Source organism: Methylomusa anaerophila (assembly GCF_003966895.1).
Taxonomy (GTDB): Bacteria; Bacillota; Negativicutes; order Sporomusales; family Sporomusaceae; genus Methylomusa; species Methylomusa anaerophila.
On the sequence record NZ_AP018449.1, the window covers coordinates 3859282 to 3974624 of the forward strand.

Annotated in this window: 127 protein-coding genes, 2 tRNA genes, 1 other RNA gene, 1 pseudogene and 1 other annotated feature (2 of these 132 only partly in view); of the genes and pseudogenes, 124 read left to right on the forward strand and 7 right to left on the reverse strand. The window is 42.6% G+C overall.

The features are described 5' to 3' along the window. On the forward strand, window positions 1-84 hold the 3' portion of the coding sequence (locus tag MAMMFC1_RS17420; protein WP_158618808.1) for a GDSL-type esterase/lipase family protein. The gene continues 1149 nt to the left of window position 1, outside the view; 84 of the gene's 1233 nt are visible here — the last part of the coding sequence; its start codon lies beyond the left edge, outside the window; it ends in the stop codon at window positions 82-84. Between the two features lie 43 nt (window positions 85-127). On the opposite strand, the gene MAMMFC1_RS17425 is transcribed toward MAMMFC1_RS17420, so the two are convergent. Both MAMMFC1_RS17425 and MAMMFC1_RS17430 read right to left on the reverse strand, forming a co-directional pair. Next, entirely contained in the window at window positions 128-451 is a 324-nt protein-coding gene (locus tag MAMMFC1_RS17425) for a DnaJ family domain-containing protein (RefSeq protein WP_126309739.1), read from the reverse strand. 15 nt (window positions 452-466) lie between these two features. Next, complete coding sequence (locus MAMMFC1_RS17430) at window positions 467-1345, reverse strand: DMT family transporter (protein WP_158618809.1); 879 nt, start codon at window positions 1343-1345, stop codon at window positions 467-469. Between the two features lie 245 nt (window positions 1346-1590). Between MAMMFC1_RS17430 and MAMMFC1_RS17435 the strand changes: the two genes are divergently transcribed. From MAMMFC1_RS17435 to MAMMFC1_RS17480, 10 genes and pseudogenes are all read left to right on the forward strand, one after another. Continuing rightward, a tRNA-Pro gene (locus MAMMFC1_RS17435) sits at window positions 1591-1664 on the forward strand. A 14-nt stretch (window positions 1665-1678) separates the two neighbouring features. Beyond that, window positions 1679-1752, forward strand: a tRNA-Gly gene (locus MAMMFC1_RS17440). Window positions 1753-1925: 173 nt separating this feature from the next. After that, window positions 1926-3545 (forward strand): peptide chain release factor 3, encoded by a 1620-nt coding sequence (locus tag MAMMFC1_RS17445; RefSeq protein ID WP_126309741.1) that lies wholly within the window; start codon window positions 1926-1928, stop codon window positions 3543-3545. Window positions 3546-3591: 46 nt separating this feature from the next. Further along, window positions 3592-4677: an MBL fold metallo-hydrolase gene (locus MAMMFC1_RS17450; protein WP_158618810.1), complete on the forward strand. Its 1086-nt coding sequence runs from the start codon at window positions 3592-3594 to the stop codon at window positions 4675-4677. Between the two features lie 220 nt (window positions 4678-4897). Beyond that, window positions 4898-5818 carry a putative sporulation protein YtxC gene (gene ytxC / locus MAMMFC1_RS17455; RefSeq protein ID WP_232035504.1) on the forward strand — a complete coding sequence of 307 codons (921 nt, stop codon included), beginning with the start codon at window positions 4898-4900 and terminating at the stop codon, window positions 5816-5818. 319 nt (window positions 5819-6137) lie between these two features. Beyond that, window positions 6138-8048: a threonine--tRNA ligase gene (gene thrS, locus MAMMFC1_RS17460; RefSeq protein WP_126309743.1), complete on the forward strand. Its 1911-nt coding sequence runs from the start codon at window positions 6138-6140 to the stop codon at window positions 8046-8048. A 65-nt stretch (window positions 8049-8113) separates the two neighbouring features. Beyond that, window positions 8114-8244 (forward strand) — a sequence feature (ribosomal protein L20 leader region). A gap of 54 nt (window positions 8245-8298) precedes the next feature. Beyond that, window positions 8299-8805 (forward strand): translation initiation factor IF-3, encoded by a 507-nt coding sequence (gene infC, locus MAMMFC1_RS17465; protein ID WP_174234386.1) that lies wholly within the window; start codon window positions 8299-8301, stop codon window positions 8803-8805. Between the two features lie 36 nt (window positions 8806-8841). Continuing rightward, window positions 8842-9040 (forward strand): annotated as a pseudogene (rpmI, locus tag MAMMFC1_RS17470) (50S ribosomal protein L35). Window positions 9041-9143: 103 nt separating this feature from the next. Then, the gene (gene rplT / locus MAMMFC1_RS17475) at window positions 9144-9500 is read left to right on the forward strand and encodes a 50S ribosomal protein L20 (RefSeq protein ID WP_126309745.1); all 357 of its coding nucleotides are present in this window, start codon (window positions 9144-9146) and stop codon (window positions 9498-9500) included. A gap of 395 nt (window positions 9501-9895) precedes the next feature. Beyond that, the gene (locus MAMMFC1_RS17480) at window positions 9896-10744 is read left to right on the forward strand and encodes a class II fructose-bisphosphate aldolase (protein ID WP_126309746.1); all 849 of its coding nucleotides are present in this window, start codon (window positions 9896-9898) and stop codon (window positions 10742-10744) included. Between the two features lie 66 nt (window positions 10745-10810). Here MAMMFC1_RS17480 and MAMMFC1_RS17485 read toward each other — a convergent pair whose 3' ends face one another. Beyond that, on the reverse strand, window positions 10811-11197 hold the full coding sequence (locus tag MAMMFC1_RS17485; protein WP_126309747.1) for a hypothetical protein: 387 nt from the start codon (window positions 11195-11197) through the stop codon (window positions 10811-10813). A 251-nt stretch (window positions 11198-11448) separates the two neighbouring features. Between MAMMFC1_RS17485 and MAMMFC1_RS17490 the strand changes: the two genes are divergently transcribed. From MAMMFC1_RS17490 to MAMMFC1_RS17530, 9 genes are all read left to right on the forward strand, one after another. Further along, complete coding sequence (locus tag MAMMFC1_RS17490; RefSeq protein WP_126309748.1) at window positions 11449-12276, forward strand: TrmH family RNA methyltransferase; 828 nt, start codon at window positions 11449-11451, stop codon at window positions 12274-12276. A gap of 55 nt (window positions 12277-12331) precedes the next feature. Then, entirely contained in the window at window positions 12332-12421 is a 90-nt protein-coding gene (locus MAMMFC1_RS22975; RefSeq protein WP_126309749.1) for a YqzL family protein, read from the forward strand. Between the two features lie 279 nt (window positions 12422-12700). Continuing rightward, on the forward strand, window positions 12701-13723 hold the full coding sequence (gene pheS, locus MAMMFC1_RS17500; protein ID WP_126309750.1) for a phenylalanine--tRNA ligase subunit alpha: 1023 nt from the start codon (window positions 12701-12703) through the stop codon (window positions 13721-13723). 23 nt (window positions 13724-13746) lie between these two features. Then, on the forward strand, window positions 13747-16176 hold the full coding sequence (pheT, locus tag MAMMFC1_RS17505) for a phenylalanine--tRNA ligase subunit beta (RefSeq protein WP_126309751.1): 2430 nt from the start codon (window positions 13747-13749) through the stop codon (window positions 16174-16176). Window positions 16177-16468: 292 nt separating this feature from the next. After that, window positions 16469-16717 (forward strand): cell division protein ZapA, encoded by a 249-nt coding sequence (locus MAMMFC1_RS17510; RefSeq protein ID WP_126309752.1) that lies wholly within the window; start codon window positions 16469-16471, stop codon window positions 16715-16717. An 87-nt stretch (window positions 16718-16804) separates the two neighbouring features. Beyond that, the gene (locus MAMMFC1_RS17515; protein WP_408631217.1) at window positions 16805-17473 is read left to right on the forward strand and encodes a DUF421 domain-containing protein; all 669 of its coding nucleotides are present in this window, start codon (window positions 16805-16807) and stop codon (window positions 17471-17473) included. A gap of 143 nt (window positions 17474-17616) precedes the next feature. Further along, window positions 17617-20142, forward strand: coding sequence for a DUF3656 domain-containing U32 family peptidase (locus tag MAMMFC1_RS17520; RefSeq protein WP_126309753.1), 2526 nt, complete (start codon window positions 17617-17619; stop codon window positions 20140-20142). 247 nt (window positions 20143-20389) lie between these two features. After that, complete coding sequence (locus MAMMFC1_RS17525; RefSeq protein WP_126309754.1) at window positions 20390-22744, forward strand: endonuclease MutS2; 2355 nt, start codon at window positions 20390-20392, stop codon at window positions 22742-22744. Between the two features lie 46 nt (window positions 22745-22790). Continuing rightward, window positions 22791-23321, forward strand: a complete 531-nt coding sequence (locus MAMMFC1_RS17530; protein WP_126309755.1) for a ferredoxin domain-containing protein — start codon at window positions 22791-22793, stop codon at window positions 23319-23321. Between the two features lie 56 nt (window positions 23322-23377). Here MAMMFC1_RS17530 and MAMMFC1_RS17535 read toward each other — a convergent pair whose 3' ends face one another. Then, a complete protein-coding gene (locus MAMMFC1_RS17535) occupies window positions 23378-24007 on the reverse strand; it encodes a hypothetical protein (protein ID WP_126309756.1) in 630 nt (209 codons plus the stop codon). Between the two features lie 12 nt (window positions 24008-24019). Beyond that, complete coding sequence (locus tag MAMMFC1_RS17540; protein ID WP_126309757.1) at window positions 24020-24340, reverse strand: YbaB/EbfC family nucleoid-associated protein; 321 nt, start codon at window positions 24338-24340, stop codon at window positions 24020-24022. 144 nt (window positions 24341-24484) lie between these two features. Between MAMMFC1_RS17540 and MAMMFC1_RS17545 the strand changes: the two genes are divergently transcribed. Further along, the gene (locus MAMMFC1_RS17545) at window positions 24485-24856 is read left to right on the forward strand and encodes a hypothetical protein (protein ID WP_126309758.1); all 372 of its coding nucleotides are present in this window, start codon (window positions 24485-24487) and stop codon (window positions 24854-24856) included. A 785-nt stretch (window positions 24857-25641) separates the two neighbouring features. On the opposite strand, the gene MAMMFC1_RS17550 is transcribed toward MAMMFC1_RS17545, so the two are convergent. Next, complete coding sequence (locus tag MAMMFC1_RS17550; RefSeq protein WP_126309759.1) at window positions 25642-27837, reverse strand: transglycosylase domain-containing protein; 2196 nt, start codon at window positions 27835-27837, stop codon at window positions 25642-25644. A 251-nt stretch (window positions 27838-28088) separates the two neighbouring features. On the opposite strand from MAMMFC1_RS17550, the gene yunB reads away from it, so the two are divergent. From yunB to MAMMFC1_RS18030, 98 genes are all read left to right on the forward strand, one after another. Continuing rightward, window positions 28089-28775: a sporulation protein YunB gene (yunB, locus tag MAMMFC1_RS17555; RefSeq protein WP_126309760.1), complete on the forward strand. Its 687-nt coding sequence runs from the start codon at window positions 28089-28091 to the stop codon at window positions 28773-28775. Window positions 28776-28823: 48 nt separating this feature from the next. Next, window positions 28824-29567: a YebC/PmpR family DNA-binding transcriptional regulator gene (locus MAMMFC1_RS17560; RefSeq protein WP_126309761.1), complete on the forward strand. Its 744-nt coding sequence runs from the start codon at window positions 28824-28826 to the stop codon at window positions 29565-29567. A 140-nt stretch (window positions 29568-29707) separates the two neighbouring features. Beyond that, the gene (locus tag MAMMFC1_RS17565; protein ID WP_232035506.1) at window positions 29708-30310 is read left to right on the forward strand and encodes a site-specific integrase; all 603 of its coding nucleotides are present in this window, start codon (window positions 29708-29710) and stop codon (window positions 30308-30310) included. A 64-nt stretch (window positions 30311-30374) separates the two neighbouring features. Beyond that, the gene (locus MAMMFC1_RS17570) at window positions 30375-31232 is read left to right on the forward strand and encodes a YitT family protein (RefSeq protein WP_126309762.1); all 858 of its coding nucleotides are present in this window, start codon (window positions 30375-30377) and stop codon (window positions 31230-31232) included. 101 nt (window positions 31233-31333) lie between these two features. Next, entirely contained in the window at window positions 31334-31936 is a 603-nt protein-coding gene (locus MAMMFC1_RS17575; RefSeq protein WP_232035507.1) for a BofC C-terminal domain-containing protein, read from the forward strand. 111 nt (window positions 31937-32047) lie between these two features. Then, window positions 32048-32557: a crossover junction endodeoxyribonuclease RuvC gene (gene ruvC / locus MAMMFC1_RS17580; protein ID WP_126309763.1), complete on the forward strand. Its 510-nt coding sequence runs from the start codon at window positions 32048-32050 to the stop codon at window positions 32555-32557. Further along, complete coding sequence (gene ruvA, locus MAMMFC1_RS17585) at window positions 32554-33177, forward strand: Holliday junction branch migration protein RuvA (protein WP_126309764.1); 624 nt, start codon at window positions 32554-32556, stop codon at window positions 33175-33177. The genes ruvC and ruvA overlap by 4 nt, the downstream gene beginning before the upstream one ends. A 16-nt stretch (window positions 33178-33193) precedes the next feature. Next, complete coding sequence (ruvB, locus tag MAMMFC1_RS17590) at window positions 33194-34210, forward strand: Holliday junction branch migration DNA helicase RuvB (protein ID WP_126309765.1); 1017 nt, start codon at window positions 33194-33196, stop codon at window positions 34208-34210. 18 nt (window positions 34211-34228) lie between these two features. Then, entirely contained in the window at window positions 34229-34795 is a 567-nt protein-coding gene (locus MAMMFC1_RS17595; protein ID WP_126309766.1) for an epoxyqueuosine reductase QueH, read from the forward strand. Between the two features lie 4 nt (window positions 34796-34799). After that, on the forward strand, window positions 34800-35033 hold the full coding sequence (locus MAMMFC1_RS17600) for a DUF2905 domain-containing protein (protein ID WP_126310715.1): 234 nt from the start codon (window positions 34800-34802) through the stop codon (window positions 35031-35033). Between the two features lie 29 nt (window positions 35034-35062). Next, window positions 35063-36454 (forward strand): SpoIID/LytB domain-containing protein, encoded by a 1392-nt coding sequence (locus tag MAMMFC1_RS17605; protein WP_126309767.1) that lies wholly within the window; start codon window positions 35063-35065, stop codon window positions 36452-36454. A 28-nt stretch (window positions 36455-36482) separates the two neighbouring features. Continuing rightward, a complete protein-coding gene (gene queA / locus MAMMFC1_RS17610) occupies window positions 36483-37502 on the forward strand; it encodes a tRNA preQ1(34) S-adenosylmethionine ribosyltransferase-isomerase QueA (RefSeq protein WP_126309768.1) in 1020 nt (339 codons plus the stop codon). A gap of 280 nt (window positions 37503-37782) precedes the next feature. After that, window positions 37783-38895, forward strand: coding sequence for a tRNA guanosine(34) transglycosylase Tgt (gene tgt, locus MAMMFC1_RS17615; RefSeq protein ID WP_126309769.1), 1113 nt, complete (start codon window positions 37783-37785; stop codon window positions 38893-38895). 61 nt (window positions 38896-38956) lie between these two features. After that, window positions 38957-39253 carry a preprotein translocase subunit YajC gene (gene yajC, locus MAMMFC1_RS17620; protein ID WP_126309770.1) on the forward strand — a complete coding sequence of 99 codons (297 nt, stop codon included), beginning with the start codon at window positions 38957-38959 and terminating at the stop codon, window positions 39251-39253. 46 nt (window positions 39254-39299) lie between these two features. After that, complete coding sequence (locus tag MAMMFC1_RS17625) at window positions 39300-39905, forward strand: 5-formyltetrahydrofolate cyclo-ligase (protein ID WP_126309771.1); 606 nt, start codon at window positions 39300-39302, stop codon at window positions 39903-39905. 76 nt (window positions 39906-39981) lie between these two features. Further along, window positions 39982-40665 carry an HD domain-containing protein gene (locus MAMMFC1_RS17630; protein WP_126309772.1) on the forward strand — a complete coding sequence of 228 codons (684 nt, stop codon included), beginning with the start codon at window positions 39982-39984 and terminating at the stop codon, window positions 40663-40665. Between the two features lie 109 nt (window positions 40666-40774). Further along, complete coding sequence (gene secD, locus MAMMFC1_RS17635; RefSeq protein WP_126309773.1) at window positions 40775-41980, forward strand: protein translocase subunit SecD; 1206 nt, start codon at window positions 40775-40777, stop codon at window positions 41978-41980. 14 nt (window positions 41981-41994) lie between these two features. Next, entirely contained in the window at window positions 41995-42903 is a 909-nt protein-coding gene (gene secF, locus MAMMFC1_RS17640; protein ID WP_126309774.1) for a protein translocase subunit SecF, read from the forward strand. 203 nt (window positions 42904-43106) lie between these two features. Then, on the forward strand, window positions 43107-43544 hold the full coding sequence (locus MAMMFC1_RS17645) for a DUF456 family protein (protein WP_126310717.1): 438 nt from the start codon (window positions 43107-43109) through the stop codon (window positions 43542-43544). 197 nt (window positions 43545-43741) lie between these two features. After that, window positions 43742-44011 (forward strand): LapA family protein, encoded by a 270-nt coding sequence (locus MAMMFC1_RS17650; RefSeq protein ID WP_269471895.1) that lies wholly within the window; start codon window positions 43742-43744, stop codon window positions 44009-44011. A 77-nt stretch (window positions 44012-44088) separates the two neighbouring features. Further along, a complete protein-coding gene (recJ, locus tag MAMMFC1_RS17655; RefSeq protein ID WP_126309775.1) occupies window positions 44089-46116 on the forward strand; it encodes a single-stranded-DNA-specific exonuclease RecJ in 2028 nt (675 codons plus the stop codon). 49 nt (window positions 46117-46165) lie between these two features. Beyond that, complete coding sequence (locus MAMMFC1_RS17660; protein WP_126309776.1) at window positions 46166-46690, forward strand: adenine phosphoribosyltransferase; 525 nt, start codon at window positions 46166-46168, stop codon at window positions 46688-46690. A gap of 39 nt (window positions 46691-46729) precedes the next feature. Then, window positions 46730-48973 carry a RelA/SpoT family protein gene (locus tag MAMMFC1_RS17665; RefSeq protein ID WP_126309777.1) on the forward strand — a complete coding sequence of 748 codons (2244 nt, stop codon included), beginning with the start codon at window positions 46730-46732 and terminating at the stop codon, window positions 48971-48973. After that, window positions 48973-49422 (forward strand): D-aminoacyl-tRNA deacylase, encoded by a 450-nt coding sequence (gene dtd, locus MAMMFC1_RS17670; RefSeq protein ID WP_126309778.1) that lies wholly within the window; start codon window positions 48973-48975, stop codon window positions 49420-49422. The genes MAMMFC1_RS17665 and dtd overlap by 1 nt, the downstream gene beginning before the upstream one ends. Window positions 49423-49445: 23 nt before the next feature. After that, window positions 49446-50066, forward strand: a complete 621-nt coding sequence (locus MAMMFC1_RS17675) for an MBL fold metallo-hydrolase (RefSeq protein WP_126309779.1) — start codon at window positions 49446-49448, stop codon at window positions 50064-50066. 38 nt (window positions 50067-50104) lie between these two features. Then, window positions 50105-51148, forward strand: coding sequence for an AI-2E family transporter (locus tag MAMMFC1_RS17680; RefSeq protein ID WP_126309780.1), 1044 nt, complete (start codon window positions 50105-50107; stop codon window positions 51146-51148). A 16-nt stretch (window positions 51149-51164) separates the two neighbouring features. Further along, on the forward strand, window positions 51165-51614 hold the full coding sequence (locus MAMMFC1_RS17685) for a Fur family transcriptional regulator (RefSeq protein WP_126309781.1): 450 nt from the start codon (window positions 51165-51167) through the stop codon (window positions 51612-51614). Further along, complete coding sequence (gene hemZ / locus MAMMFC1_RS17690; protein ID WP_232035509.1) at window positions 51604-53265, forward strand: coproporphyrinogen dehydrogenase HemZ; 1662 nt, start codon at window positions 51604-51606, stop codon at window positions 53263-53265. Before MAMMFC1_RS17685 ends, hemZ begins: the two co-directional genes overlap by 11 nt. A gap of 6 nt (window positions 53266-53271) precedes the next feature. Beyond that, window positions 53272-54537 (forward strand): histidine--tRNA ligase, encoded by a 1266-nt coding sequence (gene hisS, locus MAMMFC1_RS17695; protein ID WP_126309782.1) that lies wholly within the window; start codon window positions 53272-53274, stop codon window positions 54535-54537. 35 nt (window positions 54538-54572) lie between these two features. Beyond that, complete coding sequence (gene aspS, locus MAMMFC1_RS17700; protein ID WP_126310723.1) at window positions 54573-56360, forward strand: aspartate--tRNA ligase; 1788 nt, start codon at window positions 54573-54575, stop codon at window positions 56358-56360. A gap of 102 nt (window positions 56361-56462) precedes the next feature. Continuing rightward, window positions 56463-56641, forward strand: a non-coding RNA gene (ssrS, locus tag MAMMFC1_RS17705) — 6S RNA. Window positions 56642-56933: 292 nt separating this feature from the next. Then, window positions 56934-58259: a replication-associated recombination protein A gene (locus MAMMFC1_RS17710; RefSeq protein ID WP_416338592.1), complete on the forward strand. Its 1326-nt coding sequence runs from the start codon at window positions 56934-56936 to the stop codon at window positions 58257-58259. A gap of 102 nt (window positions 58260-58361) precedes the next feature. Continuing rightward, window positions 58362-58796, forward strand: a complete 435-nt coding sequence (locus MAMMFC1_RS17715; protein ID WP_126309783.1) for an RrF2 family transcriptional regulator — start codon at window positions 58362-58364, stop codon at window positions 58794-58796. 3 nt (window positions 58797-58799) lie between these two features. Continuing rightward, window positions 58800-60026, forward strand: a complete 1227-nt coding sequence (gene nifS / locus MAMMFC1_RS17720; RefSeq protein ID WP_126309784.1) for a cysteine desulfurase NifS — start codon at window positions 58800-58802, stop codon at window positions 60024-60026. A 16-nt stretch (window positions 60027-60042) separates the two neighbouring features. Then, window positions 60043-60417, forward strand: coding sequence for a Fe-S cluster assembly scaffold protein NifU (gene nifU / locus MAMMFC1_RS17725; protein WP_126309785.1), 375 nt, complete (start codon window positions 60043-60045; stop codon window positions 60415-60417). Window positions 60418-60424: 7 nt separating this feature from the next. After that, window positions 60425-61522 carry a tRNA 2-thiouridine(34) synthase MnmA gene (gene mnmA / locus MAMMFC1_RS17730; RefSeq protein WP_126309786.1) on the forward strand — a complete coding sequence of 366 codons (1098 nt, stop codon included), beginning with the start codon at window positions 60425-60427 and terminating at the stop codon, window positions 61520-61522. Window positions 61523-61573: 51 nt separating this feature from the next. Continuing rightward, the gene (locus MAMMFC1_RS17735; protein WP_158618812.1) at window positions 61574-62071 is read left to right on the forward strand and encodes a PRC-barrel domain-containing protein; all 498 of its coding nucleotides are present in this window, start codon (window positions 61574-61576) and stop codon (window positions 62069-62071) included. A 26-nt stretch (window positions 62072-62097) separates the two neighbouring features. Further along, window positions 62098-62295, forward strand: coding sequence for a hypothetical protein (locus MAMMFC1_RS17740; protein WP_126309788.1), 198 nt, complete (start codon window positions 62098-62100; stop codon window positions 62293-62295). Between the two features lies 1 nt (window position 62296). After that, entirely contained in the window at window positions 62297-62497 is a 201-nt protein-coding gene (locus MAMMFC1_RS21175; protein ID WP_145987653.1) for a hypothetical protein, read from the forward strand. A 103-nt stretch (window positions 62498-62600) separates the two neighbouring features. Next, window positions 62601-63626 (forward strand): AI-2E family transporter, encoded by a 1026-nt coding sequence (locus tag MAMMFC1_RS17745; RefSeq protein ID WP_126309789.1) that lies wholly within the window; start codon window positions 62601-62603, stop codon window positions 63624-63626. Window positions 63627-64023: 397 nt separating this feature from the next. Then, window positions 64024-66651 (forward strand): alanine--tRNA ligase, encoded by a 2628-nt coding sequence (gene alaS, locus MAMMFC1_RS17750; protein WP_126309790.1) that lies wholly within the window; start codon window positions 64024-64026, stop codon window positions 66649-66651. Between the two features lie 129 nt (window positions 66652-66780). Continuing rightward, on the forward strand, window positions 66781-67038 hold the full coding sequence (locus tag MAMMFC1_RS17755; RefSeq protein WP_126309791.1) for an IreB family regulatory phosphoprotein: 258 nt from the start codon (window positions 66781-66783) through the stop codon (window positions 67036-67038). Beyond that, window positions 67038-67988, forward strand: a complete 951-nt coding sequence (locus tag MAMMFC1_RS17760; protein WP_126309792.1) for an aldo/keto reductase — start codon at window positions 67038-67040, stop codon at window positions 67986-67988. Before MAMMFC1_RS17755 ends, MAMMFC1_RS17760 begins: the two co-directional genes overlap by 1 nt. Before the next feature lie 23 nt (window positions 67989-68011). Continuing rightward, window positions 68012-68428 (forward strand): Holliday junction resolvase RuvX, encoded by a 417-nt coding sequence (ruvX, locus tag MAMMFC1_RS17765; protein WP_126309793.1) that lies wholly within the window; start codon window positions 68012-68014, stop codon window positions 68426-68428. A 99-nt stretch (window positions 68429-68527) separates the two neighbouring features. Then, window positions 68528-68869: a DUF1292 domain-containing protein gene (locus MAMMFC1_RS17770; protein ID WP_126309794.1), complete on the forward strand. Its 342-nt coding sequence runs from the start codon at window positions 68528-68530 to the stop codon at window positions 68867-68869. A 331-nt stretch (window positions 68870-69200) separates the two neighbouring features. Next, the gene (mltG, locus tag MAMMFC1_RS17775) at window positions 69201-70157 is read left to right on the forward strand and encodes an endolytic transglycosylase MltG (protein ID WP_232035510.1); all 957 of its coding nucleotides are present in this window, start codon (window positions 69201-69203) and stop codon (window positions 70155-70157) included. A gap of 1 nt (window position 70158) precedes the next feature. Further along, on the forward strand, window positions 70159-70779 hold the full coding sequence (locus tag MAMMFC1_RS17780) for an O-methyltransferase (RefSeq protein ID WP_232035511.1): 621 nt from the start codon (window positions 70159-70161) through the stop codon (window positions 70777-70779). A 1-nt stretch (window position 70780) separates the two neighbouring features. After that, window positions 70781-72022 (forward strand): peptidase U32 family protein, encoded by a 1242-nt coding sequence (locus MAMMFC1_RS17785; RefSeq protein ID WP_126309796.1) that lies wholly within the window; start codon window positions 70781-70783, stop codon window positions 72020-72022. Window positions 72023-72032: 10 nt separating this feature from the next. After that, on the forward strand, window positions 72033-72263 hold the full coding sequence (locus tag MAMMFC1_RS17790; RefSeq protein ID WP_126309797.1) for a DUF4911 domain-containing protein: 231 nt from the start codon (window positions 72033-72035) through the stop codon (window positions 72261-72263). A gap of 208 nt (window positions 72264-72471) precedes the next feature. Continuing rightward, a complete protein-coding gene (locus MAMMFC1_RS17795; RefSeq protein ID WP_232035512.1) occupies window positions 72472-74055 on the forward strand; it encodes a peptidoglycan D,D-transpeptidase FtsI family protein in 1584 nt (527 codons plus the stop codon). Window positions 74056-74152: 97 nt separating this feature from the next. Then, a complete protein-coding gene (aroQ, locus tag MAMMFC1_RS17800; protein ID WP_126309799.1) occupies window positions 74153-74614 on the forward strand; it encodes a type II 3-dehydroquinate dehydratase in 462 nt (153 codons plus the stop codon). Beyond that, window positions 74611-75678, forward strand: a complete 1068-nt coding sequence (locus tag MAMMFC1_RS17805) for a M24 family metallopeptidase (protein ID WP_126309800.1) — start codon at window positions 74611-74613, stop codon at window positions 75676-75678. Before aroQ ends, MAMMFC1_RS17805 begins: the two co-directional genes overlap by 4 nt. A 46-nt stretch (window positions 75679-75724) precedes the next feature. Continuing rightward, window positions 75725-76282 (forward strand): elongation factor P, encoded by a 558-nt coding sequence (gene efp / locus MAMMFC1_RS17810; RefSeq protein ID WP_126309801.1) that lies wholly within the window; start codon window positions 75725-75727, stop codon window positions 76280-76282. A 115-nt stretch (window positions 76283-76397) separates the two neighbouring features. Then, a complete protein-coding gene (locus MAMMFC1_RS17815; RefSeq protein ID WP_126309802.1) occupies window positions 76398-76892 on the forward strand; it encodes a CD1247 N-terminal domain-containing protein in 495 nt (164 codons plus the stop codon). Window positions 76893-77067: 175 nt separating this feature from the next. Then, entirely contained in the window at window positions 77068-78084 is a 1017-nt protein-coding gene (gene spoIIIAA, locus MAMMFC1_RS17820) for a stage III sporulation protein AA (RefSeq protein WP_126309803.1), read from the forward strand. Beyond that, the gene (locus tag MAMMFC1_RS17825) at window positions 78075-78596 is read left to right on the forward strand and encodes a stage III sporulation protein AB (protein WP_126309804.1); all 522 of its coding nucleotides are present in this window, start codon (window positions 78075-78077) and stop codon (window positions 78594-78596) included. The genes spoIIIAA and MAMMFC1_RS17825 overlap by 10 nt, the downstream gene beginning before the upstream one ends. Before the next feature lie 38 nt (window positions 78597-78634). Then, the gene (gene spoIIIAC / locus MAMMFC1_RS17830) at window positions 78635-78832 is read left to right on the forward strand and encodes a stage III sporulation protein AC (protein ID WP_126309805.1); all 198 of its coding nucleotides are present in this window, start codon (window positions 78635-78637) and stop codon (window positions 78830-78832) included. Window positions 78833-78846: 14 nt separating this feature from the next. After that, window positions 78847-79233, forward strand: coding sequence for a stage III sporulation protein AD (spoIIIAD, locus tag MAMMFC1_RS17835; RefSeq protein WP_126309806.1), 387 nt, complete (start codon window positions 78847-78849; stop codon window positions 79231-79233). Between the two features lie 12 nt (window positions 79234-79245). Further along, window positions 79246-80412, forward strand: coding sequence for a stage III sporulation protein AE (gene spoIIIAE / locus MAMMFC1_RS17840; RefSeq protein ID WP_126309807.1), 1167 nt, complete (start codon window positions 79246-79248; stop codon window positions 80410-80412). A gap of 36 nt (window positions 80413-80448) precedes the next feature. Next, the gene (spoIIIAF, locus tag MAMMFC1_RS17845) at window positions 80449-81054 is read left to right on the forward strand and encodes a stage III sporulation protein AF (protein WP_126309808.1); all 606 of its coding nucleotides are present in this window, start codon (window positions 80449-80451) and stop codon (window positions 81052-81054) included. A 15-nt stretch (window positions 81055-81069) separates the two neighbouring features. Further along, window positions 81070-81675, forward strand: a complete 606-nt coding sequence (locus tag MAMMFC1_RS17850) for a hypothetical protein (protein WP_126309809.1) — start codon at window positions 81070-81072, stop codon at window positions 81673-81675. 9 nt (window positions 81676-81684) lie between these two features. Beyond that, entirely contained in the window at window positions 81685-82245 is a 561-nt protein-coding gene (locus tag MAMMFC1_RS17855) for a SpoIIIAH-like family protein (RefSeq protein ID WP_232035513.1), read from the forward strand. Between the two features lie 262 nt (window positions 82246-82507). Beyond that, on the forward strand, window positions 82508-82894 hold the full coding sequence (locus MAMMFC1_RS17860) for an Asp23/Gls24 family envelope stress response protein (protein WP_126310731.1): 387 nt from the start codon (window positions 82508-82510) through the stop codon (window positions 82892-82894). A gap of 27 nt (window positions 82895-82921) precedes the next feature. Then, on the forward strand, window positions 82922-83464 hold the full coding sequence (amaP, locus tag MAMMFC1_RS17865) for an alkaline shock response membrane anchor protein AmaP (protein ID WP_126309810.1): 543 nt from the start codon (window positions 82922-82924) through the stop codon (window positions 83462-83464). Between the two features lie 403 nt (window positions 83465-83867). Continuing rightward, the gene (locus MAMMFC1_RS17870) at window positions 83868-84095 is read left to right on the forward strand and encodes a DUF2273 domain-containing protein (protein WP_126309811.1); all 228 of its coding nucleotides are present in this window, start codon (window positions 83868-83870) and stop codon (window positions 84093-84095) included. Between the two features lie 252 nt (window positions 84096-84347). Then, on the forward strand, window positions 84348-84761 hold the full coding sequence (gene nusB / locus MAMMFC1_RS17875; protein ID WP_126309812.1) for a transcription antitermination factor NusB: 414 nt from the start codon (window positions 84348-84350) through the stop codon (window positions 84759-84761). Next, window positions 84758-85738, forward strand: a complete 981-nt coding sequence (locus tag MAMMFC1_RS17880; RefSeq protein WP_126309813.1) for a tRNA (adenosine(37)-N6)-threonylcarbamoyltransferase complex transferase subunit TsaD — start codon at window positions 84758-84760, stop codon at window positions 85736-85738. Before nusB ends, MAMMFC1_RS17880 begins: the two co-directional genes overlap by 4 nt. Before the next feature lie 328 nt (window positions 85739-86066). Beyond that, the gene (xseA, locus tag MAMMFC1_RS17885; RefSeq protein ID WP_126309814.1) at window positions 86067-87302 is read left to right on the forward strand and encodes an exodeoxyribonuclease VII large subunit; all 1236 of its coding nucleotides are present in this window, start codon (window positions 86067-86069) and stop codon (window positions 87300-87302) included. Then, window positions 87271-87561 (forward strand): exodeoxyribonuclease VII small subunit, encoded by a 291-nt coding sequence (gene xseB, locus MAMMFC1_RS17890; RefSeq protein ID WP_232035514.1) that lies wholly within the window; start codon window positions 87271-87273, stop codon window positions 87559-87561. The genes xseA and xseB overlap by 32 nt, the downstream gene beginning before the upstream one ends. Before the next feature lie 2 nt (window positions 87562-87563). Beyond that, the gene (locus MAMMFC1_RS17895; RefSeq protein WP_126309816.1) at window positions 87564-88451 is read left to right on the forward strand and encodes a polyprenyl synthetase family protein; all 888 of its coding nucleotides are present in this window, start codon (window positions 87564-87566) and stop codon (window positions 88449-88451) included. Between the two features lie 10 nt (window positions 88452-88461). Next, entirely contained in the window at window positions 88462-88920 is a 459-nt protein-coding gene (locus MAMMFC1_RS17900) for a divergent PAP2 family protein (RefSeq protein ID WP_126309817.1), read from the forward strand. 97 nt (window positions 88921-89017) lie between these two features. Next, the gene (gene dxs / locus MAMMFC1_RS17905; RefSeq protein WP_126309818.1) at window positions 89018-90910 is read left to right on the forward strand and encodes a 1-deoxy-D-xylulose-5-phosphate synthase; all 1893 of its coding nucleotides are present in this window, start codon (window positions 89018-89020) and stop codon (window positions 90908-90910) included. Continuing rightward, the gene (locus tag MAMMFC1_RS17910; RefSeq protein ID WP_126309819.1) at window positions 90907-91725 is read left to right on the forward strand and encodes a TlyA family RNA methyltransferase; all 819 of its coding nucleotides are present in this window, start codon (window positions 90907-90909) and stop codon (window positions 91723-91725) included. The genes dxs and MAMMFC1_RS17910 overlap by 4 nt, the downstream gene beginning before the upstream one ends. Window positions 91726-91738: 13 nt before the next feature. Next, window positions 91739-92596, forward strand: a complete 858-nt coding sequence (locus MAMMFC1_RS17915; protein WP_126309820.1) for an NAD(+)/NADH kinase — start codon at window positions 91739-91741, stop codon at window positions 92594-92596. Continuing rightward, window positions 92559-93176: a tRNA (mnm(5)s(2)U34)-methyltransferase gene (locus tag MAMMFC1_RS17920; protein WP_232035516.1), complete on the forward strand. Its 618-nt coding sequence runs from the start codon at window positions 92559-92561 to the stop codon at window positions 93174-93176. Before MAMMFC1_RS17915 ends, MAMMFC1_RS17920 begins: the two co-directional genes overlap by 38 nt. 196 nt (window positions 93177-93372) lie before the next feature. Continuing rightward, a complete protein-coding gene (gene argR, locus MAMMFC1_RS17925) occupies window positions 93373-93825 on the forward strand; it encodes an arginine repressor (RefSeq protein ID WP_126309822.1) in 453 nt (150 codons plus the stop codon). A 62-nt stretch (window positions 93826-93887) separates the two neighbouring features. Next, on the forward strand, window positions 93888-95636 hold the full coding sequence (gene recN / locus MAMMFC1_RS17930; protein ID WP_126309823.1) for a DNA repair protein RecN: 1749 nt from the start codon (window positions 93888-93890) through the stop codon (window positions 95634-95636). 290 nt (window positions 95637-95926) lie between these two features. Continuing rightward, window positions 95927-97336 (forward strand): SpoIVB peptidase, encoded by a 1410-nt coding sequence (spoIVB, locus tag MAMMFC1_RS17935; protein WP_232035521.1) that lies wholly within the window; start codon window positions 95927-95929, stop codon window positions 97334-97336. Between the two features lie 121 nt (window positions 97337-97457). Continuing rightward, window positions 97458-98231 (forward strand): sporulation transcription factor Spo0A, encoded by a 774-nt coding sequence (gene spo0A / locus MAMMFC1_RS17940; RefSeq protein ID WP_126309824.1) that lies wholly within the window; start codon window positions 97458-97460, stop codon window positions 98229-98231. Between the two features lie 122 nt (window positions 98232-98353). Then, entirely contained in the window at window positions 98354-99058 is a 705-nt protein-coding gene (locus MAMMFC1_RS17945; protein WP_126309825.1) for a hypothetical protein, read from the forward strand. Window positions 99059-99282: 224 nt separating this feature from the next. Then, window positions 99283-99414 carry an NUDIX hydrolase gene (locus tag MAMMFC1_RS22750; RefSeq protein WP_269471848.1) on the forward strand — a complete coding sequence of 44 codons (132 nt, stop codon included), beginning with the start codon at window positions 99283-99285 and terminating at the stop codon, window positions 99412-99414. A 76-nt stretch (window positions 99415-99490) separates the two neighbouring features. Next, window positions 99491-100129 carry a stage II sporulation protein M gene (spoIIM, locus tag MAMMFC1_RS17950; protein WP_126309826.1) on the forward strand — a complete coding sequence of 213 codons (639 nt, stop codon included), beginning with the start codon at window positions 99491-99493 and terminating at the stop codon, window positions 100127-100129. Between the two features lie 182 nt (window positions 100130-100311). After that, on the forward strand, window positions 100312-100518 hold the full coding sequence (locus MAMMFC1_RS17955) for a hypothetical protein (RefSeq protein ID WP_126309827.1): 207 nt from the start codon (window positions 100312-100314) through the stop codon (window positions 100516-100518). Window positions 100519-100671: 153 nt separating this feature from the next. Then, entirely contained in the window at window positions 100672-101559 is an 888-nt protein-coding gene (gene xerD, locus MAMMFC1_RS17960) for a site-specific tyrosine recombinase XerD (RefSeq protein ID WP_126309828.1), read from the forward strand. 340 nt (window positions 101560-101899) lie between these two features. Beyond that, window positions 101900-103099 carry a phosphopentomutase gene (locus MAMMFC1_RS17965; protein ID WP_126309829.1) on the forward strand — a complete coding sequence of 400 codons (1200 nt, stop codon included), beginning with the start codon at window positions 101900-101902 and terminating at the stop codon, window positions 103097-103099. 5 nt (window positions 103100-103104) lie between these two features. Continuing rightward, a complete protein-coding gene (locus MAMMFC1_RS17970) occupies window positions 103105-104436 on the forward strand; it encodes a pyrimidine-nucleoside phosphorylase (protein ID WP_126309830.1) in 1332 nt (443 codons plus the stop codon). Between the two features lie 72 nt (window positions 104437-104508). Next, complete coding sequence (locus tag MAMMFC1_RS17975; protein ID WP_408631218.1) at window positions 104509-105678, forward strand: D-alanyl-D-alanine carboxypeptidase family protein; 1170 nt, start codon at window positions 104509-104511, stop codon at window positions 105676-105678. Between the two features lie 138 nt (window positions 105679-105816). Continuing rightward, window positions 105817-106152, forward strand: coding sequence for an anti-sigma F factor antagonist (gene spoIIAA / locus MAMMFC1_RS17980; protein WP_126309831.1), 336 nt, complete (start codon window positions 105817-105819; stop codon window positions 106150-106152). A gap of 12 nt (window positions 106153-106164) precedes the next feature. Continuing rightward, a complete protein-coding gene (gene spoIIAB, locus MAMMFC1_RS17985) occupies window positions 106165-106617 on the forward strand; it encodes an anti-sigma F factor (RefSeq protein ID WP_126309832.1) in 453 nt (150 codons plus the stop codon). Window positions 106618-106627: 10 nt separating this feature from the next. Beyond that, window positions 106628-107377: a SigB/SigF/SigG family RNA polymerase sigma factor gene (locus tag MAMMFC1_RS17990; protein ID WP_126309833.1), complete on the forward strand. Its 750-nt coding sequence runs from the start codon at window positions 106628-106630 to the stop codon at window positions 107375-107377. Between the two features lie 60 nt (window positions 107378-107437). Continuing rightward, on the forward strand, window positions 107438-107734 hold the full coding sequence (locus MAMMFC1_RS17995; RefSeq protein WP_126309834.1) for a hypothetical protein: 297 nt from the start codon (window positions 107438-107440) through the stop codon (window positions 107732-107734). Next, window positions 107719-107919, forward strand: coding sequence for a dodecin family protein (locus MAMMFC1_RS18000; protein ID WP_126309835.1), 201 nt, complete (start codon window positions 107719-107721; stop codon window positions 107917-107919). Before MAMMFC1_RS17995 ends, MAMMFC1_RS18000 begins: the two co-directional genes overlap by 16 nt. A gap of 89 nt (window positions 107920-108008) precedes the next feature. Then, window positions 108009-108536, forward strand: a complete 528-nt coding sequence (gene spoVAC, locus MAMMFC1_RS18005; RefSeq protein WP_232035524.1) for a stage V sporulation protein AC — start codon at window positions 108009-108011, stop codon at window positions 108534-108536. A 15-nt stretch (window positions 108537-108551) separates the two neighbouring features. Next, entirely contained in the window at window positions 108552-109559 is a 1008-nt protein-coding gene (gene spoVAD, locus MAMMFC1_RS18010) for a stage V sporulation protein AD (protein WP_126309836.1), read from the forward strand. A 16-nt stretch (window positions 109560-109575) separates the two neighbouring features. After that, window positions 109576-109929 (forward strand): stage V sporulation protein AE, encoded by a 354-nt coding sequence (gene spoVAE, locus MAMMFC1_RS18015; protein WP_158618813.1) that lies wholly within the window; start codon window positions 109576-109578, stop codon window positions 109927-109929. A gap of 9 nt (window positions 109930-109938) precedes the next feature. Further along, window positions 109939-110331, forward strand: coding sequence for a hypothetical protein (locus MAMMFC1_RS18020; protein ID WP_126309837.1), 393 nt, complete (start codon window positions 109939-109941; stop codon window positions 110329-110331). 19 nt (window positions 110332-110350) lie between these two features. Continuing rightward, window positions 110351-111064 carry a hypothetical protein gene (locus MAMMFC1_RS18025; RefSeq protein ID WP_126309838.1) on the forward strand — a complete coding sequence of 238 codons (714 nt, stop codon included), beginning with the start codon at window positions 110351-110353 and terminating at the stop codon, window positions 111062-111064. A gap of 13 nt (window positions 111065-111077) precedes the next feature. Next, entirely contained in the window at window positions 111078-111674 is a 597-nt protein-coding gene (locus tag MAMMFC1_RS18030) for a stage V sporulation protein AE (RefSeq protein ID WP_408631219.1), read from the forward strand. 112 nt (window positions 111675-111786) lie between these two features. Here the strand turns inward: MAMMFC1_RS18030 and MAMMFC1_RS22480 are convergent, their stop codons facing one another. Further along, window positions 111787-112263, reverse strand: a complete 477-nt coding sequence (locus tag MAMMFC1_RS22480) for a DUF4363 family protein (RefSeq protein WP_232035525.1) — start codon at window positions 112261-112263, stop codon at window positions 111787-111789. Window positions 112264-112306: 43 nt separating this feature from the next. Between MAMMFC1_RS22480 and MAMMFC1_RS22485 the strand changes: the two genes are divergently transcribed. The 5 genes from MAMMFC1_RS22485 to scpB all read left to right on the forward strand — a co-directional run. Next, on the forward strand, window positions 112307-112537 hold the full coding sequence (locus MAMMFC1_RS22485; RefSeq protein WP_232035526.1) for a hypothetical protein: 231 nt from the start codon (window positions 112307-112309) through the stop codon (window positions 112535-112537). Between the two features lie 233 nt (window positions 112538-112770). Next, on the forward strand, window positions 112771-113391 hold the full coding sequence (locus MAMMFC1_RS18040) for a site-2 protease family protein (protein WP_126309839.1): 621 nt from the start codon (window positions 112771-112773) through the stop codon (window positions 113389-113391). A 14-nt stretch (window positions 113392-113405) separates the two neighbouring features. Continuing rightward, on the forward strand, window positions 113406-114389 hold the full coding sequence (gene trpS / locus MAMMFC1_RS18045; RefSeq protein WP_126309840.1) for a tryptophan--tRNA ligase: 984 nt from the start codon (window positions 113406-113408) through the stop codon (window positions 114387-114389). Window positions 114390-114444: 55 nt separating this feature from the next. Further along, complete coding sequence (locus MAMMFC1_RS18050) at window positions 114445-115107, forward strand: segregation and condensation protein A (RefSeq protein ID WP_408631253.1); 663 nt, start codon at window positions 114445-114447, stop codon at window positions 115105-115107. 27 nt (window positions 115108-115134) lie between these two features. Next, window positions 115135-115343, forward strand: partial view of an SMC-Scp complex subunit ScpB gene (scpB, locus tag MAMMFC1_RS18055; RefSeq protein WP_232035527.1) — the 5' end (the start) only. Its footprint extends 307 nt past the window's final position; the window shows 209 of its 516 coding nt (coding positions 1-209); its start codon is at window positions 115135-115137; its stop codon lies beyond the right edge, outside the window.

Below are 115343 nucleotides of genomic sequence, written 5' to 3' on the forward strand. Positions count from 1 at the left end.
ACCAAGGGCAAAAAGATAATCGGCGAAGCTGTGGGTAAGTTCCTTGAACAGCGATTCAGCGGTTATTTTGACTCCGTGAATTAAAAGAAAACCGCAATTCTCCCCTAATGGGAGTATTGCGGTTTGATCACCGTCGGCGGCGCTTTTCCATCAAAATGTCATAATAAAGATTTTTTTCTATAAGTTTTTTCCGCAGCGATTCTTTTTCGTCTTCTTGCTGGCAGTCTGCAATAAATTTCTCCAGGGCAGCGATTTCTTTTTGGAGTTCCATCTCCTCAGGCAGTAATCCGGCGTTTTTCAGGATCTTATAGCCTGCCCTGAGCTCAGGAGGAATGTGGCAGCAGTCTTGTAGATCCAAAGGTTTCCCTTTACCCGGAAGATTGTCCAGTTCGCCGTTTTCGATTGCCTCAAGAATCTTTTCCTCCGCGATTTTGATTATGAGATCTTTCATGGTGCTGCCTTCCTTTTATATATATTTGTCTCTCGCAATACTTACTAATGAACCTGCAAGGATGAATACGACCCCGAATACTAAATTCACTGTGATTGCTTCATTCAAAACGGCAAAGGCGATAATAGGCGCGAAGATCGGTTTGATGAAAAATGTGATGGAAGCGGTTGACGGCCCGGACACTTCGATAGCCTTTAAATAGCAATAATAACCAATGGCGGTTACAAAAATGCTTAAATAGAGGAGAAGCGGCAACGTGGAAAGCTGGATTCCACCGACTACCGGCTGTTTTGTCACCAGCAGAACGACCAGAAGAACGGAAGAGCCCAAAATAAAGCTCAGACTGTTCTGCGTAAGCCCTCCGATCTTTTCAATCCGCTTTTTGCCGAGGGCTGTATACAGGCCAAACGCGACAGCAGCCACTAACGTGAGCAAAATCCCGCTCACAGCCGATTTGCCGCTGAATAAGGTAACCGGGTTTGCCACAATGATCAAGCCGATGACATTCAGAATAAGAACGACTGCTTTTTTGGCCGTGAATTTTTCATTGACGATAAACTGCGCAAAAATCATCGTGAAGATCGGGCTTGTCGAGATAATAACCGCGGCCAGATTCGCATTTGTCCGCATTACCCCAAGCTGGAACAAAACCATACTGATGCAGATGTTTACGAATCCCAGCAAAAAAAAGTAGGCCCAGTCGCCTACTGTCAGTCGATACTGCCTCTTTTTCAAGTCGAACATTGCAAATGGCAACAGGCAAATGCCGCCGATTAAAAAACGCAAAAACGTTAACTGCATGGCGTTAAAGGATGATCCGGCCAGTTTCAGCGCGACTTCCATCGTGCCAAATAAGAATGCAGCAGCAAGAACGAATGCAAAACTTTTTTTCACTTTAAATAACCTTCCAACATGATCATGATTCATGATTAGTGCGATGCCCAACAGGCCCCGTATTTTATAATACTCACCCCGGCTTAAAGGCATCTCATTTTAACGCATCAAAAATAAATCGTTCGCTAGATGACACTTTTATATTATAGCCCAATATCGCTTACTGTCAATAACTTGAGAAAATGTCTTCAGTATGTTTTGAGTTGACTTCATGTGATTGTTAGTGTATAATCAATTATCGTTGACGGGGCGTGGCTCAGTTTGGTAGAGTACCTGGCTTGGAACCAGGGGGCGCAGGTTCAAATCCCTGCCGCTCCGAGACCATTATGACATGCGGGTGTAGCTCAATGGTAGAGCACTAGCCTTCCAAGCTAGCTACGAGGGTTCGATTCCCTTCACCCGCTCCACCTGCCATACGGTTTTGTTTACACAAGAGGACTTATCACTCTTGTGTTGTTTTTTATATATTTTGATCCCCTGTGACGTCGCACCTATGCCGTTAATTTTTTTACAAATAAGTATTCTGTATAATATTAAATGCCGCGAACGAATAGTAATTAAAAATAGACCAGGAGGCAATATGATAGAATTAGAAACAGAGGTTCAAAAACGGCGAACATTTGCAATCATTTCTCACCCGGACGCGGGTAAAACAACATTGACGGAAAAGTTATTGCTTTTTGGTGGAGCTATCCGTTTAGCTGGTTCCGTAAAGTCCCGGAAAGCTCAGAAGCATGCTGTGTCCGACTGGATGGAGATTGAGAAACAAAGGGGAATATCTGTGACTTCCAGTGTGCTGCAATTTGATTATAACGGCTATAAGGTCAACATACTTGATACCCCGGGCCACCAGGATTTCAGTGAGGACACCTATCGTACATTGATGGCTGCCGACAGCGCGGTGATGCTGATTGACGCTGCCAAAGGCGTAGAGGATCAAACCAAGAAACTGTTTCAAGTTTGTAAGCAGAGAGGAATTCCGGTATTTACCTTTGTTAACAAACTGGACCGGTATGGACGCAACCCATTCGATCTGATGGAAGAGCTTGAAAAGGTGCTTGGAATTCGCGCCTATCCAATGAACTGGCCCATCGGTATTGACGGTAACTATAGTGGCATCTATATTCGCAATCAAGCTCAGGTAGAGTTATTTGAACAAGCTGGAGTGCATGGGCAGTCGGCCCTCCCGTCAAGTGTGGGCGGAGTGGATGATCCCCGTTTTAAAGAAGCCCTGGGAGAAGAGATTTACCATGCGTTGTGCGATGACATTACGCTGTTGGATATGGCCGGTGATGAATTTAACATTGAAAAAGTAGGTAAGGGAGAACTTACACCGATGTTTTTCGGTAGCGCCATGACCAACTTTGGTGTTCGGTTGTTCCTGGAAGAGTTTTTGCAGCTCGCACCGCCGCCGGTTCCTCGAGTTTCCTCAGTAGGAGTGGTCAATCCGTCGGATGAGAACTTTTCCGCATTTGTCTTTAAGATTCAAGCCAATATGAATCCGGCTCATCGTGACCGCTTGGCTTTTATCAGAATATGTTCCGGAAAGTTTTCCCGGGGGATGTCTGTATTTCACCCGCATACCGGAAAAAGCATCAAACTTGCTCAGCCCCAACAGTTCTTGGCACAGGAACGAACGATTATTGAGGAAGCCTACCCCGGGGATATTATTGGCTTATTCGATCCGGGAGTATTTGGTATAGGGGACACGTTATGTCAAGAAGGTAGTGAGTTTAGGTTTCAGGATTTCCCTATATTTCCACCGGAACAATTCGCCAGAGTACAGGCCAAAGATACTATGAAACGGAAACAATTTGTTAAAGGTATGACGCAGCTGACCCAAGAGGGTGCGGTGCAGATTTTCCGCCAGCCTGATTATGCAGTAGAGTCTTTTGTTGTTGGCGTTGTCGGCAGCCTGCAGTTTGAAGTGCTGGAATATCGCTTAAAACACGAGTACGGTGTGGATATTGTAATGAACCGCCTTCCTTACACATTGGCCAGATGGCTTATGTGCGAAAACTGCGAAGACATTGATTTAAAATTAAAATCAATGAAAAATATGGACAACGGAATGCTGGTTCAAGACGTTAAAGATCGCCCGGTTGCTTTAATAAGCAACGAGTGGCAACTTCGGTGGGTTGAGGAGCGTAATCCGGGGATTGAGTTTCTAGTTGTTCCCCAGGATGCGCGGGCAATTTAGAAGCGTGCGGCGGCTCCTAATACAATGTTAAGCTTAAAAGGAGTGAGTGGAATTGATTTTTCAGCAGTTAAGCCCGCATTATTGCCGGACGTATATGGTGGGAGACGAGAAAACCGGCGAAGTCGCGCTTATTGATCCGGTATTGGATCATGTGAATGATTATCTGACTGAAATAGAAAAATCTAAGCTAAAGTTAATCTATGTCATTGACACTCATACTCATGCGGATCATATCTCGGGTTGCCCGGCTCTCAGAGACCGGACGGATTGTCAGTACATTATGCATCAAAATGCCTTGGCCGGATGCGTGTCCAGGCGGGTTAACGAAGCTGATTCCATTCAGATTGGCCAAATTACCATGCAAGCCATATTTACGCCGGGACATACTCAGGATTCCATCTGTCTTCTTCTTGCTGACAGGATAATGACGGGAGATACATTGTTCCTGGATGACGGCGGCGCCGGGCGGGATGATTTGCCTGGAGGCGATGCCGCTACGCACTGGCAAAGCCTGCAAAAGTTAGCAAATCTTCCGGATCATCTTGTCGTATATCCGGCTCATGAATATAGAAACCGTCAGTCCTCCACTTTGCGAGAGCAGAAACTGCGCAATCCACATTTTCAGCATCGGACAAGAGAGGAGTTTGTTTCTTATCTGAATAGGCTAAAACTTGGGCCTGCTGAGTGGATGAAGGATGTGCTGGAAGTCAATGCAACTTATGCCCGTGACCCTCAAAATGTTTGGATTCCAATGGATTTACCCGCGTGTGAAGTACAGGGCGCTTGGGACAAAGGTGTTAATGATCAGCAGGTTGTATGTATCTCAGCGGAGAAACTTTATAAATGGCTAAATTCTAGTGACGTTCCTATTTTGCTTGATGTTCGTGAGCTTTCCGAGCTTACCGGGCCGTTAGGATATATCCAGGGTATTGTGCACATTCCCCTTGGTGAACTGGCCGGCAAATTAAACCAGCTTCGCCCCTATCAACAAAAAGATATTGTGGTTATCTGCCGCTCAGGTCACCGGGCAACTACCGGTGCCCAGATTCTGCAGCAAGCGGGGTTTGAAAAAATACAGGTCTTGCAAGGCGGCATGATTGCCTGGCTGGACATGAGGAAGGCAAAGAACTGATTTAAGCGAGACTGTTCAAAAAGAGATACCCGCTGCGCTTGGGCAACAGTCTTTAATGGCAATGGAAGTGTTATGTTAGCTTCTGAAATGTTACAACAACCCCTGCGAAAGTAGCGGTTGTTATTTTATTTACTGCAAGGCTGATGTTACACTCTAAATGCTAATGCTGTTGTATGCAAATATCATGAGGCACATATAATATATCAAGAAGGGAGTGAGGGTGGTGAAGCTACTTTCTATTGGTATAAATGGTGCTGTCGATGAAATACGTGAAAAACTGGTACAGGGTTGCGGATCACTGGTAGAGGAAGGATTCTCAATCGCATTTGAGGAAATGAAAAGAGGCGGTTATACTTTTTTGAGTTGTAACGTTAGTGAAGGTGAACTGTCCTTCCGTAACTATGAACGCATTAAAAATTTGTTAAAAGATGATGCTTCTCGAATTTTAGCCAACTGGATTGTAGAGCATGAGGAGCTTAATATAGTAAATAAAATTATCGAACAGAATTATCATTATTTCAATCCGGATGAACGGCAATCTGTGCGGAAAAATACTCTCGCTACCTTACATAGTGCTAATTCCTGCGACAACTTAGGTTTTAGTGCTGCTGCCCGGCATAAATTAATACTCAATAGAATAATGGAATATTTAGATAATCACCATGAACTCGTAATGGAGGGATTTGTTAATTTTCGGTTGAAAGACTATCACCAAAAGCTATCTCTTACAGTAGACCGCGTGGTTGATGATTTTATGATGGAATTAGAATATAAAGAGTTTATTCGTGTCTTACGTTATTTTGTGGATGTTCAGGAGCCTAGGGTAGAGGAAGCCCATGTAATCATCAGTGGCAACGGCAACTTCAAAATATTGGATCAAAATAGCAACGCAATAAGCAATCAGTATCTGGATAACCTGGTACTAAAATCACAAAGCACTGCTGATATTAATGAAATCAGTCAAGAAGATTTACTGATTAGTGCGCTGATCACAATTGCTCCCCATAGTATAATTATTCACAGTTCAAGTCATGCAAGGGATCAAGACATCCTTGAGACTGTCAAAAACGTATTTGACGGCAGGGTTATTCTATGCAAAGGCTGCGAGATGTGCAAAGTGGAGAGCTTGACAAAGCGATAAAATTTGGTTATAATCGCTTGTAATTGATATAATCGACAATGGTAATGATGAGGACATGACAATATACCGAGAGGCTTTACAGAGAGAGGATGTCGCAGGCTGAAAACATCTTTAGGCAAACCGCCGTATTGTTACCACCTCTAAACTGCACAACTGAACTTTAATTAAGTTGTGCCGGGACTATTCCCGTTATCAAGCATGAGAAGGCCTTTATGGCCAAAGCAGGGTGGAACCACGGGTGTATACTCTCGTCCCTTTCGGGGTGAGAGTATTTTATTTTGCTTTTGATCTATTGTCTAAAGCTAAAGGAGGAACATACATGAGCAAGGTTAAAATTGTTCTTAAGGATGGGGCTGTGAGGGAATATGAGCAAGGCACTACCCTTGGCCAGCTTGCGGAATCAATTAGCCGTGGCTTGGCCAAGGCTGCCTTAGTTGCCAAGGTTGACGGTCACGTAGTGGATTTGAATAGTAAACTTGGAACAGATGCAAATGTAGAATTTGTAACATTCGAAACCCAAGAAGGTAAAGATGCCTTCCGCCATACTGCTTCTCACATTTTGGCCCAGGCTGTCAAGCGTTTATATGGTGATGTTAAACTTGGTATTGGTCCGTCTATTGCGAACGGTTTTTATTACGACTTTGATACTTCCCACACTTTTACTCCGGAAGATTTGGTAAAAATTCAAGCAGAGATGGAGAAAATCGTAAAAGAAGATTTGCCTTTACAGCGTATGACAGCCGGCAGGGAAGAGGCAATCCGGATGTTTGGCGAAAGAGGAGAAAATTATAAGCAGGAACTGATTCAGGATTTGCCGGCAGATGTTGAGATTTCTTTATATAAACAAGGAGAATTTATAGATTTGTGTGCCGGTCCGCACGTGCCGTCCACCGGCAAAATTAAATCCATTAAGTTGCAGAGTATTGCCGGCGCTTACTGGCGTGGTGATGAAAAGCGAAAAATGCTTCAGCGCATATATGGCACAGCTTTCGAAAAGAAGGCTGACCTGGATGCTTATATTACAATGCTGGAGGAAGCGGTCAAGCGGGACCATCGTAAGCTTGGCAAGGAATTAGGGCTGTTCAGTATTGAGGAAGAAGGGCCGGGATTTCCGTTTTTCCATCCTAAAGGAATGGTCATCCGCAACGAACTTGAAACATTCTGGCGCAAGCTTCATAATCAGTATCGCTATCAGGAAATTAAGACACCGATTATTCTTAACCAAAAACTGTGGCAGCAATCCGGACACTGGGATCACTACAAGCAAAACATGTATTTTACGAAAATTGACGAAGAAGGATATGCGGTTAAACCCATGAATTGCCCGGGCGGTATATTGGTTTACCGCTCACAGCATCATAGTTATCGGGACCTTCCTTTAAGAATGTGTGAGCTTGGCTTGGTGCATCGCCACGAAATTTCCGGGGCGTTACACGGTCTCATGCGGGTACGCAGCTTTACCCAAGATGATGCTCATATTTTCATGCTTCCTTCGCAGATTAAGAGTGAAATCAAAGGTGTAATTGAGCTCTTCAATAGGGTTTATGGCGTCTTTGGTCTTTCTTATCACTGCGAATTGAGCACCAAGCCCGAAAAAGCCATGGGTTCGGATGAGATATGGGAATTAGCAACCAGTGCTTTGCAAGAGGCGTTGGAAGAACTCAATATGCCATATAAAATTAATCCGGGAGACGGTGCATTCTACGGTCCGAAGATTGATTTTCATTTACGCGACTCTATTGGACGTACGTGGCAGTGCGGCACTATCCAGCTTGACATGCTAATGCCGGAAAAATTCGACCTAACTTACATTGGCGAAGATGGGCAGAAACATCGCCCGGTTATGATTCACCGTGTGGCTTTCGGAAGCATGGAGAGGTTTATCGGCATACTGATCGAACACTATGCCGGCGCTTTCCCCGTATGGCTGGCACCGGTACAAGTTAAAATTCTTCCCATCACCGAGCGTCATGCTGTTTATGCCCGAGACCTTGAAGAATGGATGCGAGGTCAGGATATCCGCGTAGAAATTGATGACCGAAATGAAAAAATCGGTTATAAAATCCGGGAAGGACAGCTTGAAAAAGTTCCATACATGCTTGTCGTTGGCGATAAAGAGGTTGAAACCCGCAGTGTCGCTGTAAGAAAACGGGGGGAAGGCGATATAGGGACAATGCCTGTAGACAAGTTTATTAATCAAGTTTCTGGCGAAATTAAAGAAAAAATATAGAATAACGACTGTTTGTGCTTGACTTAATTTAAATCCAATGTTAATATTATGAAGTAGTAAAATACGTAATCAAGTAGAAGCCATCCGCTTCTCACCTTACAACGCATAAGCTGTTCGTGAGGTTGATATGGATTGTAGCATTCTTTTTGTGTGCTATCGGGCGGGTGGAATTTTCCACTCGCATTTTATATTGCTTTATTGACTGAAAACTATTTGGAGGTGTGCGGCAATTAGCAAAGAAAATACTAATTTGAAGATTAATGAGGAGATTCGGGCTAAAGAAGTTCGCCTAGTCAGCAGTGCCAATGAGCAACTTGGTATTATTTCTTTAAGGGACGCTTTGCGTTTAGCTGCTGAACAAAACCTTGATTTGGTTGAGGTAGCTCCCACTGCCAAACCGCCGGTATGCCGGATAATGGATTTTGGTAAATTTAGATATGAGCAGCAAAAGCGTGAAAAAGAAGTAAAGAAAAAACAAAAAGTTATTACTGTAAAAGAAGTTAAAATTCGTCCTAATATTGAAGATCATGATTTTAACGTAAAACTTAAAAATGCTCAGCGTTTTTTGGATGACGGCGACAAGGTTAAAGCTACCATCATGTTCCGGGGAAGGGAACTCTCTCATCCGGAATTAGGCAAGCAAGTTTTGGTCCGGATGGCTACCTTACTTAAAGATATTGCTACTGTTGAACGTGATCCCAAGCTTGAAGGAAAAAATATGATTATGATTCTAGCTCCTAAGCCACACAATCCGTAGCTTAGCCTATAAATTTAGAAAGGGGAGATACCCATCATGCCAAAAATCAAAACCCGCCGAAGCGCCGCTAAACGTTTTAAAGTTACCGGCACCGGCGAATTTAAACGCGCGAAAGCCTTTAAAAGTCATATTTTGGAAAAAAAAATCGCCATCACGTAAACGTAATTTGCGTAAGGCAGGTTTGGTTAGTAAGTCCGATCATGAACGTGTAACCAAAATGCTTCCTTACGCTTAATAAGCATGTTTTAGAAAAGCACGCAATCCTAACCTAATGTTAGGAGTTTGGAGAAACAGACTCTAATATTTTTAATTCATAGTGATAACAGGAGGTTACGTACATGCCAAGAGTAAAAAAAGGCGTGACTGCACATAGACGTCACAAAAAGATTCTTAAACTTGCCAAAGGATATCGCGGATCTAAGAGTACACTTTTCAAAAAGGCCAATGAAACTGTAATGAAGGCGCTGTATTACGCTCGCCGTGACCGTCGAGCCAAAAAGGGTGATTTTCGTAAGTTGTGGATTACCCGTATCAATGCTGCCGCCCGTATTAACGGTATCTCTTACAGTCAGATGATTAACGGCCTGAAAAAGGCTGGTGTTGAAGTTAATCGTAAAATGCTGGCAGACATGGCTGTAAACGATATATCGGCTTTTAGCAAACTGGCCAGCACTGCCAAAGAACAGCTGCATTAATTGTCTAATATGTCGCATTAAAAAATTGACATCCGGGTGTTAGGATAAGCTGAGGTTAAGCGACAGCGTCGAAGCGTTCCTAATACCCGGATATAATTTCAATTTTTTAATACGTTCCATATAGAGCCAGCCTGTGTCAAACTCCCGGTAATACTGCCCGGGAGTTTTTGTATTTTTTTGTATAATATTATAAATATTTGGAATCACTACTATATAATTGCAGTTATGGCGTCTGTAAAGTGAAAAATTTGACTTTTTAAATATTTGCAGCAACTATGCTAGTTAAGCAGGTTTTTTCAAGAAGGTAGCGAATACAATATAACAAAAACTTAATGCAAACTTAACATTGCTTAATCCTTGCTTAATGTTCAAAAAACTGAAAAGGAGGAATTGCCATGGCTTTGGTAACACTGAAAGAACTACTTCAGGATGCAAGAAAAAGAAAGTATGCCGTTGGGGGATATAATGTATTTAATTTTGAGACATTAGGCGCAGTAATTGAAGTAGCCGAGGAATTAAAAACCCCTTTGGTGATTGGAATTCCCGAGCGTTTGTTCAAGTTTGTGGATGTTGATACTCTGAGTGCGGCGATGGTAAGAGCGGCGCTGAAGTCGCCAATGCCTATTGCGTTGCATCTGGATCATGGTTATACTTACGAAGGAATGATGAAAGCTATTCGCTGGGGATTTACTTCCATTATGTTTGACGGATCCTCATTGTGTTTCGAAGAAAATTTAAAACGGACGAAAGATATTACACGCATAGCCCATTCTCTCGGAATTTCTGTCGAGGGTGAATTGGGCTATGTTGGTTGTTATGGAGCTACGAAAGATATTAACGAAGAAAACTTGGTGAAGCCGGAGACGGCGCTTGATTTTGTGGAAAAAACCAAGATTGATGCGCTGGCAATAGCAGTGGGTACAAACCATGGAGCCTACCATGGCAGTCCGAAATTAAACTTCTCCCGTCTGGCTGAACTTAATAATAAAGTCAGTGTGCCTTTAGTTCTGCACGGTGGATCTAAATTAAGCAAAGATGATTATCAAAACTCTATACGATCTGGCATTGCAAAGATAAACATCGCGACCGATACTTCTTTAGTTGCCGGGGAAACTCTGAAAAACGAACTTGCCCAAAACCAAACAGCTAACTATGTTCATCTAATGTCCATCGTAAAAAAAGGGGTCAAAAACTCGATACGCAAGTATATGCTGTCCTTTGACTGCATCTCCAAAGCAATGTAATGTAGATAGTTCGGGGCAATTCGATAGTTGAGATCTTAAGATCCCTGGCATTCCCAGGGATCTTTTTTATACTTCACCGCCGGCTTGTTTAATTATATTGACAGCTTCCTCCACTTTAGATTCGGGTACAAAGGTTATCACGGAAAAGGCATAACCGCCGGCCATACCGTAACCGCGTAAACTAAAACCGCTGACAGAAGGATCTGAACCCATTAAAATCCGTGATGATGCATTGTCTTCATGGGAAGTATTCATCGAAAAGAGGGTTAAACCCGTAAGAGTTTCAGCCCGATTTAAAGCATCATTACGTTCAGGGTCATAAGCAACTCCGTAGCGGCTTGTTCTTTTCAGGTTGGTATCGGTAAAGCCGGCTGCCGCCAGTAAATCGACAGCTGCCTGAGCTTTGGTACTGGACGGAAAGTAGGAAATGACCGCTTGCTCTTTTTCTTGCATAATTAATCCTCCCTTATTCCAATATTAATCTTGAGTTACCTCTTTGATATAGTTTGTCCAAATTCATATAGACTTTGCAAAATACGAGTATTATAATTGGTGATGTGAATTTATTGGAAGTGGAGTGGAAAGTATTGGGGGCAACTTGCAAAGATAGTCAACTTGCCGAATGCAGCAGAGCGGCAATTAATCCTTCGGACAACTCGTTGTTCTTGATCGCACTGAAGATATCAAAAACTGGAGGAATTTGAATGGCCGAGATCATCACCAGTTCCTCCAATAAATTAATAAAACAAGTGGCATCGCTCAAACAGAAAAAGTATCGGGATGAACTAGGAATGTTTGTAACGGAGGGCGTCCGGCTTGTAGAAGAAAGTTTATCTTCCGGTTGGCAGATTAGCCTCTGTATTTATACCCCTTCCGCGGCAAAACGAGAAAAGGTAAATGCTATGTTAGAGCGACTTGCTGCTATGAATTGCAGACTGGTCCAGGTACCGGAAGAGGTATACGGAAAAATATCAGATACGGAGCAGCCCCAAGGTATTTTAACAGTGATAAAAAAGCAGTCTTTCACCCTGCAAGAAATCGTAAAATCGGTGTATCCGCTGCTGGTAATTCTAGATGGGGTACAAGATCCCGGTAATGCGGGAACCATCATTCGTACGGCGGATGCGGCCGGTTGTACGGGAGTCGTTATGCTGAAAGGGTCTGTTGACGTATTTTGCACCAAAGCAACCCGTGCGGCCATGGGATCCCTATTTCATCTGCCTATTGTGGAAGGTATTGCTCCGGAGGAGTTGGTGCCTAAACTTCACCAAAATGGTATACTTCTATACGTTACGTCGCTGGAAGGAGCAAATATGTATTATGAGGCTAATTTCCGAATGCCGGCAGCCATTATGTTTGGCAACGAAGGTAGTGGGATTAGCCGAGAATTGCTGGACATAGCTCAAACTCGGCTAAATATTCCGCTATACGGTAAGGCAGAGTCATTAAATGTTTCAGTGGCAGCAGGAATCATTTTATATGAAGCAGTACGGCAGCGGCGTCCTTGTAATTTGACTGTCCCTATGTTATAATACCTTTAGCAATGACCTGAAATTGCCAACGTAGGCAGAGAGGGCGTGGTCTTAGATGGTGGCCGCCGAATTCTTCTGGAGAGTCTTTGAAGCTACTGGTTCCATTGCTGCATATCTGTGGTACAAAAGATTAATGACGCAATAATTATAATTGAATATTATTGTACGATGATAGAGAGAGTATGTTTGTCTGATTCCACAGGGAGGATGCCTGCCGGAGATTGAGAGCAGCGCCGAATACAGTCTAACAGAAGTTCACTCTTGAGTATCCGGACTGAAGAGCATCTTGTGTAGGTCCGGCGTTTGTTCCCCGTTAGAGGAAAGTAAGCAATAAAATAGGGTGGTACCGCGAAGTACGACTTTCGCCCCTTAGATGGGTGAAGGTCGTTTTTTATTTGTCTAATATTACTATTGGGAGGCTTATATGGAAGAGCAACTGCGTTCGTTACGGCAAACTGCACTTAAAGAGCTGTCAAAGGCAAACAATATAGACAGCGTAAATGAACTAAAAGTTAAGTACTTGGGTAAAAAGGGTTTGCTGACAGGTGTACTGAGAGGATTGGGAGCTTTAAGCCCGGAAGAAAGACCGCGGCTTGGTCAAATTGTCAACGAAGTGAGAACGGAACTGGAACATAATATTTCCACTAAACTTGAGAAATTAAAACAAGCAGAACTTGCCGACCGCTTGGCCTCGGAAAAAATCGATGTAACATTGCCGGGACGTATGGTGTCTATGGGACATCAGCATCCTTTAACTTTAACCCTGAACCGTATTAAAGAAACCTTTATGCGAATGGGATTTGATGTTGCCGAAGGGCCTGAAGTTGAAAACGATTATTATAACTTTGAGGCTCTGAATCTACCGCAGGATCATCCGGCCAGGGATATGCAGGATTCATTCTACATTACTAAGGACTTTCTCTTAAGAACACATACTTCACCGGTCCAAGTCAGAACCATGCAGGCCGTTGAACCCAATAGTCCGATTCGTATTATTGCACCCGGTACAGTATACAGGAGAGATTACGATGCGACTCACTCTCCCATGTTCCACCAGGTTGAGGGGCTGGTAATCGGTAAAGGAATTCGTTTTTCTGATTTGAAAGGCACTCTCGAATTATTTGTGCAAGAGATATTCGGTAATAAGGTAAAGGTACGTTTTAGACCGAGCTTCTTCCCATTCACCGAACCCAGCGCTGAAGTTGACATTTCTTGCGTTATGTGTGAAGGAGATGGCTGCAGGGTGTGTTCCGGTACAGGCTGGCTGGAAATACTGGGTTCCGGCATGGTCCATCCCCGCGTACTGGCAATGAGCAATTACAACCCTTCAATAGTAAGCGGCTTTGCCTTTGGCATGGGTATCGAACGTATTGCTATGCTGGTTTATGGCATTGATGATTTGAGGTTGTTTTTCGATAATGATATACGGTTTTTACGACAATTCTAGAAGATGAGAAAAGGAGAAACGTTATGCGCGCATCGATAAAATGGCTTAAAGACTATGTAGACATAAACGAAACTCCCGAAAAGCTTGCCGATATGCTGACTATGGCAGGTATCCCGGTGGCCGGTATTGAGTATCTGGGGCAAAATATTGAGGGAGTTGTAACCGGAAAAATTGTTGATATTGCACCCCATCCAGATGCCGACAAATTATCAGTTTGCAGAGTAGATAGCGGCTCCGAAGTGTTAACTATCGTCACTGGCGCAACCAATATTCGCAAAGAGGATATAGTGCCGGTAGCAACCGTAGGGGCGAAACTGCCAAACGGCATGACTATACAGCCGGCAAAACTGCGGGGGATGATGTCTTGCGGCATGTTATGTTCAACCGACGAACTCAACATTGACAGTAAGATTGTCCCACCCGAAGCCCGCAACGGAATTTACATTTTAGCGGCTGAAACTCCTGTTGGCGTGGATGTCAGGACTGCTCTCGGACTTGATGATGTGGTATTAGAATTTGAACTGACCGCCAATCGCGCAGACTGTTTTAGTATTTTAGGACTTGCCAGGGAAATTGCTGTTTTGACTGGCAGTAATATAAAAAAGCCTATGCTCAGCTTGCGTGAATCAGCGCCGGATAAAGTGAATGGTTTGGCTGATATTCATATTGATGACCCGTCTCTGTGCGCCAGGTTTGCCGCCCGTATCTTTAGGGAAGTAAAAATAGGCCCTTCGCCTGTTTGGATTCAGCAGCGCATTCAGGCAGCCGGTATGAGACCCATTAATAATGTTGTTGACGTAACAAATTTTGTCATGCTTGAATTGGGGCAACCGCTTCATGCTTATGATTACGACTTATTATCCTGTCACAGCATTATCGTGCGAAATCCAAATCCGGGAGAAAAAATTACTACATTAGACGGAGTGAAAAGAGAGCTTGAGCCGGATATGCTGGTAATAGCGGATGCGGTTCAGCCGGTAGGCATAGCCGGAGTTATGGGGGGACTGGCAACTGAGGTTACAAAAAATACTCATACGGTACTCTTGGAAGCCGCATCTTTTAAAGGGACCAGTATTCGGCGCACCTCCCGCGCCTTAAGTCTCAGATCAGAAGCTTCCGGCAGATTTGAGCGGGGGGTGGATACTGCGAATGTAATAAGAGCTTTGGACCGGGCGGCCAAACTTCTGGAAGATATGGGGGCATGCAAAGTTTGCCAGGGAATTCTGGACGTATACCCTGGGGTTCAGCTTCCTAAACAGATTACATTTTCTGCGCAAGAGATAAATGCCTATTTGGGTACCGATATTCCTAAAAAAACCATGTTGGACATTTTCAAACGCTTAGAGTTCGAAGTTGATGTTCAAGGAGATTGTATTACCGTCACGGTCCCTACGTGGCGGGGAGATGTAACAGTTGCGGCTGACATTAGTGAAGAAATTGCCAGAATTTACGGTTACGATAATGTGCCTTCCACAACACCGGTGGGAAGCATGGCCAAAGGCAGCCAAAGCTATACCCAAACTATTATTGACACAGTTAAGGGTTTATTAGCGGGTATAGGATTTTCGGAGACGATGTCTTTAAGTTTTTCTCACCCTCAGGTTTTGGATAAATTAAACGTGCCTGCCGACAGCCGCTTACGCCGGACGATTGAAGTTCTTAACCCGATAACTGAAGATTTTCCAGTTCTCAGAACTACTCTTTTGGGTGGTATGATGGAAACAATCGCCAGAAACTTATCCAGGAAAAATGATGACTTAAAACTATATGAAGTAGGCACCGTATATTTGCCGGCTAGGCTTCCGCTAAGTGATTTTCCTTCCGAACCGGTAATGCTCTGCGGCGCGTTAACGGGAAGACGTCATGAGTTATTATGGAACCAATCAAAAGAGTCTGTTGATTTTTACGATGCTAAGGGAGCTGTTGAATGTATTCTGGAAGGTTTGGGTATTTCCGGATATCAGGTTTCCAGTGCTGAACATGTGTCGCTGCATCCGGGGAAAACTGCCCAATTTATCGTTGATGGCAATGTAATCGGCTATGCAGGGGAAATCCATCCTTCCGTTCTTGATGCTTTTGACATTAACCGCAAAGTATACTTGTTTGAGGTAAATGTTGAGGCATTGGAAAAGCACGCCAGCCTTATTAGTGAGTATCAGTCTCTGCCTAAATATCCGGCGATTACGCGGGATTTAGCCATAGTATTGCCTGACAATGTCCAGGCGGGACAGGTGGAACAAGCGATAATCAGCAGTGCCGGACCGCTCTTAACCGGCGTGCAATTGTTTGATGTTTATTGCGGCAAACAAGTGCCGGAAGGTTTCCGTAGCTTGGCATTTTCATTAACTTTCCGTTCAAATGACAGAACGTTAACAGATGAAGAAATTGATACCCTTCATAAACAAATTGTTATTCACATAGAGAATACTTTTGCAGCCAAACTAAGAGTATAGCAAAACACTGTTTACCATGCATGACGGGCAAGTATGCCCGTCTCAGGCTGTTGAAAAACTTCGCCTAGCGTCGTTGCTCCTCAGAGCCCTTGCTTGCGTACCCCCGAAGTACGCGGCGCGGCGGGCTCTTCCGGTGCGCCTAGCTATGCTCGCTTTTGAACAGCCTGGGGTTTGTCGGCAAGCTGTGACGGGCAAGTATGCCCGTCTTTTTCTCTAAATTAGGCAGGAAATGTATTTCCTGGGTCGAAAAATACATAATAGGTTGGTAAGAGATATAAGGTCAGGTGAAACGATGGCTGAGAAGACAAATAGAGTTACGGTTGAAATATTTGGCGAAAACTATGCGCTTAAGGGCAATGTAGAACCGGAACAGGTTGTACAATTAGCGGCAATACTAGATAAACGCATGAAGAAAATAGCCAGATCTAATCCTAAATTACCACCAATCAAAGTCGCTGTATTAGCAGCTTTGCATATTGTCGATGAATACTTGAAACTTGAAGAAGATTACATTGCACTTATTGACGAGATGAAAAAATAGCAGTATCATTTTGTTTGAGAACATGATGAATTACGGTATAACACTCCTGACAGTATGTAATAATAACATCAGGAAAGGAGTGGTATCGTGTTGGAAATTGGGGCTGTTGGGCAGGTATTCCTACGGTTAGTTATATTGTTCGTTGCTGCGTTGTTTGTTGTTAGGATAATGGGAAACCGCACAGTCGGCCAACTTTCCCCATTTGATTTTGTAATCATGGTAGGAATAGGCGATATTATTGTAGCAGGCGCTATGGACCGGAACCCCACTTTAATTGCGGGGGCAGAGGGTCTGCTTGCTCTATTGGTTCTTCAGCAGGTAATTGCATATTTGGCCTTAAAAAATACCACCCTCAGAAAATGGTTTGAAGGTATCCCTATAACTCTGGTGAAAGATGGAAAAATATTAAAAGATAATTTTAATAAAACTCAGTTTAATTTTGATGATTTGCGTCAGGAACTTCATAAAAAGGGCTTGGATTTTACTGATTTAAAAGATATACAGCTTGCACGTCTTGAAAGTTGCGGCGAATTCAGTTTGATCAGGACTCCCGAAACTGAACCGCTAACAAAGCGGGATTTTGAGAACTATATTAAAAGTATATATGAGAATCCCCTTAGTCTAACTGGCGAAAAGTGGGCGAAGTTTGAAAGCTTTATGAACGACGTTGATTATCTGGCAACATATATCAAACAGTTGAATCAAAATCTTCCTTCTCAATCAGACAATCAAGTTATCAAAAATATAAACAATTAAAAAATAGGAAAGACCTGCATTAACAAGGAGGAAGGGCATGCCCTTCTTCTTTTACTGTATCGACGGTCATGCAGTTGACATCTTGGGGATTGAGGAAAGGGTGCACTGGCTTTGGTTTGGCATTTAGAAAGGGTGAATCATTTGTGATTGAACTGCTTGCTCCGGTTGGTAGCCGTGAAGCATTGATCGCGGCTGTCGAAAGCGGTGCTAACGCCGTTTATTTAGGGGGAAAAATGTTCGGAGCGCGGCATTACGCTGCTAATTTTACTGACGAAGAACTTTCCGCGGCGGTGCGTTTTGCTCACTTCCGCGGTGTGTCGGTCTTTGTAACTGTCAATACGCTTGTTGACGATAACGAAATTCCAGTGCTGGTTAATTCTCTCCAGCATCTCTATGATATTGGTGCTGACGCTATTATTGTACAGGACTTGGGCGTTGCCGTCGTTGCCAAAAAAGTAGCTCCCCAGTTACCTGTTCATGCCAGTACCCAGATGACTGTACATAACATAGAGGGAGTAAAATTTTTAGCGAACTTGGGATTTACCAGAGTAGTGCTGGCAAGAGAACTTTCATTGACTGAGATTGAATTGATATGTAAAGAAGTTAAAAATGAAGCTAAAAAAATCAATGTCGAAATTGAAATATTTGTCCATGGAGCACTATGCATCTGTTACTCCGGACAATGTCTTATGAGCAGTATGATCGGCGGCAGGAGCGGCAACAGAGGCCGTTGCGCCCAACCTTGCCGGTTACCTTATACGCTTGTTGATGCTCAAGGTATAAACCTACTGGAACATCGCAATGCCGGTGAATATTTGCTTAGCCCCAAAGACTTAAATACCATTGATTTGTTACCGCACCTTATTGAAACAGGCGTAACTTCTTTTAAGATTGAGGGACGCATGAAACGTCCCGAATATGTGGCAGTAGTTGTTGATACGTACCGGCGCGCAATTGATTCTTACTTAAGCAGTAAAGAAGGGTTTTCCGTATCGGAGCAAGACAAAAAGGATGTCACCCAAATTTTCAACAGAGACTTTACAACTGGATATTTGATCAATAAACCCGGACGCAACATGATAAGTGACCGGCGGCCGAATAACCGGGGAGTGCGCGTCGGGCGGGTAATCAGTTACAATCCCGATTCTGGAAGGGCTGTGCTTAAGCTGGATGAGCCGCTGCAAGTTGGTGATATTATTGAATTCTGGGTGAAAGTTGGGGGACGTGTCAATACTACCGTGACATCACTAGCAGTTAAAGGACAATCTGTCGCCGAGGCGCCTGCGGCTACGGAGGTTTCTGTTTCCGTACCGACGCCGGTCCGCGTAAATGACCGGGTTTTTAAGGTTTACGACCGCCGGCTTATGGACAAGGCCAGGGCGTTTTTCACAGGCCCCGCTGCAGTGCGGCGTATTCCGGTAGATATCATTGTAGCGGTGGCCCAAGGGCAGCCATTATCCATTGAAATGCAGGATGCGGACGGGTTTGTAGGAATGGCAAAGACGTCTTTTGTAGCGGAAAAAGCTCTTAAAAGACCTTTGACGAAAGAGATCATCGCCAAGCAAGTTGAACGTCTAGGTACTACCATATTTGAATTACGGGAACTGACTTGCAACATTACCGGCGAAGTGATGGTACCTGTCAGCGAGATTAATGATGCCAGACGCCGGGCTGTTGAACAACTGGAGAAGACACGCTTGGCCAGGTTTTCTAGAGAACAGCTTAGGAGAAAGGAATTTAGTCTGGCAGATATATTGCCTGTTCCTGTTAAAAACGCACTTAAGAGCAATAAACCGGATCTGGTGGTAAATGTTGATAGTGTTGAGAAAGCAGCGGCGGCGGCTACCAGTGGAGCAGACATTATCATGTTCGGCGGTGAAAATTTTACTGGCAACGTTATTTCCCGTAATGACTACCTGGGGGCATTAGATATCAGCCGCGACAGCGGGAAAAAAATTATTTTTAATACCCCGCGTATTGTGAGATTTTGGCAAATGAAAGATTTAGTGCCCGAGCTTGAGTGGCTAGCCGGGCTTAAGCCTGATGCGATTAGTGTCGCCAATATCGGTACGCTTTATCTGTTAAATGGGTTTTCAACAGTGCTGCTACACGGTGACTATCCATTGAATATTTATAATTCGATTACTACCCGCTTTTTGGCAGGGAACGGACTGGTTAGTTTGACTTTGTCACCAGAGTTAAATTTTGCGCAGGTTGAAGAATTGGCAGGTAAATCGAATATAATATTGGAATGTTTAGTTCATGGCCACATGACATTGATGATTTCTGAGTATTGTGTAGCAGGCAGTTACCTGGGTGAACTTCACAATGATGATTGTCAACGAAAGTGTTTAACAGGCAGGTATTGGTTGAAAGACAGAAAAAATGAAAGATTTCCGGTTGTATCGGACCAATACTGCCGCATGCATATTTTAAACGCTAAGGAATTATCCATGCTGCCCCACATCCCCAAGCTGTGCCGAAGTGGTATCGGCCGTTTACGGATTGAAGCAAAATATATGGCAACTGAGGAAGTCGGTCGAATTACCCGATTGTATCGGGAATTAATGGATTTGGGTGAAGATCATCCTCTGATTGCAAAAGATAAGGCTGATTCCATGGAACATCCCAATATAACGCGGGGACATTATTTCCGTGGTGTATTGTAGGCCTTTAAACTTGACAGACTACTGGCAACCTAGTGGTCTGTCTACACTGAAATCATAATTACTTCGCGGGCCTTTTTCCGCCATGCTTCGTTGTCGTCAGCTTACATATGTCCGATATGTGCGCTTCCTCCGCCTCGCCTTGCGAAAAAATTCCCGCGAATTCATTTACGCTTTCAATGTAGACAGACCACTAGCCTCTAAAAATTAAGATTGCGTGTTGTTTGCAACACGCTTAGGGAGAGCAATAATGGATATTTCTGTTTTATCAAATCTTGAATATATTAAAATTCGGGAAATGCTTGCTGAGAGAACAGGTTCCATAATGGGAAGGGAATTAGCCGAACAACTTGTTCCGGCCAGCGACTATGCGGAAGTTGAAATTCGCCTGTCTGAGACCGCCGAAGCAGTTGATATCATGAACAATCAAACAAGTATTCCGCTGGGCGGCATTCGTGACATACGGGCAACAGCCAAAAGGGCCGAACTGGGTGCTGTTCTTGAGCCAAATGAGTTATTGTCAGTTAGCAGTACTCTATATTCTGCCCGGCGAATTAAAGTCTTTATCGCAGATTTGCCGATGAGCATACCTATACTTAAAGGATGGGCAGCAAATATTAGCGTCCTGCGCCCTCTTGAAAACTCGCTGGAAGGTATATTGACTGAACAGGGAACGATCCGTGATGATGCCAGCAGTGAACTACTTAAAATCCGCCGCGAAATTAAACAGGCGCAAAATAGAGTGAAAGAAAAGCTCGATACAATTTTACGTTCCGGTGAATATCAAAAATACTTTCAGGATGCTTTAGTTACCATGCGCGGCGACCGGTATGTGATCCCTATAAAGCAGGAATACCGGCAGCATTTTCCGGGGATTGTCCATGACCAATCAGCCAGTGGGGCTACTTTATTTATTGAACCGATAGCCGTAGTCAATTTAAATAATGATATTAAACAGTTCATGGCCGCTGAAAAGGCCGAAATAGAACGTATACTGATCGTTATCAGCGGCCAAATTGCCAAAGATGCGCCTCTTATCCAGGAAAACTGCAAAATCTTAGCGCAGCTGGATTTTGTATTTGCCAAGGCAAAGTTAAGTATAGAAATGCATAGCCAGAGACCAACCATTAATGCTCAAGGTTATATAAATTTGCTGCAAGCGCGGCATCCTCTCATACCTGCGGACAAAGTAGTCCCTATCGATGTTAATTTGGGAGGACCGTTTCACACATTGTTAATTACCGGGCCAAATACCGGCGGAAAAACGGTAACGCTTAAAACTGTAGGATTGTTTGCCTTGATGACTCAAGCCGGTTTGTTTATTTCCACTGCTCCCGACTCGCAAATGCCGGTATTTAAAAATATATTTGCCGATATTGGTGATGAACAAAGCATTGAGCAAAGTTTAAGTACTTTTTCAGCTCATATGAGTAATCTGGTTCGTATTCTTGCCAGGACAACCGCTGACGATTTGGTGTTAATCGACGAAATTGGCGCAGGTACTGATCCCAGCGAGGGAGCGGCATTAGCCATGTCCATGCTGGAATACATTCATCAAATCGGCGCAAGGACGATAGCCACAACCCATTATAGCGAGCTGAAAACATTTGCCTATACCAGACATGGAATTGAAAATGCCAGCGTAGAATTTGATATACAAACATTACGACCGACTTATCGGTTGCTTATTGGTATACCTGGCAGCAGCAACGCATTCGCGATTAGTAAACGGTTGGGGCTGTCGGACTTGATTATAGAACGGGCGAAACAATTGATTCACAAAGAACACGCTGAATTTGAAACCGTACTCAGCGCTCTTGAGGAACAAAAACGGGCCTATACCGCAAAATTGCAGGAAGTTAATCATTTAGAACAAGATGTACGGGTATTGCAGGATCGGCTGCAACTGGAAGAACGGAGGCTAGTTGACCAAAAAAATAGTCTGCTGCGAAAAGCTCACGATGAGGCAGCGGCTTTATTACGTCAAGCTCGCCGTGAGGCCGAAGAAATAATAGGGAACTTAAAAGCGCAATTTTTTGCTCAAAGTAACCGCGAGCGACAGAATGCCATCGATAGCGCCCGCAAGCAATTGCGAAATATTTCTGATCAAGTGAATATAACCGGCGTTTACGATGAGAAAGAGCTGCCGGAGCTGAAATCCGCAGCCGTTAAGCCCGGAATGCATGTATATATTACCTCTCTACAGCAAAAAGGCGAGGTTATAGCGTTGAATGGGGATGATGCCACAGTTCAGTTGGGAATTTTGAAACTAACTGTTCCCTTATCAGAATGCAGACTTGTAGATCAGCCGGGGAATATTGTTCCGGCAAAAAGTCGAACTAGGGTAATTCCAATTCAATCCGCGGCACGACAGATTGATATACGGGGTATGACAATTGAAGAGGCTGAAAATATTCTTGATCGGTATATTGACGATGCTTTACTCGCGGGGTTGCCGGAAGTATTGATAATTCATGGCAAGGGAACCGGAGCTCTCAGAAAAGGGGTCAAGAGCTATTTGGCAGGACATCCAAGAGTACAAGAAATAAAAATCGCCGAATTAAACGAAGGGGGTACCGGAGCCACGGTAGTAAGATTAACCTAATTATGATTCGCCTGTATTTATTCTGTAAGATATTGGAGGAGAGAGTATGATTTCAAAAAGCCAGGAAATTGAAGACAGGGCGATCGAGTACATTGCAGACTTAATGTGCGTTGCGGCCAGGACTGCTCCTAAAGGCAAAGGAATTGACAATTTGGTTGTAATGACGGTGAAAGGCCGCGTGAAGGACCAGCTGTCAGAGGAAATGTGCCGCATCGCCCAAACAACCGGCGCAGATTTTTTTGCACGGGATGCAAAATGTGTAGAAAAATCAGCATTGGTAGTGTTATTAGGTCAAAAAGTGAAACCGGTGGGTGTACCTTCTTGTGGATATTGTGGCTTTGCAAACTGCCAGGAAAACACGAAAAACTCAGGACTTTGCTCTATAAGTGTAGGAGATTTGGGCATTGCGATCGGGTCAGCTGTCAGTATTGCTTCACAACATCACGCCGACAACAGAATCATGTTTTCTATAGGTCGTGCAGCTTTAAATCTGGCAATTTTCGAAGAAGAAGTGAAAGTTGCCTACGGTATACCCTTGAGTGTAGCAGGGAAAAATCCTTTCTTTGATCGAGGTTAGATTAGATAATATATAAAAACCGGGATGGCTAAAATAGCTATCCCGGTTTTTATGCTTCAAAAATTGTTTTTCCAATTTAAATATCTTCCCAAATTCTTACTTTCATTATCCGGGTTTTCTCCTTCTTCCCCTTCATCCTGAGGCTCAGGAACCGCAGGGGGGGGAGAATCACTTATTGCGGCGGAGGCTGCGCGGTTGGCTGTATCATTTGAATCTAAAGTTATTGCTTCTGATTCCTTACTTCCGTTCTTATGATCACTTTTTGCTTTGTCTTTCGCCTGTTCTTGTTTGTTAGGCTTATCAGGCTTATCAGACGCTGATCCACTCATATTATTTAACATACCCAATATACTCGCCATAGTTGCAGGATTGAGCTTTGACTTTATTTGGGGGTTGTTCAATAAAGGCAAGAGCGACATCAGGTCCGGAGAACCTCCTTTACTGCCTTCTGCTTTAGTTAATTCGCCGAGCAGTTTCTGAATTGGATTGCTGCTTGCCGCAGAGCTTGTCGGAGCGGGCGATTCCATGGTTTGGTTGCGGTTTAATACGGATATCAGACAAATAATGGATAGAACCGTAATTAAGTTGTCAAGGCCCGCTCCTTCAGTTATGCTGGCATCTATCAGACGAGTAATTGTATGAATTAGAGATGGCGATCCAGATTTATCTATAGGTCCGCCCGGCATATAACCGCCTCCTTAAAATAGGCCTGGAATTTTAGGAAGATTTAGATCGGCAGCTAATTTGGTCATGGCTTCCTGGTTCAATTCCCGCGACTTAGCCAAAGCATTATTAATTGTCGCAATTAATAGATCCTGCAGCAGCATCGCGTTTTCCGGGGCGAGGTATTTTTCGTTGAATTCAATACCCACAATATCTTGTTGCCCATTGACTGTTATTTTTACAACATCACCACTTGCGACTTGAATTCGTTCTTGCTTTAACCGGTCTTGAATGCCGTCAACATTTTGTTGCACTTTTTTTACCATATCCATAAGATTTCCAAATTGTTCCAACAATCTTGAAGCACCTCCCGAGAATATTTTTTATTAATTTATTCATGCAAACCAATTTGGTGAGTGTCCGTTCTATAATTTGAGAAACAATTAATGACGTTCAATCATATATTGGATTAAAGAACGGTTTGGAAGGGTGGTGGGTGTATGCGGTTGCGGCGGCGGCGTAACAAACGAACAATTGATATAAGCGCGGAATCCCCTACTGTGAATGAACCAACAGTTCAAAAGGATTCGGATAATCAAAAGCAGGTTGCAAGTAAAAAATCCAGGATAAAAAAAGAAGCTTCTCCTGCGGCTCTATTTAGAAAAATAGTTGAAAACCCGAATTTTAATGCTCAATTTTTAGTAATTGTTCTGTCGCTGATGTCTGGTAACGTACCAATGGATCGCGGGATAAGTTCAATGAGTTCTGCCGTAGACAAGGTCCGTAATATAACGGAGGTAATTACCAGTACCATGCAGTCAGTAAAAGTTGCCACAGAGGCGCCCAAGCAAATTAAGCGATTACTGCAATAAGTGCCGGGCAGACAGGTGAAAATAAACAAATGCTACCTTGCAGCCAGTAACAATTCAATCGTCAATCCCATATATTGAAGTAGAAGGGCGGGCAGTATTTATAGCGCCAGACATCTTGTTTTAATTACTGCCCTAAAATGAAATACTTTAAGGAGGCTGTTTTAAATGCGTGGTGGATTCGGTTGTGGTGGTTTCGGTAGTGTTCCAATCATCATCATCATTATTCTTCTGTTGTTGTTGTCTTTTAATGATACTTGCGAAGATTTATAATTTTATAAATTACTTACTTGCTTAAAGTCCTTTAATCTTCAAGATGTGGGTTGATAACAAGGGGTAATTCGGTAAAAGTAGTAACCAAAAAAACGATAAACTCATATCTTGGATATTAGAAAACCTTTTTATAAGTTATGAGGGGAGGAAAATATTATGTCACGTGGATTTGGTTGTTTCGGCGGCAATAACAGTATAGCGGTGGTAATTATCATCATCATCATTCTGCTCCTATTCCTGGCTGAAGATGATACTTGTATCGATTAACATAATAACCGGATTATGAATTAAGAAAGGGGGAAAACATAATGTCACGTGGATTTGGTGGTTGTTTCGGCGGCAATAACAGCATAGTGGTGGTAATTATTATCATCATCATTCTGCTCCTATTCCTGGCTGAAGATGATACTTGTATCGATTAACAAACTAACCGCATTTGATACACCTACTAAAATATATATGCTTAAATTGCAAAAAACACGCGTAAAATTACGCGTGTTTTCTACTATATTTAATTAATTTTTTTTGTCTGAACCTGATTGTTTCTCAGGTGGCGGCGGCGGAGCCGGAGAAACGGTTTGTTTGTCAGACCTTGGTGGTGGAGGCGGTAGTATTTTATCAGACTGAACAGGCTCAGTCGTAGATTCTGGTTGTCCAGATTTTTTTCCATCTTTATTCGCATCTTTATTGTCCTTGTCTTTTGCGTCCTTATCGGCAGTAGCAGTTGATACTTTTGTCGGCTGTGTACCTTCCATGAATATCTCATTACGAGAATCTTGATTATTCGGGTCATTTATGAGCAGACCATCTCTATTGGATACACGAACGGCAACGACACCGGAAGGCTTGACAAAATCACGCGCTGTGTATTTATCAGCGACATCCGACATAAAGGATCTCCATATTTCCGCTGGTATAGTGCCGCCTGTGATTCCATCTAAATATCCGGTATTATCGTAACCCATCCAAACTGCGGCAACCAAGTCCGGTGTAAAGCCCACAAACCAGGCGTCTTTATTATCGCTGGTAGTACCGGTTTTGCCGGCAGCAGGCCGGCCGAAGTTGGCAGCGGCTCCTGTACCGTGCGTAATTACTCCCCGCATCATATCGGTGAGAATATAAGCAGAACGCTCATTGATCACGGCTTTTTCCCGCTGACTGTTTTCTTCAAGTACTTTGCCATTCCGGTCTATTACTTTGACAATTGCAGTAGGTTCGGCTCGAATCCCCTGATTGGCCAAGACGCCATAGGCACTGGCAATCTCAAGCGGCGTAACGCCACGGGAAAGACCGCCTAAAGCCATAGCGAGGTTGCGGTCGTTGGTATTGCCACGCAGCACCAAAGTAGATATTCCCATCTGTTGGGCATAATATAATGGTTTATCAACGCCCACCTGCTGGGCCAACTTAACGGCTACAACGTTTATCGACTGCTCTAAAGCCGAACGCAGCGACAGTGGACCGTGGAATTGATGATCATAGTTTACAGGTGAATATCCATCGATGGTAATTGGCTTATCTTCAACTATAGTAGCCGGGGTAAACCCGCTTTCAATGGCCGCAAGATATACAAAAGGCTTGAATGCAGATCCGGGCTGCCGTTCTGCCAATACCGCCCGGTTAAATTGATCATTGCCTCGCCCACCAATCATAGCTTTGATATGACCATTGTGAGGATCAATAGCTACAAGAGCGCCTTGCGGTTGTTTAATCCCATTTTCGGTACGGTCAGTAGGAAGTTGACTCATTGCCCGTTCTGCCGCCTCTTGCATAGAAAGATCTAATGTAGTATAGATCTTTAGACCGTCCTTGTAAACCGCGTCAGCACCGTATTTTTCAATAAGCACTTGAATAACATAATCTACAAAATAGGATGCAACGGAAGAATTTGTAGACGTACGTTTGACTAATTTAATTTCGGTTGCTTTAGCTTCTGCTGCGTCATAGGAGCCAATATACCCATATTTGGCCATTTGTTCCAAAACGATTCCTTGTCGTTCTTTGGCCGCTTTTAAATTGTTAAGCGGAGAATAATAATTTGGGCTTTTCGGAATTCCGGCAATCATTGCACATTCAGCCAAATTGAGGTCTTCAACATTTTTCCCAAAGTATACCTGTGCGGCAGCCTGAACTCCATAGGCGCCTTGTCCAAAATAAATATGATTCATATACATTTCTAATATTTCAGTTTTACTATATTGCCTTTCAATTTGAAGAGACAGGAAAGCTTCCTGAATTTTACGCTTAAGCGTCTGTTCTTGCGAAAGTAAAGCATTTCTGGCTAACTGTTGGGTAATGGTACTGCCGCCTTCAGATATTCCGCGGTCAGTTAAATTGGCCCATATGGCCCGCAAAATACCACGGGGATCAATTCCGGAGTGTTGGTAGAAACGTGCATCCTCAGCAGCTACAAATGCGTTTTGCAGGTTTTTAGGGATTTTGTTGATAGAAACCGGCAAACGATTTTCCACAGAGTGAACAGTGGTAATCAGTTTGCCGTTGTTATCGAATAATTGAGAAGAAGCGGCTGGCCGAATTTCCCCCTTTAAGCTAGGCATGGTATGAACACTGGCTGTTAAGAAACCTAGTCCTGCGCCAGTCACCATGACTATCAATATAATAAAAGCTATAATTGAAAATTTTAATAACGATTTGTTCGTATCACGACGACCATTGGTTTGAGTATCTTTAGTTCCAACGCCTTTCTGCATGGATATCCTCCCTTTGTGGTCGGGTATTCGAATAATAAAGCTTGATTATTCGACTGAATACGCTAATCATTATACCATAAAACCGACTTGTCGGAATATCTGTTTTTATTTAAGTACCAGAAAGTGTAATATTAATATATTAATGTATTTATGCCGTTAAAACCGGACACCATCTTTTGACTAATACCATATATATAATTAGCATTAATTGGGGATGTTGTCCGGGTGGAACGGACGAGGAGGAATGATCCATGCGGTTTTCCGTACGAAAGAGGCGGACCATTCCGCTCATACCGCTAATCATCATCCTAATATCTGGAATATTAGTGTTTTTTTTCTGGCGAGCTGAAACTCATCTCAAACCTACATTAATGGCAATAGCGGAAACACGTGCTACCTTAATTGCAACTCAGTCTATCAATGACGTTATCAACGATAAGGTAAGCGTATCTATCGATCCCAAAACACTGGTAAATGTTTCCGTCGATGAGCATGGCAGAGTGGTTTTAATCCAGCCTAATACAATGGAATTTAACAAACTTGCCGCCGATACGACCATAAAAGTGCAGGAATCATTAAAAAATATTGCTGAAGAAAAAATTCGAATTCCGATTGGTCAAGTGCTGGGAAGTCAATTATTAGCTAGCATGGGACCAAAAATCACGGTTACCATTATTCCAATCGGTACAGTTCAAGTCAAAGTTGTAGATAAATTTGAACAGGCCGGCATAAATCAAACGCGACACATGGTATACTTGTTAGCCACAACTGAAATCCGAATTGTTGTACCTTTGGTGAGTAAAAGTGTCAGTGTCAATACGCAAGTACCCATTGCAGAATATGTAGTAGTCGGAGAAGTACCTAATACTTATGTCCAATTTCCCTTTCCTTTTGAAAGCGATTCATTGGGCTCTCCTGATACTTTACGAAAAAACTAATAATATGATACAATATTTCCGTTCATATAGTCGGAGAGGGGTATAGATATGTCAGGACACTCTAAATGGGCCAATATAAAACATCGTAAAGGGAAACTGGATGCCGTTCGCGGTAAAATTACAACGAAAATCAGTCGGGAGATTAGTATTGCTGTCCGGCTGGGAGGAACTGATCCCACAGGTAATATGCGCCTGAAGCTTGCTCTCCAAAAAGCAAGAGAAAATAATATTCCCAAGGAGAATATTCAAAGAGCAATACAAAAAGGCGCGGGTGCACTTGACGGCAGCAATTATGAAGAAATTGTGTATGAGGGCTACGGGCCGGGAGGAGTAGCCGTCATGGTAGAAGCTATGACCGATAATCGTAATCGCACAGCCGCTGATATTCGGCATTTATTTTCCAAAAATGGTGGAAACCTGGGTGAGAGTGGCTGCGTTTCGTGGATGTTTAAGCTAAAAGGTCTTTTTGTTATTGAACAGCAAGCGGGAATCGAGGAAGAAAATCTGATGTTATTGGCACTGGACGCTGGCGCGGAAGATTTCAAAGCTGTGGACGGACAGTTCGAAATCACAACTGATCCCGAAGATTTTGAACTGCTTCAGGAAACTCTGGAGAAAAACAACATCAAAACCGAAATTGCAAGAGTTACCAGGATACCTGATACAACGATGGATTTAACTGGCGATGACGCCACAAAGATGGTCAGGCTCATGGACGCTCTTGAAGACCATGATGATGTACAAGATGTTTATGCTAATTTCGATATTGATGAAGACTCTTTAGAAATATAGTAAGCTCACGGGATTTCGAAGGTTTAGTTCTATCCATAACGTACCTTCTCATTTAATCAATGGGAGGTACGTTTTTTATGCAAAACCAATTATTGGCTCGTATTCTTTACATCATACACAATATATGATATGATAACATTATGTATGATACTGATGGGGTGCAAAAATTGGAATTTGTACAGCCTATCCGCGACAAAAAAAAGATTGATAGTATTAAAAAAGTTCTTCTGGCTAATAACGTTCGAGATTACTGTTTATTTACCCTAGGGATAAATTCCGGGTTACGCATTAGTGATTTACTAAATTTAAAAATTTCTGACGTGGTTGATGATACAGGCAAAATTCGAGAACGAATTACCTTGCGAGAGAAAAAAACAAATAAGACAAAAGATTTTCTGCTTAATGACGTAGCCCGGAAAACGATTGCAGAGTATTTGAGAAACAGAGTATACGAATATAATGAACCCCTGTTCCTATCTAAAAAGAAAAGTGCCGGTAAGGCACCGCTGCAAAGGGATCAGGCATATAAGATTATTAACAATGCCGCCAGGTCAATTGGAATTACTGAGAAGATTGGCACTCATACCCTACGAAAAACATTCGGCTATCATGCTTATAAATCCGGGGTTTCCATTGAAGTAATACAAAAGTTGTTTAATCACGCAACGCCTTCGACTACCCTCAAATATATAGGCATTACGCAAGATGATCTCGACGGCGTTTATCTGAATCTAAACTTATGAAAGCGCCTTGTGAGCAAGTATACAAGTATAAAGGGAGCTCAAATATTATAACTTGGAGGGAAAAATGACTAAGCGAAATCAATTTAGAAAAAATTTGTTTAAGTATTTATTTTTGTTTATTGGATCAATTCTTGCAGCGGTTGGTCTTGAAATTTTCTTAATTCCCAACCATATTATTGATGGTGGTGTAGTTGGAATTTCCATTATGCTAAGTTATCTCAGTAATTTTTCGTTAGGATTGTTTATTTTTTTCCTAAACGTTCCTTTTTTAATACTGGGTTATAATCATATCGGAAAATCATTTGTTATATCTACCTTGTTTTCAATTTTATCATTGTCTATATGGGTTACTGTTCTCCATCCCATCCCTGGCTTAACGGAAGATCTTCTTTTAGCATCTGTATTTGGTGGAATAATATTAGGCATAGGGGTGGGTTTAATTATACGCTACGGCGGTTCTTTGGATGGAACTGAAATTGTAGCAATTATTTTAGATAAAAGAACTGGATTTTCTGTGGGTGAAATTGTAATGTTTTTTAACATTTTTATATTGAGTAGCGCCGGTCTTATTTTTGGCTGGAATAAAGCAATGTATTCTCTTATCGCTTATTTTGTTGCTTTTAAAATGATTGATATAACGATCGAAGGTTTAGAGGAAACAAAATCTGCCATAATTGTATCCGAGAAAGCGGAAATCATTGCTGAAAAAGTAATGGCCCGGTTAGGTCGGGGGGTAACTCTTTTAAGTGGTAAGGGTGGCTACAGCGGTGAAGAACGTACTGTTTTATATTTAGTGATTACGCGTCTGGAAATCGCAAAATTAAAAAATATTATAGATGAAATAGACGAAAATGCATTTGTAACTATAAGTGAGGTACATGAGGTTATGGGAGGACGTATTAGAAAACGGGCAATACATTAATATTATAAAAGAATACTTATTCATTTTTGGACAACTATGTATATTTTGGAAAAAATACTGGCAATACTATGAATAAACTATTATAGAAAGGAGTATCGCCAGTGTTTGAAAAAATATACAAAAAGTTATCTTTATTCTCACTGCCTCGGCCGCTGTCGCCATCATTACGTTTATTAATGATTTGCAGTTTTGCTCTGATTGTATTTTGTGCTGCGTTCTATTGGCTTTATTATACGGATTCCGGAAATTCGGATTTGTCACGGGACACTGAAGTTGCAAAACATGATAGCAAAATTAAGATCACCCCCGATATGGATCTGGTACAAAAAATCATTTATTCTAAATGTGGCGACGAAGAAGTGTTTCGAACAAAGCCTCCAGATAATTTGATCGGATTGAACTTTAATCAGCTGCAGAAAATTTATTCTGGCTGGAACATCACTACGTTTGACACGAAAGAAGTAGAAATGTCCTTGAAGGTAGACAGCTTATGCCGTGAGCATGCTAATAACATGTTTATTGGCATTAAAGATGGTTATGTGGCAGTGTATTACGGCGTACCCGGCCCCAAAGCAATTATTAAGGAAGTAACCAAAATTCCGGTGAGTAGTTTGACCCCGCAGGACCTGGGGGAAATACGCCAAGGACTAGTCATCCAAACCAAGGAAGAACTGCTTAGGACGTTGGAAGGATTGCAAAAATAAGAGGGGAAGCCCTCTTATTTTTGTTACTCCAGCATTATTTGTTACTCCAGCATTAAAGGAATAGTATACCAATATGTCGAATCTAACCCAATGCATTCGAGGAGGTAATACATGCTAGCATTGGGAATAGACCCTGGTACCGCTATCTGCGGTTACGGGCTGGTAGAACAAAGTGGCAGCCGTTTGCGGGCGGTGACTTATGGTGCGGTTCAAACGCGTTCTGACTTGGAAGCTGCCGACAGACTGCTAAAGGTATATGAAGGAATTGAATTATTGATTAAAAATTATCATCCCGACATCGTTGGGGTGGAGCAATTGTTTTTTAATAAAAATGTCAGAACTGCTATGGCAGTAGGGCAAGCAAAGGGTGTCGTTCTGCTTGCCGCTGTGCAAAATGGGGTTTCCGTCGCTGAATTTACTCCTTTGCAGGTGAAGCAATCGGTGGTAGGCTACGGAAATGCTGCGAAAGAGCAAGTAATTTATATGACGCAGCGACTGCTCAATCTATCCCAAAAACCTCATCCTGACGATGTTGCCGACGCATTAGCTGTTGCAATCTGTACGCTGCATATAAATGGGGCCAACAGAATAGCAACTAAAATAAAGGAAGTATTTTCATGATTGGTTACATCAAAGGTGAAGTTTCCCATCTGTTTCCTGAATATTGCTTTGTAGATGTACAAGGGATTGGCTACCGGATATGTATCCCATTATCTACCAGACAAAGGCTGTCTGTTGGGACAACGATATCATTGTTTACGTATTTGAATGTAAGGGAAGATTCTCTTACATTATTTGGATTTTTTACAGAAGAAGAATATGACTTATTTATGAAGCTCATTGCCGTTACCGGAATAGGGCCGAAGGCAGCAGTCAGCATTCTGTCTGCGATTAGGCCCCAGGATTTTTATATAGCAATTGGTCAGAAAAATATAGGGGTACTAACGAAGATACCCGGTATTGGCAAAAAAACCGCCGAAAGAATGATTTTAGAACTTAAGGATAAAATTGCAGTGCCCCTTGATAACGAGTATGCAGGAATTGGCATTTCTGACGCAGCGGCGGATTCAGCCCAGGATGTCATTCGTCAAACGGTTCAAGCTCTTATCACGTTGGGATACAATCAGGCGGAAATTATGCCGGTCATCAAACAAAAAACTGAGGAGTATCAGCAGGCGAACTTAGCTTGCACAGTGGAACAATTGATCAAAGAAGTACTGAAAGATTTTGGCGCAAGATAGTCTGGAGGGAATATTAGTGGAGGAACGCATTGTGGCCGGAGGCGAGCAGGAAGCCGACTCCTGGCAGTATAGTTTACGGCCGCGCCGCCTGGCAGAATATATTGGTCAGGATCAAGTAAAGAATAACCTTTCGATTTTTATACAGGCAACTTTGGCTAGAGGGGAAGCATTGGACCATGTGCTGTTGTATGGTCCTCCCGGCCTTGGCAAAACAACGTTGGCAGGAATCATCGCCGTTGAATTAGGGGTTAATTTTCGTATCACCTCGGGCCCGGCTGTAGAAAGACCGGGTGATCTTGCCGCCCTACTCACCAATCTTGGCGAGAAGGATGTTTTGTTTATAGATGAGATACATCGTTTATCCCGCAGTGTGGAGGAGATTTTATATTCGGCAATGGAGGATTATGCTCTCGACATAATCATTGGGAAAGGCCCTAGTGCGCGTTCCATTCGTTTAGATTTACCCAAATTTACGTTAGTTGGAGCAACTACCAGAGCAGGTGCGCTTGCCGCCCCTTTACGGGACCGGTTTGGCGTCATTTGCCGGTTGGAGTATTATACTACGGAGCATCTTGAATGCATCGTAAACCGCGCCGCAGAAATCCTAAATGTTAGAATTGATTCCCTGGGCGCAAGGGAAATTGCCAGACGTTCACGCGGTACTCCGCGGATTGCCAACCGCCTTCTGAAAAGAGTAAGAGATTTTGCTCAGGTGACAGGAGACGGCGTAATTACTAATGCAGTAGCGGATAAAGCCCTGGCTTTATTAGAAGTAGACCAACTCGGGCTGGATAAAATTGACCGTAGTCTCTTAAAAACGATTATTAAAAATTTTAATGGCGGGCCTGTTGGGTTGGATACATTAGCGGCTGCCATAAGTGAAGAAACGGATACAATCGAAGACGTATACGAACCTTTCTTGCTGCAAATGGGATTCATCGCCCGTACTCCCCGCGGACGAGTAGCCACGCCCACAGCATATGCTCATTTAAATATTCCCTATAAAGAAAGCAATCAGGAAAAATTCTGGTAGGTGAGAAGGTGAGACTTGATGACAACTGATCAAACCCGCAAAAAAATGCTGTTGCATATCTGTTGCGGGCCATGTGCAGTCTATCCGGTTCAGCATTTACGTGAAAATTATAGTGAATATGATATAATCGGTTATTTTTATAACCCTAATATTCACCCTTATAAAGAATTCGCGAAACGCCTGGAAACACTGAAAACATACGCTCAAGATACCGGACTGGAATTATTAACCGATGAACGGTACGCGCTGGAAGACTATTTACTGCGGGTCTTCAATGCCCAACAAGGGCGTTGCCATGAATGTTATTATCTTCGGCTGCGCCAAACAGCGCAATATGGTAAAGTACATGGCTTCGATTGTTTTACTACTACTTTACTGGTTAGTCCTTATCAACAGCACGAAATGATTAAAGAAGTCGCAGAGCAAGTGTCCCAAGATGAAGGCATAGCATTTCAGTATATTGATTTTCGTCCTGGCTGGACCGAGGGTGTAAAAATCAGCCGTGACAGGGGAATGTATCGACAGCCCTACTGCGGCTGTATATTTAGTGAAAAAGAACGTTACTACAAGCCTCAGAAGGAGTAGAATGATGCAAGGTTTTGATTCTATTGGTTCTATTGGTAAAATGCTGATGATTTTGGGGATAATCATGCTTATTACCGGAGCAGCGTTTTATTTTGGCGGTAAACTTTTTAATCTGGGACGTTTACCGGGTGATATTTATTTTGAAAGGGATAATTTCAGTTTTCATTTTCCTATTGTTACCTCAATTATTATTAGTATTATACTAACCATTATTCTTAACATATTCATCAGACGCTAGTACCCCATCTATAGAAAGGAGTGAAAAAATTGTTGCCTCGTAAAATAGCTCGCAAAATAATGGGGAGTATTTCCGTTTTTCTATTAATAGTTTTGTTTGGCGCTCAGTTTCCATGCCAAGCAAAATTGGAATATGATTCAAGCAACACGTTGAAAAAAACCTATGAGCCAAGCATTAAAATTGGGATAGCAGTCAATCAATCGTCGGTGATCATTTCTGCAAATACGGATTTCGAACTTGCCGCAGCTTCTGAAACTGGGATGAAGCCTACACTTATCTTGGGAAAGTTTCGCAGTAAAGACCGGGTGGTATTAACAGCAAAAAACGGCTATGTTGCCTTGAATAACAAACAAATGCCTGTACAATCATTAGCTGTCATCTTAAGACATCCGAATGGTATCCGCTCTTCAGAAGACTCTATCGAAGTGAGTGAGCGGCATTACCGTGGCAGCATCGAAGTTCGCGCAACTGGTGGAAACAATGGCCTGACCGTTATTAATACCGTTCCCGTAGAACAGTATCTTTACGGAGTTATCAAAAATGAAATATCCCCGGATTGGCCCATAGAGGCGGTTAAAGCCCAGGCTGTGGCTGCACGCACCTATGCTATGGCCAATCTTAATAAACATAAAGCAGACGGCTTTGATGTTTGTACAACCACTGATTGCCAGATCTATGGCGGACGGGAAAGTGAGGCATTCCGGGCAATTGAGGCTGTTGATTCCACCCGCGGGTTAGTACTTACATATGACGGCAAGCTAATTACGGCATATTTCCATAGTAGTTCCGGCGGATACACGGAAAACAGCGAAAACGTTTGGTCGGCATACCTGCCGTACCTTCGTGGAGTGGTTGATACAGATCAATATTCCCCTTATTACAAATGGGATAAAAGTATCCCATTACACGAAGTTAACGCTATGTTAGGTAAAGCTGGCTACAAGGTAGGATCATTACAAGCAATCGAATTGACCCCGTTAAGTAAGCCGCCCGTGAATGTTGCTGACCGGGGAATATCAGGCCGGGTTAAAACGCTTCGCCTGATAGGGGCTAATGGGGAGGTATACATCACCGGTGCAAAGTTTCGCAGTCTATTTGGACTTAACAGCACGCTTTTCGATATTAATTTTGCGAGCGCGGGACAAATGGCTGCCACGGACAAAACTGATGCTTTCAAGTACCGCAATACTAAGGTCGGAAATACTTCATCGACTAAAAATATTAGCAGCCATAACAACATACGTTATGTAATTAATAAGAAAGGCTCATTAGTTATATCCGGATTTGGTTGGGGTCATGGCCTGGGTCTTTCCCAATGGGGGGCAAAAGCCATGGCGGACAAGGCGCAAGGCAATCCCGAATATTTTAAAGATATATTGAAACACTACTACCAGGGTGTGGAGATCATTAAACTTTACTAAAACTTAATAAAGGAGCTTTTGTTTTTTCATGCTGTTGTCTGATTTTGATTATTATTTGCCTGAAGAACTTATTGCCCAATACCCGATTGAACCGCGAAACCATTCTCGGCTGCTGGTGGTACACAGACAGTCTGGTTTGATGGAGCATCAACATTTTTACAATTTGCAGCAATATTTACAACCAGGGGACACCCTGGTTTTTAATGATACTAGGGTAATTCCAGCCAGACTTATTGGCGAAAAAGCAGATACCGGCAGTAAAGTGGAAGTATTTCTTCTAAATCGAAATTCCGGTGATCAATGGGAATGTTTAGTTAAACCAGGAAAACGAGCTCGGCCGGGAGCTATAATTGAGTTTGGTAATTTGCTCAGATGTGAAGTTATAGCAGGCACTGACTTTGGCGGACGCATTGTCCGCTTTAGTTATGACGGAATTTTTGAGGAAATACTGGATTTTTTGGGCGAAACCCCTCTGCCGCCTTATATCAAAGAAACCTTGCACGATAAAGAAAGATATCAGACGGTGTACGCGAAGGAAAAAGGATCAGCAGCAGCGCCAACCGCAGGCTTACACTTTACAAGCGATATGATGACCAAACTGAAAGAAGCGGGCATTAATCTGGCATTTGTAACCTTGCATGTCGGCTTGGGAACCTTTCGTCCCGTGAGTGTTGCCGATATAAGCCAGCACAGTATGCACAGGGAATATTACTCTGTATCCGAGGAAACAGCGCGTATTGTTAACAAAACTAAAGCTGCAGGCAACCGAGTGATCGCGGTGGGAACTACTGCAGTACGCACTTTAGAAACCGCGGGAAAAGACGGAGTTTTGGCAGCCCAAAGCGGTTGGACTAATATATTTATTTATCCAGGTTATCGGTTTAGGATCATAGACGCACTTGTTACCAATTTCCATCTCCCCAAATCAACTTTACTTATGTTAGTTAGCGCTTTTGCCAACAGGGAATTAATACTCTCCGCCTACGCTGAAGCTGTGGCGGAGCGGTACAGATTTTTCAGCTTTGGCGATGCCATGCTTATCATCTAAGCAAGCAAATCCAACTTTCTTGGTAACTATCAAATGCCTCGAACTGCTTAGAAATCGTCAGATGCTAGGCGCGACGACGATTCTGATTTCGTTAACTGAGCATAACAGTTTGCGCGGGGACCGGAACGGAGGCGTACTCGGATGTCCGCACAGACTACTTAGGAAAGGGCTGACTAGGCCAGAACGGTTGAAGTGAGGACCGCAGGAGCAACGACGCAGATGGCGGTTTATAAGCAGTTCCCTGCTTAAAGAGTAAACCAAATCTTTTTTGGGGTGTTTTATGGCTATAACTTACGAATTAATAAAACGGTGTTCCCAAACGGGGGCACGAGTTGGAAAATTATACACTCCACATGGAGTTTTTGACACGCCTATTTTTATGCCCGTAGGAACGCAAGCTACAGTTAAGTCAATGTCGCCCCGGGAACTAAAAGACATGGGAACGGGTATAATTTTAAGCAATACCTATCATTTATATCTGCGACCTGGTCACCAGCTGATTGCCGAAGCGGGCGGACTGCACACGTTCATGCATTGGGACGGTGGAATTCTCACCGATAGCGGTGGCTTTCAGGTATTCAGCTTAGGCCCTTTACGGAAAATCACTGAAGATGGGGTTACTTTTCGTTCTCATATTGACGGATCCAAGCATTTTCTTTCACCGGAAAAAGCCACTGAGGTGCAAATGGCGCTGGGGGCGGATATCATCATGGCTTTTGACGAATGCGTCCCTTATCCCGCCGATTATGAATACGCCCGCCTTTCAACGGCGCGTACCAGCCGTTGGGCTGAACGTTGTAAAGCAGCGCATACCAGAAAAGATCAGGGGCTTTTCGGAATTGTTCAGGGAGGAATGCATAAGGATTTACGCCGCATAAGCGTTAGCGATCTGGTTTCCCTTGATTTTCCCGGATATGCCATTGGTGGCTTGAGCGTAGGTGAACCAAAGCCTTTAATGTATGAGATGCTGGCATATACCGTTCCTTTATTGCCGGAAAAAAAGCCAAGATATCTAATGGGTGTCGGCACCCCGGACTGTCTTGTGGAAGGCGTAATGTATGGCATTGATATGTTCGACTGCGTCTTTCCGACGAGGGTAGCCCGCAACGGAACGGTTATGACCAGTCGCGGCCGGCTGGTAGTAAAAAATGCTGAATATGCCCGCGATTTTCAGCCGATAGACCCCGATTGCGGGTGCTATACCTGCCGTAACTTTACGCGGGCATATATCCGTCATTTGTTAAAAGCGGAGGAGATATTTGGTCTCCGGTTGACAACAATTCACAACCTTTATTTCTTGCTAAGTTTTATGAAAAATATGCGAAAGGCGATTCTGGAAGATAAATTCTTGGCTTTCCGGGAAGAGTTTTGGTCGCATTATCGCCGGCAATAGAGGAATTCAGAAAAGTGCGTGGAATATATTGGCTGATATGCTAAATTAGGAGGTGAATATTTTGCCGGAGTTTTCTCCCGAGGTATTGCAAATGTTACAGGCATCATGGCCGATCGTATTAATGGGGGTTATCTTTTATTTTTTACTGTATCGTCCGCAAAAAAAGGAGCAGCAGCGTCGTCAGGAAATGCTGAGCAATCTAAAAAAAGGGGATCGTATTGTAACGATTGGTGGCGTTCATGGTACGATTACGGCTCTTACCGACAAGGTTGTCACCGTAAAAATTGCTGATAAAGTTGAGATTGTCGTCTCTCGTTCGGCAGTAAGCCATTATCAAAATCAAGATAAAAACACCTAGTACCGTGACGAACCATTTGCAACTATAATCAAAAGGAGTTGGCATAATGAATAGTAATGAATATCAGGAAGTAAATAAAGGCGCTAAAAAAGATTTGCGCAAAAAGCTTTTGGCTATCAGGCGCAGCATGACTCGTGAGGAAATCGCCTCAGGCAGCGACAAGCTGGCTGAGCATTTGTTCAAGTGGCCGCAGTATCAAGCAGCCAGGAATATCATGTTATATCTGGCCATGCCTGACGAACCCCACATGGATAAGGTCATTGCCCATGCGCTGGCCGGAGGCAAAACCGTCTGCGTGCCGCACATGTATGAAACCCGCGGGTTGATGGATGCAGCCATTATTCAAAATTTGGACGATTTGGTAGTGGGACAGTTCGATTTACTTGTACCTAATCCGGCGACCCTTAAAATTTTGGATCCTAGCGATCTTGACCTGATTATTGTGCCTGGTGTAGCGTATGATCGCGCCGGCCGACGCCTCGGAATGGGGGCAGGTTACTATGACCGGTTTTTGCTTCGGGCTTCAAAGTCTGAATTGATCGGCGCAGCATGGGCTGCTCAAATATTGGACTCTGTACCGGTTGATGAACATGACCGCCCGGTAAATTATTTACTTACCGAAGAAGGCATATTGAATTGCGGTAAAAGCTGAGTAACTTTTATGTTTAGTTTTCGGTATGGTAAGGGTATTACTATAGTGTATTGCATTATTTTATATGGAGGGTGTAATGGTGCAAGTCACTTCTGTAGAACCAATTACCATCGCCGATTTAAAAACAGATTATGAGGTATCTGTATATCTTACCCGCAGTACGAAGTATTTGAAACGTCTTGGTTTTACCGAACATGGGTTGAGGCATGCCGGTTTGGTGTCTGCTCTTGCCTATAAGGTATTACAGGAACTTGGGTTTCCGTCGCGTGACTGTGAACTTGCGGCAATAGCCGGTTATCTTCATGATATAGCCAACATGATCAACCGTTATAACCATGGGGGATACGGGGCCGTAATGGCTTATAATTTGCTTACCCGCCACGGGATGATACCTGAAGAAATTGCTTTAGTAATATCCGCTATCGGGAACCATGAAGAAGAACGAGGTAACGCGGTCAATCATGTTGCCGCCGCATTAATACTGGCTGACAAATCGGATGTACATCGCACCAGAGTTACTAATACTGATTTCGCCAAGTTTGAAATTCACGATCGGGTCAACTATGCTGTTGAAAGCAGTAAATTATTGATTGATCGAGATATACGTAATATTACGTTAAAATTGAATATTGATACGAAAATATGTCCAGTCATGGAGTATTTTGAAATCTTTTTGCTACGCATGATTATGTGTCGACGGGCTGCGGAATTTTTAGAATGCCGGTTTAAACTTGTCATCAACGAGAATGAGCTGCTGTAATGGAATTTGCACTATCATCAGACTAGTCTCTTTGTTGACGGTAATTTGCTTACCGGATATAATTAATTCGTTCCGAAATATGTAAACACATAGATTGGGGGAGAAATATTTGAGATGGGGTAATTTGACCAGGTTTTTGTTAGTGGTCATAGCTATACTGGTTGTCGCCGGCTATTATATGTTACCCTTGGCCCTTTCTATCAAACAAGGGCTTGATTTGCAGGGAGGCACCCATATTATATTAGAAGCATCCGATACACCGGAAGCAAAGGTTGACGAGGATGCCATGCAACGGGTAAAGCAAATAATTGAGCACAGGATAAATGAACTGGGACTTACCGAGCCGCTTGTTCAACGGGAGAGTGACAGGCGGCTTATCGTCGAACTTCCCGGGGTCAAAGATCCTGAGAAAGCAATTGAACTATTGGGCAAAACAGCGCTTTTGGAATTCCAGGATGAAAGCGGCGCTGTGGTGCTGACCGGCAAAGATCTAAAAGATGCCAGAGCGCATATTGATCAAAGGAAACAAAATTTGGTTGACATTGAGTTCTCGGACGAAGGGGCAAAGAAGTTTGCCGACCTGACAGCCAAAAATGTCGGTAAACATATTTCTATTCTTTTAGATAAGCAAGTATTGACCAGTCCGGTTGTTCAGGAAGCCATACCAAACGGCAAAGCTGTCATCACCGGTAACAGAAGTATTGAAGAAGCGGAAAGACTGGCAATTCTTCTAAGGTCGGGCGCGCTGCCTGTTAAAGTTGACATTCTGGAAACGAGGACAGTGGGACCGACTTTAGGACAGGATTCCAAAGATAAAAGCATCCAGGCCTTTATGATCGGCATTGCCGCCATTGTTGTTTTTATGCTGCTGTTTTACCGGCTGTCCGGTTTTGTGGCCAATGTAGCGCTGATACTATACGTATTGCTCTTGCTTGTTTCTCTCAAAATGCTTAATGCCACCTTAACATTACCCGGCATTGCCGGCATTATCTTATCAATGGGTATGGCCGTTGATGCCAACGTATTAATTTTCGAACGTTTTAAAGAAGAATACCGGGCCGGGAAAACCCTGCGGACGGCGATGGATGCAGGCTTTCACCGGGCTTTTGCCACAATTCTGGATTCAAACGTGACAACCTTGATTGCCGCAGTAGTATTATTTTTCCTGGGTTCAGGCGCAATTAAAGGATTTGCCATAACTTTGGGACTGGGGATAATACTCAGTATGTTTACGGCAATCACAGCTACCCGCTATATACTTAAAATGTTTATTCAGGCGAATGTAATAAAAAATGGCAAATTATTTGGGGCTTAGGAGGTGGAGAGAATATGAAATTTGATATTGTTGGCAAACGATACTGGTGGTTTTTGCTCTCCACCCTAGTATTAATTCCCGGTATTATCTCCATTTTTGTGCAAGGATTCAATCTGGGGATTGATTTTACCGGCGGAACCCTATTGGATTTGAAATTCGCCCGGCCGGTCACTGTTGCGGAAATACGGGAGGCTATGAAAGAACATAATTTGGAGAATAGCACAATTCAGCTGGCTGCTACCGGACAAACGGAAGCATCACCAAACGTATTTGTCAGAACAAAGGTGTTATCGGAAGAAGAGCGTAAAGACGTACTAAAAAGTCTGGAAACCAAACTGGGAGCCTTTGAGATATTAAGAGTTGAAAAGGTTGGGGCCGTTATCGGTTCTGAGCTTACCACACAGGCTTTATTAGCGCTTCTTGCCTCTTGGGTTTTGATAATAATTTATATTACCTACCGGTTTGAATTTAAGTTTGCAGTTTCCGGAATTCTCGCCCTGATACACGACGTCCTTGTGGTTTTAGGTATTTTCTCCCTACTGCAAATAGAAATTGATGCTTCCTTCGTTGCGGCTGTTCTAACAATCGTCGGCTATTCCATCAACGACACAATCGTTATCTTCGACCGAATTAGGGAAAACCTGAAAACGTACCGTAAAGGAGAAGGATTTCAAGAATTGGTCAATCGCAGCATCTGGCAGACCATGACTCGATCAATCTATACCGCGCTCACCGTACTATTTGCTACAGCTTCTCTTTATTTTTTCGGCGGCGAAAGTACAAAAAACTTTTCGCTTGCACTTTTAATCGGTGTCACCAGCGGTGCGTATTCATCTATATTCAATGCCAGTCCAATATGGGTTACCTGGAAAGAATATGATGAAAAAAAGCGTATTGAAATGAAAACGAAAGGTGTTAAATAATAAATAATAATAATGATGATGATGATGATGATAAATTTTTGGACTGGGCTTCCAGTCCTTTTATTTTCCGACTCGCTATCTGATCCTGTTATCTGTGTATTTTTTTACATAAACAAAGCTTAAAGAAAACAAAATAAAAAGGCGATAAATCTGGAAATGAGGTTACTTTTGTGTTGCTAATTAAATTTCTTGTCGTACTGATTATGCTGCTAGGCCTCATATGTACCCTGACTCATAAATTTCCCGGGACGCTCATCATTTTGGCCGGTGTTTTTATCTATGATGTCGTTACAAATTTTCTGCCGCTGGATAGCAGGATTGTCACAACTGTTATATTGCTGGCAATAACAGCGGAAGTGGGCGGTAGATTATTGCGCATATATCTAACCAAAGGCTACGAAATTTCTAAGGAATTTAGTATTAACAGTTTAGTAGCGCAGTCGGGAGGTATTGTTGCGTGTGACGCTCTGCTGGGTCCAACAATAGGATTGATTCTTTGGGAATTTATTATCGGTAAAACTTTTTTACCTCGGGTAGATACAATTTCAACAATATTGTTCCGGCTTGCCTGTGTTGCATTTTTTCGATTCCTATGCGGCTTAATAATGATTATTTTAATTCTAAAATATCTAATTATATAAAAGATATAAGAAAACAGGCTTTCCTCAAGAACGACTGTAGCGCCTGTTTTCTTTTGTTTATATTTTGGATGTTATTGTACAAAATAAAGGATTATTATGCAAGGGGCGAGAATATTAGGTGAAAACGGCGGCATTACGGCATTGCGGAGGTGGGTAACTTGCAATATTTATTACTTGCTTTCTTATTCGCTCTCTTAGTGTCTGTTTTCGCAGTCCAGAACTCATTCCCCGTGACGGTTAGTTTTTTTGCCTGGAGCTTTCAGACGTCACTTGTAATTCTAATTCTTGCCGCGGCAATTTTTGGGGTATTGACCGTATTGTCATTGGTTATGCCTGTACAATTTCGATTGCAGCGCAGATTGCACCAAAGCAAACAATTGCAGAAAGATCTCGAAATAGAAAATGAGAAACTCCGAATTCAACTGGCAAAAGAACTCAGTAAGTTTACAGGCAACCAAACGGAGTAATGGCGGAAAGATTGCAAAAATGGTTTGATTGTACTAAAATTATTTCAATGCGATATGTTCGGAGGTAATCACATGACATGGGCAGGGTAAAGAAATCTTGGCGATTGCTTCCTGTAAAAGATGAATTAGCAAGCAAGTTGAGTCAAGAGTTGAACATATCAGAATTTATAGCCAAAGCGCTAATTAACCGCGGTATAGAAAACTATTCGGCAGCTAAAGAATTTTTATATGCCGGCGAAGATCATTTATCAGATCCTTTGCTGTTAAAAGATATGGAGACGGCGGTAAAACGTATAGTCCGTGCCATTGAACTGAAAGAAAAAATAACAGTATATGGAGACTATGACGTGGATGGCATCACGTGCTGCGCCATTGTCTGTAAAACATTTAAACGCTTGGGAGCTGACATAGAATACTATATCCCCGATCGTCAGAATGAGGGATACGGCTTAAATGGAACTGCATTGGATTCTTTGATAGATACGGGAACTAAACTGGTTATAACTGTGGATTGTGGTATAAGTGCAACTTGTGAAGTGGAGAGAGTTCGCCAAAAACTTGATATTATTATTACTGATCACCACCAACCGCCATTACGGCTTCCTCCCGCCTATGCAGTAATTAATCCGAAGCAGAGCGGGTGTACCTATCCTGAAAAAAACTTGGCGGGAGTAGGAGTTGCCTTTAAGCTTTGTCAAGCACTATGGCAGCATTATCATGGGAATACCCACTTGCTATTGGAGCTTGTCGATATTGTAGCTTTAGGTACCATCGCTGATATTGTTCCGCTGACAGGTGAAAACCGGCTATTAGTCAAGCTCGGATTACAACAGCTTACAAAAACGACCAACGTCGGTTTAACAGCATTGATTAACGTCTGTGGTCTGGCAGGCAAAAATATCGATAGCGGCAACATAGGGTTTCTTATCGCCCCCCGTTTAAACGCTGCTGGCAGGATTAGTCATGCCAATATAGGGGTAGAACTTTTAATAACGAAAGATGCGCAAGAAGCAGAGAAACTGGCTATAATGTTAAATGATGAGAATGTTGCGCGCCAGGCCATTGAAAAAGATATTACCGCTAAAGCGGAAGAGCAGTTGAAAAGTATAAATATACCCGAAGCCAAAGTGCTGGTACTCGCGGGAGAAGAATGGCATCCCGGCGTCATCGGTATTGTCGCGTCTCGTTTGGTAGAAAAATATTACCGTCCGGTGATCATGATCAGTGTTCGCGATGGCATCGGCAAGGGCTCTTGCCGCAGCATTCCGGCTTTTGATATGTATTCTGCTCTCAGCCAATGCCAGAATATATTAATACAATTTGGTGGTCACCATCAGGCTGCAGGGCTAACAATAGCTGCTTCCCTAATTGGTGAATTGAAAGAGCAAATGAGCGCAATTGCTTCCCAGACTTTAACAGTTGATGATTATATCCCTATTTTAAATATTGATTCCCTTGTACCCTTTGAAGAAATTACGGATGCTTTTGTTGAACAATTAGCCTGTTTGGCTCCCCATGGTTACGGCAATCCCAACCCTGTATTTATTTGTGAGGAATTAGTTTTGGCGGATAAGCGGGTGATTGGCCGGACCGGGCGTCATTTAAAGCTGTTAGTGAAGAAATATGATAAAGCCAATGATGTTATCGTTTGGAACTTAGGTGAACTTATTAATGATTTTCAATGCAACAAAAATATCGATGTAGTTTTTTATCCAAAATATAATGTCTGGCAAGGGGAAAAAAATATACAACTATTGGCTCACGACGTCCGGATAAGTAAATCTGCTTCTCCCCTTAGTGAAAAGCCCAGCTCTCATCCGATTGACCGCAGCCTAATCGCAAAAATATATCTGTTACTAAAAAAATTATGTCAAAACAGTCGGCCAATTAAGTTGAGCAGCAGCTTTTTTACCAATTGGTTCCAGGAACAATGTAATATCATAATTGATTTGCCGAGTGTTGAACTATCGCTAACTGTATTGCAGGAACTTAACTTGATCAAGTATGAATTAAGAAACAACTTATATTATGTTTGTCTCCAGCCTGTTCCGCCCCGAAAGCTTAATTTGAATGAATCGGCTACATACCGCGAGTATCGAGTATAAAAATCAAGGTCCGCAGTGAATGGATAAAGACAAACCGGGAGGGTTGCACATGTGTTTTGACTTTAGTGAAAAAATCCGTACTGTTTCTAATTTCCCCCATGAGGGAATCCAGTTTATAGATATAACTACTTTACTAAAAGACGGCAATGCTTTCCATATGGCGATTGATTCTCTGGCTAAGGTATTTCAGGATAAAGATATTGATATTGTGGTGGGTCCGGAAGCAAGAGGCTTTGCCGTGGGTGCACCGGTTGCCTACGCTTTAGGAGCTGGTTTTGTTCCCGTACGCAAACCTGGTAAATTGCCGGCCGAGACACTTCGTCTGGAATATTCTTTAGAGTATGGAAAAGATGTTTTAGAGATACACAAAGATGCTATTGAGCCTGGAAACAAAGTACTCATTGTGGATGATTTGCTGGCAACCGGCGGTACTACTTTGGCGACGGTAAAAATGGTTGAAATTTTAGGCGGCAAAGTCGTAGGACTTGCATTTCTTATTGAACTTGAATTCTTACATGGACGTCAAGTATTACCAGGTTATGATATTACGTCATTGGTAAAGTATTCAGACTAACTATTCGCTACTATAAATGCACCAGTTTTGAGGTGGGTCATGGGCAATGAGAATAATGAAAATAACGAAAATGAGGCTAAAAAGGAGAGAATACCAAACGTTGACGGCCTATTAGATAAAATTCAAATTTATCAACCAGATGCGCCAATTGATTTGGTTGTAAAAGCATATGAATTTGCCTGCCAGGCTCATACCGGTCAGTTAAGGGTTTCCGGCGAAGCATATATTTGTCACCCAATAGGGATAGCCCACATTTTAGCTGATTTACAAATTGATGCCGTTACAATAAGTGCAAGCCTTCTTCATGATGTAGTGGAGGACACTACAGTTACTCTTGAACAGTTGGAAAAAGAATTCGGCAAAGAAATTGCAATGCTTGTTGACGGAGTAACCAAACTTAGCCGAATTGAGTATAAGTCCAAGGAAGAACAACAACTTGAAAACTATCGCAAGATGTTTCTGGCCATGGCTAAGGACATTCGCGTCGTATTAATCAAGTTGGCAGATCGTTTGCATAATATGCAGACATTGAAATTCATGGCGCCCCATAAGCAGCAGGAAATTGCCAGAGAGACCCTTGAAATATTTGCACCATTAGCTAACCGCTTAGGAATTTCAAGTATAAAATGGGAGCTGGAAGATCTCTCTTTTCGATTTTTAGAACCGGACAACTATTACAAGCTGGTAGAGCAGGTTAAACAGAAGCGTAAAGAAAGAGAAGCGATCATTACCGACGCAATCCAGCTTATGTCTGAGCGCCTGGAAGCTGTTGGCATAAAAGCGGAAATACAGGGGCGTCCCAAACATTTTTATAGTATTTATAAAAAGATGAAAAAAAACCACAAACAAGACGTAAGCGAAATTTATGACTTGTCCGCGATTCGAGTTATTGTGGAAACCGTTAAAGATTGTTATGGCGCCCTCGGGATTGTTCATACTCTTTGGAAACCATTGCCTGGGCGATTTAAGGATTATATTGCCATGCCCAAGTCTAATATGTACCAGTCATTACATACAACGGTTATCGGGCAGTCCGGCCAGCCTCTCGAAATTCAAATACGAACGTATGAGATGCACCGGATTTCCGAATATGGCATTGCCGCTCACTGGCGTTATAAGGAAGGCGGTAAAGGCGGCAGCAAAGATTTCGATCAAAAATTGTCCTGGCTCCGCCAGTTGCTGGACTGGCATAAGGATATACGCGATCCGCGAGAATTTATTGAAACAGTCAAGTTAGATGTTTTTGCCGACGAGGTATTTGTTTTTACTCCCAAAGGTGATGTGCTTGACTTACCCGCCGGATCGGTGCCTATTGACTTTGCTTATCGTGTCCATACAGATGTGGGACATCGTTGTGTTGGCGCGAAAGTTAATGGTAAAATCGTACCGCTTGAGTACAAACTGGTAAACGGCGATATAGTTGAAGTCATAACTTCCAAGCAAAGTAACGGACCTAGCCGGGATTGGTTAAATGTAGTCGGGTCTTCCGAAACTAGGAACAAGATTCGACAATGGTTTAAAAAAGAAAAACGGGAGGAAAACATCGCCAAAGGCCAGGAAATGATCGAACGGGAAAGCAAGAAGCTCGGTTATGATTGGCGGGAACTTATTAAGGGCGATGGGCTCCATGAAGTTGCGAAAAAAACAAATATCGCCAGTGCGGATGATCTTTTGGCGGCACTAGGGTACGGTGGTGTCACTCTTCATGGAGTAATGACGAAACTTATCGAAGCCTATAAAAAAGAAATTAAAAAAGAGACGCCGCCGGATATTTCCGCTGTTTTAGCTGAATTAAAGCCTAAACGCACCAAGAGTAAGGCCAGTCATGGAATACTGGTAAAAGGCGAATCCGGCTTAATGGTGCGACTGGCCAGATGTTGCAATCCTTTGCCTGGAGATGAGATTGTCGGTTATATAACCAGAGGCCGAGGCGTCTCGGTACATCGTGCCGACTGCCCGAACATTCTAAATAATCCTGAAGAATATGAGCGTATGATAGAAGTGAGTTGGGATTTGACCGGCAATAGCTTATATAAAGTATCCATTGAAATTGTCGGTATGGATCGCTCCAATCTTTTATCCGATATCATGATGATTACCGCCGATTCCAAGGTAAGTGTCACTTCGTTGAATGCCAGAGTGCAGAAAAATAAAACTGTGGTTATTAATATAGATTTGGATATAGCTAACTTATTGCAACTGGAATACATTATGACGAAGATGCGGCGAGTTGTGGATGTTTATAATGTGCACCGAACCACGCAGACAGGAGGGGTTGGATAATGCGGGCGGTAGTTCAGCGGACCGACCAAGCCAGTGTGACTGTCGATGGTCAGATTATTGCCGGAATTAAGCAAGGATTAACGGTTTTTTTAGGCATAGGGCAGGGGGATACTGAGCAGGATGCCATTTATCTGGCGGAAAAAATTGTTAATTTGCGCATTTTTCCTGATGAGGCGGGCAAAATGAATTTATCCCTTAAAGATGTTCAGGGTGACATATTAGTGATTTCCCAGTTCACCCTGTTTGGGGATTGCCGCAAGGGAAGACGTCCCGGGTTTGATGGCGCTGCACCGCCATTGGAAGCGAAAGCGCTGTATGAAAAATTCTCGGAGCTTTGCCGTCAAATGGGGGTTAACGCTTTATGCGGACAGTTCCAAGCAGAAATGCTGGTGCATCTTACCAATCATGGTCCTGTTACCATGTTACTTGACAGCAAACGTACTTTTTAGCAATAAGGAGTTGGTGAATACATATGAAAATATTTAAAATGGAGGTCGGACAGATTGGAACCAATTGTTACATTCTTTGCTGCGAAGATACCTTAGAGGCAGCAGTTATAGATCCGGGGGGAGATGCCGAAGAAATTATTGCCGTAATAAACCGTGAAAAACTTAATGTAAAGTATATTATTAATACGCATGGCCATGCAGATCATATAGCTGCAAATTCAAGGATAAAGTCCGTGACAGGTGCTGCTGTCCTTATTCACGCTGACGATGCGGATATGTTGACTAGCGCTCAGTTGAATCTATCTCTATACATTGGAGCAGGCATCACCTGTGAGCCGGCAGACAAACTGCTCAATGACGGCGACAACATCGGGATTGGTCATAGCAAAATTAAGGTAATTCATACTCCTGGACATACCCCGGGCGGAATATGCCTGCTTGTGGAAGATACACTATTCGCCGGTGACACCTTGTTTGCTGAATCTGTCGGTAGAACGGATTTCCCCGGAGGATCTCATAGTCAGCTGATTCAAAACATCAAAAATAAGCTGCTGACTCTGCCGGATGAGATTAAAGTGTTGCCGGGCCATGGACCTGCCACTACGATAGGACGGGAACGTAAAATGAATCCGTTTATCCAGTAATACCAGAATACCGGGAGATGATGGTAAGGATGATAAGGATGACTAAATCCCCTGCAGTTTGGATTAAAGTCGGTGTTTTGCTTGCGGGATTATACTTTCTAAGTCAAGTATCTTCCATTTACCTGCCTGTTATTTTGGCAATGGTCCTGTCTTTTGTGTTAAATCCATTGGTTAATAAGATCGCGGGCATTCCCATAGGATCTGCAAAGTATAGAATACCCCGCGGAGTAGCTATATTGATTGCTTTTGTAATTGCAGGTTTGATACTTTCGGTAATTGTCACTTTTGTTCTGTTTCCTTTCGTTCAGGAATTTAATAAATTAGTAGTGGATTTACCGACTTTGATTGATAAAATAAAAAATGTTACAACACTAATCGGAGAAAGGGCCAGTAATGTTCAACTGTCTGGAAATGCCAGGGGTCCGATTGAACATGCTTTTTCCAGTGCTGCCGCCTATGGTGTAAGCCTATTACACAGTATGGTAAATGCAGTATTGAATTTTGCCTCTCAAATTGTTGAATTGGTTGTTGTCCCTGTATTAACTTATTATTTTCTCCGGGACTGGCGTGAGATTAAAGGGGGGGTTGTAGCGATATTTCCCTCTGCTATGCGGGATAAAGTGAGCACCATAATTGAAGAAATGGCCACAGTCATCAGCAACTATATACGGGGACAGGTTCTTATCAGTGTTTTAATGGGTCTGCTTGTTTTTAGCGGTTTGTACCTTTTGAAAGTTGACTATCCTGTAGTTTTGGGACTGCTGGCGACATTAACCGAAACAATTCCGATTATTGGTCCGATTATAGGTGCGGTACCGGCAGTTATTCTTGCTTATATCATATCTCCAGCTCTGGCTGTTAAGGCTGCAATTTTTTATATCGCCATCCATCAGATTGAAAACCACGTGGTTGTGCCAAATATTATGGGGCATACCATCGAATTGCATCCTGTAATTATTATTATAAGTTTATTGGTTGGTGGACAATTGGCTGGAATCGCCGGCATGATTTTGGCGGTTCCCGTCACAGCCCTTTTGCGTGTATTATTGAAACACCTATGGAATTATGAAGATAATATGTAAAGACAGGTGACAGTGTATGATAATCGACATGACCGGTTTGCGGCAAAAATTGCGGGAACGCCAGTATAAAGTGACTCCGCAACGACAAATCATATTACAAATTTTTCTGGATAATCAGGACAAGCATTTAAGTGCTGAGGATATCCATAATATTGTCCGGGATCAATCGAATGATATCGGCCTGGCAACAGTATATCGCACCCTGGAACTTTTAAGTGAACTGGAAGTTTTGCAAAAAATAGATTTTGGTGACGGTCGCAGCCGTTACGAGATTAATGAGACAAGTACCCCCCATCACCATCATCACCTTATTTGCCTTTCCTGTGGTAAGGTAATTGAATTTGAAGAGGACTTACTTGAGAATTTGGAAAACTCAATTGCCCAAAACAGCAATTTTACAATTGTCGATCACCAGGTAAAATTCTACGGCCACTGCCAGGAGTGCAGTTTAAAAAGTGAACATTAAGCACTATATTTTATCAACATCTAATAAGGAAGTAACGACGGCGGTAGATGATGTGATGACTTTGTTCAAAGTTACTGCTATCGAACCGGGTCATCCAGCGAACATTTATGATAATGTCTCCCCCGAATGCGTTTTAGTGGAAGTTGGGATAACATATGGTGATCAGGATAAAGATACCGTAAAAATTTCTATTTATTACCATAAAAGTATCGCTGATAACAGCATGGCTTTGCGGAGAACAGACCCAGCTGGAAGTCCCGTTCTTTCGTCTAATACATTTAATATTTCACCTAATATATATTGCCATTCGGCGGAATTATCGGCAAAAACAGCATCAAATGAAGGAACTGTTGACAACATAAGCATAATTAAACGTCTAACCAAACGTGGAGTATTAGAGTTCATGCGCAATATCACCGGGATCAACCCCAGTCCTTGGGGTATCTTGCGTGGGGTCAGGCCGACAAAAATCGTTCACCGGTTATTAGATCAAGGTTTTGGCAGTAAAGATATTATTGATATATTAACGGGTGATTACGCTTTGCATTTAAACAAAGCCAAACTTGTCACTGGCATTGCCCGGCATCAGCGCCAATACTTAAGTGTTGAAAACGTTCATGACCTAGGAAAAGCTGTTAGTCTTTACATAAGTGTCCCATTTTGTCCCACACGATGTTTATACTGTTCCTTTCCCGCCCATACGCTGCCGAAAGATAAAGAACAACTTGCCGCCTACATGAGAGCTGTTAGGACAGACATTAACGCTGCAGCTAAATTAATAAGTAAATTTGGCCTGTCAGTAGAAACTGTCTACATCGGCGGCGGAACACCCACAAGTCTTCCGGCCGATGATTTGGCTGCCTTGCTTACCATGACCAAAGAAGCTTATACTTCTGCCAATACAATTGAATTTACAGTGGAAGCAGGACGCCCTGACAGTTTAGATGATGCAAAAATAGCAACTTTGCGAGATTATGGCGTTACCCGGGTAAGTATTAATCCTCAGACAATGCAGGAAAAAACCTTGCAACATCTTGGACGCAGGCATACCGTCCAAGATATAATAGATACGTTCGAAAAAATTCGCCGTACACAAATTCCGGTAATCAATATGGATGTAATCGCCGGACTACCGGGCGAAAGCGAAACGGATATGGAAAACACCATGCACCAGCTTTCCCGGCTGGGACCCGAAAACATTACTGTCCATACGTTAGCCATAAAACGAGGGTCACTTCTAAAATCTTCATTATCATCTATGTCATCTATGTCGGAAAAGGTCCAAGTGGACCTGCCGGATGAAGAAACGACAAACAATATGCTGGCAATTGCCGCTGATTATACGGCCAAGATGAACATGCATCCTTATTATTTATATAGACAAAAGTATATGACCGGTAATTTGGAAAACGTAGGTTACGCCAAAAAAGGCAACGATTGCCTTTATAACATTCGGATCATGGAGGAGAGGCAGACTATTATCGGTATTGGACCGGCGGCCGGAACCAAAGCGGTAAATACGGTAAACTGGCGACTGCAAAGTTGTTATAATCCCAAAGATGTTAATACATATATTAATAACTTAAATATCTATCTGCAAGAAAGAAATACATTGCTTACCAGATTATTTGGCGATTTGAAAGGGGAATAGAATAGGATGTTAACTACCGGACCGCGCGGTACTAAAGATATATTGCCGGACTTGAGTTCCCACTGGCGGTATATCGAAAGTATCGCCCGTGATATATGCAACCGGTCAGTGTATCAGGAAATTCGAACGCCGATATTTGAGCACACCGAGCTGTTTTTGCGGGGAATCGGGGAAACCACCGACATTGTAGAAAAAGAAATGTATACGTTTATTGATCGCGGTAAACGCAGCATAACCCTCAGGCCGGAAAACACAGCCGCAGTGGTCAGATCATACCTTGAACACAAGCTTTACGCCGACCTCCAACCGTCCAAATTGTACTACATTGGCCCCATGTTTCGCTATGATCGGCCGCAAGCAGGCAGATACCGTCAGTTTCATCAGTTTGGCGTTGAAGCAATTGGCGCGAAGGGGCCGGTAATTGATGCCGAGATTATCAGCCTGGCGGTGTTGTTTTTTCGGAAACTTGGATTAAATGAGTTAATGCTATACATTAATTCCGTTGGCTGCCCTAAATGTCGACCGGTCTACCGGACTCAACTTAAAGATTTTTTTCACGAAAAACTATCTTTTTTATGTGAGGACTGCCAGTCAAGATTTGAACGCAACCCCATGCGTATACTTGATTGCAAAAATGATAAATGTGCTGAAATTTCCAATAATGCTCCCCATATGGTAGAATCTTTGTGTGAAGATTGCAGCACGCATTTTTCTCAATTAAAGCAACTCTTAACCGCTGCCCAAATTGACTATATAATTAATCCTCGCTTGGTTAGAGGCCTTGATTATTATACAAAAACCGCATTTGAAATTCAGTACCCGCCACTTGGCGCGCAAAGCGCTGTTTGCGGGGGAGGGCGATATGACGGCCTGGTTGCTGAATGCGGCGGACAACCTACCCCCGGTATTGGCTTTGCCATCGGCCTGGAGAGAGTACTGCTGGCTCTTGAAAAACAAAAGCTTTTGCCTGAAGTTAATACTGCCATTGATGTGTTTGTTGCGCCTCTTATCGGAGCGGCTCAAGCTATGGCATTTGGACTTTTGGTAAAACTCCGTGAACAGGGTGTTACCTGTGATATGGACTATATGGAACGCAGTCTAAAGGCGCAAATGAAATATGCCAATAAATATCCGGCCAAATACGTCGCCCTGATAGGTGAGGATGAAATAGCCCAGGGAAAAGTCATGTTTAAGAACATGGCTACCGGTGAGCAGCAATTAACTGATTCTAAAGATATAATACGCATGATCAAAGAGGGGATGGAGAAATAATGGCTGAAATTGAAACAGTTGGCTGTGAATCATCAATTGATTTGCCACAAGGATTAAAACGTACCCATCCATGCAATGCTCTACGGGAGCAGCACGCTGGGCAGGAAGTCACTTTATGCGGCTGGGTTTCACGCCGTCGAGACCATGGCGGTCTGATCTTTATTGACCTCAGGGACCGTTCCGGATTCATACAAATTGTGTTCTCACCGGAAGTTGAATTAAACGCTTTTAACAAAGCGGAAACGGTTCGCAACGAGTATGTACTGGCTGTGCGGGGTAAAGTAAAACTTAGATCCGAAAGTACAATGAACCCCAATATGGCTACAGGGGCAGTGGAAGTCTATGGCCATGAATTAAGAATCTTGAACACCGCCAAAACTCCACCTTTCTACATCCAAGATAATATTGACGTGGACGAGACCTTGCGCTTGAAATACAGGTACCTGGATTTACGTCGCCCTGAAATGCAAAGGGATTTAATGCTGCGCCACCGGGTAACCAAAACTATGAGGGATTTTCTCGATAAACACGAATTTGTTGAAATTGAAACGCCAATGTTAACCCGGAGTACGCCGGAAGGCGCCAGAGACTATTTAGTGCCTAGCCGGGTCAACCCCGGCAAGTTCTATGCATTGCCACAGTCTCCCCAAATCTTCAAGCAATTGCTTATGGTTGCAGGGATGGAACGGTATTTCCAAATCACTCGCTGCTTTCGTGATGAGGATTTGCGGGCTGACCGCCAACCGGAGTTTACTCAACTGGATATTGAGATGTCGTTCATTGACCGGGAAGACATTCTATCTTTGATGGAGCGAATGATCGCTTATATTTTTAAAGAAAGTCTTGATATTAATGTGCCTACGCCTTTCCCGAGAATTAGCTATGATGAAGCCATGGCAAAATACGGATCAGATAAACCCGATCTCCGTTTTGAAATGGAGATTAAAGACATTTCCGCCGCGGTACGTAATTCAGGGTTTAAAGTATTCGACAATGTATTAGCCAATGGCGGTCAGGTAAGGGCTATAAATGTAAAAGGCAATGCCAATATTCCCCGCCGCGAGTTGGATGGCCTGGTAGACTATGCTGCCATTTACGGAGCAAAAGGGTTGGCCTGGATGTGCTACACCAAAGAAGGCATTAAGTCGCCGATAACTAAGTTCTTTAACGAGCAAACCCTCAACCAAATTACTGAACTGACCGCAGCAGAGACGGGAGATTTACTGCTCATTGTTGCCGATAAGGCGAAAGTTATTGCCGCGGCTTTGGGACAGCTTCGGTTGGAAATGGCCCGCCGTTTGAATCTAATTGACCCTAATAAGTTATCCTTCCTGTGGATAATTGATTTTCCCATGTTTGAATTTGATGAAGAAGAAAAACGCTGGGTAGCCATGCATCATCCCTTTACCTCACCCCGGGAGGAAGATGTTTTCTATTTGGGCCACGAGCCGGACCGTATTAAAGCTAAAGCCTATGACATGGTCTTAAACGGCATTGAACTCGGCGGCGGCAGCATCCGAATTTACCACCGCGATTTGCAAGAAAAAATATTTTCCGCTATTGGCTTGTCGCCGGAAGAGGCTGTAGAAAAGTTCGGATTTCTGCTGGAAGCATTTGAATATGGTACTCCACCCCATGGCGGTATTGCTTTTGGCCTTGATCGTCTGATTATGTTGATGGCCAAACGCTCTTCTTTGCGGGATGTTATCGCCTTCCCGAAAACCCAGAGTGCATCTGATGTTATGACGCAAGCTCCGTCGGAAGTTTCACCGCGGCAGTTAAAAGAATTATTTATTAAGGCTGAAGTTTTGAGCAAAAAATAGACATTTAAGTAAAATGAAGTCAATCCCATAATATTCCGCTTATTCTCCGCTTGCAAATCTCTGCTTATTTTGATAATATTAAACCGAAAATATAACAGGTAGTTAGCCCTGCTGTGTGCGTGTAAAGCCTAATGTTTTGAGCCAACACATTTACTAAGGGAGCTTGTCTCTGACTATGGCGTGTAAGCCTCTGTGCCTGGGGGTAACACAAAATAATCAGGCGGGCACCCACCTGCCGAGGGCAGGTTCAAAACACGGGCCTACGGCATGGTGGGGATTATTTTTACACTGACGTAAAACGTTAGTGTTTATTTTTTGAGCTATTCACCTTAAGTTGGGAACTGCTTAGAAACCGCCATCTGCGTCGTTGTTCCTGCGGTCCTCACTCCAACGTACCACCCAGTACGCCTCCGTTCCGGTCCTCGTCACGCCTAGCATCTGACGATTTCTAAGCAGTTCGTGGCAGTTGATAAGTTGGATATTGGATAGCTATATTTTTTACAAGGATTTTCAGTCTCATGGAAAGAATGTTAGAATGTTATTGAATAGCTAATTCATTAAAAGGGTGATAGAGTGGATTTGTTCAATACCAACCTTTTTGGCGAAGACAATAATAATAAAAACTTCCGGACTTCGCCGCTTGCAGTTCGTATGCGTCCCAGGAGCCTGGAAGAATTTATCGGCCAAGAGCATATGCTTAACCCCGGGACTTTTTTGCGAAGGGCAATTGAGAATGACAACCTGCCTTCAATTATTTTGTTTGGACCGCCGGGAACAGGTAAAACGACTTTAGCGCTTATTATTGCCAAGACAACCGGAGCAAGATTTGAAAAATTAAATGCCGTTACCGCTGGTATTGCCGATATTCGTAAAATCGTGGAATCCGCCCGCGAACGCCTGCGCTTGCATCAGGGACACACGATTTTATTTATAGATGAAATTCACCGCTTTAACAAGAGCCAGCAAGATGCGCTTCTGCCGCATGTAGAAAACGGAACAGTTACTTTGATCGGCGCTACAACAGAAAATCCCTATTTCGAGGTTAACTCGCCGCTTTTATCAAGAACGAGAATAGTTCGCCTGCAAAAGCTGGCTAGAGATGCAATCATCAAAATATTATTCCAGGCTATCAATGACCCGGAACGAGGGCTTGGCTCAAGCAACATTAAATATGATGATGCAACGTTAATGACCATAGCCGAAATTTCCGGTGGTGATGCCAGAGTTGCCCTTAATATATTGGAGCAAACGGCCTTGATGCTGGGCCCTGATAATATTCTCACACCTGAAATTGTCGCGGCCGTCGCTGGTGAAAAAATACAGGTCTACGATAAACAAGGGGATAATCATTACGATGTAGTATCGGCATTTATTAAAAGCATGCGGGGATCGGATCCGGATGCGGCGCTGCATTACCTGGCCCGTATGATTGTCGCAGGCGAAGACGTTAAGTTTATAGCCCGCAGAATTGTTATATGTGCTGCCGAAGATGTGGGCAACGCCGATCCACAGGCCTTAGTCATAGCTACCGCGGCCGCCCAGGGAGTCCAATTTGTCGGCATGCCTGAAGCCAGGATTTTGCTTGCGCAAGCAGTGACTTATATTGCAACGGCGCCAAAAAGCAATGCGTCATATACTGCCATTGATACGGCAATCGAAGACGTGCGCCGGACAGACTGCGGCGAAGTACCGCTTCACCTCAGAGACTCAAGTTACAAAGGAGCAAAACAATTTGGCCACGGGAAGGAATATCTTTATCCCCACAGTTATCCCAATAGCTATGTTGAACAACAATATTTACCTGATAAGATAGCAAATAAATCCTATTATCAGCCTACCCAGCATGGTTATGAAGCTATATTGCGGGAAAGGCTTCAGGCTTTACGCCGGAAAAAATAATAATAAAAAACCCATTGATTTCTTTTGACATTTTGGCCAGACTTTGCTATATTTATATTGAAGAATTCCAATCGTAATACTCGGAAAAGCGGAGAGATTAACGTGAAATTATCGACAAAAGGACGATATGGCGTTGCAGCTATGTATGATTTGGCATTGCACTATGGACGAGGTCCAATCTCTTTAAAAAGTGTGGCCCAACGTCAAGGAATTTCTGAACATTATTTGGAACAGTTAATGGGAACACTACGTAACGCCGGCTATGTAAAGAGTGTTCGCGGAGCGCAAGGAGGGTATTCGTTAACCAAGAATCCAGCTGATATTTCTGTTGGTGACATTGTCCGCATCATGGAAGGTCCTATTGTTCCAGTAGATTGTTTACTTACCGATGCGGTTGGGAATACCTACTGTAAGCGGGCAAATATCTGCGTTACGCGTGATGTTTGGGCCAAGGTGCGGGATAGTATCAACAGCGTTCTGAATTCAATATCTCTCGCTGATTTGTGCAAACAAGACAAAGGACAAGGAGATGAGTAAACAATGAGTGTAAAACGTATTTATTTTGACCACTCGGCAACCACCCCTGTTGATCAGGAAGTTGCTAACACCATGTTGGAATATATGACCGAAAAGTTTGGCAATGCTTCCAGTATTCACAGTTTTGGACGGGAAGCCAAAAAGGCGGTTGAGGAAGCTCGGGAACAGGTGGCAAAATTAATTGGTGCTCAGTCAAATGAAATATTTTTTACCAGCGGTGGTACGGAAGGGGACAATTGGGCGATCAAGGGAGTAGCGTATGCCAACCGCAAAAAGGGCAATCACATTATTACAACGGCAATTGAACACCACGCAATATTACACACCTGTGAATATTTAGAAAAGAATGGATTCACCGTTACCTATTTACCTGTTGACGAGAATGCCATGATTCGCCTGGAAGACCTGAAAAATGCAATAACGGATAAAACTATACTAATCAGTATCATGTTTGCCAATAATGAAGTTGGCACTATTCAGCCCATTAAGGAAATAGGGCAAATTGCTAAAGACAAAGGCATTTATTTCCATACTGATGCTGTACAGGCAGTAGGCAATTATCCTATTGATGTGAAAGAAATGAATATCGACTTATTGTCTTTATCGGGCCATAAGTTCCATGCCGGCAAGGGCGTGGGCGCTTTGTACATCCGTAGGGGAGTTAGAATTGAAGAAATTCAGCATGGTGGCGCACATGAGCGCAATATGCGGGCAGGTACGGAAAACGTTCCCGGTATCGTTGGACTGGGAAAAGCTGCGGAAATTGCTCAGCGCGACATGGATATAAAAATTAAACACATTACCGGCTTGAGAGATAAATTGATTGCCGAAGTAATGGAAAAGATACCCCATGTGAAATTAAACGGTCATCCAACTATGAGATTGCCTGGTAACGTAAACTTTAGCTTCTTATATGTCGAGGGGGAATCCTTACTGCTCAACCTTGATTTAAAGGGTATAGCTGCCTCCAGTGGGTCTGCTTGTACTTCAGGATCCTTGGATCCTTCTCATGTCCTTCTGGCAATGGGATTAAGCCACGAGGTTGCTCACGGATCGCTGAGAGTTACTCTGGGCCGGGGCAATACTGCGGAAGAAGCTGATTACTTCCTGGAAGTGCTCCCTGAAATTTTAGAACGACTGCGCAGCATGTCGCCATTGTACGGCCAAAATACAGAAACTCTGGCATCCAATCCTTGTAATCTTTGCAACCACCAAATTGCTCAACATTAATGAGGGGAGAATATATATGTATACTGAAAAAGTTATGGATCATTTCACTAATCCTCGTAACGTCGGAGAAATAGCCGATGCCAACGGCATTGGTGAAGTTGGCAACGCTAAATGTGGCGATATTATGAGAATCTATTTAAAAGTTGACGAGAACGATGTCATTACTGATGTAAAATTTAAAACCTTCGGTTGTGGCGCTGCAATAGCGACCAGTAGCATGGTAACCGAAATGGTTAAAGGAAAAACGCTAAATGAGGCCCTGGAGATCTCCAATCAAGCGGTAGCGGAAGCATTGGGCGGCTTGCCGCCTGTCAAAATGCACTGTTCGAATTTGGCCGCTGACGCGCTGCAGGAGGCAATTAAAGACTATATTAAGAAAAAGGGAAAGTGATTTTTTCGTGGGCGAAAAACCAAGAGTGGTTGTAGCCATGAGTGGAGGGGTGGACAGTTCATTAACTGCCGCCCTTCTTGTTCGTCAAGGTTATGATGTTGTTGGGGCAACCATGCAAATATGGGAAAAAGACGGCGGGCATGACGATTCAAAGGATCGAGGCTGCTGTTCTTCGGCGGCAGTGGATGATGCCAGGCGGGTAGCGGATAAGTTGGGAATACCCTATTACGTATTGAATTTCCGCGAGATGTTTCAGGCAACGGTGGTAGAATATTTTATCCGGGAATATTCCGCAGGCAAGACCCCCAATCCCTGCATCGCTTGCAACCGTTACGTGAAATTTGAGGGATTGCTGCAAAAAGCATTGGCGCTGGGCGCTGAATATGTTGCAACCGGTCACTATGCGCGAATTTCGTATGATGAAACTCGCAGGCGATATATTTTATGCAAAGGTATTGATAAATTAAAGGATCAGTCCTATGCCTTATATCATCTTAACCAATATACCTTAAGCCATTTTTTAATGCCACTTGGTGAGTATACTAAAATTGAAACCCGCAGAATGGCAAAAGAAATGGGATTGCCTGTTGCTGATAAACCTGACAGCCAGGAAATTTGCTTTGTTCCTGACAACGATTACAAAGCATTTTTAAAAAACAGGATTCCGGCGTCTTTAAAGCCGGGAAACATAGTCGACACTTCCGGGCGCATTCTCGGAACCCACCAAGGACTGCAGTTATATACAGTGGGGCAGAGAAAGGGACTGGGGCTGGCTATGGGAAGACCAGTTTATGTTGTGGCTTTGGATGATGAACGCAATAAAGTTATTGTTGGCGATAACCACGACATTTTTGCCGATGAACTTATTGCCAACGATCTAAACTTTATTACCGTCGATAGCCCAACGGATTGTCTTCAGGTTACAGCTAAAATCCGTTATAGTGCCGAGGCTGCCGAAGCAATGATAATCCCACTTTCCCATGAGACAGATAAAGTGCGGGTTAAATTTTCATTGCCGCAACGGGCGATAACTCCCGGCCAGTCGATAGTATTTTATGATGGGGATATAGTTGTTGGCGGCGGTGTGATTATTAAACGATTATAAAAAACTTGGATTATGGCAATAATAATGATGAATCTATTTGGGAGGCCAAAAATGCCCAAATTAATGGATTTGCTGGGGTTGCCGGTATTAGTTCTGGAGACCGGCATACAGATTGCTGAAGTTCAAGAAATATTGGTTGAACTGGAACAAGCCGTTATACTTGGAATTATGGTCACAGGCAGTAAGTGGTTCACTTATGACCAAGGCATTATGTTTGAAGACTTGTATCGGATTGGACGAGACGCCATATTGGTTCGTGACAGCAATGTGGTTGGAAGGTTAAGGTGCGATTCCCGGCCTCAGGTACTTCATTTTCCCTACGACCTGTGTAATAAGCAGATTTATACCGAAAGCGGAGTACAATTAGGCATTCTTGTTGATATCGCTTTTAATGAGACAACAGGTGAAATTACAACATATGAAGTATCGGACGGGTTATTCTCTGATTTACTTTTCGGGCGCAAACTTATGCCGCTGCCTCAGGCGCAGGTTATTGGTCAGGACAAACTGATTGTACCTGAAACTATGGCGAAATTATTACATTCCTGACTCAACCACAACAAGAGGTGTTATGTATGATAACCTGTCCGGTTTGCGGACAACGGGGGATAGGAAAAGTCGGTGCCGGCCAGTATTATTGCTGGGATTGCTGTGTAGAGTTCACGCTGGGTGAAAACGATATTAAAATTTTTAATGTTGAAATGGACGGCACTCTGACGCTATATGGCGATCCTTTGCAAAATACTGCTAATTTAGAGGTACAAAAGGGGTGATATGATGCGCAGTAAATTTTGGCAAGGATTGATTTGGGGTAGTCTTGTAGCAACTGCACTCGGCGCCATCATAGGTCCCAAGGCGAAAGCGAAAAGAAAACCGCTATTGGAACGAAGCGCGGCGGCAGTTACTGATACTACTCGCGACCTTATGCGCGGTGCACGCCGCGCCCGTAAGCGGTTAATGAAAAAAATGGATTAGTATCAAGCCGGAAATTGCGACTTAGGCTTCCGCTAGTTTCGCTTAGCGGAAGCCAAGTCTTTTATATACCAAAATATTATTGGGAACTTAGGAGGTGTAGTGCATGGTCGATACGAAAAAAGCCGTACGATTATCTTTTGTTATTGGCCTGGTTTTAGCGGCGCTATACTTTTTGTGGCTGGTACGATCCGGTTTATATCCTTTTATATTAGCTTTGTTGCTGACATATCTCTTAAACCCTGCCGTTTGTTATCTGGAACAAAAAGGATTTTCCCGTTTGTTGGCAATAATATTTATTTATATAATTTTATTTGCTGTCCTGGTTTTAGGAGGAAGTTGGTTAGTTCCGTTACTAATGAAAGATCTGGAAAGTTTCGCCAGAGATCTTCCGCAAATTATGTCGAAGAGTGAGGAACTAATATATTTGCTGCAAAACCAGTATCAAAATTCTGCCTTGCCATATTCGATGCGAGTGGCAATCGATAACTCACTTATGTCATTTGAACGTGATATTCAATTGGTAATTACGGATGTTGCCAATGGAATTGTAAACTTGATGAGTCATTCCGTGGGATTGGCAATTACCCCCATTCTTGCATTTTATCTATTACATGACTGGCGAGAGATAAGAGAACAATTACTAACTATGCTGCCAGGTCATTGGCGGCATGAAACCGTCTTGATCGCCAAAGATATAGATAAAGTTTTAAATGGGGTAATCCGCGGACAAATTACAGTGGCAATCATTGTTGGGATATTGGTAAGCAGTGGTTTGTATTTTCTTAAAGTCCCTTTTGCACTACTAATTGGTATATTAGCCGGTCTCCTGGATATAATACCCTACTTTGGGGCTGTTATTGGCGCAACGCCTGCGGTTACCATTGCTTTGCTGGAATCTCCCTGGCTTGCCGTAAAAGTAGCGCTTTTGTTTTTGGTTATACATCAGTTAGAAGGAACCATTATTGGACCAAAAATATTAGGAGAAAGTGTTGGCCTGCATCCATTATCAGTTATTTTCTTTCTGTTTGCAGGCGGTGAACTCTGGGGTTTAATCGGAATGCTGTTGGGTGTGCCGCTGGCAGCAGTGGCGAAAGTGATCATTAAACACTGTATTAAACTTCTTGTCTGAAACAAAGGGGACAAGATTGCAATTTCCACCTAATATTGACACTGTCTAATAAATTATGTATAATTCCAAGTAACTATGCAGGTCGGCATTGCCACGAACTATCCTGAAAACTAAAACGTCCTAAGACAAAGGAACCGGAACCGCAGAGACACCGAGGACACAGAGGGCCACAGAGAAAGGATAACGAAGAGCGTTGAAAAAACATAAATAATTAATCCCTCTGCGTTTCTCTGCGCCCTCTGTGCCTCTGTGGTAAAGCGTTCTCCATTTTCATTCCTTGCGGCGCCAATATATTGGCATGAGGGTCTGATTAGAAATCGTCATCGCAGATGGCCAGATGGCGCTTATAATTCCGGAATAATGGGCTTTATTTGTGTATATTGGGAGTTGATCAACTTTGAAAAAAATGACCGGAAATGAACTGCGTAAAAGTTTCCTGCAGTTTTTTGCCAGCAAAGACCATCTTGTGGAACCCAGCCATTCTTTAATACCCGATAACGATCCGTCCTTACTGCTTATCGGCGCGGGAATGGCACCTTTCAAACCTTTTTTTACCGGCAAAATGAAACCGCCTCACCCCAGGATTACTACCAGTCAAAAGTGTGTACGTACAGGCGATATCGAAAATGTGGGGCGTACGGCCCGTCATCATACTTTTTTCGAAATGCTGGGTAACTTTTCTTTTGGTGATTACTTCAAAAAAGAAGCAATTGCCTGGGCATGGGAGTATTTAACTGAACATCTTGAATTACCGAAAGAAAAGTTATGGATAACCATACATACCAGTGACGACGAAGCGTTTGAAATTTGGAATAAAGATATCAATATTGCTGCTGAGCGTATCATCCGCATGGAAGATAACTTTTGGGAGATCGGACCTGGTCCCTGCGGACCTTGTTCTGAAGTTTACTTTGATCTAGGGGAAGACCGTGGATGCGGTAAACCCGATTGCGCCGTCGGCTGTGATTGTGACCGGTATTTGGAAATTTGGAATTTGGTGTTTACTCAATTTGATCGTGACGAGGCAGGAAATTATACTCCTCTTGTTAAGAAAAACATTGATACCGGAGCGGGTCTCGAACGCATAGCTTCTGTTTTACAAAATAAAGCTTCAAACTTTGAGACTGACTTGCTCTTTCCTGTCATCGAGCATGCCTGCCGGATTGCAGGAGTGCATTACGGAGAAGCTGCCAAGACCGACGTGTCGTTAAAGGTTATTGCTGATCATGCTCGGAGTATGACTGTCATGATAGCTGACGGCGTTTTGCCGGCCAACGAAGGACGCGGCTATGTATTACGGCGTATATTGCGTCGAGCTGTTCGCCACGGACGAATGATGGGTATTGAAAAGCCCTTTTTGGTTGGTATTGTAGACATTGCTGCTAACATATTTGCTGAACCATACCCGGAGATTGCAGAGAAAATAGCATATATAAAGAAAGTCATTCAATTAGAGGAGGAGCGCTTCCAGGCAACTCTAATCCAAGGAATGGAACTGCTTAACAAGCACATCGAAGAATTAATTCAAAGCAATATCAAGGTACTGGATGGGGTAGTAGCCTTTAAACTTTATGATACCTACGGTTTTCCTTGGGAATTAACCCAGGAAATACTTAGCGAGCATAATTTCGAAATAGACAGGCGCGGTTTTGACGTCGCAATGAGCGAACAGCGAGAACGGGCTCGCGCCGCCCGGCTGGAAACTGATGAAAAAGTTATTATTCCTGATTTATCAGGTCTGGTTATAGATGAATTATCTAAATTATCATATGACGAAAATGCTACTGTCGCCAGAATCGTGCTGCTTCTTAAGAATGGGAAAGTTGTAACGGAAGCTTTGGATGGAGAAGAAGTAGCGGTAATTCTGGATGTGACTTCGTTTTATGCCGAAGGCGGCGGCCAAGTCGGTGACATAGGGGCAATTGCCGGTTCTCTAGGCAGGATGGACGTACTGAATACTAAAAAACTACCCGATGGCACCATTTACCACCTTAGTCAGATCGTAGAAGGATCATTTAAGACAGGCGAAACGGTACAATTGGCAGTTGACATTGCAAGACGTCGCCATATTGCCCGCAATCATACTGCTACCCATTTACTTCATGCTGCATTAAAACAAGTGTTAGGTAAACATGTTAACCAAGCCGGATCCCTTGTTGACGCTGAAAAATTACGCTTTGATTTTACTCATTTTGCCGCTGTAACAGGTCCACAGCTGGAAGAAGTGGAAAAGATAGTAAATGACGTTATTCTTGCCAACAGTAGTGTAGGTGTAATTGAAACTACTCAAGATCTTGCAAAAGAAATGGGGGCCATGGCTCTGTTTGGTGAGAAATACGGCGAACGCGTGCGTGTTATCATAATAGACGAATTCAGCCGGGAATTATGTGGCGGCACTCATGTAGGAGCTACTGCCGAAATTGGATTATTAAAAATCATTAGTGAGGCGGGTATCGGCTCCGGTGTACGCCGGATCGAAGCAGTTACCGGTTATGGCGCTCATGAATATATAAAAACTCAGGAGCGAATTTTAAGTGAAGCCGCTCAAATACTGAAAACCCGTCCTGAAGAACTAATAATTCGTATGGAAGCAGTAAACGGACGTGTCAGGGAACTTGAGAAAGAAGTTGCGATGTTGACAACCAAGCTTGCTAAAAATGAAGTGCAGGATTTAGTAGCAGGAGTAAAAAACATCAGCGGCATTCCGGCAGTGATTGGACAAGTGGCCGCGTCTGATATGGAAAATCTTCGTAGTATGGGGGATATGATTCGGGACCGTTTATCCTCCGGTGTCGTAGTACTTGCTGCTGTCTTCGGCGATAAAGTTAACTTTGTCGTTATGGCTACCGGTGATACTGTTCAAAAGGGCATTCATGCCGGCAATATTGTCAAAGAAGCTGCCAAAGCTGCCGGCGGCGGCGGCGGCGGCAGACCGGATATGGCTCAGGCAGGCGGCAAATTACCGGAGAAAATAGGTGATGCGCTAAGAGTAGCTGAGCTAGCAATCCAGTCTCAAGTTAAATAGTGGAGGCAGCCGCCTTACCTGCCCGCATAATTTTATTTTTGATTATTCTCTCATAGACAGGAAAAAATAGTCGAGAATAGAATATATACATTATTATTTTGCAGATAATAAAGGGGAGGAGGAGGCTTCATGACCAATACATCCCAAGAAACGATGATGTTTAAAGTAAATAACGAAGAGACCAATGCGGCTGAAGTAATTCTCACTACCGTTTACCAGTCCTTGCAAGAAAAGGGATACAATCCAATTAATCAATTGGTTGGATATCTTTTATCCGGTGATCCTACCTATATCACCAGTCACAACAATGCGCGTTCTCTTATCCGAAAACTTGAACGCGACGAGATTATTGAAGAACTGGTGCGCGCTTATTTGAAAGACAAATAATGAATTATTGCGAACTGGGTTGTACAGGTCTTAAGGTATCTCGCCTATGTTTTGGTGCTCTTACGATTGGTCCCCTGCAATCAAAGCTGTCTTTATCGGAAGGAGCCGCAGTAATAAAGGCCGCACTTGATGCAGGGGTTAATTTTATTGATACTGCGGAATTATATGGAACTTATCCATATATACGCGAAGCGTTGGCAAGGACGAATCAGCCTCATGTCGTTATTGCATCGAAGTCATATGCTTATACATATGAGGGTATGCGGGAAAGCGTCGAAACGGCTTGCAGGGAACTCAACCGGAACTTTATTGATATTTTTTTACTTCACGAACAAAGCTCCCGCCTAACATTAAAAGGGCACAGAGATGCTTTACAATTTTTGCTTAACGCAAAATCGGCAGGACTTGTAAAAGCGGTAGGCGTATCCACTCATGCTGTCGAAGTAGTTCAGGCTGCCGCTGCTATGGAACAAATTGATGTTATCCATCCAATACTAAACATGCGTGGTATTGGAATTGCAGACGGAAATGTCGTTGATATGCTGACAGCCATCCATGCCGCAGCTGCTATGGGAAAAGGAATTTATGCCATGAAAGCTCTCGGCGGCGGACATTTATGCGGCTCAGCCCTTGAATCCTTCAATTGGGTTCTTGCGCAACAAGGGGTTGCGTCTGTTGCTGTCGGCATGCAATCCAGGGAAGAAGTATTGTTAAACACAGCTATTTTTTCCGGCAAACCTGTAAGCAGGGAGCTGTCTGATAAAGTATCTGCAAAACAACGACACCTGATAGTTGAGGAAGGGTGTGCGGGGTGTGGAACGTGTTTGCAAAGATGCCCGGCATCGGCTCTTTATATAAATGATGAAAAAGTAAATGTGAATGCTCAGCGTTGCATTTTGTGCGGCTATTGCGGGGCGGCGTGTCCTAATTTTTGTTTGAAAATAATTTAGTTGTATCATAGACGGGGGGCAATATGCGTATACTAGCTCTTGACGTAGGTGACAAAACAATTGGTGTGGCAGTAAGTGATGAATTGAAATTGACTGCGCAAGGAGTGGAGGTTATTCGGCGAGCAGGAATTAAAAAAGATTTTACTCGCCTGCGGACACTGATTGAACAGTTTGAGATACGTCTTATCATCATCGGCTTGCCCAAAAATATGAATGGAACTGTTGGCCCCCAGGGCGAGCTGGTGGAACAATTTGCTGAACAATTGTCCGCCTTTGTTCCCCAAATTAATATTAGGCTTTGGGATGAGCGGTTATCTACGATTGCCGCTGAAAAGTCACTAATAGCTGCAGATGTAAGCCGGGCTAAGCGCCGCCAGGTTATTGACAAAATGGCAGCGGTGTTTATTTTACAAGGATATTTAGATAGTTTATCCAAATAATTAGGGTTTACAAAAATTTACATCCGTTTCCTTGACAGGATAAGTTTTCTAGTATACAATTACAATACAGTTTCGCAGTTGAAAAAAGAGGTGAGCAGAATGGCTGATATGGAAAAAGATGACGTTGTGGATATGGATGGAGAACCAGTTATTGTTATGACCGATGAGGATGGAAACGAATACTACTATCACGAAGAAATGATCATACCAATTGGCGAAAAAAAATATGCCATTTTAGTGCCAATCGAAGTTGATGAAGATGGTAATTGCGGATGCCATGATGAAGGATGCGATTGCTGCGGTGAAGCGGAAGAAACAGATGTTTTCATCGCCCGAATTGACTTAGAGGATGGGGAAGAAGTATATGTAGACCCAACGGATGAGGAATTTGAGCAAGTTCGCCAAGCCTATGAAGAAATGATGTTTGAAGACGAAGAGTAAAAGATAGAAGCATAGAAGCCGTCAAGGCTTCTTTTTTTCTGACTATATGGAACGCATTGAAATATATCCGGGTTTAGTAGGAAGGCTTCGCCGCTGTCGCTTAACCTCAGCTTATCCTAATACCCGGATGTAAAATTTTAATGCGACATATATAGTTTGATCAAGGTGCAATTTTGTAATATAATGTTGTCACATTAATCTAGAATCTAGAATCTATAATCTACAATTTAGTTTCTATAATTATGGGGGAATTCTAATAATGAAAATATTGTTGCCTTTTGGAGTACCTAACAGGTATAAAATATATTTTGCCATACCAGCAGCACTGTTAATGTTAATTTCTAGCATACTATATGCTTGTTCAATGATCCTGCCTGTCTCATCGGCTGCACACGAGCCGATTATTATAAATATTGAATCCGGCATGTCAACTCAAGACATTGGACAATTATTATATAAACAGAGACTGATCCGAAGTGTATTTGTATTTCGGATTGCCGCAAAATTGGAGAAACTTGAAAATTCTCTTCAAGCTGGCGAGTATGAACTGAGTCCGAATATGTCGATTAATAAAATTGTTTCAACGTTAGCCGCAGGCCAGAACGCCTATCAAGAGGTTACTATTCCGGAAGGATATACCGTAGATCAGATCGCCGCCTTACTGAATGAAAAAAATTTGGTTAAAGCGGACCAATTTAAGTCGTTAGCCAAAACTTTTGCACCGTACCAGTATATGACAGCTAATCCTTTAATCCAGTATCAAGCAGAAGGGTTTATCTTTCCTGATACTTACCAGATTGCCAAAGGTATGACGGAAGAACAAATTCTAGCAATGATGGTAAAACAATTCGATACTAAATTTACCGCTGCTATGCGGGAGAAAGCGGAAGAAAGAGGTATGACCATAAGAGAGGTAGTTATTTTGGCATCTTTAGTCGAAAAAGAGGCTAAATTAGAGCAGGAGGGACCTATAATAGCCGGTGTATTTGCCAATAGGGTAAAACAAGGAATGCCTTTGCAGTCTTGCGCTACTATACAATACATTCTTGGATACCCGAAGCCTGAACTTACAATTGAGGATACCCAAATCCCTTCCCCTTACAATACTTATCAGAATATGGGATTGCCTCCCGGACCGATTGCCAATCCCGGAATGACGGCAATAAGAGCTGTGCTTAACGCTAATGGCACAGAGTATTTGTATTTTGTGGCTGACAAAAACGGCAAACATCATTTTAGCAAGACATATGAAGAACACCTGGCTGCAATTGAACAGGTGCAAATGTAAAATGAATAAAAGCGAAGAAATAGTTGCCGCAATGGAAGACTATGCCGTCCGGTATAATGTACCGATAATAACCAAAGAAGGAGTTGCCTTGCTGGCGAAGACAGTCATTGAACGGCAGCCTTGTTCCATTTTGGAGATCGGTACTGCAATCGGCTATTCCACTTTGCATATGGCATTAAATCAGCCGGCGAACGGGCGAATTGCAACGATTGAAATAAATCCGGCGCGGATCGAACTTGCCCGGAATTATTTATTTGCTGCCGGAATTATCGATAAAGTTGATTTGCTGTTAGGTGACGCCGGGGATATCATCCCCCGGCTTGATTCTGATTTTGACATGTTATTTATTGATGCCGCTAAAGGGCAATATCTGGATTATTTAAATAAGGCAACCCCCATGCTATTGCCAGGGGCAGCAATTGTTACAGATAATATCCTGTTTCGCGGCTGGGTTTACGGGTCAAACCAGGATACTCCTAGACGATTCCGAACAATTGTAAAAAGACTTAGAGCTTATCTTGACTTTATTATGAATGATAGTCGCTTTGACACAACGATATTCCCTGTCGGCGACGGCGATGGTATGGCTATTTCCTACTATAAGGGAAAGGAGAAAAACTAGGATGAAGAGGCCGGAACTGCTTGCTCCAGCGGGAAATATGGAAAAACTTAGAATGGCTTTAATTTATGGTGCGGACGCAGTCTATATGGGAGGCAAATCATTTGGATTGAGAGCATTCAGCGACAACTTTGAGTTATTTGAACTGGAAGAAGGGATTAACTTTACCCATTCTTTAGGAAAAAAGGCGTATATTACCGTAAATATTTTCCCTCATAATGATGATTTGACTGAGTTGCCCGGCTATATCCGCGCAATTGCCGGTTTTGGCGCCGATGGAATAATCGTTGCCGATCCTGGAGTTTTTCGCATGGTCAGAGTTAATGCTCCAAATCTTCCGATACATATTAGTACTCAGGCTAATTCCACTAACTGGTCTACTGTGGTATTTTGGGAAGATTTGGAAGCTCACCGGGTTGTACTGGCGCGTGAACTTTCTTTCGCTGATCTAAAGCTGATTCGGGAAAAAACCAAAATAGAATTAGAAGTTTTCATACATGGCGCTATGTGTATTTCATATTCAGGAAGGTGTTTATTGAGCAACTATTTGGCCGCTCGTGATGCCAATCGCGGCGAATGCGCCCAGCCTTGCCGCTGGAAGTATTATCTAATGGAAGAAACCCGGCCGAATCAATACTATCCGGTGTTGGAAGATGAGCAGGGAACATATATTTTTAATTCGAAAGATTTATGCCTTCTTAAGCATATTCCGGAGCTTATAACCGCTGGGTTAAATAGTTTTAAAATTGAAGGCCGTATGAAAAGTGTTCACTACGTAGCTACTGTTGTCAAAGTTTATCGGGAAGCTATTGATCAATACATGAAGAATCCCAATAATTTTCAAATTAAACCGGAATGGCTCGATGAACTGAATAAAATTTCCCACCGGGATTATACGACTGGTTTTTTTTTAAAAGAAACATCTGAGAATACCCAAATTTATGGTACTTCCAGTTACAAACAGAGCCATGATTTTATCGGGTTGGTTAAAGAATATAATCCTGCCACCAAAAGGGCGGTTATTGAGCAGCGAAATAATATAAAAGTTGGTGAAACCATTGAAATAATGCAGCCAGGTAAGCCAAAATTTATTCAAGAGATCCAGGCCCTGTTTGACGAAGATGGCAATCCCATTGCTGTGGCTCCACATCCGCAGCAGATTATTTCGATGCCTGTTGCGCAGCCAGTAGTTCCGTATGCAATGCTTCGGCGGGAAGTGAATAAAAAAAACTATAACGAGTTGTAGGTGTTAAAATATGAAACAGTTTGACTGTTCAATAATGATTCGTGTCGAGCCCAGGGATGTTAATTTTGTAAATCAAATCATGGAAGGATATGAATACCTCGGTGTCGTCAGTACTATAAATCGTGCCGAAGGGATATTGGTTGTCAGGGTCACACCGGACACTGTAAATGATGTCCGCCGGATATTATCCACTCTTCCTATTAATGTTAAAGACGTTAAAGATGTTAAAGATATAAAATAGCTGGAACAGTTAATTAGTATAAGGTATCCTGATATAATGCCATACTATTTATGCTTGATAACTTGCTAATACATGGCTATTTCTTATACGATCAAGCAAAACGGGGTGCAAGGGTATGGCAATTTCCAATTCCCGCATTGAAAAGCTTGCTATATTTTTTTTTATTTTATCTGTATTATTGCTTGTCAGATTATTTTATTTACAAATTATGTCTGGGCATCAGCTGGCGCTTGAGGGATTAAGCATCAGGACGCAGGAAGTTCCCATAAGTATTGCCCGGGGAGAAGTGCTGGACAGAAATAGGTATCCGTTAACCAATACGTCTGTTAAGCATAGTGTTTTGGTTTTTCCTTCGCAATTATCGCCCTCAGTGGATTACGTCGACCAATTAGCCGGAGTAACATGGCTTTCCAATGAGGACAAATTTAATTTGGAACGAATTGACAGCCATGTACCTCCATTTCGCTTACAGAATGGAGTTGACTCCCGCACAGCTGCCAAGATTAATAACTTGGGTCTGCCAGGGATCATAGCTATAGCAGAAAGTAAACGTTATGGCAACTATGCACTGGCAGCTCACATAGTTGGATACATAAATACTACTGACAACAAAGGCGTCAGTGGTATTGAAAACATGTATGACGATTTTTTACGCGACAATCAGCCTGAGTATATTGCCGCCCTTGTCGATGCGAGTCAACAACTCATACCCGGTCTCGGATATAAAAGAGTAAAATTAGATTCCGGCGCTAGCCATAATAATATTATTCTTACTATTGACAAACAGGTTCAGCAGCGGGTGGAAGAGATTATGGATCGAACTATTGCCAAGGGCTCAGTGATAATATTAAAACCCAGTTCAGGAGAAATTCTGGCAATGGCATCCCGACCAAACTTTGATGCCGATCATTTGAGTGATTATTTACAAAATCCATCTGCGCCGCTGTTAAATCGTACTGTTGTCGCATACCCGCCCGGATCAGTGTTCAAACTTGTAGTTGCCGCTGCTGCTTTGGAAGGCAAAATTTTTAAACCTGATGATAAATTTTTTGATGCCGGGTATATTGACGTAAATAACGTACGATTTCAGGGATGGGATTACGAACAAGGACCGCGAGGAAAGATGACATTTACCGATGCAGTGGCCTATTCAAGTAATCCAATATTAATTCAAATTGCCCTGAAACTTGGTGCTGAAAAAGTCATGAGCATGGCGAAAAAAATGGGATTTGGCCAGCGAACAAAGCTCAATTTCTACGGAGAAGCTGAAGGAAATCTGCCGGAACTTGCCGAACTGTTCCCTGCTGACTTGGCTAATCTTGCTATTGGTCAGGGAGTCTGTGAGGCTACACCGTTACAAATAGGACAAATGATAGCAACAATCGTTAATGATGGAGTCAGGGCAGACCCTTACATCGTCAGCATGATTACCGCTCCTGACGGTTCAATCGTAAAAAAGTATCGCCAGGATATGTTTTCCGGTCAACGGGTCATTTCCAGGGAAACTGCCGAAAAATTAAAAGAAATGATGGCTGCCGTAACCCGGTATGGTACCGGAAAAGCAGCATATGTAGAAAATGATGGTTCAGGAGGAAAAACAGGTTCAGCAGAAACAGGGCGAATAGATTCAGCGGGTAAAAGTATCAGTCATGCATGGTTCGCGGGGTATACGCCTTTGGCTCATCCTCAATACGTTATTGTAGTATTTATAGAGGAAGGGATGTCGGGCGGCAATGTTGCAGCACCGGTATTCAAGGAGATTGCTAGTGAACTTATGAAGCTTAATCCTTAAAATTCTAACGTAATTCTAACGTAGTCAAAATATAAAAATTATGCTAAAATGTAAAAGTTAGAATATATACCCGTCAATTCGTTGGAGATGATCATAGATGGAAGAAGAAAAAAAGCGGCAAGTGCTGGTCATTCACGGGCCCAACCTAAATCTGTTGGGTAGGCGTGAACCCCATGTTTACGGGAATATTACACTTGATACAATCAATACTAAGTTAGCCGAAAAAGCAGAACTGCTAAATCTAAACGTGTCAGTTCTCCAAACTAACCACGAAGGGGTTATGGTAGAGGAAATCCAAAAGGCGGAAGGCAGATTTGACGCTATTATCATAAACCCTGCCGCTTTTACTCATTACAGCATTGCTGTTCGCGATGCCTTAGCCGCCGTGAACGTTCCGGCTATTGAAGTTCATTTGTCAAACATATATAAACGGGAAGAATTTCGTCACCATTCAGTTATTTCGCCTGTAGCTGTTGGGCAAATTGCCGGCTTTGGCGCCGAGAGCTACATAATGGCTCTCTATGCCGCCGATTGTTTAATAAGGGGAGATAAGGCATGAATCAACGCTTGCTCAAACTGAATCAACTGCGAGATAAACATCAACTTGACATTGTGCTTGTCAGCAAGCCGGAAAATAGGCGTTATTTCAGCGGATTTCGCGGGTCGGCCGGTATACTGGCGATAAGCCGGAACACCAAAACACTGGTTACAGATTTTCGCTATATTGAGCAAGCAAAGATCCAGGCACCGGACTATAACATTATTAAACACGGAGTATCGGTGTTTGAAACTTTGACTCAAATATTGGGAGAGATGGCAACCAGTCCTGCGCGTATCGGTTTTGAAAGCGATTTTGTTACTTGGGAAGTACATAGCAAGTTACGTGAAGTTTTTCCTAATGATGAATTAATTCCGCTTAAACTTGATCTCCTTCGAATGGAGAAAGACCCGGAGGAACTTGGTTTAATTCAACAGGCTGTCGCTATCGCCGACAAGGCATTTAGCCATATTTTAGAGTATATCAGGCCGGGGGTGTCAGAACGGGATATTGCGTCTGAGCTTGAACATCATATGCGCGGACTTGGCTCTGAAAAGCCGGCTTTCGATACCATCGTAGCCTCTGGCTACCGCGGGGCATTACCTCATGGTCAGGCTTCAGATAAACATATCAAAACCGGGGATTTTGTGACCATGGATTTTGGCGCTGTTTATCAAGGGTATCATTCAGATATCACCCGAACGGTAGTTGTAGGAAAGGCGAATGATAAACAACGTCAGATATATAAAACCGTTTTAACTGCTCAAATTGCCGGAATTAAGGCGGTAATTGCCGGAAAAACCGGCAAAGAAGTAGATGCGGCGGCAAGAAAAATTATCCATGATGCCGGCTACGGTGATTATTTTGGGCATGGTTTGGGGCACTCGCTGGGATTGGCCATTCATGAAGACCCGCGACTTTCACCCAGCGGCGCTATTCCCCTTGCGCCCAATATGGTGGTAACGGTTGAACCGGGGATTTACCTGCCGGAATGGGGTGGCGTTCGGATTGAGGATGTTGTTGTAGTTTCTGCGTCCGGCTGTAAAATATTGACTGGCAGTAATAAACAACTTATAGAATTATAGAATTATAGAATTATTGTAGTTAATATAATAATGGGGAGGCTATTGAATGATTTCCAGTAATGATTTTCGTACAGGTGTAACCATCGAAATTGACGGCGACGTATGGCAAGTCGTTGATTTTCAGCATGTTAAGCCAGGCAAAGGAGCCGCTTTCGTTCGGGCAAAATTAAAGAATGTACGTACCGGCGCTGTCGTTGAACGTACCTTTAATGCTGGTGAAAAACTTCCCAAAGCACATGTGGAGCGCCGGGAAATGCAATTTTTGTACGAGAGTGACGACATGTTTAATTTAATGGACAACGAAACTTTTGAACAAATCTCTTTGACGGAAAACCAGTTAGGGGATGCCAAAAAATTCTTAAAAGAAAATATGAACATTGCTGTCCAATTTTTTCAAGGGATAGTAATTGGCGTTGATTTGCCTATGTCAGTTGAGCTAAGAGTAGTTGAAACAGATCCTGGTATCCGTGGTGATACCGCCACCGGTGGTACAAAACCGGCAAAATTAGAGACCGGCCATGTGGTACGAGTACCCTTGTTCATCGAAGTTGGCGAAGTTCTTAGAGTGGATACGCGCACCGGCGAGTACATAGAAAGAGCATAACCGTGCCCTATTGATAGGCCCCCATTTTAGTTATGATTTAGGCTGCTTTGGACATACTACATTTAGTAAGTAGTAGCCACAGCTAACATAGCGAAAAGGGGGGTTGTTTACTATTATGGGAAATATGAAAGAAAGAGTAGCTTATCTTCAAGGTTTAACAAAGGGACTTAATGTTAATGAGCAGTCGGCAGAAGGAAAACTACTGCTCAATATTATCGATGTATTGGATTCATTTGCCGAAGAAGTATATAATGTTAATCTTGCCCAGCGTGAGTTGGAAGAGTACGTAGAATCGATCGATGAAGACTTAACTGGACTGGAAGAACAGCTATATGACGAAGATTGTGATGGTGTTGATGAGGTTGATGATGACACTGATGATGAAGCCTATGATGATGAAGCCTATGATGACGACGATATGGTCGAAATGGCCTGTCCTTCCTGTCACGAGTTGGTCACTTTTGAATCAAACATTTTAGATGAAGAAGAGGACATAGAAGTAACCTGTCCATACTGTGGACAAGTGGTATACGATAATGCCTTGGACATTGCCGATACCGGCACGCGCGTGATGCGGGACTCAAATCATATTATGCATCCTGGAGTCTAAGGGAATCTTCTTGATGTATCCCGGAATATTCCGGGATTTTTTTTGGGTATTATTTATAACCGCTTCGCGTTTTTCTTAGGTATAAAGTTGAATTTTTAACATATCTATGTAAAGAAAGAACAATAAATAAATTTGTTTAATGTAGTAAGTTAGTATATTTTTAGGGTGGAATAAAATGGAAGATTTCCGATCGACAGTTAAAATTCAAATATGCTCCGTTCTAGCGCCCCGAATAGCCGAAATAGTTGAGAAGTTGCGAGATAATGTTTTATACAAAATATCTGAGATACGGCTTAGAGTAGGGCAACCGCTATTAATAGTGCTGGATACTAAAGATATCATGGTTGGTTTAGATGGCCAACCGGTTGTTAGCTTGGATAAAGCATATCATTGCAGTAACGACGACATAAAGAGAACATTTCAGATGATTAGCAGAAATTCATTATATGCTTTAGAAGAAGAATTACGATCAGGGTATGTCACAATATCAGGTGGACACCGGGTTGGGTTAACTGGACAGGCAATTATGGAAAACGGCAATTTAAAAGCTATGAAACATATCAATGCACTAAATTTCAGAATTGCCAGAGAAATCCCTGGCAATGGGGAAAACATCATTCATTACTTATTAAGAAATAAAAAACAAGTATTGAATACGCTTATCATTTCTCCACCACGTTGTGGTAAAACAACATTGCTAAGAGATTTGATCCGTTTGATAAGCATGGGTGTACCGCAGCTTAATTTTATTGGTGTTCAAGTAGGCATAGTTGACGAACGTTCGGAAGTAGCTGCTTGTTGTGATGGCGTGCCAAGTTTTGATTTAGGGCCGCGAACTGATGTACTGGACGCCTGTCCCAAGGCCGGCGGCATGCTAATGCTCATTAGAGCTATGTCGCCGGCCGTCATAGCAACCGATGAATTAGGCCGGGCGGAAGATGCCGAGGCAGTAAAAGAAGCCGTTAATGCGGGCGTGAGTGTAATCGCGTCGGTTCATGGCTACGATGTGGAAAATATCCGCTGCCGCCCATACGTTAGCCAATTGATCGAAGAGAAGGTGTTTCACCGCTATGTCGTTCTTAGCAGCCGCCTCGGGCCGGGTACTATTGAAAAAATCATTGATGGTAAAGCAGAACAAATATTATTTGACGGCCGGAGCGGGAGCGGAAATGAGGTAAAAATATGTGGTTGAAATTACTAGGAAGTATTTGTGTTATCATGGCAGGTTCAGGACTTGGTTTTATAATTGCTTCCCGTTATATTGAGCGTCCCAAACAAATTCGGCAAATAGTAAGCTGTATAGCATCGCTTCAATCCTATATTACCTACGCCGCCTACCCATTACCGGCGGCGTTAGTCCAATCCACCAGCGGTATTAGAGGACCTATCGCGATATTATTTCAAAGGATGTCCGATGTATTAGAAAATAGCAGATGGCTGTCACCGCGCGAAGCATGGAATCACGTTACAGAAGAAATAGGAGAGCAGCTTGTTTTAAAAAGACCCGAGAGGGAAGTACTTGAAGTATTCTGCGCCAATCTGGGTTCAATGAATCGGGAAGAACAGCAAAAGTTCCTAAACATGGTGCGAGAACAATTAATTGGCATACAAAATGAGGCTGAATCAACTTGCCGACAGAATGTCAAAATGTATCGATATTTAGGAGTATGCGGCGGATTGGCAGTGGCAATTGTTTTGCTTTGATTTGCCTACGCCTTATGTTTGTGGGAGGGAGCAAAGATATGGGACTAGATATCTTGTTCAAAATTGCCGGTGTGGGGATTTTAGTTTCAGTCTTCCATACTGCATTGAAACAAGCCGGAAAGGAAGATATGGCACACTTGTGTACTTTGGCAGGTTTTTCTTTGGTTTTGCTATGGGTTGTACAACTGCTGGGGAGGCTGTTTTCCACCGTGCAGGATGTATTTAAGCTGTTTTAAGGAGTACAAGTATCATGGAAATAATTCAAATTATTGGACTTGGCTTTGTAGTAACTTTACTGATATTGATCGTTAAATACCAAAAACCTGAACTGGCAGTGCAGCTAAGTCTTACATTAGCGACAATTATTTTTCTGATGGTATTAAGCAAACTGCAAGTCGTGCTGGAGTTGTTCAGGGATTTGGCGGAAAAAGCCAATATCAGTCAAATATACTTAAATACGATACTAAAAATTATAGGAATTGCCTACGTAACTGACTTTGGCGCTCAAGTATGCAGGGACGCCGGTGAAGGAGCCGTTGCGGGTAAAATTGAATTTGCCGGTAAAATACTCGTAATGATTATGGCCATTCCTATTATTGCTCTCGTATTGCAGACGATTACACGACTCATTCCATAAGGTGGAATATATGTGAAAAAGCAAGTCCTAATCATTTTGTTTATGCTTTTCTTCAATTCCGGCGCCTGGGCAGCGACACCCGAAACACCCGCTTCAGAGCTCCCTATGGATATGCTTGACGGTACTTCCATAGCAAACATAAACAAATTCATTTCAAATATAAATAATGAACTGAATACCGGTCTTCCTCTGCTGAATACCGATATCATCAAAGAAATAGCTGCCCAAGGACTTTCTTTAGATTGGAAATTGGTGTGGTATAAGGCGTTAAACTATCTATTCAAAGAACTGGCTGTTAATATGAACTTAATGGGGAAACTTCTCTTTTTAGCTGTTTTATGTGCATTATTACAAAATTTACATAGTTCTTTTGAGCATTCCACCATGTCTATGTTAGCTTATTGTGTTTGCTTCATATTTCTTGCAGTTATTGCCTTAAATGCTTTTCACCAGGGAATGACGCTGGCCAAAGATACGGTAGGAAATATGGTGGGATTCATGGAAGCATTACTACCCCTTCTTTTATCCTTGCTGGCAGGGGTTGGGGCTGTTACATCCGTGGCGCTGTTTACTCCCCTTATGCTGCTGGTGGTTAGTGTTATGAGCCTAGTTGTAAAAGATGTGATTCTACCGTTATTATTTTTATCGTCCGTTCTGGAATGTGTAAACTATCTAGCCGGTAAATACAGGATGAGTAACCTCAGCGGAGTTATAAAACAGTCTGCGCTGGTGCTTCTTGGCCTTTCCATGGTAATTTTTATCGGCATCATCACCATTCAGGGAGCAGCAGGCAGTGTAGCAGATGGATTAACCCTGAGAACGGCCAAATACGCAACTGCTACATTTATTCCCGTAGTGGGAAAAATGTTTGCCGATACAGTTGAACTGGTTATGGGGGCATCATTGTTGCTAAAAAATGCCGTCGGTGTATTTGGTGTAATGGTAATTATGACGTTGTGCGCCTTACCGCTGATAAAACTTTTGTCTCTTATTATCATGATCAAAATTGCCGGTGCGCTTATCCAGCCCATGGGTGATGAAAACATGGCCAAGTGCCTTGACGGCATAGGAAACAATTTCCTATTAGTATTTGGCGCTTTATTGACAGTTGCCTTAATGTTTTTCTTAGTTATTACTATGGTTATAGGCACCGGCACCATGACGATGATGCTGCGCTAATTATTGCAATTTACTGCCGGTTGAAGGGGAATTTCAATGATGGCTTCAGTAACTCAGTGGGTAAAAAGCATAGTGTTTGTAGTGATGTTTGCCGCTTTTCTTGAAATATTGCTGCCCAATAACAGTATGCAAAGATTTGTAAGAGTCATTACTGGGCTTTTTATTATGCTAACGATTTTAAATCCTATTATTGATTTGATTGATAGTGGCATAAATATACGGCAAATTCCGGCTCTTAGCTCGCAAGCAGATAGTATGGACGGCGCCGTTTCCCATGCTGTCAATTATGCTAGCCAAAAACGAGAACTAATAGCAAGAGAAATGTATAGTAAAGATTTAGCAAAGCAGATAAGAGCTACTGTTTTAGCTGTGGCTGGAGTTGCTGACGCCAAAATAGAGGTAATTTTACAAGAAGAAATTGAGTCCCAAAAAACAGCACTTATCCAACAAGTTATAGTGTACATTCAGCCGGGAATTATGGCGGCAGACCGGAAGGTCACAAAAGTAGCAATCGGTAATCAAGATTTGAGTGAAATAGGGAATAGGGCATTATCAGATCAAGTTAAGGATAAGGTAAGACATACTATAGCTGAATTATACCAGTTACGCCAGGAACAAATCGATATAAGGCAAATGAATTGAGGAGGAATTTTGAGTATGGCTGCGTTGGGAACAGCAATACAAGATTGGTTATCGCAAGCAAAAAAAATTACTAAAGGCGGTAATATCAATTTTCGACTTATTCTCTTAGGAGTCATAGGAATTATTTTACTGTTGGTAAGTGGTTTGCTTGAATCGCCGCAAACGAAAACTAAAATACCGGTGGTCCTGCCAAATGAGAGTGCTAAAACGGCAGTGGGAAACAGGAGCTTTGAAGAAGCTATGGAAGCTAAACTGGCTAATACATTGGCGCAAATTAAAGGAGCCGGGACAGTCTCGGTAAGCATAACCTTAGAAAGCAGCGGTATGTCGGAACACGCCAAAAATGTTACCAGAGAAACAAAGGTCATACAGGAAAAGGATACAGCGGGAGGGATACGGACTACTACTGAAACGAAAGAAACCGAGCAGATTTTACTCAGTAAGGATAACGGCAACGACCATCCTGTCATGGTACGGGAGTCCAAACCGGTAATAAAAGGAGTTTTGATTGTAGCCGAAGGAGCAAACGATTCGAATGTTAAAGCTAATATTACCAAGGCCATTGAATCAGGACTAGGCGTACCGTCCTATAAAGTTACTGTGTTACCACAAAGAAGATGAGGTGGAATTATGAAAATAACGTCAGTAATCTCAGTAATCTCAGTGTTATCTTTGCAGAAGGTTGGAAAAATAGCTGTGCAAGTAGTATCATTTTGTATAACTTTAATGATAGTTTACTGGTCGTGGGTCTATTTTCTGGAGTATCAAGAAGCAAAAGCAAACCGGTCAAATGCTATGCAAGTCAGTAATCCTGTTGTCCATGAACAGATCATCCCCATAACTACGCCTGATTTTTTTACTGAATACCGTTTAGAGCGCGATAGAATACGGAGTGAACGAACTGATGTATTACGTGAAATAATAAAAAACGCTAAATCCGAAGAAGCAAAACAGCAGGCACAAGATGCTATTTTAAAAATGACGTTGGAAAAAAAGCAAGAGTCCGAAATGGAAAATTTAATTAAAGCTAAAGGCTTCGGTGATGCCTTGGTGTTCACCCAAAACAGTTCTGCAAGCGCGGTGGTCAAGTCGTCATCATTATCAAAAGAAGAAGTGATTCAAGTTGCAGAAGTCATTAGCAGGATTGCCGGTATAAAACCAGAGGATATTACGGTGAGTGCAAAACCATGATAATAAGTCTAATAATTAACCTTTGATGGTGTTGAATAAAGGCCGCAAAGGTTAATTTTACATCTATGGCATCTATGGCATCTATGTGATTATATCCAACGATTGTACAACAAATCACTTAGAAATCTTAATCAGACAATTTGTAAAAATGGTAAAAGCTTGGTATAATATTAAAGTTATAAGAGATATAATTACTAATTTAGTTTTTAATAAATAATAAATGAATATATATGGGGGGGTTGGTGTGGAAAAGCGCGATCATATGGACAGAGCCGCTGAACATAATGACGTTGGTTCTATCCGAATAGCTGATGAAGTTGTTGGAATTATTGCGGGTCTTGCTGCCACAGAGGTACCGGGAGTAGCCGGAATGAGTGGCGGTTTGGTCGGTGGTATAGCTGAAATGCTGGGAAAAAAGAACCTTTCCAAAGGGGTTAAAGTCGAGGTCGGCGAGCGGGAAGCGGCTGTTGACTTGTATATCATTGTTGAATACGGTGTACGAATACCGGATGTTGCGCTGCGGGTGCAAGAAAATATTAAGCGCGCCATTGAATCGATGACCGGGTTAGACGTTGTGGAGGTCAATATTCACGTGCAGGGTGTCGGGTTTGCTCCAGAAGATAAAGAAGAGGACATTCGGGTAAGATAGAAGTATGCATTAGAAAGAGGAGTAATTATGGGAATTATTGATCGAGTAATTCTGTCAATTTATACTTTTTTATTAACCTTCTTGTCCCTGGGCGTAATTTTGCTGTCTTTACGCCTGATTTCCTTGGATTTAGTGTGGACAACCCTTGCTTATATATACGGTCACTGGGAAACAGCCCTCGTTGGAGCGGTGTTTTTCCTTGTCAGTATTCGACTACTGCTATCAGGTCTTCGTTCCCAAAAGGATAAAGACGCGATTATACACCACAACGATATGGGAGACATACATATTTCTCTTGATGCCGTGGAAAATTTAGTGGAGAAAGTTGCCAGGCATATTCGTGGTGTTCGCGGGGTTAAGGTTCAGGTGAAGGTTGCCGGCCAGCAAGAGATAAAAGTGCACATGAAGGTTGCTGTCAGCCCCGAAAGCAATGTTCCTACCGTTACATCGGACATTCAGACTCGTGTCCACGAATATGTAAAAAATACAGTAGGCGTGGAATTAGCTGATATCCGTATCGTGGTTGAGACCATATCCAATGAATTTAAAGTTAGGCATAGGGTTGAGTGATTTAATAAAAAAGATATCAAATGCCACGAACTGCTTAGAAATCGTCAGATACCGTTGCATACGAAAAAAACTTATTGCAGTGAAGTTTTGCTAATCACGGTTCGACTATCATAGTCAGACCGTAGGCACGACGACGATTCTGATTTCGTTGGCTTAGCATAATAGTTTGTGCGGGGACCTCACGGAGGCGTACTGGGGGTCCGCACAGACTACTTAGGAAAAGGCTAACTAGGCCAGAACGGTTGGAGTGAGGACCGCAGGAGCACGATTCTGATTTCGTTAGCGTTATCAACGCGGGATAACTTGTCGCAGATAACAGCAACGCAGTTGGCGCGGCGCCGCAGATGGCGGTTTATAAGCAGTTCCCTACTTAAGGTGAATAGTTACAAAAAGGAGTGGCATCATGAACTCTAAGCTCTGGACAGAGATTTGGCAGCAACACAGTGGGAAAATTCTCGGAGTCACTTTTGGCCTCGTAATCGGTATACTTGTAATTACACTTGGTTTTTTCCGTACTTTGTTCGTGCTGCTCTGTGTAATTGCCGGCTATGTTATAGGGAAACGCATTGATGAAAAAGAAGATATTATGCAAATATTGGATAAGTTATTGCCACCTGGTTATCACCGGTAATAGAGACTGGTTCAAAACGCCTATCTGCTTCGTTGCATGGGATTTCGAGGTCCTCAACGTACACAATTCGTACGCCTCCGGCCTCGGAATCCCATGCGCCACGGTCTGTTAATGCCAACTTATCTATACCAGATAAGTAATCGGCACGATGCAGTTCCTATGCAACGGTGCATCTAAACATTTTGAACCAGCCTCCCTAAATTAAGGTTGCGTGTTTTTAAAACACGCTCAAATAGTGAAAAGAGGGACATTATGAGCCGCAGAAAGGCGCGGGAGATGGCGATACAAGCCTTATTTCAGCTGGATTTTAATCCTGATGTGAGTGAGGACGAGGCGTTGGAGTCCGTTTTTGCTGAACGGGATGATGTAACTGATAAAGCTAAAAAATATGCTAAAATCTTGATTGACGGCACTATTGCCAATAAAATCGCTATTGACGCCTATATCGCTAACGTTTCCAGGGAATGGAAGATAGAACGTATGGCTGGAGTCGACCGTAATATTGCCAGAATGGCAATTTATGAAATGCAATTTAGTCCGGAGCCATTACAACCCGGGGTGGCGATTAACGAAGCGGTAGAAATTGCTAAAAATTTTGGGACGGAAGATTCCGGAAGATTTATCAATGGAATCTTAGGTACGTTGGTGAAGAACAAAAAAATATGAGTTATGTATTAGGAATAGACACCAGTTGCTATACTACCTCGATAGCAGTGCTCAATAAGACGGGCGAATTGGTGGGCGAGGCCCGTAAATTATTGTTGGTAAAAGAAGGCCGGCGAGGTCTGCGACAGTCGGAGATGGTTTTCCAGCATACTAAAAATTTGCCGGCGTTGTTTGAAGAAGTATGTTGTAAGTTCCACCAACCCGCAGATTTAGTTGCAATTGGCGTAACCGGATACCCCAGGCCAATTCCAGGTTCCTACATGCCGGCTTTTTTAGTTGGTGACAGCTATGCGCGAGTGCTGGCCAAAATGTTTGCTACCCGTCTTTATCGCCTAAGCCATCAGGAGAACCACATATTTGCCGGCATATGGTCCGCAGGCGGGCCGCAAGTTAATGAATTTCTCGCTGTCCATTTGTCTGGCGGCACAACAGAAATTGTCCACGTAAATTCAGACAACAGTTCCGGAGCGGGAATATCACTTACACTACTAGGCGGTAGTAAGGATATTCACGCCGGACAGTTTGTTGACCGGGTTGGTGTAGCGCTGGGACTTCCCTTTCCAGCCGGTCCATATTTAGAACAACTGGCCTGTAAAGGACGTGGGTCGGCAGCAGCTATACCGATTTCGGTCCAAGGGCTTGCGGTTAGTTTTGCCGGTCCGGAAACTTCTGTCCGCAAACTAATAGATCAAAAAACAGCCGCTGCCGAAATAGCCGCCGGAGTTGAGTTGTGCATTGCCCGCTCAATAGCCGGGTTATTGTTGAATGCTATTAAACAGACAAAGGTTGGCCACATTCTGATGGTGGGCGGTGTTGCTGCTAACCAATTTATCCGGGCGTTTATTGCTGAGCACGTTGCGGCCAACGGAAATTCCCGGCTTTATTTTCCTGAAGCCGGTTATAGCCCCGATAACGCGGTGGGAGCAGCTTATTTTGCATTAAAACAACTTCACCAGTACAGTTCATCCGGCATATAATACACAAACTCCAGCTGCCGGAGGTGACATAAATGTGGCCGTATGCTTTGGGAGGTGCTCTATTGGGAGCGATCATTGGTCATATCGTTCCCCCGGGATATATTTTCTGGTTTATAGTAGGTGCAGTCAGCGGTTTAGCGGTTTGCAAGTATATGAACCATAGGTTTTAATAAAAGATGATTATTATATGAAATTGAAATTTCTTGAAATTTCATCCAGACTTTTGTCTGGTTTTTTTTACTCATATAGGTTATTATTATTTACAGTGTAAACTGCCAATTAGCTGTTGAACCTTAAAATAAAATAAATGTATCATTTTAGGAGTACCATGAGCATATATAGTGTAAGCGAAATTACTAAATACATAAAAAACTGTTTCGAGCGGGATGCAGTGTTAGCATCAGTCTTTATACGCGGCGAAATATCCAATTATAAATATCACCATTCAGGTCATTGTTATTTTTCACTGAAAGATGCCAGTGCATCAATTCGTTGTATAATGTTCAGAAGTCAGGCCCAGTATCTAAAGTTTGAACCCCGCAACGGCTTAAAAGTAGTGGCTTATGGGCAAATATCAGTCTTTGAGCGGGACGGTCAGTACCAGTTGTATGCCGGACAACTCATACCGGATGGTATCGGCGATCTTTCGCTTGCATTTCAACAGCTTAAAGAGAAGCTTGCCAATGAAGGATTGTTTCTGGAAGAACGCAAGAAACGGCTTCCCCTCTTACCCAAAGCCGTTGGTGTGATTACATCCCCTGCAGGTGCTGCCCTCAGAGATATAATTACAGTCTCTAAACGTCGTCATTCTGGAATTCCCTTGGTATTATTTCCTGTTCAAGTGCAGGGTCCAGACGCTTCTCTCCAGATTTCACAGGCTATTGACAAAATGAATATATGGGGACAGGTAGATGTTATCATCGTGGGGCGTGGCGGCGGCTCAATGGAAGAATTGTGGGCTTTTAACGAAGAGCAGGTGGTTCGGGCAATTGCTGGGTCTACCATACCAATTGTAGCCGCTGTCGGTCATCAGACCGATTATACGCTGGCGGATTTTGCTGCTGATTGTAGGGCCGCCACTCCCTCGCAGGCTGCCGAATTGGTCATACCGGATGTGCAAGAATTATCGCGTTATATTTATACTTTGATAAGCTCCCTTGAAGTCAATATGCGGGGGCAGGTTAAACACTACAGGAATGTGCTAACGAAACTAACCGATAATCGAGTATTTAACCAACCGAAAAAAATGTTAGTGGGAAGACAGCAGTTACTTGACCAATATATTGAACGCATGACTAATGCAATAAAGTATACCCTAGTAAATAAACAGCACTCTTTTCATATTGCGGCCGAAAAACTGTCAATGCTAAATCCTTTGGCTGTTTTATCCAGGGGTTACAGTATTACCAGAAATGCCGGGGGAGAGGTAATACGCAGTGTGGATCAAATAGTGCCGGGACAGTATCTTGAAATCATCTTGAAACAAGGGCAAATTGATGTGAATGTACTTAGTGTTAAGGAGGTCCAAACATTTGAGCAAGACAAGCAAGAACAAAACTTCTGATAGCGGAGCCGTAGATCTTGAAAATAATGTATGTTTTGAAGAGGCTCTTGGCAAATTAGAACTAATCGTAAAGCAATTGGAAACGGGAGACTTAGCGTTAGAAGAGTCACTAGCAGTATTTTCCGAGGGAATATCTTTGTCCAAGATCTGCCTAGATAAGCTGAACGCGGTCGAAACCCAAATCGACCTGATTTTGCAGGAAGAGCAGGGGAGATTGCTTACCCGGCCATTACAATTGACGGAGGACAGTAAAGATTAGATATGAATAGTTCGCTTGTGCAGTATTGTCAGGAAAAACAATCAATTATCGATCAGGCACTGGAAAAATATTTTCCGGATAAAAATGTTTATCCGCCGATATTATTTGAGTCAATGCGCTACAGTCTGTTAGCAGGAGGAAAACGGTTGCGTCCCATTATGTTGATGTCTGCTGCTGACGCTGTGGGTGGAGAAGGTATTAGATACATACCGGTAGCCTGTGCTATAGAAATGATTCACACTTACTCTTTAATACATGATGATTTGCCGGCCATGGATAATGATGATTACCGGCGTGGTAAACTTACCAATCATAAAATTTATGGCGACGGAATGGCGATACTTGCCGGCGACGGTTTATTAACCGCGGCATTTGAAGCTATGCTTCAACAGGAGAATGTTGCTGCTGATGTTCTTTTAAGCGTAGTGCGGGAAATTGCGACGGCGGCCGGTGCATGGGGAATGGTTGGAGGGCAGGCGGTTGATCTAATATCCGAAGGAAAAAATATTGATGCGAATACCTTAAAATTTATGCACAAGGCTAAAACCGGCGCGTTATTTAAAGCTGCCTTGAGATCAGGCGCAATATTGGCTGGAGGAAGTCAACAGCAAATTCAAGCATTAACTCAATATGCGGAATGGTTTGGTTTAGCCTTCCAAATTACCGACGACATTTTGGATGTTGTTGGTTCGCAAGAAACAACCGGTAAACCAATTGGCAGCGATATTCGCAATCAAAAAGTCACATATGTTTCTCTCTATTCCCTTGAAGGAGCAAAAAAAATGGCGGGCACAGCTGTTGAAAACGCTGTGGCCAGCTTGGTAGGGTTTGGTTCAAAAGCAGAATTTTTGCGGCATTTGGTTCAATACCTTCTAACAAGAGAAGCTTGAGGTGTTCACTATGACCGACCTGTTCCTGGCAATTGGGAAAAATATTGTCTTACTTTCAGCAACCACTGCTTGGTTCACAGCCCAGATTTTAAAAGCGCTGACCTCTTACTGGCGTCACGGCGAGTTTAATGCTGAGCGCCTGGTGGGCGCAGGGGGAATGCCTAGTTCCCATACGGCTTTGGTTGCAGGCCTTTCTTCCAGTATTGCATTTCATGACGGGATTGATTCGCCCCTTTTCGCATTATCAATTGTACTGGCCGGTATTGTGATGTATGATGCTGCAGGTGTGAGAAGAGCCGCAGGCAAGCAAGCCAAAGTAATCAATAAATTGGTGCGGGAAATGCGCGTAGATCATACGGTCAAAGATACCCGGTTAAAGGAACTGCTGGGACATACGCCGTTGGAAGTTCTGGCGGGCGCCATTCACGGATTTGTTGTGGCCTATGGCTTTTATACTTTTTATAGATGATGAAATAAGTCTAAAATATGTTATAATATTACTTAGTGCTTTACGGTAGTAGTTGAAAGAACAATCGTATGCGAGTTGGGAAAGCAGGGATACGGGCTTGAGCGAGTCGATACTTGATACTATATACGGACCGGAGGATTTAAACAATCTTTCGATTATTCAATTGGAAAAGCTGGCAGGCGAAATCCGCGAGCTTCTTATACACACAATTGCCCATAATGGCGGACACTTGGCGCCAAATCTAGGTGTAGTGGAACTTACAATTGCCCTCCATAAAGTTTTTCAGTCCCCGAAGGACAAAATTGTTTGGGATGTGGGCCACCAAGCATATGTACATAAAATATTGACGGGCCGGCGACAGGATTTCTCTACATTGCGACAGTTTGGCGGTATCAGCGGGTTTCCCAAGCGTTGTGAAAGCGAACACGACGTTTTTGGTACGGGGCACGCCAGTACATCTATTTCATCCGCTCTTGGAATCGCCTTGGCGCGTGATATATCCGGCGATAAATACAATGTTGTTGCAGTTATCGGTGACGGCTCACTCACCGGCGGACAAGCCTACGAGGCTTTAAATCACGCCGGACATTTAAGAACGAATTTGACAGTTATATTAAATGATAATGAAATGTCAATTGCGAAAAATGTTGGCGCTATATCTGAGTATCTCGCCAGAATACGAACTGCTCCTACTTATTCAAAGGTTAAACATGATATCGAATATTTACTGCGGCGAATTCCCGCCATTGGTGACAGCGTACTGAAAACCGCGGAACGGGTTAAGGACAGTCTGAAATATTTATTAGTACCAGGAATCTTGTTTGAAGAACTTGGCTTTACCTACGTGGGACCAATCGACGGTCACAACCTCAATACATTAATGGAAGTGTTTTATACAACTCGGAGTGTAAATGAACCTGTCTTAATACATGTAATCACTTGTAAAGGCAAAGGATATTCCCCCGCTGAGCGCAACGCCGATATTTTCCACGGTGTTGGGCCATTTTGCGTTGAGAGTGGAAAAGTACATAAAAATGGATCCACACCAAGTTATACGCAAGTGTTTGGAGATACTTTAGTCAAACTGGCTGAAAAAAATAAAGACATTATTGCGATTACTGCGGCTATGCCGGAAGGTACTGGCTTGAAAAAATTTGCTTCTTTGTTTCCGGACCGGTTGTTTGATGTAGGAATCGCCGAACCACACGCGGTAACACTGGCGGGAGGCATGGCAACTCAAGGGAAAATACCGGTGGTGGCAATTTATTCAACTTTTTTGCAACGAGCCTATGACCAGGTGTTACATGATATTTGCCTGCAGAATCTGCCGGTTATTTTCATCCTGGACCGGGCCGGTATTGTAGGTGAGGATGGCGCAACCCATCACGGTGTATTTGATTACTCCTACCTGCGCCCTATTCCTAATCTGACGATTATGTCCCCCAAAGATGAAAATGAACTGCAGCATATGCTGTTTACGGCCACGACAATGTCTAAACCTGTTGCTATACGATATCCTCGCGGGTGCGGCCCGGGAGCTGAATTGGAGCCGAAAATACAGATGATCGAATCCGGAAAATCGGAATTACTCAGACCGGGTACGGATGCAGTTTTTTACTCCATTGGAGCCATGGTGGAGCCAAGCCGGGCTGCCGCAGAACTTCTGGCAAATCGCGGTATTCATGCCGCAGTTGTAAACGCCAGGTTTGTCAAACCTCTTGACGGGGAAATGCTGCGTAAACTTTCCCATGATTACGGTGTAATAATAACCGTAGAAGACAATGTTCTGGCTGGAGGTTTTGGTACTGCGGTTTTAGAATATATGAATACGCAAAAATTTAATTGGGTTAAACTATTGCGGCTAGGTTTACCTGATGAGTTCATACCCCATGGGCAGCGCAGCCTGCTGCTTGAACATAACGGCCTTAGTCCTGAACGGATTGCAGCAAGTGTTGAATCTTTTGTTAAACACTCTGGAGCTAAAGGATGAGTCAAGAAGGCACAAAAGAGCGATTGGATATTTTGCTGGTAAATAAGGGACTTGTTTCCAGCCGCGAAAGAGCCAAAGCATATATAATGGCCGGCCTGGTTATAGTTGATGGCCAAAAAATCGACAAGGCGGGCACACCTGTGCCGGAGTCGGCCACTATTGTTATTACCGGCGATAGTATCGGTTATGTCAGCCGCGGCGGATTAAAACTTGCCAAGGCACTTTCACATTTCTCCATAGATCTGACTGGACAAGTAATGGCTGATGTGGGCGCTTCCACAGGTGGATTTACGGATTGCGCTTTAAAGCATAATGCTAAAAAAATTTATGCAATTGATGTAGGTTACGGACAGTTGGCTTGGTCCCTGCGAACTGATAAACGTGTCATCAATATGGAGCGTACCAATATTCGTAATGTAACTGTCGGCGATTTAGGCGAGTATCTGGATTTTGTTTCAATTGATGTAGCTTTTATTTCTTTAGATAAGGTATTGCCAATTGTAAAGACACTGCTCCATGCCGCCGGAAGGATAATTGCCCTTGTTAAACCACAGTTTGAGGCTGGTAGGGAAAAAGTTGGCAAAAAAGGGGTTGTAAAAGATCCTATAGTTCATATCGAAGTCATCACCAAAGTGGTTACATGTGCCCGAAATTTGAATTTAGCGCCTTGGGGCCTGACTTTTTCACCGGTTAAAGGTCCGGAAGGCAATATAGAGTACCTGTTGTATCTGGCAAACAATTCTACCGTCGATGTTATGGATTCGATGGTAATTGAACAAGTTGTTGCCGCTGCTCATGCCAGCTTAACAGGATAATGGAGGACACACCGTGTTAACTGTAGGAATGTTTCCTAATATTAAAAAACAAAACATTCATACTGTATTGGACTGGCTGATGCAATATTTTAAAGAGCGAAACGTGCGGGTTCTGCTGCCGGAAGACGCGGCCAAGGAATTAAATTACCCTCGTTTGGCTTGCGATAAGGATGCAATTAAGGAAGAGATCTCGTTAGCCATTACATTAGGCGGCGATGGAACTCTGCTTAATACTGCCCGTGAAATTGCGCCGGAAGGAATTCCTGTATGCGGGATCAACATGGGACAACTAGGTTTTTTAACTGAAATTGAGCTGCCGGAGTTAAGCACTGCTCTTGATAAGCTGATTAAAGGAGAATATTCGGTTGAAGAGCGCTTGATGTTGACTGCCGTTGTCATTCGCCAAAATCAGCAATTATACATTTCTTCCGCCCTTAATGACATTGTCGTGACGAGGGGTGGCCTTTCCCGGATGATTAGGCTGGAACTATTTATCGACAACGAATTAACAGCAAAATATTCGGCAGACGGGCTCATAGTTGCCACTTCCACCGGGTCTACAGGTTATTCCCTCTCTGCCGGCGGTCCCATTATAAATCCGCAACTTAAAGTTATTGTTATTACCCCCATATGTCCACATACTTTGCAAACTCGCTCGTTAGTAGTTTCAGAAAATGAAGAAATTAGAATTAGCATGCAAGCTACCAATCATAATGATATTATTCTCACGATAGACGGACAAACCATTTATAATCTGCTGCCCGAGGATACGGTTGTCGTCAAGCGTTCACCTTTCCGCTCCAGATTTATCCGCTTTGCCGGCAAGAGTTACTATGAAGCCTTACGTACTAAATTGCGCCGGGGAGATTGAGATGGAAGTTGTTAACGCGCTGCGTATGGCCCAAATCTTAATCCGTGCCAGACTTAAAACAGCCAGGTGTGTCGTTGATGCCACCGCCGGAAACGGTAAAGATACCTTGTTTATTGCGGCAAATACCCCGGCAGATTCAACCGTGTGGGCTTTCGATATCCAGGAGCAAGCACTCCGTAAGACTCGTGAATTACTATTTCAAAATGGTTTTGATTCTAAGGTTAGATTGATAAACGACAGTCACGCTAAAGTTAGTTATTATATCGGTACAGCTATTGATGCGGCAATGTTTAATCTCGGTTATTTGCCAGGAGGATCACACGCCATAAATACTCAGCCGGAAAACACTATAGCAGCACTGAGTCAGATTTTATCTCAATTAGTAATCAGCGGCATAGTGACAATTGTAGCCTATCCGGGATACGAACACGGTCTAACCGAAATGGCGGAAGTGAGTTACTTTCTGAATCAATTGCCGCAAAAAGAGTATTGCGTTGCGTGCTGGTCAATGGTTAACCAAATCAATCATCCACCATTGTTGTATATAGTAGAGCGTGTTTCTGAAAACACGCAACCTTAGTTTATAGAGGATGGTTCAAAATGTTCAGATGCTAGGCGCGACGACGATTCTGTGTAGATCATACTCTGGCACTAGTTTGCACGGGGACGTGAGTGGAACAGTACAAGGAAGTACGTGCAGCGAGCGCCCGCAGGAGCAACAACGCAGATGAGCGTTTTGAACCATCCTCTAGTAGAAAAAATAGGGAGTGAACTAGGTGAAGGGCCTACGTCACGCGAAAATTAAAGAAATAGTGGAACGACATGCAATTGAAACTCAGGAGGAACTGGCGGATGCGCTGCGTAAACAGGGAATTGAAGTGACCCAGGCTACCGTATCCCGTGATATTAAAGAATTAATGCTAACCAAGGTTCCTACCGGAGAAGGACGGTATCGGTATTCTTCTCCACCTGAACACAATATTATGCTTTCCCAATCCAGACTGGAACGAACATTTCAAGACTCAGTAATTGCCATTGACCACAGTCTCAATATCGTAGTTCTCAGAACGGTGCAGGGAATGGCTCCAGCTGTTGCTTATACGATTGATTATGTCAAATGGCCGGAAATCATCGGTACAGTAGCAGGCGAAGATACTATTTTTGTACTGGTGAAACCGGCAGAAGCAGCGCTTGACATTGTTAAAAAATTTCAGTCGCTAATGCAATAACCTAAACTCACTTTTTGAATTTGGGGCTACTAAAAGCCGGTCAAAATTAGGGAGAGGGAAATATGCTTAAATCATTGACCGTTACCAATTTTGCGCTTATCGAGCATGCCAGCATTGAGTTTGGCTCAGGTCTTAATATTATTACCGGTGAGACAGGGGCAGGAAAATCCATTCTCATTGACGCTTTAACAGCAATTCTGGGAGAGCGAACTTCAACAGAATCCATACGTTCAGGTGCTGATTACTTGCGAATTGAAGCTGTTTTCCACCTATCCCAGTATCTGAGTGTAATGACACTTCTTGATGAACAGGGAATACCAAGGGAAGAAGACGATACACTGATTATCAGCAGACGGCTTACACGGAGTGGAAAGAATACTGTTTTAGTGAATGGTTGCCAGGTGACATTAGCTATTTTAAAAAAAATCTGCGAAAAGCTGGTGGACATGCATGGCCAGCATGAAAACCTGGCATTGTTAAAACCGGAAATTCATCTGGATTTAGTTGATAATTATCATCCGGATTTAAAAATAATGCTGCAAGAATATAAGCGGCTATATAGGTTATGGCAATCTGTCAGCGATGAGTTGACAGTAATCAAAATCGGCATGCGAGACCGCCTTCAGCGCCAGGACTTATTAACATGGCAAATACAGGAAATCGCTGCGGCAAATCTTTCTCCCGGCGAAGATGAAAAATTGGAACAGGAAATTCGCGTCTTGTCCAATGCGGAAAAAATTGTTAACGCCACTAAACGTTCATATATGATACTTAGTCAAGGGAATAAGGGATTTAGCGGAATTTTATCATGTCTTGCAGAAATTAAACGGGATTTGGAACAAATAACTAAATATGATTCAAAGCTTGAATCACAATTGAACATAATTACCGAGAGTCTCTACCAATTGGAAGAGGTCTCTTCCGTACTGAGAAATTATGAGGATTCTATCGAATTTAATCCCGGTAAACTTGCCCGTTTGCAGGAACGGTTAGACTCAATGCACAAACTTAGAAAAAAGTACGGGACAACAGTTGAAGATATATTTTTATATTACAATCAAGCGGTAGAAGAACTTAATAATATTGGCGATTCAGATCATAAACTGGAAGAACTGGAAAATAAGTGTAATTCGCTGGAAAATGACTTAAGGCGGCTTGTTGATGATCTTGACCGGCTAAGACGTGAATCGGCAAAAAAACTTGCTGATCAAGTGACCGGACATTTAAAGGAATTGGGAATGCCCAAAGCAGATTTCATTATTGAAGTTAAAAAAACAGAAGAGTTTTCCAGGAATGGTTGTAATGAAGCGGTCTTTTTATTCTCCGCCAACCCGGGTGAAGACGTTAAACCCATTGTCAAAATTGCTTCCGGCGGAGAATTGTCGCGTATAGCTTTAGCGATAAAAACGGCTTGTGCCCAGCATGATGAATGCGGCATAATGGTCTTCGACGAAGTGGATGCGGGTATTGGCGGACAAACTGCACAAATTGTGGGAGAAAAAATCGCCAGAATCTCAAGTTTTTCCAAGCAGGTAATTTGTATAACCCATTTGCCGCATATAGCCTGTATGGCTGACACCCATATATATATCAGTAAACTGCTTGAGAATGAAAAAACAGTTACGCAAGTTGAAGTTTTATCTGAGAAAGATAGAGTAACGGAACTTGCTCGAATGCTATCCGGTGAAGTCACCCGCTTGTCCCATGAGAACGCAGCCCAAATGCTTAAATCAGCAAGAGATAAGAAAGATGCGCAGCGTCTTGAAGCAGGAAAAAGTAATCTATTGTTTCGCCTTCCCGAAAAGTTATAAATTCTATTGGGAAAATTCCAGGAAGCTGTACTTTTTGTAATTGAAAAAAAGAATTTTGGAAAAATGAAGCGCAAGCATAAGCTTGCGTTTTATTTTTTAAAAAACCGATTAAAATGAACTTCCAATACACCTTATCCCAATTTGACCGGAATAATCCTACTTAACATCTGGACATTCTATTTTTACAAGATTAAATTGTCCAATAATTTTATTGTAATATGGGAAATTAATAAAAATTTAATGAAAGGCGGAGTTGTAATTGTGGGAAGAATGTAAGTAAGTAGGGAGTGATGAAAGAAAATATGGCAAGGATAAAGCAAGATTCCCGCTGGCGGACCATTTGGGCAATGTTAATTATTATGGTAATTATCGCATTTTGTCTTTCACCACAATTTCGCAGTATTTACGGACTTCCTTTGCATATGAGGATTATTGAAGGGGAAACAGCTCTTCTGGATGTAAACTTTCCAATGACTGTTAGTGTCAAACATAGTGATCCGAGTATACGGATACAATCTTTCCCAGCCGTGTTACCAATATTAGCGCTGTCACGACCCATTTCTTTTGAGCCTGTAAAATTAGGTCAATCAACAATAGAATTCAAACTTTTGGGAATCATTCCCTTACGTACAGTGCTGGTAGATGTACTGCCACCTGTAAAATTAATTCCAGGAGGTCACTCAATTGGTGTTGTTCTAAGGTCTCAAGGTGTAATTGTAGTAGGCAATTCACCTATTCTCACAATGTACGGGCAATACGTGACCCCCGGCAAAGATGCAGGTATAGAGGTTGGGGACGTAATAATCAGTATTAACGGTACTCCCGTTCAGAGTGACACACAAGTAGCCGAGCTAATTGATGACTGCGGCAAAAAAAATCAAAAAGCAGACATATTTATAAAAAGAAATGGTGGACAATATCACGTTACTATATTACCTGCATTATGCAGTGATACAAAACGATATCGAATAGGCTTATTTGTCAGAGATAGCGCCGCCGGTGTAGGGACATTAACATTTTATGAACCCAATTCAAAAATTTTCGGTGCTTTAGGCCATGTAATAACCGACTCAGATACAAATCAGCCAATTGATTGTGAAGAAGGGAAAATAGTATTGGCGACAGTGTCTGGTATTCAGCATGGCAAGCGCGGACAACCTGGGGAAAAAATCGGGGTATTTATTGAAGAAGATCAGCTTTTAGGAAATATTCGTAAAAATACTAATTTTGGCATATATGGAGACTTGCATACTCAGCTACAAAATGATAAATACCCCGATGCTCTCCCTGTAGCGTCTATGAGTCAGATTCAGTTAGGGCCCGCTGAGATGTTAACTGTGGTTGACGGACAAACAATTGAAGAGTTTAGTATAGAAATACAAAAGATTAATATGCAGGATGCGCCTGAAAGTAAAGGATTAGTCATTAAGGTTACCGATCCCAAACTTATTGAAAAGACCGGAGGAATTGTTCAGGGAATGAGTGGCAGCCCTATTATTCAAAATGGGAAAATCGTAGGAGCTGTAACACATGTATTTGTTCATGACCCAACATCCGGGTATGGTTGCTTTATCGACTGGATGTTGATGGAAAGTGGAATTCTGCCCAAAAAGGAACAGCAAACAGCTAAAAAACTCTTTACAATCAAAGAAAAATATTATAGACTTGGCACAAAAGCCAAGTCTTTTTGTTTTTTCTAATAATGGAACAAATTTAAGTTTGATAAAATTTGGTTTTTTTTTCCATTCAAGGAAGGAACTGCTGCTTGTTTGTCGAATAAGATTTAATATACTTAACAATGATTTAGCAAGGAGGATGCACATGATAAAAGAATCAATTAAAGTGGCGATTGCGGATGACAACAGAGAGTTTTCCGACATATTGCAAGAATGTATAGTTCGCGAACCGGATATTGAATTGGTTGGTATAGCTTATAACGGCGAACAGATTTTATCAGTTATTGAAGATAAGTCACCAGATGTAGTTATTTTGGATATTATTATGCCGCATTTAGATGGAATTGGAGTTTTGGAAAGAATTAATGCATCCTGCAATAAACGTCCCAAGATCATAATGCTGACTGCGTTTGGCCAGGAATCAATTACTCAGCGTGTGATGGAACTCGGTGCGGATTATTATGTATTGAAGCCATTTAACATGGAAGTGCTGATCAGCAGAATTCGGCAACTGGCTGGCACAATAACATCCCAGCGGCCGGTGGTAGCGCAAGCAATTAAAGCCCGCCCGATGGATGTGGAGGTCACCAACATCATCAGAGAAATTGGCATACCCGCACACATCAAGGGTTATCAATACTTGCGGGATGCCATCATGATGATTGTTTCCGAGGTAGAATTGCTTGGCGCTGTAACTAAGGTTCTGTACCCCATGATTGCCGAGAAATACAATACCACGCCCAGCCGCGTTGAAAGAGCCATTCGCCACGCAATCGAGGTGGCCTGGAATCGCGGCAACATTGAAATGATAAATAAACTATTCGGGTATACAATAAAATTGGACAAAGGAAAGCCTACCAATTCAGAGTTTATGGCTATGATCGCTGATAAGCTACGAATGGAAATGCGGGTAAGTTAGTTAACAGGCATACTGAACAAACCCTGCTCACCCATACAAAGAAGGGTGTGGCAGGGTTTATCTTTATTATACTGCAGGATTTTTCTAGTTGATAATGAATAGATTATTGGGGAGAACGGCATATGAATCATACTGAATCTTTTTTACAACAACTGAAACAACTGATAGGGACGAAGAGAATTAAATTATTCCTGGGAGAATACGGAAGCGGTAAAACTGAAATTGCCGTCAACTATGCTATCAAGCTTAAACAGCACGGCCTTGATACCGCTATAGTTGACCTGGATTTAGTCAAACCATATTTCCGCACCAGAGAAAGCCGGGAAGTATTGGAAGAATTCGGAGTTCGCGTTATTGCGCCAGACTATAGACTTTCCCATGCTGATTTACCTGTTTTGCCCGCAAACCTTGATCAGCTGCTTTTACAGCAGGAAATGCATGTGATTATCGATGTGGGCGGTGGTGAATCGGCAGTTGCTTTGGGACAACTGAAACGATTCCTTTCTGAGGATGTATATCAGGCTTTACTTGTTGTAAATACCAAGCGACCTTTCACCAACAATATTGACGGGATCATTAATGTAAAGAATAAACTGGAATGTGTATCCAGGCTGAAAATCGACGGAATTGTTGCAAATACAAACTTGGGAGAAGCAACTGAAATTCAGGATATTGTGAACGGTTTATCGCTCATCGAAGAATCCGCTGAAAAACTGAAGCTTCCTATTCTTTGGGTTACCACGCCGGATTGGTTAGCAGAGAAAGTTATCAGCCAATATCCATTACTTTCGATTAAAAGATACACACGATATCCTTGGATGGAGTAATTACGAAAAGCATGACATACCACAATTTCTAATGCATATTTTTATTTATCATCTCTTGTATAGTGTTATACTGCTTACACAGATTTTCTAAGTGAAATTTCAAATGCTTAATTGGGCCGACAAAATAATATCCCTTTATTGTTATTATCTCCATTTGGACATCCCTCCTTATGGAGGTAATATATGCTACTATATGGTACTTTATACCAATTGGAGGGCTGGGTATGAGTAATATAGAAAATCTTAAAGAACAACTGACTGAGTCAACGCGAACGTTTTCCGGAAAAGTAATTAACGTAAGATGTGATAAAGTGCTTCTTCCCAATGGTAATACCGGATTACGGGAAGTGGGCTAAAGAATAGTGGACAAATAGGTATAAAGATATTGGGGGCATCATATATTTTAGCAGGTTCAAGCTAGGAGGTACGCGAATGAATCTGCTGCGCAAATATATTGCTGAGTATATACGCACCAATATTGTTGCCTATTTTTTTATCACCTTAATTTTCGTTATTGGTGTAGTTGCAGGGGCAATGGCGGTAAAAACCTTGCCGGAAGAGCAAAAACTTGAATTAGTTGGTTACTTGCGGATTTTTTTTCAAGGTTTGGCGCAGCAACAGGGACTTACTGCCGACAGTCAAACTCTTTTATTTACAGCAATAATAAATAACGCCAAAGTAATTATATTAATGTGGTTACTTGGCTTTACCGTAGTAGGGATTCCTTTTGTCCTGTTATTAGTATGGGTACGAGGATTCGTTATTGGTTTTACTGTTGGTTTTTTAGTCAACGAATATGTTCTGAAAGGATTGTTATTCGCAATTGTCTCTGTTCTGCCACATAACTTCTTTACTGTACCTGCGATATTGGCAACCGGAGTGGCTGCAACGACTTATTCACTGCTGCTTGTTCGCCGCAGGTCATCTAGTAAACATAACTTATTATATATTTCTTTTTCATATTGCATTTTTTGCTTTATAATGATGGTTATTACTGTTGTTGGCTCCTTAATTGAAGTTTACGTTTCTCCTGTGTTTATGAAGATAATTGTTAGTCTTATGACCAAGTGAATAAAAAGAATTATATTATATAATAAGAAATATGGCTAAATCTCCAAGTAAAACAAGGGCAGGAAAAGAAGAAAGTTAGCATAATCAAAGTTTATGGGGCATAGTTATATAGCGTATACCAAGTATGATATTAAGTTAAGCCCGGGCTTGAAACTATAAACAAGGAAAAGGAGGGAGTAGCGATGATAGTGACGTTCATGTCCAACAGCCTTATAAGGCTGTTAAAGCTAGGCATAAAAGTCGCTTTATTGACGCTCATCATCTTCTACATTCTCCCCAAGCTTATGACCTTATTATGGGAAATTAACAATCCAGAATTAAAAATTCGCGAACGGCAGCTATTGGAAAAACCGCTTCGAGTTATAATAAATACCCAAACTACAGTATGACATATTTTGAGTGAAGATACAAAGAATTTCGAAAAAACCGGGAGAATTTCGATAGTCAAATAAAGGAAAAGTAAACTTGATGTTGAATATGACTAGCAGGGACAATACCGTCACCGCTAATAGGAAATCTGGTAAGAAAAAAGGGTGGTAATAATGGAATCGTATGTCAATGAATTTATAAACTATCTTGCAGTGGAGCGGGGATTGGCTCAAAACACTCTTGAATCATACGGAAGGGATTTGCGTCAATTTCAAACGTTTTTGCAAAATAGTGAGTTGGATTTCATAAAAAACTCAGATCGAGACACCATCCTAAGTTATTTAAATAGTTTACAATCGAAAGGAAGAGCAGTGTCAACAATCTCCCGTAATTTGGCTGCAATTAAGTCTTTTTACCAATATCTAGTACGGGAACGTCATATAGAAAAAGATCCAGCCGTTAACCTCGAATCCCCAAAGCTTGAGAAAAAGCTTCCTAAAATCCTTTCAATCAACGAAGTGGAAGAACTCCTTAAGCAACCTAATACCTTTCAACCTACCGGACTTAGAGATAAAGCAATGCTGGAATTGCTTTACGCAACCGGGATTCGAGTATCAGAGTTAATTAGTTTAAATATATCGGATGTTAACCTTGATATGGGATACATAAAATGCTATGGTAAAGGAGCCAAAGAGCGAATCGTCCCCCTAGGCTCCATAGCTGCAAAGTGTGTCCAGGAATTTATTACCAAGGGGCGACCTAAGCTGGTTCGCACATATGAAGAACCTTCTTTGTTTGTCAACCATCATGGCAATCGACTTACAAGACAGGGATTCTGGAAAATAATCAAGAAGTATGCCATGGAGGCTAACATCACAAAAGAAATTACTCCCCATACATTACGTCATTCATTTGCCACACATCTTTTGGAAAATGGCGCTGATCTCCGTTCTGTACAAGAAATGCTGGGCCATGCTGATATATCCACCACGCAAATTTACACCCATGTTACTAAAAATCGTTTGAAAGAAGTATATGATAAAGCCCATCCCCGCGCATAGATTAAACTTATTCTCCTAAAGGTGGGAACTGCTTAGAAACCGCCATCTGCGTCGTTGCTCCTGCGGTCCTCACTCCGACGTACAACCAGTACGCCTCCGTTCCGGTCCCCGCGCAAACTGTTATGCTCAGTTAACGAAATCAGAATCGTCGTCGCGCCTAGCATCTGACGATTTCTAAGCAGTTCGAGGCATTTGATAATCTGAGTAGATACGTGCATAATACATAATATTAAAATAAAAATAACTTTCAGGAGTCAAGAGTTGTCTCAAAGAATTCTGAATTCTGAATTCTGACTACTGAATTCTTGAACGGTAAATATACATAGGGGAGACATACAGCTTGTTTAAACGTATCATTATCATTGTGCTGGACAGTGTTGGAATCGGGGCGTTGCCTGACGCTCAGGAATATGGTGACGAAGGGACCAACACGTTGGTTCATATTGCGACGGCAAGAGGACGGTTAAACGTTCCTAACTTGGGAAGCTTAGGGTTGGGACTTATTGATTCAATTGCCGGCGTAGCGGAAAATATCATTCCCAAGGCTTGCTACGGGAAAATGGCCGAAATATCTAAGGGAAAAGATACAACCAGCGGCCATTGGGAGATAGCCGGCTGTCCGGTATTTAAACCTTTTCCCGTTTACCCGGAGGGCTTCCCTTTAGACGTGATCCAATTATTTACTAAGTACACTGGTCTAAAAGTACTTGGCAATAAAGCTGCTTCCGGTACGGAGATTATTTTTGAATATGGCGAAGAACATTTACGAACGGGTTTTCCTATTGTATATACGTCGGCTGATAGTGTCTTTCAGATCGCTGCTCATGAGGATGTTATCCCACTCAAAAGACTATATGAGTTGTGCACGATTACAAGAACCAAAGTTTGTATAGGTCAACATGCTGTTGGAAGAATTATCGCCAGACCGTTTATTGGTAGTTCTGGTCATTTTGTTCGTACCCCTAATCGTCACGATTATAGTCTGGAGCCTGCGGGAGAAACTATGTTAGACAGGCTTAAAGACGCCGGATTAAGTGTGATAGGTGTGGGTAAGATTGGAGATATATTCGCTCATCGAGGTTTGACCGAATCACATCCTACGAAATCCAACCAAGATGGTATGGAAACTACCACCATCCTTCTTAATCAAACGGAGAAACAAAAGCACAATAGTCTAATAATGGTTAACTTAGTCGACTTTGATAGTTTATATGGTCATCGCAATGATGTAAACGGCTATGCCGCTGCTTTAGAACAGTTTGATGAAAACTTAGGACAAATGCTGCCTTATCTAAAAGACGATGATCTATTAATTATTACTGCCGATCATGGATGCGACCCCACTGCAAATGGAACCGATCATACGCGGGAATACGTACCGCTGCTTGCTTATACTCCTAATTTGGCTTACAAGAATATTGCGGGTAAAGCATTGGGAATTCGTACATCTTTTGCTGATATCGCTGCTACTATTCTTGATAATTTTCATTTAACTCCTCTGCCGTATGGAAGCAGTTTCTTACACGACATCCCGGGGTGAAAAAAATGCATACTGTTGATATCATAGCAAAAAAACGCGATGGAATGATACTCAGTGAGAAAGAACTAACTTTTTTGATAAATGCTTATACCGCGGGAGAAATACCTGATTACCAAATGGCTGCCTGGCTAATGGCCGTTTATCAAAAAGGTATGACCGATGAAGAAACTGCAATTTTAACTCTGGCTATGGCAAAATCCGGTGATATGATTGATTTGACTTCAATACCAGGTATAAAGGTGGATAAACATAGTACTGGTGGCGTAGCCGACACTACTACCCTGGTACTTGCTCCTCTCGTTGCCGCCACTGGTGTACCGGTGGCCAAGATGTCCGGCCGGGGACTGGGTTTTACCGGCGGCACTATCGATAAACTTGAATCCATCCCGGGATTAAATGCAACTTTGACCAAAGAAGAGTTTATCTCTAACTTGCTTAAGCATAATCTTGCTATTACCGGTCAAACAGCCGATATTGCGCCTGCTGACGGAAAAATATATGCATTGCGGGATGTTACCGCTACAATTGAAAGCATTCCGCTGATAGCGTCCTCGATAATGAGCAAAAAAATAGCTGCCGGTGCCGATAAAATCCTCTTGGATGTAAAAGTAGGCAACGGAGCTTTTATGAAAAAAATGGCTGATGCTTTGAAGCTGGCTGAGACGATGGTTCGTATAGGGGAGCTAGTGGGCCGGCAGACGATTGCAGCAATTACCAATATGGATGAGCCTTTAGGTGAAGCAGTTGGCAACAGCCTTGAGGTCCGGGAAGCTATTGGCATTTTATCCGGCCGCGGCTCTCATTCGCTAAAAGATGTATGCGTAACTTTAGGTTCATACATGCTGGTTTTGGCCGGAGCAGCTTGTAGCCCTGCAGTGGGGAAAAAGCTCTTAAGGGAACTATTAGACAGTGGGAAAGGATTAAATAAATTTAGAGAATTTATAAAAGTGCAGGGGGGCAATGACGAAATAGTGGCTAACCCTCTATTACTGCCTCAGGCTGGAATAAAGTTAACTCTTGTCAGTAAACATAAAGGATTCATTAACCAAATCAATGCGGCGCAGGTCGGATTCACAGCTATGCGCCTTGGAGCAGGAAGAGAGTACAAGGAACAGCAAATTGATTTAGCTGCGGGGATTATTATGCATTGCCGGGTGGGGGATTATGTTGAAATAGACCAACCGTTGGCAACAATTTATACTAATGATGGTAACAAACTTGAAAACGCCATATCAATGCTAAGACAATCAATTGTTCTGGGCAGTGATTCGGTACCAATTCCGCCGCTCATTTATGGCATTGTAGATATAAATGGCTTCCATCAGGAACCGGTTTAAGCCGGTTCTTTTTTAATTTTCCAGTTTAGGAGATTAAATTGTGGGAAAACCTAAATAAAAAGCTGAAAAGGAGTGTTACGCTTGATACGTCGTATTGCGCTTTTTATTACAATGATCTTTTTTGCTGCGTTACTAACCAATGCAGTCATAGCCGCACCTGCCAGAAACGTCGCCACGCAAATCAAAACCAGCGCCGTCTCTGCAATTTTGATGGATGAAAATGGAACGGTGCTATATGAAAAAGATGCTCATAAAAAATTACCTCCGGCAAGTGTTACGAAAATAATGACGCTGTTATTGGCAGTTGAAGCGGTAGAACAGGGAAAGATTGACCTTTCAGATCAAATATATACGAGTGAAAATGCATGGCGTCAAGGGGGCTCCCAGATATGGCTGGAACCTGGTGAAGCAATGACTACGAAAGAATTACTTACTGCAGTAGCCGTAGTCAGCGCTAATGATGCCGCCGTTGCCCTCATGGAACATATCTACGGTAGTGAAGAGGCTGCGGTGGAGGCTATGAATCAGCGGGCAGAAAACCTGGGTTTAACAGACACTCATTTTTACAATGTAAACGGGTTGCCTGCGCCTGAACATTACATGAGCGCCTATGACGCAGCAATCATTGCCCGCGAGGCCATAAAACATCCTTTGTACCTTGAAATGTGTGGTATAAAGGAGTACTGGCTCAGAGAAGGCAAGAACTGGCTTGTAAATACAAATAAATTGTTGTGGTGGTACAATGGGGCGGATGGATTAAAAACCGGTTGGACAGAAGAAGCAAAATATTGTTTTGTCGGTACTGCCAAACGGGATGGTTTACGGCTGATTGCAGCTGTATTTGCTACCCCTGAACCACGTTCGCATTTAAGAGAAGCAATGAAGCTTTTGGATTGGGGATACGCAAACTTTTCTGCGGTTCCCATTATACAGCAAGGAGATGTGGCCGAACGGATTAAAGTTAATAAAGGAACCGATAAAGAAGTGCAATTAGTTGCAGCCCAAGACTTAAATCTGGTATTAAATAAAGGGGAGGGAAAAAACTTACAGAAGAAGATTGTTACAGACAGTAATATTAATGCGCCGGTTGCAAACGGACAAAAATGCGGCGAGTTAATTGTCTTAAAGGATGAGAAAGAAATAGGAAAAGTGGATTTAGTAGCCGACAGGGATATTCCTAAAGCTGGTCTTTTCCGGATATTCCAGGATATGATTAGCAGTCTGTTTAGTTTATCAAAGTAATACTTGCGCTTATAGAAGAATAAATTAGCCACTTTGCATTAAGGTAAAGAGAAACTTTGCCTTAATTTTTTGATATCAGGAGGAAAATTTTTCCTATCATAGAATAGTAAACTATAACATAAAATAGGAGGTTATGACTTGAATATTTCGACTTCAATGAAAAAAGGAATCTTAGTCATACGGGCTGAGGGAGATCTGGATATGCATGTATCGAATCAGTTCCGGCAAACCTTTGACGAAGCTTTGGACAGCAGCGGTGCAAGAAGTGCCGTGCTAAACTTTCAGGGTATTACATTTGTTGATAGCTCCGGTATAGGAGTTATATTGGGTAGATATAAGCGTATTACGGCTCAAGGTGGTAAAATGGCTGTTACCAATTTGGAGCCGCAAGTTCAAAAACTTTTTGAACTTGCGGGTTTGAGCCAAATTATTCACTTTTTCAACAACGAAACTGAAGCACTAGAAATGTTATAAGGAGGGCTTAGCATGTCCACGCAGGCGCCAACCAACCAAGTAAAACTTTCGGTTTTGAGTTTAAGTGAAAATGTCGGTTTTGCTAGACTATCGGCCGCCGCATTTGCTAGTCAAGCGGAACTGACCATTAATGAGATTGAGGAGATAAAAGTAGCGGTTTCAGAAGCCGTCTCCAACGCCGTAATCCATGGCTATGGCAAGCTAAACCAAAAACAGGACAACTATGTTGAAATTGTAATGACTTTGTATCAAGATAGAATTGATTTTGTTATTTCGGATTACGGACGGGGTATAGCTGATGTGGAAGCTGCTAGGCAGCCTTCTTATTCCAGTGATCCTGAACGCATGGGGTTAGGATTTGTATTTATGGAATCCTTTATGGACTCCCTCGCAGTCGTGTCCACATTAGGCCAAGGAACGACAGTAACTATGTCAAAAAAGTTTACGGCCAAAACCTCGCATTAGGTGAATCGTTATGCTTAACGACGAAGAAGTAAAAGAACTCTTGCTGAAGGTAAAATGCGGCAATCCCGCGGAACGGGAAGCGGCTATCTCCGAGGTTATACAACATAACCTAAATTTGGTTAGAAGCATCGTAAACCGCTTCATGAATCGTGGCTATGAGTGGGATGATCTGTTTCAGATAGGTTGCATCGGCTTATTAAAAGCTGTTGAACGGTTTGATGAAAACTTTAATGTCAAGTTCTCGACGTATGCAGTCCCCATGATAATTGGTGAAATCCGTCGCTTTTTTCGTGATGATAATCCGGTGAAGGTTAGCCGGCCTCTAAAAGAGCTTGCCATTCGAATCCATCGTACGCAAGAAATAATGCAAAACAAACTCGGAAGAGAGCCTACAATCAGTGAAGTATCCAAAGAGCTATCCCTTGCGCCTCAGGAGATTGTTTCCGCTTTGGAAGCAGTTCAACCGCAATTGTCATTATATGATCAAGTTTTTAACGATAGTGACGGCAATAATTCCATACATATATTGGACCAGCTTGTACATCCGGATGGTGAAGATAACGCGTATATTGATAAACTGGCCCTAAAAGAAGTACTTGTGAGACTGCCTATGAAAGAGAGAACGGTAATTTATCTTCGCTTTTTTGCCGACAGAACACAGGCGGAAATTGCAGCGACGATTGGCTTATCTCAGGTTCAAGTATCCCGTATAGAAAAAAATGCCCTAAAGTTGATAAAAAGCTATTTACAGACTCTATAATGTAGAGTCTGTTTTTAATTTATTATAATTGGATATAATAAATTAAAGGAGGGAACAATAATGCATCACATAGCAAGCATCGTCATTCGTCTGATCAATAATAAAATTCTGATATTAGTAGTATTTATTCTCATGTTAGTAACGGGAAGCACGATAGCGTGGGTTTACTACTTTAACAGCGATTTACCCAAAAAAATTCCTGTTCGCGCTAAACAAGTTTTTTTCCCAATTCAATATTTTTTCGTGGACGGGGATAACCCGTTCAATGCTGGACAGAATATTAATGAAATAAAACTAAGAAACGAAAATAAATATGGATTTTGCAAAGGAGGTAACCAGACATGGTTGTTAAGGTGATCGAATTAGTTGGTACTTCGCGACATAATTGGACCGACGCGGTAGATAATGCCGTTCTGGAAGCAGCCAAAACAGTATCTGATATTTTAGGGGTCGAGGTAACTAATTTTACCGCTAATATTGAGAACGGACATATAGCAGAATACAAAGCCGATGTAAAAATTGCTTTTCAAGTTAATCATTAACAAAATTGACAGACATAAATCAATATATTATCGTATCGTGCCGAAAACTTTGAGTGCCACAAGGCACTCTTTATTCTTGTATGCATTAATTGATTTACCTATGGTCAAAATATATTCAAGTATTTCAGGCTGTTCTAGATAAAACCGGAGGTGAGCGGATGGTTACCAGCCAAGAAAATAAATCTTTGGACCAAAAGCAATACCAGCAGAAGTTTAAAAAACTTCAGCCGCAACCACCAATGATTAAAAATATCACCTGGGCTTTTGTTGTCGGCGGGCTTATTTGTGTATTAGGTCAATTTCTCACCAATTATTTTACAAGGTTAGAATTATCAACAAAAGAAGCTGCTGGACCGGTATCCACAATATTAATATTCTTAAGCTCATTTTTTACCGGACTTGGTCTCTATGATGAATTGGGAAAAAGGGCAGGGGCAGGGTCGATCGTGCCAATCACCGGCTTTGCAAACTCTATTGTATCTCCGGCCATGGAATTTAAACGTGAAGGCTACGTATTCGGCGTAGGGGCAAAAATGTTCACAATTGCCGGGCCTGTATTGGTATATGGGATAGCCACAGCAGTTTTGATCGGCTTTATATATTGGCTCAGCCATTAATGAAAGGGGAATCGCATGAACAAAAAGCGGGGGAAACAGACTATTGTTTTTGCCGCTCCACCAGTTGCTATCAGTACGGCAAACATTGTCGGCCCAATGGAAGGGGAAGGTTTACTCGGTAAATTTTATGATCGTATTCTGGAAGATAACCTCCATAACCAATCAAGTTGGGAAAAATGCGAGTCTTATATGCTGGAGTGGGCGATTAAATCTGCTATTGCGAAAAAGCAACTAACGCCAGAAGATATCGACATAATACTGGCCGGGGATTTATTAAATCAGTTGATGAGTACTCATTTTGCCGTCAGAAGCCTTCAACGTCCCTTTTTGGGTCTATACGGGGCATGTTCTACTTTGGCTGAAAGCATGCTGCTTGGAGCAGCGCTCATAGACGGGGGATTTGCAGACAATGTGGCAATCGGGGTGTCCAGTCATCACGATACTGCCGAGCGTCAATATCGGTTTCCCACTGAAATGGGGGTGCAGCGTCCGCCACTTTCACAGTGGACAGTTACTGGCGCCGGTGGAGTTGTCCTGTCTGTTGCGGGTCAAGGACCTAAAGTTACGGCAGCAACAATTGGAAAAATCATTGACATGGGAATACAGGATCCCAATGCCATGGGTCCGGCAATGGCACCTGCCGCCGCCGATACTTTATGGCAGCACCTTCAGGATACAGGTCGTCAACCCGCCTATTATGATATGATTTTTACCGGCGATCTTGGTGTATTCGGTAAAGCGCTGGTTATTGAATTACTTAAGGAAAAAGGGCTGGATATTACAAATAACTACGAGGATTGTGGTTGTATGATTTACAAAGAAAGTCAGGATCCACACGCAGGAGCCAGCGGTTGCGCCAGTTCGGCGGTGGTATTTACCGGATATATTTATCAGATGCTGTTAGCGAAAAATCTAAAAAAAATACTTTTCATTGCCACCGGCAGTTTGCATAGCCCCACTTCTTACCAACAGAAAGAATCTATCCCGTGTATTGCCCACGCGGTTGCCATAGAAATGGATTAAAGAGGAGAAAAAATATATGGAAACTTATCTAATGGCGTTTATCATTGGCGGAATCATTTGTGTGATTGGTCAATTGCTTATGGACTTAACCCCGCTTACCCCAGCTCATGTACTTGTTCTTTTTGTGGTGCTGGGCGGAGTATTAAGTGGACTAGGATTGTATCAGCCCATAGTCGACATCGGTGGCGCCGGCGCTACCGTCCCGCTAAGCGGATTTGGCCATGCATTAGTATCAGGAACAATCGAAGAAATAAACAAAACTGGATTTTGGGGTATCTTCAGCGGGGCGGTTAAAGCAACTGCTACCGGCATTACTGCGGCAGTAGTTTTTGGCGTAATAATGGCAGTTATTTTTAATCCAAAAGGATAATAAAAATAAATGCTTACAGTAGATTTTATTGGATTGCTGTTGACAGTGGGTCTAATCGGTCCACGGTACCCGCACTGCGTATTGTTTGCCGCTACAATCAATCTTATCTCTCAAATTGCTGTTGCGCTGTTTTTGCAGGGGGACATTCATTCCATTGTTGCCGCAGGAGCATTTGGCGGTATGGAAGTTAGTCATGTCACAGGTTTCAAAAATGCTGTGTTAGCGATATCGCCTCTACTTGCCAACTATATCGCCGGCAAAGCTGCCGGCGGCATGGAGTTTGAGAGTACGTCCAATATTATTAACCCTTTTGCTATGTTAAAGCATCCAATTGCAGTAATTAATATACGATTCTGTATAGCTTCTTCATTGTTTACTTTGTTGGGAATTCTTTTCAGTTAGGTAACAGGGAGGTAATAATTTGCCCAAACGTTTAGCACGCAGATCCCTAAATTATAATAATGCCAACAATAGCGATAGCGAAACTGAGAGTGAAAGAAATGATACGATAACAAAGGAAAAAACATCCAAATCTACAGATGCCGATGGTCTGATCGCCGACATGGCAAAAGGTTTTTTGCAAGCGCAAGCGCAAATTGCCGATTCGTCGTCTACCAGTAATTCGCAAGAAATGATTGATCTCTTAAATAAACTCAATAATCAATTGGAAAAACTTCAGAATTCCTTCGATAAAGGAACCGGTCAGCAAAAAGGTACTACCAATACCGGTCAAGCTATTGGCTTAAGGGGTAATGGCCGGCAAACATCAACATCGCCTTTAACGGCAAATAATACCGGGCAACAGATGCAACAGACGGAATCTCAACTTTCCCAAGAGCTTCAAAATTTATTTAGCCGTTTATTAACTGAAAACCAGGCTCAAAATGGTCAAGCTGATACGCAAGCCAACCAGAAAAGCTATACTAATCAGGCCGGGAGAGAAAATAACAAATCTTCTGCTGCCGCCAACAGTGTCGTAGCGCAAACTGCAGCACAAGTTCTGGCACAGGCACAATATGAGCTGTCGAATGAACTTGAAGCCAGTTTAAAGAAATTAAAGCAAGTTATCAGCGAAAGTGAAAAAATCGCGAACAAGATTAGCAGCCTGCTAGGTGAAGCAGGAAAATCAAAATAATGGGGTGAGGTGTTTGGGACAACAAAAGAAGATACGGGTCGTTATGGTTACAGATGGAGATAGAGTAGCCCAACACGTCATCGAAAACATTGCCGGTTCTCTGGGCCTAAGGTGTATTTCTGCATCGGGCGGTAATCCAACGCCAATTAGCGGGGAAAAAATCGTGGAACTGTTAAAAACTGTACATCATGATCCGGTATTGGTCATGTTCGATGACCGGGGCAGGCAAGACAAGGCGCAGGGTGAAACGGCAATGGAATATGTAGCCTCTCATCCTGAAATTGAGGTATTAGGCGCTGTGGCAGTAGCTTCTAATACAGCTGGCATTGACGGAGTCACAGCTGATGCTTGTATAGACTGCTATGGGAACATCGTAAATGATCCTGTTGATAAATACGGGGAAGTAAAGGCTAAAACCGGTAAAAAACCGGTAATATCCGGTGATACTGTAGATGTATTAAATGATATGGAGATTCCTGTGATTATTGGCGTGGGTGACATCGGGAAGATGGATAAGGCCGATGATTTGAAATGCGGAGCTCCTATTACGCGGAAAGCTATTGAAGAGATATTGAAACGCAGTGGCGTTGAATATGATCGAAAGCCGTAAATTAGTGCCAAATCGCATATATAATACTGCCTGAATCTTTTGGTATCCTGAGACCTCGTGCTAAAGAATAGAAGACTGTATGCTGCTTTTGCTGCATACAGTCTCAATTATTTTACCGGCCACGGAAAAAATTTCGGATTCGGCCCAGGCTTTCGTTGATACTAGCCAGTTGATCACTAAATGAGCCCTTATTTTCCGCATTTACGGCATCCTTTATCTGTTTTACGGTTGCGTGAGTTTTAGTTACTTCACCAAGAATTCCAACTTGTTCCATGGCCGGCTTTACTTGTTCCCAGGTTCCTTCCAGTTCCTCTACTTTTACTGCAGCTTTACGCCAGTTTTTGTCTTCTACGTAAAAACTTACATTACGGACGGCGTTCCCGAGAGTGATAATATCCGCCACCGGTGATAACTTGTAAGACTTGCCGATATCGCTTACGCTGCTCATAAATTTATTTAGAGACTCATAGGATTCGGTAATTTTTTTCTCGCCGATGCCAACGGAAAGTTTTTGGATTGCTGCTTCACCCTCTTTAACGCCTTTCTTTTCTCCCACTATAGCTTTAGTTTTTTCCCATAAGGTTTGCATAGTAGATAATCCAAGCTGAGCCTTAGTCCAATCTTCCCTATTAATGCCTTCAAATACAACACCTGCGGTTGCCTCCATATCATATAATTCAGCAGGAGCTGACCAAAAACGCTCTAATAAAGGCGGATTAGGTTTTGATTCGACAGGTGTACCGGCCGGACCGATTTCAGGTTTCGGAGCTGGTCCGGAAAAAAATCCGCATCCCAATAAATTGGTTGAGCACAATAAACAAATAGTAACGACAAAAATGAATCGACCAAATATTTTCAAATAATGTTCCTCCCCTTAAAACTATCTGGTCATATTGTTTACGCAAAAAATATTGATTATTCTACGTAACTCGGGTAGACATAGTCAAACCGCCGTTGCCTGCCTTAATCTTATTTCATAATAACCAAATTAACCAACCTAGATCCCATTGCGAAGTAATATAGATTTTGTATTTTGCTTTTAGTAGCTTTTTTAGTATAATTTAGTAGTACCGATAATATACAAGGGGGAACTTTAGTGTTTGGCTTTGATGCGGATATGGTTTTTAGAATTCCGGCTTTGCTGATTGCTTTAACTATCCATGAATATGCGCACGCCCGGGCCGCGGTATCTCTGGGTGATCCTACGCCGCGCTACTTAGGACGCTTAACGCTTAATCCGATACCACATTTAGATCCAATAGGTTTAATTATGCTTTGGTTATTTAAATTCGGCTGGGCAAAGCCTGTTCCTATCAATCCGAATTATTTTAAAAATGTCCGGCAAGGTACGCTGATAGTGTCCTTAGCAGGTCCACTGTCAAACGCGCTATTAGCGTTAGTTACCCTATTGATAATTGGTATTTTGGATAAATTCCATTTATTAACAGGAGATTGGGTTAAAATTCTTGGGATGACTTATAGTTATAATATCTTACTTGCCGTATTTAATTTATTGCCGATACCGCCGCTTGATGGTTCAAAAGTTTTGGCAAGCCTGTTACCCGGACAACAAAAATACATGTTTGAACAATTAGAACAGTATGGGGCGTTTATTTTAATGGCGTTAGTATATATCGGCTTTATTGGCACACTTATGTATCCTTTACAGCGGGGGCTAGATTTTATAATTAAATCTATAGTTGGAATACTATTGTAGCGCAGGAGGAAACGATGACAAAAGGTAGAATTTTTAGCGGCATGCAACCATCAGGAAAATTTCATATGGGGAACTACCAAGTCTTAAATAACTGGATTCAATTACAGGAAGAGTACGATTGTTTCTACTCAATCGTTGACTGGCATGCTTTAACCTCATCCTATGAAGATACAAGCCTATTGCCTGACCGGGTACTGAATATGGCTCTGGATTGGTTTAGCGCCGGTTTAGATCCGGAAAAAAATGTTATTTTTGTTCAGTCTCATGTTAAAGAACATGCTGAATTACATTTGCTTTTGTCGATGATTACCCCTTTATCCTGGTTGGAACGGGTGCCTACTTATAAAGACAAGCTGCAGCAATTAGCAGATATGGGAAAAGAGATAAATACTTACGGTTTTTTAGGTTATCCGGAATTACAGACAGCCGATATAATACTGTATAAAGCCAATGCTGTTCCCGTAGCCGAAGATCAAATACCCCATTTGGAGCTGGCAAGAGAAGTAATACGGCGCTTCGCCCATCTGTACCGGCCGGTGTTTCCTGAACCGCAAGCCATCCTCAGCCCGTTATTACCGGGAGTTGACGGCAGAAAAATGAGTAAATCTTACGGTAATGAAATTCCCTATGCCGCAGAACCGGAAGATTTAAAAACCAGGGTGCGCATGATGGTTACCGACCCGCAGCGAGTCAAGAAGACTGATCCGGGCGATCCCGATGTCTGCACTATTTATACGTTCCATAAGATTTTCAGTGCCAATGAGCATATACAAATTGCCGACAATTGCCGACAGGCCGGAATAGGGTGTGTTGACTGTAAAAAACGCTTGGCGGAACAAATGATTGCTACGCTGTCAGATGTCCATAGCCGCCGTAAAGATTTAGCGACAAAACCCAATAAAGTTATGGAATATCTCGCCTATGGAGCAGAACGTGCACGGAAAGTAGCCGCCGCCACAATGCAAGAAGTCCGGGAAGCTATGAATTTATCCTATTAAGATGTCCGCTTACACCATAAAACTGGATACATTTGAAGGCCCGCTGGACTTACTAATGCATTTGATTGAAAAAGATAAAATTGATATTTATAATATTCCGATAGCAGGAATTACCGAACAATATCTAAACTTTCTGCATGCAATGCATGCATTCGACATTGAAGTTGCCAGCGAATTCCTGGTAATGGCAGCAACATTACTACATATTAAATCATGCATGTTGTTGCCTCGACCCGCCATATCCGAACCTGTCGAAATGAAAGAAGAAGACCCTCGCCAGGAACTTGTCGACCGGTTGCTTGAGTATCGTAAATACAAACAGGCAGCCGCCTTATTGGAGCAATTAGCCCAAGAACGTGAGAAGTTTCATACCCGTTTGCCGCAGAAACTTGTTAAGCAGCTGATATTGCCGGAAGGTCTCACTGTTGATGATTTACTCCAGGCTTTCGCCAATGTATGGGAAAGCACGCTGAATAATGATACCTATGCCGTCGTTACCCGTGAAGAAATAAGCGTCAAGGATAAAATGCAAGATATTATAGCCTTATTAAGAAAGAGTAATGGAAAAATGAAATTTGATAAAACTATCATTCGAACTGGTAGTCGTACAGAAGTTATTGCCGCTTTTTTGGCTCTGCTTGAGCTGTTAAGGTTAAAACGAATTTCCGTCTCTCAAGAATGCGAATTTGCATCAATATATTTGGTACTAAAGGAGTGAGAGGGGCAAACAATGTTTTACCGGCACATGAAAGGCCCGATTGAAGCTCTATTATTTGCGAGCGGTGAGCCGCTGCCAATCGAAAAGATCGCCGGAATACTTAACATTGACAAAGAACATGTTCTGCTTTTAATTGCTGAAATGGTTCAAGAAATGAATCGTGATGAACGGGGAGTATCAATAGTAGAAGTTGCTGGCGGGTATCAAATGTGTACGCAACCCAGATTCGCAGAATT

Coding starts and splice junctions, on each gene's coding strand:
- nifU (WP_126309785.1), top strand. CDS start 60,043: ATGTATACTGAAAAAGTTATGGATCATTTCACTAATCCTCGTAACGTC.
- MAMMFC1_RS17760 (WP_126309792.1), top strand. CDS start 67,038: ATGAATTATTGCGAACTGGGTTGTACAGGTCTTAAGGTATCTCGCCTA.
- spoIIIAC (WP_126309805.1), top strand. CDS start 78,635: ATGGGACTAGATATCTTGTTCAAAATTGCCGGTGTGGGGATTTTAGTT.
- ruvC (WP_126309763.1), top strand. CDS start 32,048: ATGCTAGCATTGGGAATAGACCCTGGTACCGCTATCTGCGGTTACGGG.
- MAMMFC1_RS21175 (WP_145987653.1), top strand. CDS start 62,297: ATGATGCGCAGTAAATTTTGGCAAGGATTGATTTGGGGTAGTCTTGTA.
- MAMMFC1_RS17525 (WP_126309754.1), top strand. CDS start 20,390: ATGGATATTTCTGTTTTATCAAATCTTGAATATATTAAAATTCGGGAA.
- amaP (WP_126309810.1), top strand. CDS start 82,922: ATGGGAATTATTGATCGAGTAATTCTGTCAATTTATACTTTTTTATTA.
- hisS (WP_126309782.1), top strand. CDS start 53,272: ATGTTAACTACCGGACCGCGCGGTACTAAAGATATATTGCCGGACTTG.
- spoVAD (WP_126309836.1), top strand. CDS start 108,552: ATGAACAAAAAGCGGGGGAAACAGACTATTGTTTTTGCCGCTCCACCA.
- spoIIAB (WP_126309832.1), top strand. CDS start 106,165: ATGTCCACGCAGGCGCCAACCAACCAAGTAAAACTTTCGGTTTTGAGT.
- queA (WP_126309768.1), top strand. CDS start 36,483: ATGCTGTTGTCTGATTTTGATTATTATTTGCCTGAAGAACTTATTGCC.
- MAMMFC1_RS17550 (WP_126309759.1), bottom strand. CDS start 27,837: ATGCAGAAAGGCGTTGGAACTAAAGATACTCAAACCAATGGTCGTCGT.
- MAMMFC1_RS17490 (WP_126309748.1), top strand. CDS start 11,449: ATGGCCGAGATCATCACCAGTTCCTCCAATAAATTAATAAAACAAGTG.
- trpS (WP_126309840.1), top strand. CDS start 113,406: ATGACAAAAGGTAGAATTTTTAGCGGCATGCAACCATCAGGAAAATTT.
- MAMMFC1_RS17790 (WP_126309797.1), top strand. CDS start 72,033: ATGAAACAGTTTGACTGTTCAATAATGATTCGTGTCGAGCCCAGGGAT.
- MAMMFC1_RS17995 (WP_126309834.1), top strand. CDS start 107,438: ATGCATCACATAGCAAGCATCGTCATTCGTCTGATCAATAATAAAATT.
- MAMMFC1_RS17645 (WP_126310717.1), top strand. CDS start 43,107: ATGCTGCTAGGCCTCATATGTACCCTGACTCATAAATTTCCCGGGACG.
- MAMMFC1_RS17895 (WP_126309816.1), top strand. CDS start 87,564: ATGAATAGTTCGCTTGTGCAGTATTGTCAGGAAAAACAATCAATTATC.
- MAMMFC1_RS22485 (WP_232035526.1), top strand. CDS start 112,307: ATGCCTTCAAATACAACACCTGCGGTTGCCTCCATATCATATAATTCA.
- MAMMFC1_RS17970 (WP_126309830.1), top strand. CDS start 103,105: ATGCATACTGTTGATATCATAGCAAAAAAACGCGATGGAATGATACTC.
- MAMMFC1_RS22750 (WP_269471848.1), top strand. CDS start 99,283: ATGAGTAATATAGAAAATCTTAAAGAACAACTGACTGAGTCAACGCGA.
- MAMMFC1_RS17910 (WP_126309819.1), top strand. CDS start 90,907: ATGAGTCAAGAAGGCACAAAAGAGCGATTGGATATTTTGCTGGTAAAT.
- MAMMFC1_RS18000 (WP_126309835.1), top strand. CDS start 107,719: ATGGTTGTTAAGGTGATCGAATTAGTTGGTACTTCGCGACATAATTGG.
- dtd (WP_126309778.1), top strand. CDS start 48,973: ATGCGGGCGGTAGTTCAGCGGACCGACCAAGCCAGTGTGACTGTCGAT.
- ruvA (WP_126309764.1), top strand. CDS start 32,554: ATGATTGGTTACATCAAAGGTGAAGTTTCCCATCTGTTTCCTGAATAT.
- MAMMFC1_RS17745 (WP_126309789.1), top strand. CDS start 62,601: ATGGTCGATACGAAAAAAGCCGTACGATTATCTTTTGTTATTGGCCTG.
- thrS (WP_126309743.1), top strand. CDS start 6,138: ATGAGCAAGGTTAAAATTGTTCTTAAGGATGGGGCTGTGAGGGAATAT.
- aroQ (WP_126309799.1), top strand. CDS start 74,153: ATGGAAGAAGAAAAAAAGCGGCAAGTGCTGGTCATTCACGGGCCCAAC.
- secF (WP_126309774.1), top strand. CDS start 41,995: ATGAAATTTGATATTGTTGGCAAACGATACTGGTGGTTTTTGCTCTCC.
- MAMMFC1_RS17565 (WP_232035506.1), top strand. CDS start 29,708: ATGTATGATACTGATGGGGTGCAAAAATTGGAATTTGTACAGCCTATC.
- MAMMFC1_RS17945 (WP_126309825.1), top strand. CDS start 98,354: ATGAATCATACTGAATCTTTTTTACAACAACTGAAACAACTGATAGGG.
- spoVAE (WP_158618813.1), top strand. CDS start 109,576: ATGGAAACTTATCTAATGGCGTTTATCATTGGCGGAATCATTTGTGTG.
- MAMMFC1_RS17630 (WP_126309772.1), top strand. CDS start 39,982: ATGGTGCAAGTCACTTCTGTAGAACCAATTACCATCGCCGATTTAAAA.
- MAMMFC1_RS17625 (WP_126309771.1), top strand. CDS start 39,300: ATGAATAGTAATGAATATCAGGAAGTAAATAAAGGCGCTAAAAAAGAT.
- MAMMFC1_RS17665 (WP_126309777.1), top strand. CDS start 46,730: ATGGGCAATGAGAATAATGAAAATAACGAAAATGAGGCTAAAAAGGAG.
- MAMMFC1_RS17755 (WP_126309791.1), top strand. CDS start 66,781: ATGACCAATACATCCCAAGAAACGATGATGTTTAAAGTAAATAACGAA.
- spo0A (WP_126309824.1), top strand. CDS start 97,458: ATGATAAAAGAATCAATTAAAGTGGCGATTGCGGATGACAACAGAGAG.
- MAMMFC1_RS17600 (WP_126310715.1), top strand. CDS start 34,800: ATGCAAGGTTTTGATTCTATTGGTTCTATTGGTAAAATGCTGATGATT.
- pheS (WP_126309750.1), top strand. CDS start 12,701: ATGGAAGAGCAACTGCGTTCGTTACGGCAAACTGCACTTAAAGAGCTG.
- MAMMFC1_RS17770 (WP_126309794.1), top strand. CDS start 68,528: ATGGCTGATATGGAAAAAGATGACGTTGTGGATATGGATGGAGAACCA.
- recN (WP_126309823.1), top strand. CDS start 93,888: ATGCTTAAATCATTGACCGTTACCAATTTTGCGCTTATCGAGCATGCC.
- rplT (WP_126309745.1), top strand. CDS start 9,144: ATGCCAAGAGTAAAAAAAGGCGTGACTGCACATAGACGTCACAAAAAG.
- efp (WP_126309801.1), top strand. CDS start 75,725: ATGATTTCCAGTAATGATTTTCGTACAGGTGTAACCATCGAAATTGAC.
- yunB (WP_126309760.1), top strand. CDS start 28,089: ATGCGGTTTTCCGTACGAAAGAGGCGGACCATTCCGCTCATACCGCTA.
- MAMMFC1_RS17660 (WP_126309776.1), top strand. CDS start 46,166: ATGTGTTTTGACTTTAGTGAAAAAATCCGTACTGTTTCTAATTTCCCC.
- recJ (WP_126309775.1), top strand. CDS start 44,089: ATGGGCAGGGTAAAGAAATCTTGGCGATTGCTTCCTGTAAAAGATGAA.
- MAMMFC1_RS17425 (WP_126309739.1), bottom strand. CDS start 451: ATGAAAGATCTCATAATCAAAATCGCGGAGGAAAAGATTCTTGAGGCA.
- MAMMFC1_RS17530 (WP_126309755.1), top strand. CDS start 22,791: ATGATTTCAAAAAGCCAGGAAATTGAAGACAGGGCGATCGAGTACATT.
- spoIVB (WP_232035521.1), top strand. CDS start 95,927: ATGAAAGAAAATATGGCAAGGATAAAGCAAGATTCCCGCTGGCGGACC.
- spoIIM (WP_126309826.1), top strand. CDS start 99,491: ATGAATCTGCTGCGCAAATATATTGCTGAGTATATACGCACCAATATT.
- pheT (WP_126309751.1), top strand. CDS start 13,747: ATGCGCGCATCGATAAAATGGCTTAAAGACTATGTAGACATAAACGAA.
- MAMMFC1_RS17680 (WP_126309780.1), top strand. CDS start 50,105: ATGACTAAATCCCCTGCAGTTTGGATTAAAGTCGGTGTTTTGCTTGCG.
- MAMMFC1_RS17850 (WP_126309809.1), top strand. CDS start 81,070: ATGGCTGCGTTGGGAACAGCAATACAAGATTGGTTATCGCAAGCAAAA.
- MAMMFC1_RS18020 (WP_126309837.1), top strand. CDS start 109,939: ATGCTTACAGTAGATTTTATTGGATTGCTGTTGACAGTGGGTCTAATC.
- xseA (WP_126309814.1), top strand. CDS start 86,067: ATGAGCATATATAGTGTAAGCGAAATTACTAAATACATAAAAAACTGT.
- MAMMFC1_RS17900 (WP_126309817.1), top strand. CDS start 88,462: ATGACCGACCTGTTCCTGGCAATTGGGAAAAATATTGTCTTACTTTCA.
- MAMMFC1_RS17740 (WP_126309788.1), top strand. CDS start 62,098: ATGATAACCTGTCCGGTTTGCGGACAACGGGGGATAGGAAAAGTCGGT.
- MAMMFC1_RS17805 (WP_126309800.1), top strand. CDS start 74,611: ATGAATCAACGCTTGCTCAAACTGAATCAACTGCGAGATAAACATCAA.
- MAMMFC1_RS17485 (WP_126309747.1), bottom strand. CDS start 11,197: ATGCAAGAAAAAGAGCAAGCGGTCATTTCCTACTTTCCGTCCAGTACC.
- MAMMFC1_RS17855 (WP_232035513.1), top strand. CDS start 81,685: ATGAAAATAACGTCAGTAATCTCAGTAATCTCAGTGTTATCTTTGCAG.
- MAMMFC1_RS17860 (WP_126310731.1), top strand. CDS start 82,508: ATGGACAGAGCCGCTGAACATAATGACGTTGGTTCTATCCGAATAGCT.
- MAMMFC1_RS18050 (WP_408631253.1), top strand. CDS start 114,445: ATGCATTTGATTGAAAAAGATAAAATTGATATTTATAATATTCCGATA.
- spoIIIAF (WP_126309808.1), top strand. CDS start 80,449: ATGATGGCTTCAGTAACTCAGTGGGTAAAAAGCATAGTGTTTGTAGTG.
- MAMMFC1_RS17560 (WP_126309761.1), top strand. CDS start 28,824: ATGTCAGGACACTCTAAATGGGCCAATATAAAACATCGTAAAGGGAAA.
- MAMMFC1_RS17535 (WP_126309756.1), bottom strand. CDS start 24,007: ATGCCGGGCGGACCTATAGATAAATCTGGATCGCCATCTCTAATTCAT.
- MAMMFC1_RS17480 (WP_126309746.1), top strand. CDS start 9,896: ATGGCTTTGGTAACACTGAAAGAACTACTTCAGGATGCAAGAAAAAGA.
- nifS (WP_126309784.1), top strand. CDS start 58,800: ATGAGTGTAAAACGTATTTATTTTGACCACTCGGCAACCACCCCTGTT.
- MAMMFC1_RS17570 (WP_126309762.1), top strand. CDS start 30,375: ATGACTAAGCGAAATCAATTTAGAAAAAATTTGTTTAAGTATTTATTT.
- MAMMFC1_RS17920 (WP_232035516.1), top strand. CDS start 92,559: ATGAAGCCTTACGTACTAAATTGCGCCGGGGAGATTGAGATGGAAGTT.
- mltG (WP_232035510.1), top strand. CDS start 69,201: ATGTTAATTTCTAGCATACTATATGCTTGTTCAATGATCCTGCCTGTC.
- tgt (WP_126309769.1), top strand. CDS start 37,783: ATGGCTATAACTTACGAATTAATAAAACGGTGTTCCCAAACGGGGGCA.
- MAMMFC1_RS17675 (WP_126309779.1), top strand. CDS start 49,446: ATGAAAATATTTAAAATGGAGGTCGGACAGATTGGAACCAATTGTTAC.
- MAMMFC1_RS17545 (WP_126309758.1), top strand. CDS start 24,485: ATGCGGTTGCGGCGGCGGCGTAACAAACGAACAATTGATATAAGCGCG.
- MAMMFC1_RS17990 (WP_126309833.1), top strand. CDS start 106,628: ATGCTTAACGACGAAGAAGTAAAAGAACTCTTGCTGAAGGTAAAATGC.
- MAMMFC1_RS17780 (WP_232035511.1), top strand. CDS start 70,159: ATGAATAAAAGCGAAGAAATAGTTGCCGCAATGGAAGACTATGCCGTC.
- xerD (WP_126309828.1), top strand. CDS start 100,672: ATGGAATCGTATGTCAATGAATTTATAAACTATCTTGCAGTGGAGCGG.
- spoIIIAA (WP_126309803.1), top strand. CDS start 77,068: ATGGAAGATTTCCGATCGACAGTTAAAATTCAAATATGCTCCGTTCTA.
- MAMMFC1_RS22975 (WP_126309749.1), top strand. CDS start 12,332: ATGGTGGCCGCCGAATTCTTCTGGAGAGTCTTTGAAGCTACTGGTTCC.
- MAMMFC1_RS17880 (WP_126309813.1), top strand. CDS start 84,758: ATGAGTTATGTATTAGGAATAGACACCAGTTGCTATACTACCTCGATA.
- MAMMFC1_RS17825 (WP_126309804.1), top strand. CDS start 78,075: ATGTGGTTGAAATTACTAGGAAGTATTTGTGTTATCATGGCAGGTTCA.
- MAMMFC1_RS17795 (WP_232035512.1), top strand. CDS start 72,472: ATGTCTGGGCATCAGCTGGCGCTTGAGGGATTAAGCATCAGGACGCAG.
- MAMMFC1_RS17870 (WP_126309811.1), top strand. CDS start 83,868: ATGAACTCTAAGCTCTGGACAGAGATTTGGCAGCAACACAGTGGGAAA.
- MAMMFC1_RS17815 (WP_126309802.1), top strand. CDS start 76,398: ATGGGAAATATGAAAGAAAGAGTAGCTTATCTTCAAGGTTTAACAAAG.
- spoIIIAD (WP_126309806.1), top strand. CDS start 78,847: ATGGAAATAATTCAAATTATTGGACTTGGCTTTGTAGTAACTTTACTG.
- MAMMFC1_RS17445 (WP_126309741.1), top strand. CDS start 1,926: ATGATAGAATTAGAAACAGAGGTTCAAAAACGGCGAACATTTGCAATC.
- ruvX (WP_126309793.1), top strand. CDS start 68,012: ATGCGTATACTAGCTCTTGACGTAGGTGACAAAACAATTGGTGTGGCA.
- MAMMFC1_RS17595 (WP_126309766.1), top strand. CDS start 34,229: ATGACAACTGATCAAACCCGCAAAAAAATGCTGTTGCATATCTGTTGC.
- MAMMFC1_RS17785 (WP_126309796.1), top strand. CDS start 70,781: ATGAAGAGGCCGGAACTGCTTGCTCCAGCGGGAAATATGGAAAAACTT.
- MAMMFC1_RS17955 (WP_126309827.1), top strand. CDS start 100,312: ATGATAGTGACGTTCATGTCCAACAGCCTTATAAGGCTGTTAAAGCTA.
- nusB (WP_126309812.1), top strand. CDS start 84,348: ATGAGCCGCAGAAAGGCGCGGGAGATGGCGATACAAGCCTTATTTCAG.
- MAMMFC1_RS17735 (WP_158618812.1), top strand. CDS start 61,574: ATGCCCAAATTAATGGATTTGCTGGGGTTGCCGGTATTAGTTCTGGAG.
- MAMMFC1_RS22480 (WP_232035525.1), bottom strand. CDS start 112,263: ATGCAAACCTTATGGGAAAAAACTAAAGCTATAGTGGGAGAAAAGAAA.
- MAMMFC1_RS17510 (WP_126309752.1), top strand. CDS start 16,469: ATGGCTGAGAAGACAAATAGAGTTACGGTTGAAATATTTGGCGAAAAC.
- MAMMFC1_RS17685 (WP_126309781.1), top strand. CDS start 51,165: ATGATAATCGACATGACCGGTTTGCGGCAAAAATTGCGGGAACGCCAG.